78 protein-coding genes and 4 pseudogenes (1 of these 82 running past the window's edge) are annotated in these 92676 nt (G+C 71.5%); 47 read left to right on the top strand and 35 right to left on the bottom strand.

Annotation, left to right across the window (positions count from 1 at the left end; genetic code table 11):
• Positions 1 to 143: the beginning of a hypothetical protein gene (locus ACIQM3_RS13615; RefSeq protein WP_401623323.1), read on the bottom strand. Its footprint begins 496 nt before the window's first position; the window shows 143 of its 639 coding nt (coding positions 1-143); its start codon is at positions 141 to 143; its stop codon lies off the left edge, out of view.
• Positions 144 to 212: 69 nt separating this feature from the next.
• A complete protein-coding gene (locus ACIQM3_RS13620; protein ID WP_401623326.1) occupies positions 213 to 803 on the bottom strand; it encodes a TetR/AcrR family transcriptional regulator in 591 nt (196 codons plus the stop codon).
• Between the two features lie 153 nt (positions 804 to 956).
• On the opposite strand from ACIQM3_RS13620, the gene ACIQM3_RS13625 reads away from it, so the two are divergent.
• On the top strand, positions 957 to 1517 hold the full coding sequence (locus ACIQM3_RS13625; RefSeq protein WP_401623329.1) for a hypothetical protein: 561 nt from the start codon (positions 957 to 959) through the stop codon (positions 1515 to 1517).
• A 67-nt stretch (positions 1518 to 1584) separates the two neighbouring features.
• On the opposite strand, the gene ACIQM3_RS13630 is transcribed toward ACIQM3_RS13625, so the two are convergent.
• The 3 genes from ACIQM3_RS13630 to ACIQM3_RS13640 form a co-directional block, all read right to left on the bottom strand.
• The gene (locus tag ACIQM3_RS13630) at positions 1585 to 2688 is read right to left on the bottom strand and encodes a CU044_5270 family protein (protein WP_401623332.1); all 1104 of its coding nucleotides are present in this window, start codon (positions 2686 to 2688) and stop codon (positions 1585 to 1587) included.
• Positions 2685 to 3353 (bottom strand): RNA polymerase sigma factor, encoded by a 669-nt coding sequence (locus ACIQM3_RS13635; protein WP_401623335.1) that lies wholly within the window; start codon positions 3351 to 3353, stop codon positions 2685 to 2687. Before ACIQM3_RS13635 ends, ACIQM3_RS13630 begins: the two co-directional genes overlap by 4 nt.
• Positions 3354 to 3546: 193 nt before the next feature.
• The gene (locus ACIQM3_RS13640; protein WP_401623337.1) at positions 3547 to 4488 is read right to left on the bottom strand and encodes an SDR family oxidoreductase; all 942 of its coding nucleotides are present in this window, start codon (positions 4486 to 4488) and stop codon (positions 3547 to 3549) included.
• 239 nt (positions 4489 to 4727) lie between these two features.
• Here ACIQM3_RS13640 and ACIQM3_RS13645 point away from each other — a divergent pair, with 239 nt between their 5' ends.
• Together ACIQM3_RS13645 and ACIQM3_RS13650 are read left to right on the top strand one after the other, a co-directional pair.
• Positions 4728 to 5576, top strand: coding sequence for a helix-turn-helix transcriptional regulator (locus ACIQM3_RS13645; protein ID WP_401623340.1), 849 nt, complete (start codon positions 4728 to 4730; stop codon positions 5574 to 5576).
• A 131-nt stretch (positions 5577 to 5707) separates the two neighbouring features.
• On the top strand, positions 5708 to 5872 hold the full coding sequence (locus ACIQM3_RS13650; protein ID WP_401623343.1) for a hypothetical protein: 165 nt from the start codon (positions 5708 to 5710) through the stop codon (positions 5870 to 5872).
• A 47-nt stretch (positions 5873 to 5919) separates the two neighbouring features.
• Here the strand turns inward: ACIQM3_RS13650 and ACIQM3_RS13655 are convergent, their stop codons facing one another.
• On the bottom strand, positions 5920 to 6330 hold the full coding sequence (locus ACIQM3_RS13655; RefSeq protein WP_401623346.1) for a RidA family protein: 411 nt from the start codon (positions 6328 to 6330) through the stop codon (positions 5920 to 5922).
• Between the two features lie 105 nt (positions 6331 to 6435).
• On the opposite strand from ACIQM3_RS13655, the gene ACIQM3_RS13660 reads away from it, so the two are divergent.
• The 3 genes from ACIQM3_RS13660 to ACIQM3_RS13670 all read left to right on the top strand — a co-directional run bounded on the left by ACIQM3_RS13660 (position 6436) and on the right by ACIQM3_RS13670 (position 8542).
• Complete coding sequence (locus ACIQM3_RS13660) at positions 6436 to 6900, top strand: hypothetical protein (protein ID WP_401623349.1); 465 nt, start codon at positions 6436 to 6438, stop codon at positions 6898 to 6900.
• Positions 6901 to 7004: 104 nt separating this feature from the next.
• Positions 7005 to 7625 carry a hypothetical protein gene (locus ACIQM3_RS13665; protein WP_401623352.1) on the top strand — a complete coding sequence of 207 codons (621 nt, stop codon included), beginning with the start codon at positions 7005 to 7007 and terminating at the stop codon, positions 7623 to 7625.
• 260 nt (positions 7626 to 7885) lie between these two features.
• Positions 7886 to 8542 (top strand): RDD family protein, encoded by a 657-nt coding sequence (locus tag ACIQM3_RS13670; protein WP_401623355.1) that lies wholly within the window; start codon positions 7886 to 7888, stop codon positions 8540 to 8542.
• A 92-nt stretch (positions 8543 to 8634) separates the two neighbouring features.
• Here the strand turns inward: ACIQM3_RS13670 and ACIQM3_RS13675 are convergent, their stop codons facing one another.
• On the bottom strand, positions 8635 to 8844 hold the full coding sequence (locus ACIQM3_RS13675) for an Imm49 family immunity protein (RefSeq protein ID WP_401623358.1): 210 nt from the start codon (positions 8842 to 8844) through the stop codon (positions 8635 to 8637).
• Between the two features lies 1 nt (position 8845).
• Entirely contained in the window at positions 8846 to 10360 is a 1515-nt protein-coding gene (locus ACIQM3_RS13680) for a PucR family transcriptional regulator ligand-binding domain-containing protein (protein ID WP_401623360.1), read from the bottom strand.
• A gap of 121 nt (positions 10361 to 10481) precedes the next feature.
• On the opposite strand from ACIQM3_RS13680, the gene ACIQM3_RS13685 reads away from it, so the two are divergent.
• From ACIQM3_RS13685 to ACIQM3_RS13715, 7 genes are all read left to right on the top strand, one after another.
• Positions 10482 to 11945 (top strand): sodium:solute symporter, encoded by a 1464-nt coding sequence (locus ACIQM3_RS13685; RefSeq protein WP_401623362.1) that lies wholly within the window; start codon positions 10482 to 10484, stop codon positions 11943 to 11945.
• Positions 11946 to 12048: 103 nt separating this feature from the next.
• Positions 12049 to 13017, top strand: a complete 969-nt coding sequence (speB, locus tag ACIQM3_RS13690; protein WP_401623364.1) for an agmatinase — start codon at positions 12049 to 12051, stop codon at positions 13015 to 13017.
• Complete coding sequence (locus tag ACIQM3_RS13695; RefSeq protein ID WP_401623366.1) at positions 13014 to 14696, top strand: thiamine pyrophosphate-binding protein; 1683 nt, start codon at positions 13014 to 13016, stop codon at positions 14694 to 14696. The genes speB and ACIQM3_RS13695 overlap by 4 nt, the downstream gene beginning before the upstream one ends.
• Positions 14697 to 14968: 272 nt before the next feature.
• On the top strand, positions 14969 to 15832 hold the full coding sequence (locus tag ACIQM3_RS13700; RefSeq protein WP_401623369.1) for a serine hydrolase: 864 nt from the start codon (positions 14969 to 14971) through the stop codon (positions 15830 to 15832).
• Positions 15833 to 15987: 155 nt separating this feature from the next.
• Positions 15988 to 19758: an ABC transporter ATP-binding protein gene (locus ACIQM3_RS13705; protein WP_401623372.1), complete on the top strand. Its 3771-nt coding sequence runs from the start codon at positions 15988 to 15990 to the stop codon at positions 19756 to 19758.
• Between the two features lie 170 nt (positions 19759 to 19928).
• The gene (locus ACIQM3_RS13710) at positions 19929 to 20300 is read left to right on the top strand and encodes a hypothetical protein (protein WP_401623375.1); all 372 of its coding nucleotides are present in this window, start codon (positions 19929 to 19931) and stop codon (positions 20298 to 20300) included.
• Between the two features lie 77 nt (positions 20301 to 20377).
• A complete protein-coding gene (locus tag ACIQM3_RS13715) occupies positions 20378 to 21859 on the top strand; it encodes a S28 family serine protease (protein WP_401623378.1) in 1482 nt (493 codons plus the stop codon).
• 39 nt (positions 21860 to 21898) lie between these two features.
• On the opposite strand, the gene ACIQM3_RS13720 is transcribed toward ACIQM3_RS13715, so the two are convergent.
• The 5 genes from ACIQM3_RS13720 to ACIQM3_RS13740 all read right to left on the bottom strand — a co-directional run bounded on the left by ACIQM3_RS13720 (position 21899) and on the right by ACIQM3_RS13740 (position 27542).
• A complete protein-coding gene (locus ACIQM3_RS13720) occupies positions 21899 to 22522 on the bottom strand; it encodes a hypothetical protein (RefSeq protein ID WP_401623381.1) in 624 nt (207 codons plus the stop codon).
• A gap of 117 nt (positions 22523 to 22639) precedes the next feature.
• The gene (locus tag ACIQM3_RS13725) at positions 22640 to 24478 is read right to left on the bottom strand and encodes a glycoside hydrolase family 3 protein (protein WP_401623385.1); all 1839 of its coding nucleotides are present in this window, start codon (positions 24476 to 24478) and stop codon (positions 22640 to 22642) included.
• Between the two features lie 148 nt (positions 24479 to 24626).
• Positions 24627 to 25928: an MFS transporter gene (locus ACIQM3_RS13730; RefSeq protein ID WP_401623388.1), complete on the bottom strand. Its 1302-nt coding sequence runs from the start codon at positions 25926 to 25928 to the stop codon at positions 24627 to 24629.
• Positions 25925 to 26533, bottom strand: coding sequence for a helix-turn-helix domain-containing protein (locus tag ACIQM3_RS13735; RefSeq protein WP_401511682.1), 609 nt, complete (start codon positions 26531 to 26533; stop codon positions 25925 to 25927). Before ACIQM3_RS13735 ends, ACIQM3_RS13730 begins: the two co-directional genes overlap by 4 nt.
• A gap of 97 nt (positions 26534 to 26630) precedes the next feature.
• Complete coding sequence (locus ACIQM3_RS13740) at positions 26631 to 27542, bottom strand: LysR family transcriptional regulator (protein ID WP_401623392.1); 912 nt, start codon at positions 27540 to 27542, stop codon at positions 26631 to 26633.
• Between the two features lie 99 nt (positions 27543 to 27641).
• On the opposite strand from ACIQM3_RS13740, the gene ACIQM3_RS13745 reads away from it, so the two are divergent.
• Positions 27642 to 28544, top strand: coding sequence for an EamA family transporter (locus ACIQM3_RS13745; protein WP_401623395.1), 903 nt, complete (start codon positions 27642 to 27644; stop codon positions 28542 to 28544).
• 2 nt (positions 28545 to 28546) lie between these two features.
• On the opposite strand, the gene ACIQM3_RS13750 is transcribed toward ACIQM3_RS13745, so the two are convergent.
• Positions 28547 to 29335 carry a sugar phosphate isomerase/epimerase family protein gene (locus ACIQM3_RS13750; RefSeq protein ID WP_401623398.1) on the bottom strand — a complete coding sequence of 263 codons (789 nt, stop codon included), beginning with the start codon at positions 29333 to 29335 and terminating at the stop codon, positions 28547 to 28549.
• A gap of 59 nt (positions 29336 to 29394) precedes the next feature.
• Positions 29395 to 30462, bottom strand: a complete 1068-nt coding sequence (locus tag ACIQM3_RS13755) for a LacI family DNA-binding transcriptional regulator (protein ID WP_401623401.1) — start codon at positions 30460 to 30462, stop codon at positions 29395 to 29397.
• A gap of 109 nt (positions 30463 to 30571) precedes the next feature.
• Between ACIQM3_RS13755 and ACIQM3_RS13760 the strand changes: the two genes are divergently transcribed.
• The 5 genes and pseudogenes from ACIQM3_RS13760 to ACIQM3_RS13780 all read left to right on the top strand — a co-directional run.
• The gene (locus ACIQM3_RS13760; RefSeq protein ID WP_401623404.1) at positions 30572 to 31723 is read left to right on the top strand and encodes a Gfo/Idh/MocA family protein; all 1152 of its coding nucleotides are present in this window, start codon (positions 30572 to 30574) and stop codon (positions 31721 to 31723) included.
• A complete protein-coding gene (locus tag ACIQM3_RS13765) occupies positions 31720 to 32862 on the top strand; it encodes a dihydrodipicolinate synthase family protein (protein WP_401623406.1) in 1143 nt (380 codons plus the stop codon). Before ACIQM3_RS13760 ends, ACIQM3_RS13765 begins: the two co-directional genes overlap by 4 nt.
• A complete protein-coding gene (locus ACIQM3_RS13770) occupies positions 32859 to 33692 on the top strand; it encodes a sugar phosphate isomerase/epimerase family protein (RefSeq protein ID WP_401623409.1) in 834 nt (277 codons plus the stop codon). The genes ACIQM3_RS13765 and ACIQM3_RS13770 overlap by 4 nt, the downstream gene beginning before the upstream one ends.
• Positions 33693 to 33868: 176 nt before the next feature.
• Complete coding sequence (locus ACIQM3_RS13775; protein ID WP_401623412.1) at positions 33869 to 34066, top strand: helix-turn-helix domain-containing protein; 198 nt, start codon at positions 33869 to 33871, stop codon at positions 34064 to 34066.
• Positions 34067 to 34258: 192 nt separating this feature from the next.
• Positions 34259 to 34392 (top strand): annotated as a pseudogene (locus tag ACIQM3_RS13780) (RidA family protein); the annotation flags it as partial.
• Here ACIQM3_RS13780 and ACIQM3_RS13785 read toward each other — a convergent pair.
• On the bottom strand, positions 34382 to 35128 hold the full coding sequence (locus tag ACIQM3_RS13785; protein ID WP_401623415.1) for a class I SAM-dependent methyltransferase: 747 nt from the start codon (positions 35126 to 35128) through the stop codon (positions 34382 to 34384). The pseudogene ACIQM3_RS13780 and the gene ACIQM3_RS13785 overlap by 11 nt on opposite strands.
• Positions 35129 to 35489: 361 nt before the next feature.
• Here ACIQM3_RS13785 and ACIQM3_RS13790 point away from each other — a divergent pair, with 361 nt between their 5' ends.
• Positions 35490 to 36485 carry a hypothetical protein gene (locus tag ACIQM3_RS13790; RefSeq protein WP_401623418.1) on the top strand — a complete coding sequence of 332 codons (996 nt, stop codon included), beginning with the start codon at positions 35490 to 35492 and terminating at the stop codon, positions 36483 to 36485.
• Positions 36486 to 36545: 60 nt separating this feature from the next.
• Here ACIQM3_RS13790 and ACIQM3_RS13795 read toward each other — a convergent pair whose 3' ends face one another.
• Positions 36546 to 37967 (bottom strand): hydrolase, encoded by a 1422-nt coding sequence (locus ACIQM3_RS13795; protein ID WP_401623421.1) that lies wholly within the window; start codon positions 37965 to 37967, stop codon positions 36546 to 36548.
• 189 nt (positions 37968 to 38156) lie between these two features.
• Between ACIQM3_RS13795 and ACIQM3_RS13800 the strand changes: the two genes are divergently transcribed.
• From ACIQM3_RS13800 to ACIQM3_RS13810, 3 genes are all read left to right on the top strand, one after another.
• Positions 38157 to 40388 (top strand): ATP-dependent RecD-like DNA helicase, encoded by a 2232-nt coding sequence (locus ACIQM3_RS13800; protein ID WP_401623424.1) that lies wholly within the window; start codon positions 38157 to 38159, stop codon positions 40386 to 40388.
• 197 nt (positions 40389 to 40585) lie between these two features.
• The gene (locus ACIQM3_RS13805) at positions 40586 to 41884 is read left to right on the top strand and encodes a citrate synthase (protein ID WP_073746777.1); all 1299 of its coding nucleotides are present in this window, start codon (positions 40586 to 40588) and stop codon (positions 41882 to 41884) included.
• Between the two features lie 172 nt (positions 41885 to 42056).
• Positions 42057 to 45698, top strand: a complete 3642-nt coding sequence (locus ACIQM3_RS13810) for a hypothetical protein (RefSeq protein ID WP_401623427.1) — start codon at positions 42057 to 42059, stop codon at positions 45696 to 45698.
• Between the two features lie 43 nt (positions 45699 to 45741).
• Here ACIQM3_RS13810 and ACIQM3_RS13815 read toward each other — a convergent pair whose 3' ends face one another.
• Both ACIQM3_RS13815 and ACIQM3_RS13820 read right to left on the bottom strand, forming a co-directional pair.
• Entirely contained in the window at positions 45742 to 46653 is a 912-nt protein-coding gene (locus ACIQM3_RS13815) for an alpha/beta fold hydrolase (protein WP_401623430.1), read from the bottom strand.
• 812 nt (positions 46654 to 47465) lie between these two features.
• Entirely contained in the window at positions 47466 to 47771 is a 306-nt protein-coding gene (locus ACIQM3_RS13820) for a heavy-metal-associated domain-containing protein (RefSeq protein WP_401623433.1), read from the bottom strand.
• Between the two features lie 316 nt (positions 47772 to 48087).
• On the opposite strand from ACIQM3_RS13820, the gene ACIQM3_RS13825 reads away from it, so the two are divergent.
• Entirely contained in the window at positions 48088 to 49140 is a 1053-nt protein-coding gene (locus ACIQM3_RS13825; RefSeq protein ID WP_401623435.1) for a zinc-dependent alcohol dehydrogenase family protein, read from the top strand.
• A gap of 19 nt (positions 49141 to 49159) precedes the next feature.
• On the opposite strand, the gene ACIQM3_RS13830 is transcribed toward ACIQM3_RS13825, so the two are convergent.
• A complete protein-coding gene (locus tag ACIQM3_RS13830; protein ID WP_129263096.1) occupies positions 49160 to 49351 on the bottom strand; it encodes an AlpA family transcriptional regulator in 192 nt (63 codons plus the stop codon).
• A gap of 169 nt (positions 49352 to 49520) precedes the next feature.
• Positions 49521 to 50447, bottom strand: coding sequence for a sugar phosphate isomerase/epimerase family protein (locus tag ACIQM3_RS13835; protein WP_401623438.1), 927 nt, complete (start codon positions 50445 to 50447; stop codon positions 49521 to 49523).
• A 168-nt stretch (positions 50448 to 50615) separates the two neighbouring features.
• On the opposite strand from ACIQM3_RS13835, the gene iolC reads away from it, so the two are divergent.
• Genes iolC through ACIQM3_RS13865 form a run of 6 tightly spaced genes read left to right on the top strand, consistent with a single transcriptional unit; the run spans position 50616 to position 58034 of the window.
• Entirely contained in the window at positions 50616 to 51698 is a 1083-nt protein-coding gene (iolC, locus tag ACIQM3_RS13840) for a 5-dehydro-2-deoxygluconokinase (RefSeq protein ID WP_401623440.1), read from the top strand.
• Complete coding sequence (locus tag ACIQM3_RS13845; RefSeq protein ID WP_401623442.1) at positions 51695 to 52585, top strand: deoxyribose-phosphate aldolase; 891 nt, start codon at positions 51695 to 51697, stop codon at positions 52583 to 52585. The genes iolC and ACIQM3_RS13845 overlap by 4 nt, the downstream gene beginning before the upstream one ends.
• A gap of 56 nt (positions 52586 to 52641) precedes the next feature.
• Positions 52642 to 53526 carry a 5-deoxy-glucuronate isomerase gene (iolB, locus tag ACIQM3_RS13850; protein ID WP_401623444.1) on the top strand — a complete coding sequence of 295 codons (885 nt, stop codon included), beginning with the start codon at positions 52642 to 52644 and terminating at the stop codon, positions 53524 to 53526.
• Positions 53523 to 55439: a 3D-(3,5/4)-trihydroxycyclohexane-1,2-dione acylhydrolase (decyclizing) gene (gene iolD / locus ACIQM3_RS13855; RefSeq protein ID WP_401623446.1), complete on the top strand. Its 1917-nt coding sequence runs from the start codon at positions 53523 to 53525 to the stop codon at positions 55437 to 55439. Before iolB ends, iolD begins: the two co-directional genes overlap by 4 nt.
• A gap of 13 nt (positions 55440 to 55452) precedes the next feature.
• Positions 55453 to 56952: a CoA-acylating methylmalonate-semialdehyde dehydrogenase gene (locus ACIQM3_RS13860; protein ID WP_401623448.1), complete on the top strand. Its 1500-nt coding sequence runs from the start codon at positions 55453 to 55455 to the stop codon at positions 56950 to 56952.
• 41 nt (positions 56953 to 56993) lie between these two features.
• Positions 56994 to 58034, top strand: coding sequence for a phosphotransferase family protein (locus tag ACIQM3_RS13865; protein WP_401623450.1), 1041 nt, complete (start codon positions 56994 to 56996; stop codon positions 58032 to 58034).
• Positions 58035 to 58037: 3 nt separating this feature from the next.
• On the opposite strand, the gene ACIQM3_RS13870 is transcribed toward ACIQM3_RS13865, so the two are convergent.
• Positions 58038 to 58991, bottom strand: coding sequence for a hypothetical protein (locus ACIQM3_RS13870; RefSeq protein ID WP_401623452.1), 954 nt, complete (start codon positions 58989 to 58991; stop codon positions 58038 to 58040).
• A gap of 375 nt (positions 58992 to 59366) precedes the next feature.
• Here ACIQM3_RS13870 and ACIQM3_RS13875 point away from each other — a divergent pair, with 375 nt between their 5' ends.
• Genes ACIQM3_RS13875 through ACIQM3_RS13885 form a run of 3 tightly spaced genes read left to right on the top strand, consistent with a single transcriptional unit; the run spans position 59367 to position 62149 of the window.
• A complete protein-coding gene (locus tag ACIQM3_RS13875; protein WP_401623453.1) occupies positions 59367 to 59972 on the top strand; it encodes a DUF4291 domain-containing protein in 606 nt (201 codons plus the stop codon).
• Between the two features lie 55 nt (positions 59973 to 60027).
• Complete coding sequence (locus ACIQM3_RS13880) at positions 60028 to 61458, top strand: sensor histidine kinase (protein ID WP_401623455.1); 1431 nt, start codon at positions 60028 to 60030, stop codon at positions 61456 to 61458.
• Positions 61459 to 61465: 7 nt separating this feature from the next.
• Entirely contained in the window at positions 61466 to 62149 is a 684-nt protein-coding gene (locus ACIQM3_RS13885; protein WP_401623457.1) for a response regulator, read from the top strand.
• An 81-nt stretch (positions 62150 to 62230) separates the two neighbouring features.
• On the opposite strand, the pseudogene ACIQM3_RS13890 reads toward ACIQM3_RS13885, so the two are convergent.
• Positions 62231 to 62455, bottom strand: a pseudogene (locus ACIQM3_RS13890) (phosphatase PAP2 family protein); the annotation flags it as partial.
• On the opposite strand from ACIQM3_RS13890, the gene ACIQM3_RS13895 reads away from it, so the two are divergent.
• Positions 62360 to 62665, top strand: a complete 306-nt coding sequence (locus ACIQM3_RS13895; RefSeq protein WP_401624387.1) for a hypothetical protein — start codon at positions 62360 to 62362, stop codon at positions 62663 to 62665. The pseudogene ACIQM3_RS13890 and the gene ACIQM3_RS13895 sit on opposite strands and share 96 nt — an antisense overlap.
• A gap of 243 nt (positions 62666 to 62908) precedes the next feature.
• On the opposite strand, the gene ACIQM3_RS13900 is transcribed toward ACIQM3_RS13895, so the two are convergent.
• On the bottom strand, positions 62909 to 63343 hold the full coding sequence (locus tag ACIQM3_RS13900) for a GNAT family N-acetyltransferase (RefSeq protein WP_401623459.1): 435 nt from the start codon (positions 63341 to 63343) through the stop codon (positions 62909 to 62911).
• A 131-nt stretch (positions 63344 to 63474) separates the two neighbouring features.
• Between ACIQM3_RS13900 and ACIQM3_RS13905 the strand changes: the two genes are divergently transcribed.
• The 3 genes from ACIQM3_RS13905 (at position 63475) to ACIQM3_RS13915 (ending at position 68780) form a co-directional block, all read left to right on the top strand.
• Positions 63475 to 66177, top strand: a complete 2703-nt coding sequence (locus tag ACIQM3_RS13905; protein ID WP_401623461.1) for an alpha/beta fold hydrolase — start codon at positions 63475 to 63477, stop codon at positions 66175 to 66177.
• Positions 66174 to 67064 carry an ABC transporter permease gene (locus ACIQM3_RS13910; protein WP_401623463.1) on the top strand — a complete coding sequence of 297 codons (891 nt, stop codon included), beginning with the start codon at positions 66174 to 66176 and terminating at the stop codon, positions 67062 to 67064. Before ACIQM3_RS13905 ends, ACIQM3_RS13910 begins: the two co-directional genes overlap by 4 nt.
• A 126-nt stretch (positions 67065 to 67190) precedes the next feature.
• Positions 67191 to 68780 carry a von Willebrand factor type A domain-containing protein gene (locus ACIQM3_RS13915; RefSeq protein WP_401624348.1) on the top strand — a complete coding sequence of 530 codons (1590 nt, stop codon included), beginning with the start codon at positions 67191 to 67193 and terminating at the stop codon, positions 68778 to 68780.
• Positions 68781 to 68880: 100 nt separating this feature from the next.
• On the opposite strand, the gene ACIQM3_RS13920 is transcribed toward ACIQM3_RS13915, so the two are convergent.
• The 7 genes from ACIQM3_RS13920 to ACIQM3_RS13950 form a co-directional block, all read right to left on the bottom strand.
• Entirely contained in the window at positions 68881 to 69195 is a 315-nt protein-coding gene (locus ACIQM3_RS13920) for an L-rhamnose mutarotase (protein ID WP_401623465.1), read from the bottom strand.
• 17 nt (positions 69196 to 69212) lie between these two features.
• Positions 69213 to 70298, bottom strand: coding sequence for a rhamnose ABC transporter substrate-binding protein (gene rhaS, locus ACIQM3_RS13925; RefSeq protein ID WP_401623467.1), 1086 nt, complete (start codon positions 70296 to 70298; stop codon positions 69213 to 69215).
• A gap of 39 nt (positions 70299 to 70337) precedes the next feature.
• Entirely contained in the window at positions 70338 to 71393 is a 1056-nt protein-coding gene (locus ACIQM3_RS13930) for an ABC transporter permease (RefSeq protein WP_401623469.1), read from the bottom strand.
• Positions 71377 to 72429 carry an ABC transporter permease gene (locus ACIQM3_RS13935; protein WP_401623471.1) on the bottom strand — a complete coding sequence of 351 codons (1053 nt, stop codon included), beginning with the start codon at positions 72427 to 72429 and terminating at the stop codon, positions 71377 to 71379. The genes ACIQM3_RS13930 and ACIQM3_RS13935 overlap by 17 nt, the downstream gene beginning before the upstream one ends.
• A complete protein-coding gene (locus ACIQM3_RS13940; protein ID WP_401623473.1) occupies positions 72426 to 73949 on the bottom strand; it encodes a sugar ABC transporter ATP-binding protein in 1524 nt (507 codons plus the stop codon). Before ACIQM3_RS13940 ends, ACIQM3_RS13935 begins: the two co-directional genes overlap by 4 nt.
• Positions 73950 to 74192: 243 nt before the next feature.
• Complete coding sequence (locus ACIQM3_RS13945; RefSeq protein ID WP_401623475.1) at positions 74193 to 74744, bottom strand: GNAT family N-acetyltransferase; 552 nt, start codon at positions 74742 to 74744, stop codon at positions 74193 to 74195.
• Between the two features lie 110 nt (positions 74745 to 74854).
• On the bottom strand, positions 74855 to 76129 hold the full coding sequence (locus ACIQM3_RS13950; protein WP_401623477.1) for a phosphoribosyltransferase family protein: 1275 nt from the start codon (positions 76127 to 76129) through the stop codon (positions 74855 to 74857).
• A gap of 105 nt (positions 76130 to 76234) precedes the next feature.
• Here ACIQM3_RS13950 and ACIQM3_RS13955 point away from each other — a divergent pair, with 105 nt between their 5' ends.
• The 3 genes from ACIQM3_RS13955 (at position 76235) to ACIQM3_RS13965 (ending at position 79065) form a co-directional block, all read left to right on the top strand.
• A complete protein-coding gene (locus tag ACIQM3_RS13955) occupies positions 76235 to 77035 on the top strand; it encodes an HAD-IIA family hydrolase (protein ID WP_401623479.1) in 801 nt (266 codons plus the stop codon).
• A gap of 108 nt (positions 77036 to 77143) precedes the next feature.
• On the top strand, positions 77144 to 77752 hold the full coding sequence (locus ACIQM3_RS13960) for an ArsR/SmtB family transcription factor (protein WP_401623481.1): 609 nt from the start codon (positions 77144 to 77146) through the stop codon (positions 77750 to 77752).
• Entirely contained in the window at positions 77749 to 79065 is a 1317-nt protein-coding gene (locus tag ACIQM3_RS13965; protein WP_401623483.1) for an MFS transporter, read from the top strand. Before ACIQM3_RS13960 ends, ACIQM3_RS13965 begins: the two co-directional genes overlap by 4 nt.
• Before the next feature lie 104 nt (positions 79066 to 79169).
• Here ACIQM3_RS13965 and ACIQM3_RS13970 read toward each other — a convergent pair.
• The 4 genes and pseudogenes from ACIQM3_RS13970 to ACIQM3_RS13985 form a co-directional block, all read right to left on the bottom strand.
• Positions 79170 to 79499 (bottom strand): annotated as a pseudogene (locus ACIQM3_RS13970) (helix-turn-helix domain-containing protein); the annotation flags it as partial.
• 15 nt (positions 79500 to 79514) lie between these two features.
• The gene (locus ACIQM3_RS13975) at positions 79515 to 81137 is read right to left on the bottom strand and encodes a hypothetical protein (protein WP_401623485.1); all 1623 of its coding nucleotides are present in this window, start codon (positions 81135 to 81137) and stop codon (positions 79515 to 79517) included.
• On the bottom strand, positions 81130 to 84126 hold the full coding sequence (locus ACIQM3_RS13980) for an alpha-mannosidase (protein WP_401623487.1): 2997 nt from the start codon (positions 84124 to 84126) through the stop codon (positions 81130 to 81132). The genes ACIQM3_RS13975 and ACIQM3_RS13980 overlap by 8 nt, the downstream gene beginning before the upstream one ends.
• Positions 84119 to 85090, bottom strand: coding sequence for a LacI family DNA-binding transcriptional regulator (locus ACIQM3_RS13985; protein ID WP_401511592.1), 972 nt, complete (start codon positions 85088 to 85090; stop codon positions 84119 to 84121). The genes ACIQM3_RS13980 and ACIQM3_RS13985 overlap by 8 nt, the downstream gene beginning before the upstream one ends.
• Before the next feature lie 223 nt (positions 85091 to 85313).
• On the opposite strand from ACIQM3_RS13985, the gene ACIQM3_RS13990 reads away from it, so the two are divergent.
• The 7 genes and pseudogenes from ACIQM3_RS13990 to ACIQM3_RS14020 all read left to right on the top strand — a co-directional run.
• Complete coding sequence (locus ACIQM3_RS13990; protein ID WP_401623489.1) at positions 85314 to 86966, top strand: ABC transporter substrate-binding protein; 1653 nt, start codon at positions 85314 to 85316, stop codon at positions 86964 to 86966.
• The gene (locus ACIQM3_RS13995; RefSeq protein WP_401623491.1) at positions 86963 to 88024 is read left to right on the top strand and encodes an ABC transporter permease; all 1062 of its coding nucleotides are present in this window, start codon (positions 86963 to 86965) and stop codon (positions 88022 to 88024) included. Before ACIQM3_RS13990 ends, ACIQM3_RS13995 begins: the two co-directional genes overlap by 4 nt.
• A gap of 11 nt (positions 88025 to 88035) precedes the next feature.
• Positions 88036 to 88932, top strand: a complete 897-nt coding sequence (locus tag ACIQM3_RS14000) for an ABC transporter permease (protein WP_401511586.1) — start codon at positions 88036 to 88038, stop codon at positions 88930 to 88932.
• Positions 88933 to 88958: 26 nt separating this feature from the next.
• Entirely contained in the window at positions 88959 to 89984 is a 1026-nt protein-coding gene (locus ACIQM3_RS14005) for an ABC transporter ATP-binding protein (protein ID WP_401623494.1), read from the top strand.
• A complete protein-coding gene (locus ACIQM3_RS14010; RefSeq protein ID WP_401623496.1) occupies positions 89981 to 91000 on the top strand; it encodes an ABC transporter ATP-binding protein in 1020 nt (339 codons plus the stop codon). Before ACIQM3_RS14005 ends, ACIQM3_RS14010 begins: the two co-directional genes overlap by 4 nt.
• A 28-nt stretch (positions 91001 to 91028) precedes the next feature.
• Positions 91029 to 92111 (top strand): glycoside hydrolase family 76 protein, encoded by a 1083-nt coding sequence (locus ACIQM3_RS14015; RefSeq protein WP_401623498.1) that lies wholly within the window; start codon positions 91029 to 91031, stop codon positions 92109 to 92111.
• A gap of 333 nt (positions 92112 to 92444) precedes the next feature.
• Positions 92445 to 92676 (top strand): annotated as a pseudogene (locus ACIQM3_RS14020) (hypothetical protein); the annotation flags it as partial.

The raw sequence follows: 92676 nt of genomic DNA on the forward strand, positions 1-92676 counted from the left end.
GTCCGCCACGGCCTCCCCGGGTGCCGGGCCAGCTTGTCCGTCGACAGGCACTCGAAGCCGAGCCTGTCCGCCACCACCCGGGCGACGGCCGACTTCCCGACGTTCGACGTGCCCCCGATCAGCACCACTCGCACACCACGCATGCCGGCGACCCTAGCGGGGCGGGGCGCGCCGCGCGGACGGGGAAGTGCCCGGCCCCGACGGTGCGTCGCTCAGCCCTCGGCGGCGCGGGAGCTCAGGATCCCCTCGACGCCGTGCAGGAAGGTTTCGGAGACCAGCTCCGGATCGAAGAGGCAGCCGGCGGCCATGGCGCCGTCCCGGAGCATGACGAGATGCCGGGCGGCCGGCCCGGCGGGCGCGTCGCCGGTCTGTGCCAGCAGGTCCGTGACGGTGTTCAGGAACCACTCCCGGTGGGCCAGGACGGCCTGGTGGATCGGGTGCGTGGGATCGGGATACTCGGCTACCGCGTTGAGGAACGCGCAGCCGCGGAAACCGGGGGACCGGATGCCCTCCGTGATGGACCTGGCCACGGCCCGGACCTCGTCGGGGGCTGACTCGCTGCCTGTCCGGGCGGCGGCGATCTGCGCCCGGATCCCCTGGTCGGCCTGGTCGAGATACGCGAGGACGAGCTCTTCCTTGCCCGCGAAGTGGCGGTACAGCGTCGCCCGGGTCACCTTCGCCTCCGCGGTGATCCGGTCGATGCCGACGGAGTGGATCCCTTCCGCGTAGAAGATCTCGATCGCTGTGCTGAGCAGCCGCGTCCGCGCCTCGGACGTGCTGCCGCCTTCTGGGCTCCGGCTCATGCGGCCAGGCTACCAAACCCTTGAGGGAGAACGTTCGGTCTTGACAGGTCCCAGCCGGAGGCCTGTAATTCGATGAGACCGAACGTTCTCCCTCACCTGTGGTGGATGACTCGGCTGTTGTGCATCCCCGCGCCGTCACCGAAAGGCACTTCCGTGGACACTCTCGTCAGCACCGCGTCCCCCAGCGTTCCCGCGACCTTGCGAAAGCTGTACTTCGGGCGCTTCGCGTTCGCCGCGGTCTGGGCCGGGCTCCTGTTCGCGACCGCCGACACCCTGGGACCGCTCAGTGTGGCGCTCCTGCTGGTCTATCCCTTGTTCGACGTGGCGGCCGCGATCGTCGACGTACGGTCCGCCAAGGCGAACGGCGGTACGGCCGCGGCCCTTCACGTGAACATCGCGATCAGCTCGCTCGCCGTCATCGGCCTGGCGGTCGCCGTCACGTCCGGCATTCCGGACGTCCTGCGGATCTGGGGAGCCTGGGCCGTCGCCTCCGGGCTCGTCCAACTCGTCGTGGGTGCCGTTCGCCGGGCACTGGGCGGCCAGTGGCCGATGATCATCAGTGGCGCCATCTCCGTACTCGCCGGCACCTCGTTCATCACGCAGGCCGGCAGCGGTGATCCCACGCTGGTGAACCTCGCGGGCTACGCCTTCCTCGGAGGTGTGTTCTTCCTCGTGTCGGCACTCCGGCTGAGGCCCACCCGCAACCGGGCGTGACGAGGGCGGTGCGGGAAGAGGCCGGTGCCGGGGCGTGTGGTCACGCCCCGGCCGGCCCCCGCAGGGATCAGGTCGCCGAAGGCTTCTCGGCCGGCGGCTTCCCGGCCGACGGCCTCTCGCGGAGGGCGTCGACGACCCCGCGCTCCAGGACCGCCGACTTGCTGAGCAGGGCGCCCTTCTTGCCCATGGTGGTGTCCCGGATGAGGTAGGTGCGCTCGCCCAGGTACTCCAGGGTGGTCGGGTCGAAGATCCAGGCGGTGCGCCAGCCGGCCCGGGTGTCGTCGCGGGCCACGCCGATCCCGTGCCGGCCGGCCGCGTCCACCGCGTCGGAGTCCACGGTCACGCCGGGGATCTTCGCCGCCGCCTTGTAGAGAGCGGCCGCGGTCTTCGGCGGCATCACCGTCTCCCGCAGCAGTTCGCCCATGGTGTCGAAGGCGTCCTGGGCCTGGTCCCGGTCCTCGGCCGGGGTGTCGCGCGCGTCCTGGTCCCGGGTGATCTCGGTGGTGAGCCGCCGGAGCAGGACGTCGGGGTCGGTGGGCAGCGAGGCCAGCCACGTGTACGTCGGCCGGTTGAGGCCCGCCGGATAGCCGACGGGGGTCTCGCCGTCCGGGACCCCCACGGTGATCGGGAGGTACGAACCCTCCTCGTGGATCAGGCCGACATCGATCACCGGTCCCGCCTTCTGCGCCATCCAGACCTCACGCTCGTGGGGCTTGCCCAGCTTCAACGGACCACCGAATTCGCCCTCGCTCTCGGTCTGCAGTGTCTTGACGTACACGAACTGGTCGCCGGTGACCGTCTGTTCGCCGCTCTTCTCGGCGACCGACGCGATCCGGTCGAGCAGTACGGCCGCGCCGCGCGGGGCCGTGGAGTGGGAGCCGGTGCCCGCGGCGGACGGTGACGGAGTGCTGTTCTGGCCGGTCAGGGCGAGCGTGGTCAGCAGCACCCCACCCAGGGCCAGTCCGGCGGCGGGCAGCAGGACGGCGGGGCGCAGGAGGCGGGGGCGGGGGCGAGCGGTGGCGCGGTCGCCGTCCTGGTCGATCAGACGCATCAGGGTGTCCTTGTGGTGGAGATGACGGCCCGGGGGCAGGTCCCGTTCGGCCGGGGCCGGCAACAGCCGGCCCAGTTCCTCGCGTTCGGCCTGCTCGGGGCCGGAGGTACGGTCGTTCATCGGGCTTCCTCCTGGATGGGCAGGGCCACGAACGGGGCCCTGCTCCCTACCTCTCCGCGGCCGGGGCGGGGTTCCCGGCCGGACCGGACCGGGTCTTCGGGTCGTGCCTCCCGCGTGGGCCCGTCCGGCGCCCGGCCGAGCTCCTCATCGGTCAGCCGGCGCAGCCGGGTACGGGCACGGGACAGCCGCGACCGCACGGTGCCCACGGGGATGCCGAGGGCCTCGGCGGTCCCGGCGTAGTCCAGCCCGGACCAGACACAGAGGACCAGCACCTCACGTTCCTGGCGGCGGAGCCCGCCCAGCGCCCGCTGGACCGCGGCGAGCCGCCGTGTGTCGTCGACACGCCCTGCCGTGGCGTCCGCGATGTCCGCCACCGGCTCCGGGGCGGGGCGGCGGGCCAGGAAGGCCAGGCGCCGCCCGATGCCGCGGTTGGCGTTGCGCGCCTTGTTCGTGGCGATCCCGAGCAGCCACGGCCGTAGCGAGTCGCCCTCCGGTTCGACCGTGTGACGGGTGCGCCAGGCTGCCAGGAAGGTCTCGGACAGTACCTCCTCGGCCGTCGACCAGTCGCCCGTCAGCCGGTAGGCGTGGTTGTAGACCGCCCGCGCGTACTCCTCGTAGAGCGCGGCGAACGCCTCGCGGTCGCCCGCCCTGATCCGTGCACGCATGCGCTCCCGATCTCCCTGCTCATCACACCTCACACCACCTACCTCTCCGGCCGGACCCAGGAGTTCCGGTGACCTGCGCCACACGGCGGGGCCCGGCGGCGCGGCAGCCCCTGCCCGGCGTGACGTAAGAAGGTGCGCTCACCGATCGGAAGGGAGCGGCCCGGAAGAGCGGCGGCCTCGCCGCCGTTCCGCCCTATGCCCAGGAGCGAACGCCCGCGAGTTCCTCGGAGATCTGCCAGATACGCTGCGCGTCCTCGCCGCCGCGCAGGCGGCTGTACAGCTTCTGCTCCGCCGGGCCGCCACCCAGGTGCCCGGTCCCGCTCGGTCCGTAGAACCCGCCGCCCACGGCCTCGGGTGACGTCGCGGCGTGGAGGGCGGGCAGCTGTGCCGTGTGCACCGTTCCGACCACGACGCCGCGGGCGGACAGGGTGCGGATCAGGCGCACGCCCAGTGTGTCCTTGGCGCGGCCGATCTCGGGGCGGGCGGCGAGCAGGCTCGTCGGCGCGACTCCCGGGTGGGAGAGGTTGCTCGCGATGCCCCAGCCCGCCGCCCTGCTCCGGCGGTCGAGTTCGAGGCCGAAGAGGCCGAAGGCGATCTTCGACTGGCTGTAGGCGCGCATGCCGTTGTACGAACGCTCCCAGTTCAGGTCCTCCCAGTGGATGCCGTTGCGGTTCGCGGCAACGCTGACCTGGGACGTCACGCGGGCCCGGCCGGCTCGTAGCAGCGGCAGCAGGTGGTTGACCAGGGCGAAGTGGCCCAGATGGTTGGTGCCGAACTGCAGCTCGAAGCCGTCGGCCGTCGTCTGCCGGTCGGGCGGGGTCATGACGCCGGCGTTGTTGATGAGGATGTGAATGGGGCGGTCCTCGTCCAGCAGGGTCTTGCCGAGCTCCGCGACGGAGGCGAGCGAGGAGAGGTCGAGGGCACGCAGCGACACGTTCGCGCCGGGGACCTGCTCACGGATCCTGGCGGCCGCTCCTTCTCCCTTACGCGGATTACGGACCGGCATGACGACCTCCGCGCCGGCGGCGGCCAGGCGCATGGCGATGCCGAGCCCGATCCCGTCACTCGCTCCGGTGACGACAGCGCGCTGCCCGGTCAGGTCGGGAACGGTGATGTCGATGTCCTGTCGTGGCATGAGTGCACTCCCTGGCGATGTCGTTGCCCCCACCGTGACCCCGACGACCGGACCTATCCAGGGCCTCCCGATCCACCGATAAGCGCGGTCGGCGCGGCCAGGCTAGGGCTGACCTGCACGGACAGCGGCCGGGACACGCCTGCCGCCCCGCCCGTCCCTGCCGCAGAGGGGGATCGACGATCCGTGGATAAGTGCGGGTGCGCGCGCTACAAAGGATCAGTACGAGAGGGAGAGAACGCATGGAGATCGACCGAGCCGGACTCGCGGCGTTCCTGCGGCACCGCCGGGAGCTGCTGCAACCCGAGGATGTCGGCCTCCCGCGCGGACAGCGGCGCAGAACCAGCGGCCTGCGCCGCGAGGAGGTCGCCGAGCTCTGCCACATGTCGACCGACTACTACGCCCGGCTGGAGCGCGAACGCGGCCCGCAGCCCTCCGAGCCGATGATCGCCTCGATCGCGCAGGGGCTGCACCTCTCCCTCGACGAGCGGGACCACCTGTTCCGCCTCGCCGGCCACGCCCCGCCCGTACGGGGCACAGGCACCGTCAGAGAGCACGTCAGCCCCGGCCTGCTGCGCATCCTGGACCGGCTGGACGACACGCCCGCGGAGGTCGTCACCGAGCTCGGGGAGACGCTGCGGCAGACCCCGCTCGGCACAGCGCTCACCGGCGACACGACCCGTTACACGGGTCCGGCGCGCAGCATCGGCTACCGCTGGTTCACCGACCCGGCCATCCGCGAGCTCTACGCGCCGACGGACCACGCGTTCCTCTCCCGGATGTTCGCGTCAGGCCTGCGTGAAGTGGCCGCTCTACGGGGCCCCGGCTCCCGGGCCGCGCGCTACGCGGAACTGCTCCTCGCCCGGAGCGACGAATTCCGCGGCCTGTGGGACAAGCACGAGGTCGGCGTCCGCCCCCATCACGTCAAGCGCTTCGTCCACCCGGAGGTCGGCGCCCTCGAACTGAACTGCCAGAACCTCCTCGACCCGGACCAGTCACACCGCCTGCTCGTATACACCGCGGTCCCGGGCAGCGAGAGCCACGACAAACTGCGCCTCCTCGCGGTCATAGGCCCACACGCGCTGCGCTGACTGCAGCGCCGGTCGTTGGGAAGTCATGGACGTCCATATCGGATATATAGGGGCACGGGCTGTCCGTACCTTCCCAATGACTGCCCAGCGACCCGGCACGGGAGTCCTTCCGCGACCACGCCGGACCGCAGGTGTGTGCTGGGCTGGACGCACTGCTGCTCGGATCGATCTGGGACGGGCCCGACGGTGAGGCGCAGCACACACAGGAAGCCGCGATGGCCTCGTGCGTACGTCACCGGGTGCTGGGCGCGTTGCCCTTCCGGGAGGCGTGCGTGTTCTGCACGGCGGGGGTGTGAGGATGCAGCGGACGGCGCGGCGGAGGGGCTGGGCTGCCGGGTGGCGATCAGGAGTCGAGTACGGCGGCCACACCTTCGATCTCCACGAGCTGGTCGGCGTACCCGAGCACGGTGACGCCGAGCAACGTGCTCGGGACGTCGTGGTCGCCGAACGTGTCCCGGACCACCTTCCAGGCGGCCACCAGGTCTTCCTGCCGTGTGGAGGCCACCAGTACGCGCGTGCTGACGACGTCCTCCAGACCGGCCCCGGCCGCCGCGAGCGCGGTCTTCATGTTCTCGAGGGCCTTCGCCGCCTGACCGGCGTAGTCACCGACGGCTGCCGTGGACCCGTCCTCGTTCAGTGGGCATGCCCCGGCGAGGAAGATCAGCCGCGCGTCGGCGGGCGCGGTGGCGGCGTAGGCGTACTCGGCCACGTCGGACAGGGCGGTGGAGCGGATGAGCGTGACTGCACGGGGCATGGCGGCCAAGTCCTTATGGAGGGGCGGGAATGCGTATTCCTAGCAGACCGTCGCCGGGGCTTCCCCTCATTTTCTCTGCCCACCGCAGATGATTAGGCTGCGGGGATGGGTGACATGTACGCACTCGACCTCGCTCTGAACCTCCGTGCCACGGTGCCGAGCGCGGTCTTGGACGAGCTGAGATGGCATCTCGGCACTGCCTCCGGGCCGGGGGAGGGGACGACGGGCGCTCCTGCGGAAGAACTGGCCGGACCGGACGACGCGTTCCCCCTCCTCGCCGAGCGTGGACCGGCGTGGCGCATCGGTGGCCTGCTGGTGGGCGAGCTGCACCGGACGGACTGCGGCTGGGCTCTCACGGCCCGCCAGGAGGTGCACGCGGAGTGCCTCTCCGACCTGGACCCGCTTCTGGAGCAGTTGGCGCGGCACTCCAGCGCCGAGGGCGTCATCGGGCAGATCCGCTTCTACGAGGACCATGTGCCGGAACTGCTGATCAGTGAGTCGGGAACGCTGGTGCGGATGGCCCTCGAGCCGGACGAAGTCCGCGCTGTCCAGGCGCACCAGCCCCGGTGACACGACACGACCCCGGCATCCGGACAGGCACAGGGCTTCCTGACATGGCGGAGCGCGGCCGGTGCGTTCGCAGGAGCATCCCCGGCATCGCTTAGCTTCGTCCCATGAGTTCTTCCCTGAGTGTCTACTTGCTCGACGTGGCCGCCACGCAGGCCCTGATCGGCTCCCGCGACGACCAGTTGCTGAAGGTGATACGCGATGACTTCGGGGATGACCTGGTTCGCGACGACGACTACCACCGCTACGAGATCGAGAAGGGCGCCCCCACCGCGGACGAGGCACTGCGCGCGGTCATCCACGGTGGCCCCTTCAGTGATGACCAGAACCACGCCTTCCAGTACGGCTATGCCTACAGCCGGCTGTGCTCGCTCACCGGCGCGTTCCTGCCCAACGACTGCTTCACACCGCACAAGGGCGACTGGCTGTCCGTCGTCGACCGGGGCCTGGAGGTTCTGGGTATCACCGCTGTGTCCGTGGACGCGTTCAGCCACGGTGCTCCGCCCGCTCCCCTGCCCTACGCCCACACGCCGGGCTGCGGGGAGTGGACGCCTGACGAGATCGCACAGGCGCTCCAGCAGTTCGAGGCCACCAAGCGCGCGGCCGACGAGGCGGGACAGGCCCCGCCCCTGGAGCCGGAAGTAGTGGAGGCCGTCATGCAGTGCCTCGACTGGATGCGGTACGCAGAAGCGCGACCGGGCTACGGCGTCATCGGGTTCCGCTCCTGAAGCCGAGGACGGGGCGCCGGGTGGTCGTCCACCCACTGAGCGCGGCCACCGTGGTGACGGTGAGGAAGACATACCCGCGCTCTTCAGTCGCGGGCCACAGAGCCCGGCCGGACAGGTCCTGGTCCGATTAGACAAGCGGACTGTCCTACGAACACGATGAGCGCGCACAACCGCGGCTGTACGGGGGCAACTGCGCGTGGCGTGAAACAGCCCTCCGCTCAGGTCGCTCCGTCCCCACCTCGGAACTGGAGAGCTTCGCCATGAGCTTCGGCGATCCCAACAACCCTTACAGCCAGCAGCCTCCGCAAGGCCAGCCCGGCTACCCGCAGCAGCCTCCGCAAGGCCAGCCCGGCTACCCGCAGCAGGCGCCGCAAGGTGTGCCCCCGCAGTACGGCTATCCCCAGCAGGCGCCGCAGGACGCGCCCCCGCAGTACGGCTACCCGCAGCAGCCGTACGGGGCGTACCCGCCGCCCGGCATGCCGGGGGCAGGGCTGCCGCCGCTGGCCCACTGGGGGCAGCGCGTCGGCGGGTACCTGCTGGACGTGCTGATCATCGCCGGCCCGATGTACGCACTCGGCTTCATCGACCTCGCCGGCAGCGACGACCCGGCGACCGCCGAGCCAGGAATCTTCTTCGCGATCGGCGTGGTCTACGCCCTCGCCATGGCCTTCTACCAGCTCTACCTGGAAGGCAAGACCGGCCAGACGACCGGCAAGAAGGTCCTCGGCATCAGCCTGCACCGGGAAGCCGACGGCAGGCCACTCGGGTTCGGCATGGCGTTCGTCCGTAAGCTCGCGCATTTCCTGGACAGCTTCGCCTGCTACCTCGGCTGGCTGTGGCCGCTGTGGGACGAGAAGAACCAGACCTTCGCCGACAAGGTGTGCAAGACCGTTGTCATCAAGGTCAACAAGGGCTGAGCTGTCGCCCGAGGCCGGACCGGGTGCTGCCCGGGCGATCGGCGTAGGCAGTCCTCAGCGCACCCGCCAGGGGGACTCCCCTGGCTGGTGGCTCACGTGGGGAGTTCGCCGAGCCATCCGCGTTGCAGGACGTGCTTGGGCAGGTACTCGGATTCGACGTCGATCGTGAACACGCCGTTGTAAGCGAGACAGGCGACCGCAAGGGGACCGAGAGCGAAACCGCCGTCGGTGTCCGCCTCCCGGTCCTCATCCACGGTCCAGTAGGCCTTGTGCAGCTTCGGCGTGGCAATGAGCTTGTCCACGTCATCCCTGCCGCAACGCGAACCAGAGCTCCGTCCGTACGTCCATGTCGTCCAGGTCCGCGTCCAGCAGCGCCGCGCACCGGGCGATGCGCTGGCGGACCGTGTTGCGGTGGACCTTGAGGGCCACCGCGGTGCGGTCCCAGCTGCCGTGGAGGCTCAGCCAGCAGCGCAGCGTCTCGGCCAGGGGCTCGGTCAGGGGGGCCAGGAGGGTGCGGGCGTGGGCGTCGGCGCGGTCGGGCGGGATCAGGGCGGCCAGGCCTCCGGTGCCGGGGCGGTGCGTGGTCAGCGGGGCGCGGGTCGCCTCGGCGTGGCCCAGGGCGCGGGCCGCCTGGGTGTCGGCGTCGGGCAGGGCGGTGACCGGGGCGGGACCGGAGACGCCGAGGGTCCAGCCGGGCTGCGGGGGCACCGCCTCGTGGCGGCCGGGGAGCAGGACCCGTACCGTCTCGCGGTCCACGTCCGAGAGGGCGGAGCCCAGCGCGGCGCCGAGGGCACCGGCGTTCAGCGCGCCGGCCGGGGTGCCGTCGGCCCGCCGGGCGTGCACCACCGTCCAGGAGTCGCCGTCGCCCAGCAGCGGGGCCACGTCCCGCGGGGCCGCGCCCAGCAGCAGCCGCACGAGCGCCGCCGAACGGCCCGCCGCGTCGGCGCCCTGGTGCGGGGCCGTGAGCAGGGAGAGCAGGACGACGGCGATGCCCGCGACAGTGTGGTCGCCGAGGTCGCGCCGGGGCGTCGCCAGGGCGAGGGCCAGCCCCTGCCCGCCGCCGAGCGCGTACGCGAAGAGGTGGGTGCCGCCCCGGGTGTCGGTCGCCGACGACGGGTTCGGCTTCCGGCCGGGAGCGGCGGCGGACGGCGCGGCACCAGGCGGGGCGCCCGGGGCGGGGCCCGTGCCGGAGGTGGGCGCGGGTGCCACCACCCGGGCCAGCCGGGCCAGTGCCGTCTGCACATCCGGTGCCGGGCGCCCGCCCGCCGCGTGCAGCACAGCGCCGTCCGCCGTGAGCAGCGCGACCCGGCCCTCCAGCTGCACGGCGAGCTGGCGCAGCACCGCGGGCACCGGGTCCGGGCGGGCGGCCGCCGTCGCCAGGGCCTGCTGGGCGCGGGTCACCCGGCGCAGCTCGCGGTGCCGGGCCTCCGCCATGAGCCGCCACACCGCCTGGGCGATCGCGGTGAAGCGGGTCTTCGGAGGCACCTCCAGCAGCGGCAGCCCGTGCCGGTCGCACGCCTCCACCAGGGCGGTCGGCACCGTGTCGTGCACCGGCGCCAACCCGAAGCCGAGCGCCGCCGCCCCCGCCTGCACCAGCCGGGCCACGTAGGTGTCCGCGTCCGTGAGCTGCACCCCGGCGCTCAGCAGCAGCTCACCGCCGAGCAGATACGGATACGGGTCGGCCATCTCCGAGGTGTGCACCCACAGAAGATCCGCGTGGTCCGGACCGGCGATCCGCCGGAGCCCGAGCTCCTCCCGGGCCAGCAGCTCGGAGAGGGCGATGGGAGGGGCGGGTGGCCCTGCGGGGGAGTCCGGCATGGATGGTCCATCCATTCAGCTTCGTGAGGATGGAGGAAACGTACACTTCAGCGTCGGCTTCCGGCCACCTACCGTCTTCATCACCACACCCCCTGAGCGGAACCGAGACGGAGGAAAGCCCATGGCTGTCGACTACGCGGTGATCGTGGTCTATCTGGCCGGCATGCTCGCCATGGGCTGGTGGGGCATGCGCCGCGCCAAGTCCAAGAGCGAGTTCCTGGTCGCGGGACGGCGGCTCGGCCCCTGGATGTACTCGGGCACGATGGCCGCGATCGTCCTCGGCGGTGCCTCGACGATCGGCGGAGTCGGCCTCGGCTACCAGTACGGGCTCTCCGGCGCCTGGATGGTCTTCACGATCGGCCTCGGGCTGCTCGCCCTGTCCGTCTTCTTCTCCGCGCGCATCGCCCGGCTGAAGGTCTACACCGTCTCCGAGATGCTCGACCTGCGCTACGGCGGCCGGGCCGGGGTGATCTCCGGTGTCGTCATGTGGGCGTACACGCTGATGCTCGCGGTCACCTCGACCATCGCCTACGCCACCATCTTCGACGTCCTGTTCGACGTGAACCGGACCGTCGCGATCATCCTGGGCGGCACCATCGTCGTCGCGTACTCGACGCTCGGCGGCATGTGGTCGATCACGATCACCGACATGGTGCAGTTCGTCGTCAAGACGATCGGCGTCCTGCTGCTGCTCCTGCCGATCGCCGTCGTCAAGGCCGGCGGCTTCAGCGAGATGAAGGCGAAGCTGCCGACGGAGTACTTCGACCCGCTCGGCATAGGCGGCGAGACGATCTTCACGTATGTCTTGATCTACACCTTCGGCATGCTGATCGGCCAGGACATCTGGCAGCGCGTGTTCACCGCGCGCAGCGACCGCACGGCACGCTGGGGCGGCACCGTCGCCGGTACGTACTGTCTGGTCTACGCCGTCGCCGGTGCCGTCATCGGGACGGCGGCCAAGGTGATGTACCCGAAGCTGCCCAGCGCCGACGCCGCCTTCGCGACGATCGTGAAGGACGAACTGCCGGTCGGCGTACGGGGACTGGTGCTGGCCGCCGCGCTCGCCGCGGTGATGTCCACCTCCTCCGGCGCCCTGATCGCCTGCGCGACCGTGGCCAACAACGACATCTGGTCGCGGCTGCGGGGCGTGGTCGCGAAGGAAGGCGGCGAGGAGCGGGACGAGGTGAAGGGGAACCGGGCCTTCATCCTCATCATGGGCGTCGCCGTCATCGTGATCGCCATCGCGCTCAACGACGTCGTCGAGGCACTGACCGTCGCCTACAACCTGCTGGTCGGCGGGTTGCTGGTGCCGATCCTCGGGGGTCTGCTCTGGCGCCGGGGCACGGCGGCGGGCGCGCTGGCGGCCGTGGCCGTCGGCGGTGTCGCGGTGATCGGACTGATGGCCGCCTACGGAATCCTCGCCAACGAGCCGGTCTACTACGGGCTGATCGCCTCGCTCGTGGTCTACGTCGTCGTCTCGCTGGCGACCAGGCCGACCGACCCGGCCGTGCTGACCGCCTGGCGTGAGCGCCTCGCCGGGCGGGGGGCCGAGGACCCGGCCGCCCCGGACCCGGTCGCCGTCTGACCGCCCGTCCACCGGCCCAGGGGCCCGAGCGGGCCCCTGGCAGACTGAATACCGTATGAACGCCCACAAGGCGCGCATGGCACAACGAAAGGCACCCGCACCCATGAGCAGCAACGAATCGCCGCGCGGACCCGTCGACTCCTCCCGCGTCCCGCGGTACGCCGGACCCGCGACGTTCGCCCGGCTGCCCCGGCTCGACGAGGTCGGCTCCGCCGATGTCGCCGTCGTCGGCGTGCCCTTCGACAGCGGCGTCTCCTACCGGCCCGGCGCCCGCTTCGGCGGCAACGCTATCCGGGAGGCCTCGCGCCTCCTGCGCCCCTACAACCCGGCGCAGGACGCCTCCCCCTTCGCTCTCGCCCAGGTCGCCGACGCGGGGGACATCGCCGCCAACCCGTTCAACATCAACGAGGCCGTCGAGACCGTCGAGGCCGCCGCCGACGACCTGCTCTCCACCGGCGCCCGGCTGATGACGCTCGGCGGCGACCACACCATCGCGCTGCCCCTGCTGCGTTCCGTCGCCAAGAAGCACGGCCCCGTGGCCCTGCTCCACTTCGACGCCCACCTGGACACCTGGGACACCTACTTCGGCGCCGAGTACACCCACGGCACCCCGTTCCGCCGCGCCGTCGAGGAGGGCATCCTCGACACGGAGGCGCTCTCCCACGTCGGCACGCGCGGCCCGCTGTACGGCAAGCAGGACCTCACCGACGACGCCAAGATGGGCTTCGGCATCGTCACCTCCGCCGACGTCATGCGGCGCGGCGTCGACGAGATCGCCGACCAGCTGCGACAGCGCATCGGCGACCGTCCGCTCTACATCTCCATCGACATCGACGTGCTCGACCCGGCGCACGCCCCCGGCACCGGCACCCCGGAGGCCGGCGGCCTCACCTCGCGCGAGCTCCTGGAGATCCTGCGCGGACTCTCCTCCTGCCACCTCGTCTCGGCCGACCTGGTCGAGGTGGCCCCGGCGTACGATCACGCGGAGATCACTTCCGTCGCCGCCTCGCACACGGCGTACGAGCTGACGACGATCATGTCCCGCCAGATCGCGGAGGGCCGCACCAAGTGAGTCACGACCACGACGACCGGCCGCAGCTCACCGCCGCGCAGGCCGAGGCCGCCCTCAACCCCCCGCCGGGACGCAACGGCGGCGACCTCGTCGTCGAGACCCTCCAGGGCCTCGGCGCCACCACCGTCTTCGGGCTGCCCGGCCAGCACGCGCTCGGGATGTTCGACGCGCTGCGCCGCTCCTCGCTCTCGTACGTCGGACTGCGGGTCGAGAACAACGCGGGCTTCGCCGCCGACGCCTACGGCCGGATCACCGGCGAGGTGGCGCCCCTGCTCCTCTCCACCGGTCCGGGCGCCCTGACCTCCCTGGCCGCTCTCCAGGAGGCGGCAGCCGCGTCCGCGCCCGTGCTGGCGATCTCCAGCCAGATCCCCACCGCCGGGCTCGGCGGCGGACGCCACGGCTATCTGCACGAACTCCGGGACCAGAAGGCGTCCTTCCGCGACATCGTGAAGTCCGTGCACACCGTGCGCACGGCGTCACAGATCCCCTCCGCGATCGCCGCCGCCTGGGAGTCCGCGCTGACCGCCCCGCACGGTCCGGTCTGGGTCGAGATCCCGCAGGACGTGCTGCTCGCCGAGACGATCCTGCCCGTCGTCAGCGCGCTCGACGCCACCCCGCGTGAGCTGTACCCGCGACCGGAGCTGACGCTCGCGGCCGCCCACCTGCTGTCGAATGCGGAACGTCCGGCGATCATCGCGGGCGGCGGAGTCGTACGCTCCGACGCCTCCGGCAAGCTGCGCGCGCTCGCGGAGAAGATCAACGCCCCGGTCGTCACCACCTTCGGCGGGAAGGGCGCCTTCCCCTGGGAGCACCCGCTCTCGCTCCGGTCCTGGCTGGAGGACCGGCACACCACGGACTTCCTGGAGTCCGCCGACGTGCTGCTGGTCGTCGGCTCGGGACTGGGTGAACTCTCCTCGAACTACCACACGTTCGCCCCGCGCGGCCGGGTCATCCAGATCGAGGCCGACGCCGGGAAGCTGGAGTCCAACCACCCCGCGCTCGGCATCCACTCCGACGCCCGCGAGGCCCTCGCCGACCTCCTGGACGCCGTGGAGCCCCGCGAGGACGACACCGCGCCCGAGCGTGTCCGGGAGCTGCTGGAGCGGGTCCACGAGCGCATCGCGGCCCAGGACCTGACGCTGGAGCAGCAGGTGCTGGCCTCGGTCCGCGAGGCGCTGCCCGACACCTCGCCCAGCTTCTGGGACATGACGATCCTCGCCTACTGGGCCTGGTCCGCCTTCGACGCCCGCCGTCCGAACACGATGCACTCGGCCCAGGGCGCGGGCGGTCTCGGCTACGGCTTCCCCGCCGCGATCGGCGCCGCCGCGGCCGACCCGACGAAGCCGGTGCTCGCGGTCTCCGGCGACGGTGGCGCGATGTACTCGATCGCCGAGCTCGCCACGGTGCGGCAGTACGACCTGCCCGTCACCTGGCTGATCGTCGACGACGGGGGCTACGGCATCCTGCGGGAGTACATGACGGGCGCCTTCGGCGAGGCCACGGCGACCGAACTCTCCCGCCCGGACTTCGTCGCCCTCGCCGAGTCCTTCGGCGTCCCCGCGGTCCGTACGACGCCGGAGACCCTCGCCGCCGACCTCGGGAAGGCCCTGGCCGCCCCGGGGCCCGCGGTCGTCGTGCTCCCCGCGCTGCTGAAGATGTTCGAGCCGACGCACCTCTGACCCCGGCCCTCCGCCGGGCGCACCTCTGACCCCGGCCCTCCGCCTCTGACCCCCGCCCTCCGCCGTGTCCCCGACCGGCTCCCGGACCGGGGCCCGGCGGGGGTGGGCGGCGTGGCGTCGGTCACGGGCCCGGCCCGGAGGCCTTGCGGCGCGGGACCGGCGCCGGGACGGCCCTTCTGTCTGTGTCCCAGGCCATAGCTCGGTTTGTCCGTTCCGCGCATCATGTCCGGGTGCTCCGCAGGGGCGACCAGCGAGACAGTGCGGAGGACGGTATGACTCACCAGCGGATGATCCGGTACTCCAGCGCCGCGCTCGGCGCCGCCCTGATCGGTGGTGCCCTCGTCCCGGCGGCCGTGGCGTCGCCCGCCACCGCGGCCCCGGCCCCCGCCGTCTCCTGCGCCTCGGACCGGGCCGGGCTCGCCGCGAAGATGTCCAAGGACATCACCGCGGCCCTCAAGGGACACAGGTCCACCACCGCCCTGGCCGTGCAGGACCACCGGACGCGTACGAGCTGCACGCTGCGGCCCACCCAGCAGGTGGACTCGGCGAGCGTGGTCAAGGTCACGGTCCTCGCCGCACTGCTCTGGGACGCGCAGAAGGCCGACCGGCCGCTCACCCCGCACGAGAGCAAGCTCTCCACCGCCATGATCACCGAGTCGGACAACGACGCGACCACCGAGCTGTGGGACAAGCTCGGCCCCGCGAAGGTCAAGGGATTCCTCAAGGTGGCGGGAATGACCCGTACGGCACTGGACGCCAAGGGCGCATGGGGGCTCACCCAGATCACCGCCCATGACGAACAGCGTCTGCTGACCCTCGTGACGGCCAGGAACAAGGTCCTCGACGACAGTTCGCGGAGCTTCGTCCTGGACCGGATGCGCAAGGTCGTGCCGGAACAGCGCTGGGGCGTTCCGGCCGGTGCCCCCGGCGACGCGACGGTCCAGCTCAAGAACGGCTGGCTGGAAAGGTCCACCCACGGCTGGCGCGTGCACAGCGTCGGCGCGTTCAGCGGCAAGGGCCACGACTACGTGATCACCGTGCTCACGCAGGACAACAAGACGATGGAGGACGGCATCGACACCATTCAGGCCGTCTCCAAGGCCGTCCACAAGGACATCGGGCCCGCCGCCCACTGAGCGCCGCCGCTGCCGCCGCCCGAGTCCTAGGACCACCGGCCCCAGGATCCGCCCATCGGCCGAGAATTGTTGCGGGAGGATGAAATCCCCGGCCGACCGCGTTGGAGACATGCGGTAGGCCCAGGCGGGGCAACGGGGCGACACAGGAGGCACGCGTGGGCGCGGAGAAACAGGGCGCGGAGAAACAGGGCGCCGAGACGCAGGATCCCGAGGCACAGGGGTGGGGCCGGCGGCTGAGCGGATACGCCTGGCGCTACCGGCGCAACGTCGTGCTGGCGCTGGGCTCGTCGCTCGTGGGCATGGCCGTGATGGCGCTCGTCCCCCTCATCACCAAGGTGATCATCGACGACGTCGTCGGCAGCCACACCCGTTCCCTCGGTGTCTGGACCGGACTGCTCATCGGAGCCGCCGTCCTCGTCTACATCGCCACCTTCATCCGCCGCTACTACGGCGGGCGGCTCGCCCTGGACGTCCAGCACGACCTGCGTACCGAGATGTACGGCACCCTCACCCGGCTCGACGGGAAGCGCCAGGACGAGCTCTCCACCGGGCAGGTCGTCGGGCGGGCCACCAGCGACCTCCAGCTGATCCAGGGGCTCCTCTTCATGCTCCCGATGACCATCGGGAACATCCTGCTCTTCATCATCTCCCTGGTGATCATGGCGTGGCTCTCGCTGCCCCTGACCCTCGTCGCCCTCGCCGTCGCCCCCGCGCTGTGGTTCATCGCCCGTCGCTCCAAGGCGCGCCTCTTCCCGGCCACCTGGTACGCCCAGAGCCAGGCCGCCGCCGTCGCCGGAGTGGTCGACGGCGCCGTCTCGGGCGTCCGGGTCGTCAAGGGGTTCGGCCAGGAGGAGCAGGAGACCGGCAAGCTCCGCGAGGTCAGCCGCAGGCTCTTCGCGGGCCGGCTGCGCACCATCCGGCTGAACTCCCGCTACACCCCGGCGCTCCAGGCCGTCCCCGCGCTCGGCCAGGTCGCGATGCTGGCCCTCGGTGGCTGGCTCGCCACCCGGGGCGAGATCACGCTCGGTACGTTCGTCGCCTTCTCCACCTACCTCGCCCAGCTCGTCGGCCCGGTCCGGATGCTCGCCATGGTCCTCACCGTCGGCCAGCAGGCCCGCGCCGGTGTGGAGCGCGTCCTGGAGCTGATCGACACCGAGCCGTCCATGGAGGACGGCACCAAGACACTCCCGGCCGACGCCCCCGCGAGCGTCGAGTTCGACGACGTCCGCTTCGGCTACGACCACGACCGGCCGGTCCTGGACGGCTTCTCCCTCACCATCGAGCCGGGCGAGACCGTCGCCGTCGTCGGAGCCTCCGGCAGCGGAAAGTCCACCGTCTCGCTCCTGCTGCCCCGCTTCTACGACGTGTCGCACGGCGCCGTCCTGGTCGGCGGCCACGACGTCCGTGAGCTGACCCAGGACTCGCTGCGGGCCGCCATCGGGCTCGTACCGGAGGACAGCTTCCTCTTCTCCGAGTCCGTCGGCGCCAACATCGCGTACGGATACCCGGGCGCCACCCAGGGGCAGATCGAACGCGCCGCGAGCGCCGCCCAGGCGCACGGCTTCATCTCGGAACTGCCCGAGGGCTACGACACCAAGGTCGGCGAGCACGGGCTCACCCTCTCCGGTGGCCAGCGCCAGCGCGTCGCTCTCGCCCGCGCCATCCTCACCGACCCCCGCCTGCTGCTCCTCGACGACGCCACCTCCGCCGTCGACGCCCGCGTCGAACACGAGATCCACGAAGTCCTGGCCCAGGTCATGCGGGGCCGCACCACCCTGCTGATAGCTCACCGCAGGTCCACGCTCGGCCTCGCCGACCGCATCGCCGTCCTCGACCAGGGGCGGCTCGCCGACATCGGCACGCACGCGGAACTGGAGCGCCGCTCGGCGCTCTACCGCCGGCTGCTCACCGACCCGGACGAGCTGGGCGGCACCTCACCCGGACACCAGCCGTCGGTCGCCGCGGAACCGCAGGACGACCGCGCGCTCCTGGAGGAGCTGGACGCCGAGTTCGACGCCGAGCGCGGTCTCACCCCCGGGCTGTGGATCCGCAAGGAGGAGCGGCGCGACGCGGCGGCCGCCGGAATGCCCGCCACCCCCGAGCTGCTCGCCCAGGTCGAGGCGCTGCCGCCCGCCACGGACGCCCCCGGCATCGACGAGGCGAGCGCGGTGCGCCCCGAGAAGTCGTACGGCCTGCGCAGGCTGCTGCACGGCTTCGGCCGGCCGCTGCTGGTGAGCCTGGCGCTGGTCGCCGTCGACGCCGGCATGGGCCTGCTCCTGCCGGTGCTGATCAGGCACGGCATCGACGACGGTGTCACGAAGATGGCGCTCGGCGCGGTCTGGGCGGCGGCGGCACTCGGTCTGCTGGCCGTTCTCGTGCAGTGGGCGGCCCAGATCGGTGAGACCCGGATGACGGGCCGCACCGGCGAACGCGTGCTGTACTCCCTGCGCCTCAAGATCTTCGCCCAGCTCCAGCGGCTCGGCCTCGACTACTACGAGCGCGAGCTGACCGGCCGGATCATGACCCGGATGACCACGGACGTGGACGCCCTGTCCACGTTCCTGCAGACCGGCCTGGTCACCGCCTTCGTCTCCCTGGTCACCTTCTTCGGCATCACGGTCGTGCTGCTCGTCCTCGACATCCAGCTGGCCCTGGTCGTCTTCGCGACGCTGCCGCTGCTGATCGTCGGTACGTTCTTCTTCCGCCGCAAGAGCGTCAAGGCGTACGAGCTCGCCCGTGAGCGCATCAGCGTCGTCAACGCCGACCTCCAGGAGTCCGTCTCCGGTCTGCGGATCGTCCAGGCGTTCCGGCGCGAGCGTGACGGCGCCGAGCGGTTCGCGGCGCGCAGCGACCACTACCGCCAGGCGAGGGTGCGCGGTCAGTGGCTGATCTCGGTCTACTTCCCGTTCGTCCAGCTGCTGGCCTCGGTCGCGGCGGCCGCCGTGCTGATCGTCGGCGCCGGCCGTGTCGACAACGGCACGCTGACCACGGGCGCGCTGGTGGCCTACCTGCTCTACATCGACCTGTTCTTCGCTCCCGTGCAGCAGCTGTCCCAGGTCTTCGACGGCTACCAGCAGGCCACCGTCTCCCTCGGCCGGATCCAGGAACTCCTCCGGGAGCCGACCTCCACGGCCGACCACGACGAGCCGGTGGACGTGACGTCGCTGCGCGGCGAGATCGCCTTCGAGAACGTCTCGTTCGCCTACGCCGACGAGGAGGAGGCTCTCACCGGCGTCGATCTGCGGATCCCGGCGGGCCAGACGGTCGCCTTCGTCGGTGAGACGGGGGCGGGCAAGTCCACGCTGGTCAAGCTCGTCGCCCGGTTCTACGACCCGACGAGCGGACGGGTCACGGCGGACGGCACGGATCTGCGGCAGCTCGACAGGACGGCGTACCGGCACCGGCTCGGGGTCGTGCCGCAGGAGTCCTACCTCTTCGAGGGAACAGTCCGCGACGCCATCGCGTACGGACTCCCGGAGGCCACCGACGCCCAGGTGGAGGCGGCGGCGCGGGCCGTCGGCGCGCACGACATGATCGCCACCCTGGAGGACGGCTATCTGCACGAGGTCGCCGAACGGGGCCGCAATCTCTCCGCCGGCCAGCGCCAGCTGATCGCGCTCGCCCGCGCCGAACTGGTCGACCCCGACATCCTGCTCCTCGACGAGGCGACGGCCTCCCTCGACCTCGCCAGCGAGGCGCAGGTCAACCAGGCCACCGACAGGCTGGCAGGACGGCGCACCACCCTGGTGGTCGCCCACCGGCTGACGACGGCGGCGCGTGCCGACCGGGTCGTGGTGATGGACCGGGGCAGGGTCGCCGAGGACGGCACGCATGCCGAGCTGCTGGCCAGGGAAGGCGCGTATGCCCGGCTGTGGCGCACCTTCATAGGGGAGGGCATAGGGGAGGACGCCCCGGCGGGCGTGTGACGCCCTTCCGCAACTGAACGCCGTCCTCCCGCGTCGTACACCCATGCGTACGTGTGTCTGATGGGGGCCGATGTGTTCGAGGGGTGGATGGGGTGGACCGTGTGGTGAGACAGCTGAGGTCATCGGGACGAACGGGACCGAAGCGGCACGGGCCGGCGAGGGGCCGGCGCATGACGGTGCCGTTCCTTCTCCTGCCGCTGCTCGGGGCCCTGGTGCTCGTGATGGGCCCCGTCGGGCAGGCCCCGGCGCAGGCCGCTTCGCCCTGCTCCGGACGGCTGGTCAAGACGGTGAAGTTCTCCACCGGCTCGCTGCGCGTCTACAAGAGCCGCGCCTACGCGTGCGCCGTCACGGTCGCCAAGAAGCCGGGCGCACGCCGGGCGATGCGAGTCTCGCTCCAGCCGCGCGGTGGCCGGGCGGTCGTCGACAGCGGCAGGTTCACCGAACTGGCCGGCCCGGTCACGGTGCACGCGCTCAACCGCTGCGTCCGTGCCTCGGGTTCCATCGGGGGATCCTCCGGCTCCACGGGGTGGATCGGGTGCTGACGTGCGAGTGGGTCTGGCGTGACGGGTGTTACCACCGCTAGGTTCACGGCGACTGTCGTGAATCAAGGGGAGGGTGCATGCGCAAGGCGCTCAGAGGCGTTCTGTCACTCGCGGTGCTCATAGGCACAGTGAGTGCGACCGGGGCCTCGGCCGGTGCGGCCACAGCCGCGGAACCGGCCGCGAAGCAGAGCAGCGGCCTCAGCAGCAACGAGAGCAGCAGCGAGGACATCAAGGACCGCATCCTGGCCATCCCGGGCATGAGTCTGATCGAGGAGAAGCCCTACCCCGGCTACCGCTTCTTCGTCCTGAACTACACCCAGCCGGTCGACCACAGGCACCCGTCCAAGGGCACGTTCCAACAGCGCCTCACCCTGCTGCACAAGGACACGACCCGGCCCACGGTCTTCTTCACCAGCGGCTACAACGTCTCGACCAACCCCAGCCGCAGCGAGCCCACGCAGATCATCGACGGCAACCAGGTCTCCCTGGAGTACCGGTTCTTCACCCCGTCCCGCCCGGCCCCCGCCGACTGGTCGAAGCTCGACATCTGGCAGGCCGCCAGCGACCAGCACCGGGTCTTCAAGGCTCTGAAGAAGATCTACTCCGAGAACTGGCTCACCACCGGCGGCTCCAAGGGCGGCATGACCGCCACCTACTTCGAGCGCTTCTACCCGAAGGACATGGACGGCGTCGTCGCCTATGTCGCGCCCAACGACGTGGTGAACAAGGAGGATTCGGCGTACGACCGGTTCTTCGCCCGCGTAGGCACCAAGGAGTGCCGGGACCGGCTGAGCGGTGTCCAGCGTGAGGCCCTCGTCCGCCGCGAGCCGCTGGAGAAGAAGTTCGAGGCGTACGCCGCCGAGAACGGCCTCACCTTCGACACCGTCGGCACGCTCGACAAGGCGTACGAGGCCGTGGTCATGGACTACGTCTGGGCCTACTGGCAGTACAGCCTGCTCGCCGACTGCGACTCCGTCCCGGCCGACGCCCCGAACGCCACCGACCAGGAGATCTGGGACTCCGTCGACGGCATCTCCGGCTTCTCCGCCTACGCCGACCAGGGCCTGGAGACGTACACGCCGTACTACTACCAGGCGGGCACCCAGCTCGGTTCGCCCGACATCGAGCAGCCCTGGCTGGGGGATCTGAGCCGCTACGGCTACCAGCCGCCGCGCAACTTCGTGCCGCGCTCCATCCCGATGAAGTTCCAGCCCTCGGCCATGCGGGACGTCGACAGCTGGGTCCGGAACAACGCCCGGCACATGCTGTACGTCTACGGCGAGAACGACCCGTGGGGAGCCGAGCCCTTCCGCCTGGGCCGCGGCGCCCGTGACAGTTACGTCTACACGGTGCCGGGCGGCAACCACGGCTCCAAGGTCGCCGGTCTCGTCGCCGACGAGAAGGCCAAGGCGACCGCCGCCATCCTGCGCTGGGCCGGGGTCGCTCCGGCGGCCGTCGAGGCCGATCCGGCGAAGGCGAAGCCCCTCGCGAAGTTCGACGCGCGCCTGGACGTGCGTGACGCCGAGCTCCAGCGGGACCGGGGCACACTGCGGCCGTAGGGCCGCTCCGCACCGAAGTGGGCTGGGCCTGCCGGATGTTCACATCCGGTGGGCGCAGCCCACCGGCATGTCCCCGCCCACCTGCACGTACAGATCAGTGGTGCCGGGGCATAGCGCACGGCGCGCCACGGCCGAGCCGATCTCGAACTCCGGCGGTCGCTCGCCCGATCCGTCGCAGGCGGTCTCCCTGACCTCGCCCTCGCGGAAGCCGTGGACACAGTCGCCGACGACCGTCAGCGGGCCGCCGCCCTGCCCGGGATCGCCGGGGTGCGGGGCCTCCAGGTTGCGCATGCACGCATACCCGCGGGGCGCGGCGGCGGGGCTCCCCGACGGGGCGGGGCCGCCGGGTGGGATGCGCAGGACGAAGTCGGTCGGTGGCGGGCAGACCGGCCCGTCCGACGGCGCGCCGGTGTGGCGGGCCAGCACCCGGGCCCCCGCCTTCTCGCTGCCGCACGGCACCTCGTGGAACGCCTGTCCTCGCGAGCTGCAGTCGGCGGGACCCAGGAACTGCGCCCCGTGACCCGAGGGCGCCGCGCTGTCCTGCGGCCGGCCTGCGGGGGTCTCCGGCGCGCTGCCCGCCGGCTGCCGGCAGGCGCTGAGGCAGAGCGCCACGACGACGGGCAGGAGGGCGCGCGACACCCACGCGGCACGGTACTTCCCCATGAACGACCCCCGATGCGTCCGTACGGACGTGCACCCAGCGTGACCCGCCGGAGCGGGCGCACGCCAGGTGCACGGGGTGTTTTTAGCTCATAGGGGTGGTTGCGGCGAGGTTGTTGCTCAGTCCCGGTACGACAGCCCGTAGCCGACGGGGTACAGCGCCTGCGTGGGCGCGTCCGCCCGTTGCACCGGGACCGGCAGCCTGCCCTCCGGCCGGGCCCGCCCCGCGATCACACGGGCGGCGGCCCGTAGTTCGACGTCCGTCCAGGAGTACGTGGCGAGGCTCGCGGCGTAGCCCGTACCGGCCAGGTGGGCGATGTCGTACGGATTGCGGATCGCGAGGGTGATCACCGGGACGCCGGTAGCCGCGAGCGCGCTGACGAGGGTGCGCTGGGTGCTGGTCGCCGTGACGTTGTACGTGCCCACGATCACCGCGTCCTTGCCCTCGGCGGCGGCCACCGCCTCGGCGATCTTCGCCTGGGTCGGGGCCGTGCCCGTCGACAGCGCCGTCGCCGCGTACCCCAGCTCCTCGAAGGCCCCGGCGAGCGTCGTCGTCGGGGGGCCGGTCGTGCCGGAGGGGGAGGCCGGATCGGCCCCGACCACCAGGAGGTTCTTGTGGGACCGGCGCGAGAGGGGCAGCAGCGAACCGGTGTTGGCCAGCAGCGTCGTCGTCCGCTCGGCGATCCGGTCGGCGGCGGCGAGGTGCGACGGGATGCCGACCGTGCGGTCGACGCCCCGCCGGGTGACGTACGGGTCGCGGAACAGGCCGAGCCGCGTCTTCAGCCGCAGGATGCGCAGGATCGATTCCTCGATGCGGGCCTCGCTGATCTCGCCGCTCTTCACCGCGTTCAGGACCGCGTTCCAGGCGACATCGAGGTGCGGCGGGTTGAGCAGCTGGTCGACGCCGGCCAGCAGTGCGAGCACGGGGACGCGCTCATCGCCGTACTTCGTGCGGACGCCCTCCATCCCCAGCGCGTCGGTGACCACGACGCCGTCGTAGCCGAGCTCCTCGCGGAGGATGCCGGTGAGGATGGGCCGGGACAGGGTCGCCGGGTCCTCCGACGGGTCCAGGGCGGGCACCACGATGTGGGCCGTCATGATCGAGTCGATGCCGGCGGCGACGGCCGCCCGGAACGGCGGGGCGTCGAGCTCGGCCCACTGCTCGCGGGTGTGCGAGATGACGGGCAGACCGGTGTGGCTGTCGGTGCTGGTGTCCCCGTGGCCCGGGAAGTGCTTGGCCGTGGAGGCGACCCCGGCGCTCTGATACCCCTTCACCTGCGCGGTGACCATCCCGGCGACCGACTCCGGGTCGGAGCCGAAGGAGCGTACGCCGATGACGGGGTTGGCCGGGTTGACGTTGACGTCCGCGTCCGGCGCGTAGTTCTGGTTGATGCCCAGCGCCGCCAGCTCGGCCCCCGCGATCCTGCCCGCCGCGCGCGCGTCGGAGCGTGAACCGCCCGCGCCCAGTGCCATCGCACCCGGCAGCAGTGTCGCGGGCTCGCCGACGCGGCACACGATGCCGTGCTCCTGGTCGGTGGAGACGAGGAGCGGCAGGGGCGTGGGACCGGCGAGCCCGGCCCGCTGGATGCCGTTGGAGAGGGCGGCGATCTGGTGCGGGTCGCGGGTGTTGTGCGCCCATGCGAAGTAGATGATGCCGCCGACGTGGTACGTGGAGATCAGCTCGGCGGCGTCGCGGACCCCGATCTCGGCGAGGTTGGCGTCGATGTCCGCCTGGTCGGGGTCGGTCGCGGAGTGCCCGTACACCCGCATCACGAAGAGCTGGCCGACCTTCTCCTCCAGGCTCATCCGGGCGATGAGCCGCTTGAGGCGGCTGTCCGTGGAGGTGCCCGTGGTGGCTGCCTGCGCGGCGCCGGGGAGAGCGGCGACGCCGGTTGCCGCGGCTGCTGCGGTCGCCGCGGTGGCGGTGAGGAGGGTGCGTCTGGAGGTGCGGTAGTGCACGTGAGCCCCTTCCGGTGCTGAAAGAAACTTCCAAGAAGGTACGGATATATGGAAAGTAACTACCAGTCAAGGGGGCGGTCCGAGAACGGGCATGACACGCGGGACAAGGGGTGGGCATGCCCGGCAACGGGCCCGGCGGCAGAGGCCCTCAGTCCCCGGCCGGGCGGGACGGCGCCGCCTCGGCCGCTCCCGCCCTCGGCCCGGGCAGCTCGGCGCACCGCAACGACCGGGTGCCGAGCCCGACGAGCGCTCCGAGCGCCACGAACGCGGCGCTGACGGTGAACACCGGCTGCGTCCCCCAGGCGGCGATGGCCGCTCCGCTGAGGGGATACGTCAGCGGGGCGAGGCCGAGCGAGGACAGGGCCGCCACCGAGGTGACCCGGCCGAGGTACGCGGGATCGGCGGCCGTCTGCAGGAGGGCCGCGCACAGGGCCCCGCTGAGTCCGGCGGTGAGACCGATGGTGACGCCGACCCCGACCGCGACGCCGAGGGAGGGGGCGAAGGCGAGCGCGCCGATGGCCACCGCCCCGAGGGCCAGGCACCCCTGCTGTACGAGCCCCGCGCGCGGGACGCCGCCGTGGGCGGCCAGAAGGAGGGAGGCGACGGCCGCCCCCAGGCCGAAGCCGCCCACGATCCAGCCGAGTCCGGCGGCGCCCCAGCCGTGCTCGTCCGCCAGGAGGGTCAGGCCGATGTTCAGCGGGCCGGCGAAGCCGAGGTCGCCGATCGCGATGACGAGCACCAGCGGAGCCAGGACCCGGTCGCGCCGGATGTGCCGGAGCCCGTCGGCGAGGTCCTGCCACGGGGTGCCGCGCGCCCCGGCGTCCTCACCGTCGGCCCGGGGGAGGGGCGCGACCTTCAAAGCGACCAGCAGGGGCACGGACACCGCGAACATCGCGCCGGCGACCGCGAACGCGGCGGCCGGTCCCCCCAGCGCCAGGGCCAGGCCGCCCAGCGGCGAACCCCCGATGGTGGCCGCCCGGGTGGCGAGGCCCCGGAGGCCCTGCACGCGGGCCAGTTGGTCCGGCCCGGTGATCCGCGGCGGCAGGGCGCCGACCGACGGCAGGAACAAGGCGTCCACCGCGCCGAAGACCAGGCCCAGCAGCACGAGCAGCCACACGCCCGGGGTCGAGACGGCCAAGGTGCCCGCCATGGCCAGGATCACCGCGCAGCGCGTCAGATCGCTGCCGATCATCACCCTGCGCGGCCCCAGCCGGTCGGCCAGCACGCCTCCGCCCAGCATGAGTACGACGCGCGGCAGGGACCCGGCGGCCAGGACCAGCCCCGCCTCGGCGGGGCCGCCGACGTGGATCGCCGCCCAGGAGAGGGCCAGGAAGTACACGTTGTCGCCCAGGAGCGAAAGAGTGAGCGCGCCGAGCCAGCGCAGCACGTTCGCGTCCCGGTGGGCGGGTGGCGACCCGGCCGGGGCCGATATCGCGGCGGGGCCCGTCATGCCGTGCCGCCGGGGGAGCGGAAGGGGAAGCCGTACAGATGCAGGGCGACGTGCTCGCGGCCCGTGGTGTCGCCGGCGGCCTCGGCGGCCCGGCCGCGTTCGCCGTAGCGCCGGACGAGCGCGGCGATCTCCTCGCCCAGCCCCGCCAGTTCCGCCGCTGTCAGCCGCGGTGTGTACTCGGAGCTGAACGCGGCGTCGGTCCACTCCTCGGGCCAGGCCGCCTGCTGGTCGAGATAGGCGGAGTACCGCTCCGCACGGGTCGCGAGCAGATGACGTGTCACCTGCCCGACCACCGCCGCGCCCTCGGGGTCCCCGGTGAAGTCCGAGCTGCGGAAGCTCCACCCCCGGTCCGACGCGAGCCTCCACCAGCGTTCGCGGCCGTCCGTGCTCAGCTCCGGCGCCTCGACGAGGAAGCCGTGGGCCGCCATCTTGCGCAGGTGGTAGCTGACCAGCGCCACCGCCTCGTCCACCTGCTCCGCGAGCTGGGAGGCCGTGGCGGCCTCCGCCGTCTTCAGGTGCCGGTAGAGGGCGATCCGCAGGGGGTGGGCGAAGACCTTCAGGGCGTCGAGATCGGTGATGCTCGGCGGCTTCTTCTCCTTGGCCATGCTCCTGAGCCTAGGTAGAAAAGAAAATATGCGCAATAAAAACTGCGCAAGAGTTGTTGTGTATCCCGGGACGGACAGGCGGGTGAGCCGTCCTGTCCTAGTCCGCTTCCCGGAATGCTTCGGACGCCCCTTGCAGCACCGACACCGCCGCGATGATCGCGGGCCGCCGCGCCGCCTCCGTACGCCACAGCGCGTACAGCCGCCGCACCGGTACGGGATCCAGTCGCACGGCGACCACGCCCGGCGGCAGGGGGCCCCGCCCCAGCCGGGGGATCATCGCCACGCCGAGCCCGGCCGCCACCAGCGCCAGCTGGGTGTGGTTCTCCTCCGCCCGGTGCCGGATGTCCGGCTCGCACCCCGCCGCACGCAGGGTCCGTACGAGCCAGTCGTGGCACACCGTGCCGGGCGGCTGGCACACCCACCGCTCCTTGGCCAGCTCCTCCCGGCGCACCGCCTCCCGGCCGGCGAGCGGATGGCCCTCCGGCACCAGCAGATCGCACCGGTCGTCCCCGAGCACCGCCTGCGCGACCCCCTCCGGTGCGGGCAGCGGGCTGATGTCCCAGTCGTGGGCGACCGCGAGATCGACCACGCCCTTCGCCACCAGGTCGACCGAGAGATGCGGGTCGACCTCGGTGAGCCGCGCGTCCAGAGCCGGGTGCTCCCGTGCCAGCTCCGCCAGCACCCCGGGCAACAGCCCGCGCGCCGCCGAGGCGAACGCGGCGATGGAGAGCCGTCCGGTCGGCTGCCCCCTGCGCTGCTCCAGCGTCGTCTCGGCCTGTTCCACGATCGCCAGCAACCGCTGTGCGGTGGAGGCGAGGTGAAGTGCGTCCTCGGTGAGCGCCACCCCGCGCCCGCGCCGTTCGAGCAGGGTGGTGCGGGTCTCCCGCTCCAGCTTGGTGATCTGCTGGGAGACCGCCGACGCGGTGTAGCCGAGAGCGGCGGCGGCGCCCGCGACCGAGCCGTGGACGGAGACGGCGTGCAGGGCGCGCAGCCGGGACAGGTCGAGCACCGGGACCTCCGGGCGAACGGGAAGCGTTAGCGATCCTCAATCCAACCATGAAGAAATCCGCGCTGGTGCTACATGGTCCCGGCATCGGATGCTCGGTCCATGCGTCCCCTCCACATCGCCCTGGCCGCGCTGGTCGCCGCCGTCTGGGGCGTGAACTTCGTCGTCGTCGAGCTGGGTCTGGCCCACTTCCCGCCCCTGCTCTTCTCCGCCCTGCGCTTCCTCGTCGCCGCGCTGCCCGCCGTGTTCTTCGTCGGCAGGCCCACGGTGGCGTGGAAGTACATCGTCGGGGTGGGTCTCGCCCTGGGGGTGGCCAAATTCGGGCTGCTCTTCATCGGGATGGACCGCGGGATGCCCGCCGGGCTCTCCTCGCTCGTCCTTCAGGTCCAGGCCGTCTTCACCGCCCTGTTCGCGGCCCTGGTGCTGTCCGAACGGCCCGGCAGGACGCGCGTCCTGGGCATGGGCGTCGCGCTCGCCGGGATCGGCGTGGCCGCCGTCGACGAGGGGGCCTCCGGACCCGTGCTCGCCTTCGCCCTGGTGATCCTGGCGGCGGCCTGCTGGGGTGTCTCCAACGTGATCACCCGCAAGGCGGCGCCGGCCGACTCCCTCAACTTCATGGTCTGGGTGTCGACCGTTCCCGTACTGCCGCTCCTCGCCCTGTCCCTGCTCCTCGAGGGCTGGGACCGTGACGCCGAGGCCCTGGCCGCGCTCGACTGGAGCGGCGCCGGCACCGTCGTCTACGTCGCCTGGATCTCCACCGTCTTCGGCTTCGCGGCCTGGGGCTTCCTGCTCCGCCACCACCCGGCCTCGTCCGTGGCCCCGTTCACCCTGCTCGTGCCCGTCTTCGGGATGTCCTCGGCCGCGCTCCTCCTCGGCGAGACGGTCAGCCCCCTGCGGTGGTGCGCGGCGGCGCTGCTGGTCGGGGGAGTGGCCCTGACCTCCCTGGCGAGGCCCCGTCGCGTCGCCGCTCCACCGCTGCCGGAGGTCCGGGAGGCGGCCGTCTGAACCTACTGCTTCGGCGCGCCGAGCCGCAGGACGTGCTCCCGGCCCGCCGCCAGCAGGTCCGGCAGATCCGCGGCACCTGCGTACCAGCGCTTCTCGTACTCCCAGCAGACCCAGCTGTCCTGGTCCAGCGTGTCCAGGCACGCCTTCAGGGGCAGCGTCCCCGCGCCGAGGGCGAGCGGCGCGGTGTCCTCGGCGGAGGCGATGTCCTTCACCTGTACGTATCCCAGGTGCGGGGCCAGCACCGCATGGCTGGCCGCGGGCTCCTCGCCGGCCAGCCAGGTGTGCATGACGTCCCAGATCGCGCCGATCTGCCCATGTCCGACGGTGCCCACGACCCGGGCCACGTCGGCCCCGGCGCGGTGCGAGTCATGGGTCTCCAGCAGGATGCGTACGCCCAGGTCGGCGGCGTGCGGCGCGGCGGCCCCCAGACGCCGTGCGGCGATCGCGTCGGCCTCCGCGGGGTCCTGGTCCCCGCCGCCGGGGAACACCCGGACGTTGGCCGCGCCCAGGTCGCGCGCCAGCTCCACCAGCTCGGCGAGCGCGGCGATCACCGGCCCGTCCTCGCCCTCGGCGGCCACGCGGACATACCCGGCGACGGTGAGGATCTCGACCCCTCCGCGCTTGAACTCCTCAGCCACGGCTGTCCGTTCGAGCGAGGTCAGGCCGGGGTGGACCGGCTCCTCGGGATGGGCGCGCAGCTCCACCCCCTGGTAGCCGTTCCCGGCGGCGAGCCGCACCACGTCCGCCACGGGCATCCCCGGAACGCCGAGGGTGGAGAAAGCGAGCTTCACGGTGTCTGTCCTTTCATCGGTGCGGTCTGACCAGTACCCGTGTTCGCGGGGGAGATTCCTCATCCCACCCGCGGCGGCGCCGTCGATCCGCGCTCCATGAGCTCCGCCGCGATCGTCGCCGTGCCTCCCGCCGGAGGCGTCTCCTTGCCCATCGCCAGCCGCCCCGCCCGGGCCCCCGCCTCGAACAGCGGCAGCCGTACGGTCGTCAGGGCCGGTACGGCGTCCACGGAGAACGGCAGATCGTCGAAGCCGGCCACCGAGATGTCCTCGGGGATGCGGAGCCCACGCTCCCGGACCGCCGCACAGGCACCGAGTGCCACGGTGTCGTTGGCGGCGACCACGGCCGTCACGTCCGGTTCCCTGCGCAGGAGTTCGAGGGTGGCGTCGTAGCCGGAGCTCCGGTCGTACGGGCCGTGGACGGTGACGCTCTCCTCGTCCCCGTACAGCCCCGCGGCCTTCATGGCCTCGCGGTGCCCCTCCAGCCGGTGCCGGGTCGTGGTGCGCTCCAGGGGCCCGGCGACGTAGCCGATCCGGCGGTGGCCCAGGGCGATCAGATGCTCGGTGAGGCGCCTGGCGCCGCCCCGGTTGTCGAAGGTCAGCGCGGCGAACACCGCGTCGGTGTCCGGCAGCGGAGGACGCCCGCAGAAGACGATCCGGGTGCCGGCGTCGGCGAGCTTGGCCAGTTTCACCGCCATCGCGGCCTGGTGTGCCGGGTCCTCCAGCGCGCCGCCGGTCAGGACTACGGCCGCGGCACGCTGCCGCTGCAGCAGGGTGAGATAGGTGAGTTCGCGCCCGGGGGAGCCGCCGGTGTTGCACACGACGGCGAGCTTTTCGCCGCCCGCGCGGCCGGTTCCGTCGCCAGGGCCGCCGATCTCGCTCTGCGCCGCTCCGGCCATGATGCCGAAGAAGGGGTCGGCGATGTCGTTGACCAGGATGCCCACCAGGTCGGACGTGGCGGCGGCGAGAGAGCTGGCCGGGCCGTTCAGTACGTAGTCCAGATCGTCCACCGCGCGCAGTACCCGCTCCCGGGTGGACGAGGCCACCGGGTAGTTGCCGTTCAGGACACGGGACACGGTGGCCGGGGACACCCGGGCGCGGGCCGCTACGTCCGCCAGGGTGACTGTCATCGCTCTCCTCGAGGAGTTGTGGAGCGGCCCCCCTTGTCCGGGCCACTGTCGGCAGGCTAGCGTCATACCGCATAGAAAGCGCTTGCTACGGCTGTATGGAGGAACTTTCGTGACACGCAGGACAGTGCGCATCGCCATGAACGGCGTCACGGGACGCATGGGATACCGGCAGCACCTGGTGCGCTCGATCCTCGCGATCCGCGAGCAGGGCGGCCTCGACCTCGGTGACGGCGAGGTGCTGTGGCCCGAACCGGTGCTCGTCGGCCGCCGCGCCCACGCGCTGGAGGCGCTCGCCGAGCAGCACGGCCTCACCGAGTGGTCGACGGACCTGGACGCGGTGCTCGCCGACGAGTCGATCGACATCTACTTCGACGCCCAGGTCACCTCGGCCCGTGTCGAGGCGATCAAGAAGGCGATCGCGGCCGGCAAGCACATCTACACCGAGAAGCCCACCGCGACCGACGTCGAGGGCGCGCTCGACCTGGCCCGCCTCGCCCGCGACGCCGGCATCAAGCACGGCGTCGTCCAGGACAAGATCTTCCTCCCGGGCCTGCTCAAGCTGAAGCGCCTCATCGACGGCGGCTTCTTCGGCGAGATCCTCTCCGTGCGCGGCGAGTTCGGCTACTGGGTCTTCGAAGGCGACTGGCAGGAGGCCCAGCGCCCCTCCTGGAACTACCGCGCGGAGGACGGCGGCGGCATCGTCGTCGACATGTTCCCGCACTGGGAGTACGTCCTGCACGAGCTGTTCGGCCAGGTGACCAGCGTCTCGGCCCACGTGCAGACACACATCCCGCAGCGCTGGGACGAGCAGGGCAAGCCCTACGCCGCCACCGCCGACGACGCCGCGTACGGCACCTTCCAGCTGGCGGGCGGCGCCGTCGCCCAGATCAACTCCTCCTGGGCGGTCCGCGTCAACCGCGACGAGCTCGTCGAGTTCCAGGTCGACGGCACCCACGGCTCCGCCGTCGCGGGCCTGCGCAACTGCCGTGTCCAGCACCGCTCGGCCACCCCCAAGCCGGTCTGGAACCCCGACCTCCCGGTCACCGAGCCCTTCCGCGACCAGTGGCAGGAAGTCCCCGACAACGCCGAGTTCGACAACGGCTTCAAGGCCCAGTGGGAGCTCTTCCTGCGCCACATCGTCCTCGACGAGCCCTACACCTGGGACCTGATGGCCGGCGCCCGGGGCGTCCAGCTCGCCGAGCTCGGACTCAAGTCGTCGGCCGAGGGCCGCCGCTTCGACGTACCGGAGCTGAGCCTGTGACCATCCACCTCCCGCAGGGGGCCTACGAGCCCCGGACCACCCCGCTCGACCTGGCACCGTCCGGGGCGGCGCTCGCCTGCCGTACGGTCTTCTCCGCCGCCCACGTCGTCGCCGACCCGTACGCCGACATCAGCCCCGACGACCCCGCCGCCGTCGACTGGGACGCCACCCTCGCCTTCCGCCGCCACCTCTGGTCGCACGGCCTGGGCGTCGCCGAGGCCATGGACACCGCGCAGCGCGGCATGGGCCTGGACTGGGCCGGCGCGGCGGAGCTGATCCGCCGCTCCGCCGCCGAGGCGAAGTCGGTGGGCGGCAGGATCGCCTGCGGTGTGGGCACCGACCAGCTGACCGGCCCCGCCACCCTGCCCGAGGTGCGCGCCGCGTACGAGGAGCAGCTCGCCCTGGTCGAGGGGAGCGGCGCCCAGGCCATCCTGATGGCCTCCCGCGCGCTGGCCGCCGCGGCGAACGGCCCCGAGGACTACCTGGAGACGTACGCCCATCTCCTGCGCCAGGCAACGGAGCCGGTCGTCCTGCACTGGCTCGGCCCCATGTTCGACCCGGCGCTGGAGGGCTACTGGGGCAGTGCGGACCTCGACGCCGCCACGGACACCTTCCTCAAGGTCATCGCGGAGCACCCGGACAAGGTCGACGGCATCAAGATCTCGCTCCTGGACGCGGAGCGCGAGATCGACGTACGGCGCCGTCTGCCCAGCGGGGTGCGCTGCTACACCGGCGACGACTTCAACTACCCCGAGCTGATCGCGGGCGACGACCGGGGCTTCAGCCACGCCCTGCTCGGCATCTTCGACCCGCTCGGCCCGCTGGCCGCCCACGCGGTGCGGGTCCTGGACACCGGGGATACCGAGGGCTTCCGGGCCCTCCTGGACCCCACGGTCGAGCTGTCGCGCCATCTGTTCAAGGCCCCGACCCGCTTCTACAAGACGGGCGTGGTGTTCCTGGCCTGGCTCGCGGGCCACCAGGACCACTTCACGATGGTCGGAGGCCTGCAGTCCGCCCGCTCGCTGCCGCATCTGGCGAAGGCGTACGAACTGGCCGACCGCCTCGGCCTGTTCCCGGACCCCGAACTGGCCGAGGCCCGCATGCGCGCCCTGCTGAACGTCCACGGAGGAAGCCGATGACCAGCGAACTCTCCCGCCTCTCCATCAACCAGGAGACGGTCAGGCAGCTCTCCCTGCCGGAGCTCGTCGAGGGCTGCGCCAAGGCGGGCATCGGTCAGGTCGGCCTGTGGCGCGCTCCGGTGCGGGAGTACGGCGTCGAGCGTGCCGGGCAGCTGATGAGGGACGCGGGCCTCACCGTCACCAGCCTCTGCCGCGGCGGTTTCCTCACCGCCACCGACCCCGCCGAACGCGCCCGCGCCCTGGACGACAACCGTGCGGCGGTCGACGAGGCGGCGGGCGTGAACACCGACACCCTCGTCCTGGTCTCGGGCGGTCTCCCGGACGGGGAGAAGGACCTGTACGCGGCCCGGGAGCGCATCGCCGACGCGCTGGCGGAGCTCGCCCCGTACGCCGCCGAGCGCAACATCCGCCTCGCGATCGAGCCGCTCCACCCGATGTTCGCCTCGGACCGCTGCGTCGTCTCCACCCTGTCCCAGGCCCTGGACCTCGCCGAGCGTTTCCCGGCCGAGCAGGTCGGCGTGGTCGTGGACGCCTACCACATCTGGTGGGACGACCAGGTGCCCGCACAGATCGCCCGGGCGGGCGCGGGCGGCCGGATCCACTCCTTCCAGCTGGCCGACTGGATCACTCCGCTTCCGGCGGGAGTTCTGGTGGGCCGGGGCCAACTGGGCGACGGGAGCGTGGACTTCCGCGCGATGCGCCGGCAGGTCGAGGCGACCGGCTTCGACGGACCGATCGAGGTCGAGATCTTCAACGAGGGGCTCTGGGCCCGTGACGGAGCCGAAGTGATCGCCGAAGTCGCCGCCCGTTACCTCGAACATGCCTGCTGAGAGCGGGTCGACGACTCGAAGGTAAAGAGATCGTCAAGGCGTGCAACCTTTACGTACCCTCCCCGGTCGTACTCTGCGTCGGGACTTCCGGGGAGGGGTCCGGGGGGATCGGGAAGCCCGACGGAGGGGGAAAGCGAGGGGGGTCCGGCCTGTGGGCCGGGCCCCATTCCGCTTGCATGAGCCGTCCCCCGCAGCGGGGCTTCACTGTCCTCGCGTACAGGCTGGCTCTGGATCCGAATGCCATGGTGGCGGGCCGTCTGCATTCGCATGCGGGTGTGGCCAGGGCTGCGCACAACTGGGCGGTCGAGTATGTGACTTCGGTGTGGTGGCAGCGCAAGGCCGAAGCCTCGTACGGCATCCCTGAGGAGTGCTGAGTGCGTGGCGGTCGTGGTCACTGCCCGCCTTGCGGAAGGCGTTCAACGAGGCCAAGCGCACCGATCCGCGGTTCGCCGGCTGGTGGGACGAGAACTCCAAGGAGGCCTACAACACCGGCCTGGCGAACGCTTCGGCGACGTTCGACAACTACGCGAAATCCAAGGGCGGTAAGCGCAGGGGCCCGAAGGTGGCTCCTCGCGGGCATCTCCCGGGCCACCGAGAAGCTCGGGTCACCGCGGCCCCGTCGGCGTCACTCCTGGGGGTCGCGGCGCTGGACGTCCCCGCCCACCTGGTGGAGGTCGAGGCCACCGCGGTCATGGACTGAGGGCCTCGGGGCAATCAGGCTTCCTGAAAAGCGCGGCCCAGAGGAAGTCCTCACCGAAACAAGGGGAATCGGCCGGCTCGTCCCGCATCCGGCGCAGTTCGACCTCCTTCATCCCCTCGAAGATCCAGCGCAGGGATTCGGGGGTGAAGGCGAGACCGCCCTGCAGCCCTCCTGAGCCGTAGAGTTCGGCGTCCGGCAGCTCGGAGCCCACCGCGCCGGAGGCGAAGCAGTTGAGGGCGAGATGCCCGCCGGGCGTGAGAGACCGCTCCACGAGCCGGAGATAGCTGACGCGCCGGTGCGGCGGCAGGTGGTGGAAACAGCCCGAGTCGTTGATCAGGTCGTACGGGCCGGCCGACGCGTCCTCGGTGAAGGCGTCGCCGCAGCGGAAGCGGATGTCCGCGCCTGCCTCCTGGGCGCGTTCCTCCGCCCAGGCGATGGCGCCGGGCGACAGGTCGACGGCGTCCACCTCGAAGCCGCGCGAGGCGAGCCAGAGTGCGTTGCGCCCCGGACCGCACCCGAGATCGAGTGCACGCCCCGGCGCGACCAGCCCCCGCTCCACATACGAGACGAGGCTCTCGTCGGGCTTCGCCGCGAAAAACGGCACCGGCTTCGACCGGTCCTCGTAGAACCCGTCCCACCAATTGCCGGCTTCGCTCGTCCACCGGTCAGCCCCCGGCGCGAACAGGCTGTCCATGAGCTTCAGTACGTCGTCGACGGAGCGCACGTTCCGGTCCATCCGGAACCCCCTTCCCGAGGACCTGAGTTTATCGCCACCCGACATGAACGGCCAGGTCAGAGCAGGTGAGCAGCACCCCTGGGTGGCTGGGTGGCGACCTCGCCGGACACCCGCCACCAACCCCCTCCGGCGCAGGGGCGCCCACGCACCCACGCACCACCCGAGGGCCGCCACGGGGGCGATTCAGGCTCCGCCGAGACGTCTTTCTCGCGGGCTCACTCCAGACGCATGCGAGGGGTGGGGGTGGCTGGGAGGGCAGACACCGCCTCCTGGGAAGTGCCCCGGCAGGCCTTGGCAGTTGTTCCCTGCTCGGGTGAGGCTGAGCTGACCCCTGTGCCGCAGACGGAGAGAAGAGACGAGCATGCCCGAACGCGAGCGACTCGAACGCGATTCCTGGACCGTGCGCGGCACCAGGGCACGTACCCCCGCCCCGGCGAGCCTCCGCCGGCCGAACACCGGGGTGTCGCCGGCTTCCCGGGAGCTGCTCACCGCGTCACAGGTCGCCGCTGTTCAGAGCACTGCCGGCAATGCCGCCCTGCAGAGGGCTCTGCGGAGCGGCGCCGGGGCCGGGGTCCCGGTACAACGCATCGTGGAGGACCCGCAGGAGAGGCTCGACGCGTGGATCGAGAAGACGAACGCGCATGAGAAGAGTGCCGACGTGGGCGGAAAGGCCAGGAAGTCGTCGGCGCTGACGGCCTTCGGGCGGGAGGTCCCGGCCGAGATGATCGAGATCGCCGAAGAGTCCAAGGACTACAAGGCCGACCCGCAGGACGCTTCGGGGAAGCCGCCGCTCAGGGGCGGGGCGTTCAAGAACCTTTTCGGGAAGGACGACGCCGGTTCCTTCGCGGTGATGATGGAGAACTACCGCCAGAGCAAGGACACGGCGGACCCGGAGACCGGGGAAGTGGTCCCGTCTCCCGCCTATACCGCGAGTGACGTCTTCCTCAACCAGTGGACAGCGGCCCATTCGGTACTCGGTACGAGCGGCGGCCTGAGTGGCGGTGCGCTGAACAAGAAGGTCAAGGGGGCACTGGCGGCGGAGAAGACCGCCTCTACCGCAATCCCGGACGAGCTGCCGGACCGCATCTACCGGCAGAACATCTCGGGTGAACAGGCCAAGCAGACGCTGGGTGGCATCCTCGGCGACAAATCCAAGGTCTCCTTCCCCGAGGACAGCGTTGAGTACAGGCAGATGATGGGCACAGTCAACGGAAAATCGACGCTCAACATGGTGGGGACGTACAACAAGGTGAAGAAACTTCCCCCGGAGCGCTCACATTTCATCTCTGGGGGCGAGTTGACCAAGGACGCGGGCGGCAACTTCCACATCAGCTTCGACATAGGACGCCGCTCCTGACCGGCCGCCGGTCAAGGGGCCGGACAAGGAGCCTTCATCAAGTGCGGAGGCTGCCGACGATCACACCCTGAGCTTGACCGCCTCGATCCACGATGTGTTGTCGTGGGTGCCGGCGTAGGTGAATTCGAGCCCGTTCCCCGGATCGTCGCATGCCAGGCCGAGCCAGGCGTCGCTGTTGACGTAGGTGGACTGGCAGACGGCACCCTTGCCGGCGTCGACGCTGATCGTGAACCCCATCAGGTCCGGGGCGTCCTTCTTGGTGCTGCCGACGTAGTTGTCGATGCCGTCGGCGGCGTTCGACCACGGCTCGGGGAAGTGTCCCTCGCCCTTGGTCGACGCGGGGTCGGGGGTGAAGGCGCCGCTGGATGTGCCGTTGGTTCCGGCCACGGCGATGTTGACGGCCTTGAGCGGCACCCCCTCGCCCGCCGCGCCCGCCGTCTCACCGTCGCACACGGCGTCGGTCCAGCCCTGGCCCGCCGCATAGACGCGGTAGCAGATGTGCCGGCCGCTCGGGTCCTTCGCGGCCAGTTGCTGGACGGCGGTCGCCGCCGTCCTCTCCGGGGCCTTGGTCTCCTCCTCCTGGGAACCGCTGCCTCCCGTCCCCGCTCCGCCCGTCTCCTGGGCCGCGGCCGGAGGGGGCGTGGCCTCGGCGGACGGGGCCTTCGGTGCGCCGGCGGACGGTGAGGGAGAAGGTGGCAGCGTGCTGATGCCTGGCTCCTGGACCTTCTCGGTGGCGGTGCTGCGGACCTGGGGCTTGTAGGCGATCCACAGCATCACGAACGTGATCGCCAGCGCCAGGAGGAGACTGAGGAAGGCCACCAGCCAGCGCGGCAGGAAACCCCGCTGCACGTATGTGCCTTCCACGTCCAGCGGCGTCACACCCGACCGCTGCACGGCCAGGGTGTAGGGCCGTTGCTCCGCAGACCCGAACCAGATGATCTGCCGTGGTTTCAGCGTCGTCCTCACGAACGCCGCACGGCCCGGCTCGATCTGCACACTGCCCGGATGTATGTCGTACGACAGCTGATCGCCGTTGTCGCTGCCGCTCACCGACGCCGTCAGCTTCGTGTTGCCCAGGTTGTCCACGGCCAGTTTCGGACGGCCACGGAAGCGGCCCTTCACCGTCGGAGGTATCAACTCCGCCCGCACTTCCGTGAACGGAGTGATGGTGACGTTCCCCTCCGGAGCCGTCGTCGCCTCCGGGTGCTCGGTCGGCGTGATCCGCACGGCGTACGGATTCGGCCCCGCCGTCGCATCCGGCGTACGCGGCGGAGCGAACGTCAGGTCCACGGACCCCGTCGTCCCCGGGTACAACCGCAGCGACTGCGGCTCCACGGCGGTCCAGGGCGCCAGAGAGCCCACCGCCTCGAAGCGGTACTCCTCCACCACGTCACCGGTGTTACGCAGTCGCAGCCGCACAGTCGCACTGCCACCCGGGTCCACGGTCGTGGAGGCGGGCTCAAGGGAAGTCCAGAGGCTCACTCCCGGACGTTAAACGCGGCAATGGTGCCGAGTCAGGAAGCCACGGGGCACGACAGGTGCCCGAAGAGGCCGGGCCGGCTGCCCCCGGCTCTCGGTCCTGTGACGGATGTGGCACGTGTGGGGCCGTCCCGGCCGCAGGTGCCGTACTCCTCCCACGGGCTGTCGGACCCACCCGCTACCGTCGGGACCATGTCCAACACCGCCGTCCTCGAAGGCGTCCTGGAGCGGATCACGTACGCCAACGAGGAGAACGGCTACACGGTCGCCCGCGTCGACACCGGGCGCGGGGCGGGGGACCTGCTCACCGTCGTCGGTTCGCTGCTCGGCGCGCAGCCCGGTGAGTCGCTGCGGATGGAGGGGCGTTGGAGCTCCCACTCGCAGTACGGCAAGCAGTTCACCGTCGAGAACTACACGACGATCCTGCCCGCCACCATCCAGGGCATCCGCCGCTACCTCGGCTCCGGCCTGATCAAGGGCATCGGGCCGGTCATGGCCGACCGCATCACCACCCACTTCGGCGTGGACACCCTGGACATCATCGAGCAGCAGCCGAAGCGCCTCGTCGAGGTGCCCGGGCTCGGGCCGAAGCGGACGAAGATGATCGCCGCGGCCTGGGAGGAGCAGAAGGCGATCAAGGAGGTCATGGTCTTCCTCCAGACCGTCGGCGTCTCCACCTCCATCGCCGTCCGCATCTACAAGAAGTACGAGGACGCCTCGATCTCCGTGGTGAAGAACCAGCCCTACCGGCTGGCCTCCGACGTCTGGGGCATCGGATTCCTGACCGCCGACCGCATCGCCCAGGCCGTCGGGATCCCGCACGACAGCCCGGAACGGGTCAAGGCCGGGCTGCAGTACGCCCTGTCGCAGTCCACCGACCAGGGGCACTGCTTCCTCCCTGAGGAGCGGCTGATCGCGGACGGGGTGAAGCTGCTCCAGGTCGACACCGGCCTCGTCATCGACTGCCTGGCCGAGCTCGCGGAGGACCCCGAGGGTGTCGTGCGGGAGAAGGTGCCGGGTCCCGAGGACGGGCGGACGGTCACCGCCGTGTATCTCGTCCCCTTCCACCGTGCCGAGATCTCCCTCGCCGCACAGGTGCGGCGTCTGCTGCGTACGCCGGAGGACCGGATGCCGGCCTTCGGCGACGTCGACTGGGACAAGGCGCTGTCGTGGCTCGCAGGGCGTACGGGGGCGAAGCTGGCGCCTGAGCAGGAGGCGGCCGTCCGGCTCGCCCTCACGGAGAAGGTAGCCGTGCTCACGGGTGGCCCCGGCTGCGGCAAGTCGTTCACCGTCCGCTCCGTCGTCGAGCTGGCCCGCGCGAAGAACGCGAAGGTGGTGCTGGCCGCCCCCACCGGGCGGGCCGCCAAGCGGCTCTCGGAGCTGACCGGCGCCGAGGCGTCCACCGTGCACCGGCTGCTGGAGCTGAAGCCCGGCGGGGACGCGGCGTACGACCGGGAGAGGCCGCTGGACGCCGACCTCGTCGTCGTCGACGAGGCGTCGATGCTCGATCTGCTGCTCGCCAACAAGCTGATCAAGGCGGTGGCGCCCGGTGCCCATCTCCTGCTGGTCGGCGATGTGGACCAGCTGCCCTCGGTCGGTGCGGGGGAGGTGCTTCGGGATCTGCTCGCCGAGGACGGCCCGGTCCCGGCGGTCCGGCTGACCACCATCTTCCGGCAGGCCCAGAAGTCCGGTGTCGTCACCAACGCCCACCGGATCAACTCCGGGGTGCCGCCGCTGACCCAGGGGCTGGACGACTTCTTTCTCTTCGTGGAGGACGAGACGGAGGACGCGGGGGTGCTCGCCGTGGACGTCGCTGCCCGTCGCATCCCCGCAAAGTTCGGCCTGAACGCCCGTCGTGACGTGCAGGTGCTCGCCCCGATGCACCGCGGCCCGGCGGGCGCGGGCCATCTCAACGGACTGCTCCAGCAGGCCATCACCCCGGGCCGTCCCGGCCTGCCCGAGAAGCGGTTCGGCGGCCGGGTCTTCCGGGTCGGGGACAAAGTGACGCAGATCAGAAACAACTACGACAAAGGTGAGAACGGCGTCTTCAACGGTACGGTCGGTGTCGTCACCGGTCTCGACGCGGACGAGCAGAGGCTGACGGTTCTCACCGACGAGGACGAGGAGATCGCGTACGACTTCGACGAACTGGACGAACTGGCCCACGCCTACGCGATGACCATCCACCGTTCGCAGGGCAGCGAATACCCGGCGGTCGTCATTCCCGTCACCACCAGCGCCTGGATGATGCTCCAGCGGAACCTGCTGTACACCGCCGTGACCAGAGCCAGGAAGCTCGTCGTGCTGGTCGGTTCGCGCAAGGCCATCGGTCAGGCCGTCCGCACGGTTTCCGCAGGCAGGCGCTGCACAGCACTGGATTTCCGGCTCCGCGGCGAGGCGTCGGAAGACTTCCCGGAAAAATGATCGATCAAAACGGTGGGATACATCACTGAGCCCTTCCGGAACCGGAGGGGAGGGGGCAGGATGGGCAAGTTGGCGGCACTCAGTGCCGCCGGTAGGTCCAATGGACGACCCCGAGTGCACTCTCCTGCGCCAAATGGGGGAGGGTGGAGACAGTCAGGGCACCTCGAAGAAGAGGCACTACGTCGGTGAGGGATGACGTGAGCGAGCACACCAACAACGCTGTAGTACTGCGGTACGGCGATGACGAGTACACCTACCCGGTGATCGACAGCACCGTCGGCGACAAGGGCTTCGATATCGGGAAGCTCCGGGCCAATACCGGCCTGGTCACGCTGGACAGCGGATACGGCAACACAGCCGCCTATAAATCCGCCATCACGTACCTCGACGGTGAGCAGGGCATCCTGCGGTACCGCGGCTACCCGATCGAGCAGCTCGCCGAGAGCTCGACGTTCCTCGAGGTCGCCTACACGCTGATCAACGGCGACCTTCCCAAGGTCGACGAGCTGTCGGCCTTCAAGAACGAGATCACCCAGCACACGCTGCTGCACGAGGACGTCAAGCGCTTCTTCGACGGCTTCCCGCGCGACGCCCACCCGATGGCCATGCTGTCCTCGGTCGTCAGCGCGCTGTCCACCTTCTACCAGGACAGCCACAACCCGTTCGACGAGGAGCAGCGTCACCTCTCGACGATCCGGCTGCTGGCCAAGCTTCCGACGATCGCGGCGTACGCGTACAAGAAGTCGATCGGTCACCCGTTCGTCTACCCGCGCAACGACCTCGGTTACGTCGAGAACTTCCTGCGGATGACGTTCTCCGTGCCGGCCCAGGAGTACGTGCCGGACCCGGTCGTCGTCTCGGCGCTCGAGAAGCTGCTCATCCTGCACGCGGACCACGAGCAGAACTGTTCGACCTCCACCGTGCGTCTGGTCGGCTCCTCGCAGGCGAACATGTTCGCCTCGATCTCCGCCGGCATCTCGGCCCTGTGGGGCCCGCTGCACGGTGGCGCCAACCAGTCGGTGCTGGAGATGCTCGAGGGCATCCAGGCCAACGGCGGCGACGTCGACTCGTTCATCCAGAAGGTGAAGAACAAGGAGGACGGCGTCCGCCTGATGGGCTTCGGCCACCGGGTGTACAAGTCCTTCGACCCGCGCGCCAAGATCATCAAGGCCGCCGCCCACGACGTGCTGTCGTCGCTCGGCAAGTCCGACGAGCTGCTCGACATCGCGCTCAAGCTGGAGGAGCACGCGCTCTCCGACGAGTACTTCGTCTCGCGCAACCTCTACCCCAACGTGGACTTCTACACGGGCCTGATCTACCGCGCCATGGGCTTCCCGACCGAGATGTTCACCGTGCTGTTCGCGCTCGGCCGCCTCCCCGGCTGGATCGCCCAGTGGCACGAGATGATCAAGGAGCCGGGATCCCGCATCGGCCGCCCGCGCCAGATCTACACCGGCGAGGTCCTGCGCGACTTCGTCCCGGTCGAGGGCCGCTGATCCCCGACCACCCGTCGGTTCCGCCTCGCCGGAGCCGCTGACGTACCGGGCCCTTGAGGTCCACTGCCTTCGCCCCGCGTGCCGTGCTCGGTCATCGAGCGCGGTGTACGGGGCGATTCGGCGTTCCGAGGGGGCGGCCGGTCGGTCCCGGGCCGCACCTAGCATGTCGGGCATGACAGAAATGCAGGCCGGGCCGGCCGGTCGTGTGCTGCGCGCTCTCCTCGACGCCTCCTCCGGCACACCCGGAAGCGAGGGGAGCGCCGCGTCGGCCCCGGACGAAGCGGGCGCCGCTCTCCGGGCCGTACAGCAGACGCGTCCGGCGCGTACGGTCGCGGCCAAGGTCGCCGCCGCGGGTGGAGCCGACCGCGAAACCGCGCTGCTGCTGCGCGAGTTGGCCGGGCGTCAGCTCGGCGGTGACGTGGAGCGGTGGCGTGGCCTGCACGACGCACTCACCGACCACCGGGGCAGCCTGCCCGCACTGCTCGCCCAGGCGCCGGTGCCCGCGAAGCCCCCCGCCGAGGGCGCGGTCGTCCCGCCCGCGCCCAGGAGCGTCCACGCCACGCTCGGCCTGCTGCTGGAGCACGTCGAGCCGCAGCACGCCGCCGTCGCCCTGGCCGGCCTCCCGGAGCGGGTGGCGGCGGAACTGCTCGCCGGCGGGACGCTTCCCGCGTCGTCCCTCGTCACCGCCGTCCTCGACCACGGCGACTCCCGCGTCCGCGCCGCCCTGGCCCGTCACCCGCGGCTCGACACCCGGGTCCTGGCCCGTCTGCTCACCGTCGGCGACTCCGAGGTGGCGGCGGCCGTCTACCGCCACCCCCGTGCCACCCAATCCCTGCGTCGTACCGTCGCGCACCGGCTCCCCGCCGAGCCGATGGACGACACACTGCGCACGGAGCTGGCCTCACCGCGCGATGACGTGCCCCGTACCTGGCTCGCGCCGCTGCTGGGCTCCGGCGATCCGCAGCTGGTGGCGTCGGCCCTGCGGGCCGGGCCCCGGCGGGTCGCTCAGCAGTACGCGCTGGTGAGGGTCTGGGAGCGCACCGGGCCGCACGCCGTACGAGCCCTGCTCGACGACCCCTCCGTGGCCCGTCACCTGAGCCGGGATGTCGTGAGCGCGGTCGGCGCGGCCCTGTCGGACGCCGGCTCCGGCGGCGCGGACGAGGACCCCGGCGGGGACGGCCGCCACGCGGACGCTGTACGACGTCTGCGGGAACAGTGCGAGCCGTACGAGGATCCCGCGCGCCTGCCCGCCCTGCTGGCGACCACCCGGGGCACCAGCACCCTGCGCGACCTGCTCTCCGAGCCGTACGTCCACGACATCGACGCCCTGGCCCTGGCCCACGCGAAGAGTCCGTTCATGCCCAAGGCGTGCGAGGAGCTGGCCCGCCACGAAGCGGCGAGCGACGCGCAGCGCCTGGCGTTCCGCCTGAGCGTCCTCAACGAGCCGTGGCGGGCCGGCGGCCGCCGCGCCGGGAACACCGCCCTGCCGGGACAGCGGCTGGCCGAGGAGATGCTCGACGACAGCGCGGCCCGCTGGGCGGAGGGCATGGTCGACGCCGGCCTGCTGGACCCCGTCGAGCTGATACACCGGGCCCGACCCGCCGTGCACGCGGTGGCCGCCCTCGCCGTGCTCGCCGAGCGGGCCCTGCTGACGGACGAGGCCGTGGCCGCGCTCCGCGTACTGGCCGACACCCACCTCGGCGAGGACACCGGGACCCGGGCCGCACTCGACAGCTTGCTGCCCGGGCACCGCGGATCCGTGGCGGAGCTGATCGCGGACGCGGGCAGGGCGGCCCCGGCCACCCCCGGTGAGGTCGCCGCCGTGCCGGGCGTCGAGGAGGAGCGCCCCTTGCCGGAAGCACGCGACCGCGCACCGGCCCCGTCGCAGGTGAGCCGACGCGACCGGTCCCTGGCCCTGTCGGCCCTGGACCTGCTGTACTCCCTCGCTCCCGCCGGCGCACCGCTGCCCGACGACCCCGATGTGCTGCGCGCGCTGACCGCGTACGACTGGAGTGACGCCCCCGGGCTGAGCACCCCGGAATGGTTCGCCGAAGCCTGCGCGGCCCACGGCATCGCCCCGTCCGGGGAAGGATCCGCCCACGTCGCGCCCACCCTCGCGGAGGTGAGGGCGCAGCGCCCGCAGACCCACGGGTCCGGCGCCCTCCTCACCGAACACGCCTACGTCCAGGGCATTCTGCCCGCCGACGAACTGCTCGCCCTGCTGCCGGCCGGCCACCTGCTGCTGTTCCCCCACGACTGGCAGCGGCTCACTTTCGCCCACGCGTGGCGGGCCGCGCTCGCCCGCCGGCTGCGCGCCGACCTCGGCACCGACCCGGAGGCATGGCTGCACCTGGCCGCAACGGTGTCGGCGTCCGCCGCGTCCGGATCCACCAACGCTTCGGAGGGGCCCACCTGGGCCGAGTTGCTGCGCCTGTCGCGCTCCGGTGAGGGGCCTGCCACGCCCACCGCGGACCAGGCGCCGGCCGAGGCCCCCGCCTCGGAGCAGAGCTGGTTCGCGCCCACGCCCCGGCCGCGCACTGCCGACGAGGCGATCAAGCTCCTGGAACGGGGCAACCATCTGTGGGAGTGGCCGGAAGGCACCCTGCTGTGCCTGGCCGACGCCGAGGTGGTCGACGCCGTGCTGCCGCGGCTGGGCCCCGACGGGCCCTGGCTCCTCGCCGCTTACCTGCTGCGCCACGACCGCACTCCGCGCCAGGTCCTCGACCGTTTGCTCGCCGATCGTGACCCCGACGCGCTCCGCGTACTCGCCGAGCAGTGCCGCTGGCTCAAGAACGGCTCGGCGGAGCGGTTGGCCGATCTGGACGACCCGGACATCGACCTCGTGCTCCTGCGGCACCTGACGCACCGGCCGACCGTCCACCGGATCGTGACCCGCTCCCGTCCTCACTCCGGAGCCGAACCCCCGTCGCTGGGGGCCCGCGTACTGGCCGAGTGGCACGCCGGGGGTGGAGCCCGCCCGGCCGGGGGACTGACCTGGCTCTGCTCGGCCGAACCCGGCCTGGTCGAGGAGCTCCTCATCCGGGAGGGCGCCCGGCTCGGTCTCGGACACCAGCTGTTGGGGTGTCTGCGGCTGCTCGAACACGGCGGAGCCGACCGGCTGGCCGGCCTCGCGGGCCGGGAAGTGCTGGGGCGGGCGGCCACATCGCTGTGCGCGAAGGCGCTGGCGTCCGCCGACCCCGCCGCGGTGCTCCGTGCCCGGCTCGACCGTGAACTGGCCCCGGAGAAGCTCCTCGTGAGACTGCGGCGAGCCCGTCACGCCGCCCAGGCGCGCGGCACTGTCGAGGCCCTCCCGCCCGGCGAGCCCGTCGACTGGGAGGCGCTCGAAGCCGCCCATGAACAGGATCCGGTGCCGTACTGGCGTGACCTGATCAATCTGCCCGTGGTCCCCGGGGACGTACGGATGCGGCACGCGGCGCTGCTGCATGAGCCGGGGCCCGACGGGCTGCCGGCGGGTGCGCGGCTGAGCCGGGAGCGGGCCCGGCACGGGCTGGGCGGCCTGTACCGCTGCCCGCCGGCCATGCAGCTGGACGGGTTGCTCACCACGGGCCTGCTGACCGGTGCGGACCTGCTGGTTCTGGCGACCCCGGCCGTGCGGATGCTCGCCTATCTGAACGCGGCCGCCCGCCGCACGGACGCACCGCCTGAGGCCGCTGCCGCGCGGGCCGAGCTCGCCGTGCTCGTACGGGCCCGGCTCGGCACGGACGGGGCGGCCTGGGCGCGGGTGGCGAAGAGGCTGACCGGAGGCACCGCGGAGTGGGAGCCGCTGTCGACGGTGACCGCACTGCTGGGCTGATGAGCGCGGTCCGCGGTCCTGCGCAAGGACCGCAGCTTCGAGATCATTGCTGTGGGGCGACCATGTCTTCGATCTCCTCGAGCACGAGGTCGGGACGGTCCTTCGGGACGTCGTGGGAACTGCCCTCGGCGGTGACGAGCGTGCGGCCGGGTCCGGCCTGGACGAACGAGGCGGCGGCGTCGCGCCAGCGCCGGGCGTCCACGGGGGACCCGTCGAGCGGGGTCTTCTCCGAGACCATGACCGTTGCCGGCACCGCGTCCGGCCAGGCCACCTTGTGGAATCCACGGTGAGCTGCGACGAAGCCGTCCGCGGTGGATATGAGCTGGCGGTTCTCCGGCTTCTCGGGGTCCTTCTTCGCCGCTTCGACCTGCGGCGCGGTCGCCGCTACGAGACGGGGGATCTCCTCGTCCGTGAAGAACTGGGGGAGGTTGGCGTCGACCAGGACCGCACCGGAGAGCATCCTCGGGTTGTCCTTGGCGAAGTAGGCCGCGATCTCGCCGGCCTGGGAGTGGGACACCAGGGTCACGTTCTTCGTGACACCCAGCTGCCGGAGCCCCGACTCGAGGTCGCCGACGGCGCTCTCGACCTGCCACGGGCCGGGTACCACGTCGCTCTTGCCGAGACCGGCCCGGTCGTAGGTGATGACCGTCGCGCCGGTGTCCGCGTGGAGTTCGGGGACGAGGTCCTTCCAGTAGGAGGAGTCCTCGCCGCCGCCCGAGTCCAGGACGATCGTGCGGTCGTCGCCCTGCGTGACGTGGAAGGCGAGACGGTGACCGTCATGGGTGATCATGTGCAGCCTCGACGTGCCTGACGCGACGGCGCCCGGCGAGGCGGCCTCCTCGTGGGTGGCGTCGTCGCCGGCGCAGGCCGTGACGGCGCCGGCGGTCAAGGTCAGCAGAACGAAGGCCGACAGCACGCGGTACGTGGACCGGCGGTCGAGGGCGGTGCGGGGCATGTCTGATCCTTCGGTGGCTGAGGGTGCTGGTGTGCCTGTCAGTCCCATCATTCGGAAATGCGGGCGACCGAAGAATCCGGCTGGCACCCCTGTCGGTGGTGTCGCCGAGACCCATGGTGACCTGGGGCCAGCCCCCGCAGGCCCCAGAGCGGTTCAAGCCGTGAAGCCGTGAAGCCGCGGAACGCGAGAAGCGCCCCGTCTGCCGATCCCCCCACGGGTCGACGGACGGGGCGCTTCCCATATCCCGGAGCGGATTCCCCCCACGGGATCCGGCCGGGCGTCTGCGCGGGAGCCTGAACTCCCTGGTTTCCGGTGGTGCCTATTCAGTTCGGTCCTGCTGTGCGACTGCCGGGGTACGTACGCACGGGAGGGCCGCTCAAAGCTCCCCGGTGCACGTGCCCCGGCCACGCCTGCCCGGAGCGTCCCCCAAGACACTCCGTCGGACGTCCCCCAAGACATCCTTGGCATCGCACTCTTAGACTCACCAACCCATCAGATGGTTACCCTCAAATCGGTGTGATCTAAGTCTCTTTGTAGAAATTGTGTGAAGGAGCACAACCACAGGCCGACCGTCACGACGGAGGCCGTCGGTGACGTCTGCTGCCGCACTCGCGAACATGGCTCTGACCAGCCAGGACGTGGTGGACGACAGAGTGACCACATGGTGGCCGCAGGCCTGGAAGCGGTTGCTTCTGATGGTGCACAGAGTACGCCTCAATGGGCGGATGGTGGCAGGGTCCACCTTGAGATCTCCATGAACCGGCATGAGGCCGCCCGAGGGTGCCTCGATGCGAGGCGCGGATCGCCGATCCTCAGGCGCGGCCGACGAGCTCGTAGCCCGCCTCGTCGACGGCTGCGCGTACGGCGTCCTCGGTCAGCGGCGCCGCGGAGGTGATGGTCACCCGGCCGGTGGCTGCCTCCGCCTTCACCGAGGTGACTCCCTCGATCCCGGAGACCTCCTCGGTGACCGCTCCCTCACAGTGGCCGCAGGTCATGCCCTTGACCTCGTACACCGTGGTGACGTTGCCCGCCTGGGCGTCGGCCGCCCCGTCGTTGCGGGAACCGGTGGACGAGCAGCAGGAGCCGGCGGTCCGGGGCGTGTCCGTTTCGGCGGTCATGGCGTTCTCCTCTTCGCAGGTACAGATGTGTGACGGATGTGGCACGAGGGGGTACTGGGGAGCCCGGTGCGCCTACCCGCACTGACAACTATACCCCTAGGGGGTATTTATGTGCCCTGGTGTCACTCCACCGGGTGTGTCACGCGACAGGGGCACCAGGCGGCGACGCATCAAGCTCTTCAACTCCCCGATGCGCGCCTGCCGTTCGCCTCCGTCGTGCGACCTGATCAGGTCGGGGCGTAGATTCGCCGGGTCGCGGGGCGGCGCAGCCCTGAGGAACCGGACGGCGTGAGCCGGACCATGGGAGGCGGGGCCGATGCGGGCAGTGGTGTTCGAGGAGTTCGGGCAGGAGGCCCGGGTCCGGGACCTCCCGGATCCCACCCCTCCGGCCGGGGGCGTCGTGGTCCGGGTCGAGGCCACGGGGCTGTGCCGGAGCGACTGGCACGGCTGGATGGGGCATGACCCGGACATCGTCCTCCCGCACGTACCCGGACACGAACTGGCCGGGGTGGTCGAGGAGGTGGGCGCCGGTGTGTACAACTGGCGCCCCGGCGACCGGGTCACCGTGCCCTTCGTCTGTGCCTGCGGCCGGTGCTCCGCCTGCGCGGCCGGCGCCCAGCAGGTCTGTGAGCGGCAGACCCAGCCGGGCTTCACCCGCTGGGGATCCTTCGCCGAGTATGTGGCGCTGGAGCAGGCCGACGTCAATCTGGTCGCGGTGCCCGACGGGCTGTCGTCCGCCACGGCGGCCGGGCTCGGGTGCCGGTTCGCCACCGCGTTCCGGGCTGTCGTGGGGCAGGGGCGGGTGGCGCCGGGGGAGTGGGTCGCCGTGCACGGTTGCGGCGGGGTCGGGCTGTCGGCGGTGATGATCGCGGTGGCGTGCGGGGCCAGGGTCGTCGCGGTCGACGTCTCGCCGCAGGCTCTGGAGCTGGCGCGGGCCTTCGGCGCGTCCGCCTGCGTGGACGCCTCGGCATGCCCCGCCGGTGCCGACGAGGCCGTACGCGAACTGACCGGCGGCGGTGCGCATCTGTCGCTGGATGCGCTGGGGTCCCCGGTCACCTGTGCCGCCTCGGTGCGGAGCCTGCGCCGGCAGGGCCGTCATGTCCAGGTCGGGCTGCTGCCGCCGGCGGCCGGCGGCCCGGTGGTGCCCATGGCGCGGGTGATCGCACTGGAGCTGGAGATCCTCGGCAGCCACGGCATGGCCGCCCATGACTACCCGCCCATGATGGACATGGTCCGGTCCGGCACCCTGCGGCCGGATCTGCTGGTGACCTCCACCATCGCGCTGGACGCCGCCCCTGCGGCCCTCGCCGCGATGGGCAGTGCCCCGGGAGCGGGCGTCACGATCATCGAACCGGCGGCGGGGGCCTGAGCGTTCGTGTCCGGCCGGCTCAACGGCCCCGGTTGCTGGGCCGGGACGCGATCCACGCCAGGACGGTGTCCACGTACCAGTAGGGCTTCCCGTTCCGGACATCGTCGGGAGGCGGAAGAAGCCCGTGCTTGCGGTACGAACGGATCGTGTCCGGCTGGACCCGGATGTGTGCCGCAATGTCCTTGTACGACCAGAGTGTTCTGTCCGTCATGAATGACACCTCTCTGTACGTCCGTGCGCCTCTGTTCCGGTGAACGAGAGCAGTCCGCCCCGGGCAGGGGGCGTCGCGAGCCCGTGACAGGGACCCAGCGGAACGCGGACATACGTGACAGAGAGGTGACTGCTGCGGCGGGAGGGGCCCGAGAGGCTGAAGGGAAAGCTCAGGAGGACGGCCGCGCGGGCCCGCAGGTGCGGAGGAACTCCCGGGTGCGGCGTGCGATGGGCAGCGGCTTGTCGGGCGGACAGGGATACATGTCCTGCTCGACGATGGCGAACAGGTCGCTGCCCAGGGCGCGCGCGGCATTCAGTACGGGCTCCAGTGCGGGCACTCCGCCCGGCGGTTCGCACATCACGCCGCGCGCCACGGCCGGACCGAACGGCACCTCGTTCGCCACGACGTCCGCGAGTACCTCCGGGTCGACCTGCTTGAGGTGGAGATAGCCGATCCGCTCGCCGTAGGTCCTGATGAGCTTCACGCTGTCCCCGCCGCAGTAGGCGTAATGGCCGGTGTCCAGGCAGAGCGAGACCAGATCGGGGTCGGTGGCGTCGAGGAAGCGGTTGACGTTCTCCTTGCTGTCGATGTGCGTATCGGCGTGCGGGTGGACCACGATCCGCAGTCCGTAGCGGTCCTGGACCTCGCGGGCCAGACGTTCCGTCTGGGTGGTGAGGTCGCGCCACTGCGCGGGGGTGAGTGTGCTGTTCTCCAGCACCTCGCCTGACTTGTCGTCCCGCCAGAACGACGGGATGACCACCAGGTATCCGGCGCCCATCGCCCGGGTGAGTGCCGCGATGCCCGCGACATGCTCCCAGGTCCGGTCCCAGACCGCCGGACCGTGGTGCAATCCCGTGAAGACGGTGCCCGCGGAGACGGCGAGATTCCGGCGTGCGGTCTCGTCCGCGAGCCGGGCGGGCTCGGTCGGCAGATAACCGTAAGGGCCGAGCTCGATCCACTCGTAACCCGCTTCGGAGACCTCGTCGAGGAATCGCTCCCAGGGCACCTGCTGCGGATCGTCGGGGAACCACACACCCCACGAATCGGGTGCCGAACCGATGCGGATGCGGGCCGGAGGGGGTACGGAGGAGGTCATATCGCCCACCCTCCAGCCCTCGGGGAGGAGTGTCAAGAGTTCGTCCGAATGTCCGGACAAAGTGTTGACAGGGCTCCGGGCGAGGGCTAGACCTGGGAGCGGCCGTCCGGCCGTGGCCGCCTCCCGGGACGACGTACCGGGCCGGAGCGACGGGTCGAAGGGATGCGTATGCCTGAGCCGTACGACGTGATCACCATGGGGCGGATCGGGGTGGACATCTACCCGTTGCAGACCGGTGTACCGCTGGCCCGGGTCGAGACCTTCGGGAAGTTCCTCGGCGGCTCCCCGTCCAACGTGGCGGTGGCGGCAGCCCGGCTGGGGCGGCGCACGGCTGTGATCACCCGGACCGGCCGGGACGCGTTCGGCGACTATCTCCACCAGGCGCTGAGGGAGTTCGGGGTGGACGACCGGTGGGTGAGCGCCGTGGCGGAGTATCCGACCCCGGTCACCTTCTGCGAGATCTTCCCGCCGGACCACTTCCCGCTCTACTTCTACCGGCAGCCCAAAGCGCCCGACCTGGAGATCCACAGCGACGACCTCGACCTGGACGCGGTGCGGGCGGCCCGCGTCTTCTGGATGACCGGCACCGGGCTCTGCGCCGAACCCAGCCGCACCGCGACCCTCACCGCGCTCCGCGCCCGTGGCGCGGCAGCTCCGCCGGACGCGCCGGCCCAACCGCGTGCCACGGTCTTCGACCTCGACTGGCGCCCCATGTTCTGGGGCGAGGAGGACGACGGAGACGACGGAGCCGCCCGCGCCCACTACCGCGAGGCACTCGCCCACGCCACGGTCGCCGTCGGCAACCTCGACGAGTGCGAGATCGCCACCGGAGAGCGCGACCCGCACGCGGCCGCCCGCGCCCTGCTCGACGCCGGGCCCGAACTCGCCGTCGTCAAACAGGGGCCCGACGGCGTCCTCGCCGTCCACCGCGACGGCACCACCGCCGAGATCCCGCCCCTGCCCGTCGACGTCGTCAACGGCCTGGGCGCCGGGGACGCCTTCGGCGGCGCCCTCTGCCACGGCCTCCTCGCCGGCTGGGACACGGCGCACATCATGCGCTACGCCAACGCGGCCGGAGCCATCGTCGCCTCCCGCCTCGCCTGTTCGTCCGCGATGCCCTTCCCGCACGAGGTCCAACAGGTCCTCACCGAAGGCACGGCCGGCCCGGCCACGGAAGCGAGGAGAGCCTCGGGGGTCGCGGGCGCCTCGGGAGATTCAGGAGCCTCAGGGGCCGCGGGAGCCACCCCGTGACCCCGCCCGCCGCGGCCGGCGTCGCCGATCTCGTCCGGCTCCGCGCCCACCGCCCCGAAGCCGTCGCCGAGGCCGCCGCCGCCCGCCGCAGGCGCCCCCTCCTCGGCCCCACCGGACGCCTGATGATCATCGCGGCGGATCACCCGGCCCGCGGCGCCCTCGCCGTCGGCGACGACGACCTGGCCATGGCCGACCGCTTCGACCTCCTGGAACGCCTCTGCCTCGCCCTCGCCCGCCCCGGCGTCGACGGAGTGCTCGCGGGCGCGGACGTCCTGGAGGACCTGCTCCTCCTCGGCGCGCTGGAGAGCAAGGTCGTCCTCGGCTCCATGAACCGCGGCGGGCTCGCGGGCGCGGCCTTCGAGCTCGACGACCGCTTCACCGGCCACCGCCCCGCCGACCTCTCCCGCCACGGCTACGACGCGGGCAAACTCCTGCTGAGGATCGACCACGACGACCCGGGCTCCCTGGACACGCTGCACACCGCCGCCCGTGCCGTGGACGAGATGGCCGCCCTCCGGCTGCCGGTCTTCATCGAGCCGTTCCTCTGCCACCGCACCCCTGCGGGGCTCCGCACCGACCTGGGCGCCACCGCCGTCACCACCTCCATCGCCATCGCCTCGGGCCTGGGCGGGACATCCGCGTACACCTGGCTCAAGGTCCCCGTCACCGACGACCCCGACGACATGGAGCGGGTGATGCGGGCCTCGACCCTCCCCGCCGTCCTGCTCGGCGGCGAGGTCACGGGGGACCCCGACACGGCGTACGAGAAATGGCGCGGCGCGCTGCGGCTGCCGACCGTCCAGGGGCTGGTGGTCGGGCGCTCGCTGCTCTACCCCGCCGACGGGGACGTGGCCGGGGCGGTCGACACGGCCGTGGGGCTGCTGTGAACGCACCCGGCCACGGGTGCCTGTGAACGGGCGGGACGACGGGTAGGGATGGAGCCATGACGACGACCGACGAGCAGCAGAGGTACCACCTCAGGGCCGGCCGCGGAGCACGCGGCCCCTACGCCCTCGACATCGACCCGGAGCGCGCCGGGTGGGAACGGTCGAGTCTGCGCGTCCTGGAGCTCGAACCAGGTGGTGTTCACACCCTGGTAACCGGGGAGAGCGAATGGATCATCCTGCCGTTGTCCGGTGGCTGTACGGTGCAGGCAGCAGGTGAGATCTTTGAACTGCTGGGCAGGAAAGACGTGTTCAGCGCGGCGACCGACTTCGCCTATGTCCCACGCGACGCCCGCGCCCAGATCGCCTCCGGCGCAGGAGGCCGCTTCGCCCTGGCAGGAGCGAAGTGCGAGCGACGACTCCCCGCTCGCTACGGCCCCGCGCCGGAGGTACCGGTCGAGCTCCGCGGCGCCGGTGCCTGCTCGCGCCAGGTGAACAACTTCGCCGCCGCCGACACCTTCGACTGCGACCGGCTCATCGCCGTCGAGGTCCTCACCCCCGGCGGGAACTGGTCCTCGTACCCCCCGCACAAGCATGACGAGCACCACCCCGGCACCGAGTCGGTGCTCGAGGAGATCTACTACTTCGAGGTCGAGGGCGAAGGCCTCGGCTACCACCGGGTGTCGCCGTCCCGCCCCGGAGGCACGGACGTCCTCGCCGAGGTCGCCACGGGTGACGCCGTCCTCATCCCCGACGGCTGGCACGGCCCGTCCATCGCCCCGCCCGGCCGCACCCTGTACTACCTGAACGTGATGGCCGGCCCTGGCGAGCAGCGCGAGTGGCTGATCAGCGACCACCCGGACCACCGCTGGATCCGCGACACCTGGCCCACGCAGCCCGTCGACCCACGGCTGCCGCTCCACGGCACGGGAGGCGCCCGGTGACCACACCCCGCAGCACGCCCCGCGCCGCGGCCAAGCCCACCCGCAGGCTCACCACCGCCCAGGCGCTCGTCGCCTTCCTCGCCCGCCAGTACACCGAGCGCGACGGCCGGCGCCACCGCCTGATCCACGCCACCTGGGGCATCTTCGGCCACGGCAACGTCGCGGGGGTCGGACAGGCACTCGTCGAGGCCGGCCCGGCGATGCCGTATCTCCAGGGCCGCAGCGAACAGGCCATGGTGCACGCCGCCGTCGGATACGCCCGCCAGTCGGGCCGGCTCTCCGCCCACGCCGTCACCACCTCCATCGGCCCCGGCGCCACCAACCTCGTCACCGGTGCCGCGCTCGCCACCGTCAACCATCTACCCGTGCTGCTCCTGCCCGGCGACACCTTCGCGACCCGGCCCGCCGACCCCGTGCTCCAGCAGCTCGAAGTGCCCCACACGGGTGACGTATCGGTCAACGACTGCCTGCGTCCCGTCTCCCGTTACTTCGACCGGATCACCCGCCCCGAGGCGCTGATCCCGGCCGCCCTACAGGCCATGCGCACCCTCGCCGACCCGGCGGAGACGGGTGCCGTCACGCTCGCGCTGCCGCAGGACGTCCAGGCGGAGGCGTACGACTGGCCGGCGGAGTTCTTCGCGACACGCGTCTGGAACGTACGCAGGCCCGCCCCCGACCCGTACGAACTCGAACAGGCCGTCCGCGCGGTGCGCGTCGCACGGCGCCCCCTGATCGTCGCGGGCGGCGGCGTCCACCACAGCGCCGCCGAGGAGACCCTCGCCGCGTTCGCCGCCGCCACCCGCATCCCCGTCGCCTCCACCCAGGCCGGCAAGGGCTCCCTGCGCCACGACCACCCCGCCGACGTGGGCGGCATCGGCCACACCGGCACCGCCACGGCGGACGCGCTGGCCCGCGAGGCCGACCTGGTGATCGGGATCGGCACCCGCTACACCGACTTCACGACCGCGTCCGGCACCCTCTTCGCGGACCCGGCCGTCCGCTTCCTCAACCTCAACATCACCGGCTTCGACGCGCACAAGCTCGCCGCCCTCCCCCTCGTCGGTGACGCCCGCACCGGGATCGAAGCCCTCGCTGAGGCCCTCGGCGCACGCGGGCACCGCGTCGCCCCCGCCTACGAGAGCGAGTACACCGACGCCAAGGACCGCTGGGAGGTCCGCGTCGACGCGGCCTTCGCCACCGGCGACCCGGACGCCCGCCCCACCCAGGCCCAGGTCCTCGGGCTGCTGGACGAGCTGGTCACCGAGGACGACATCCTGATCAACGCGGCGGGCTCCCTCCCCGGCGACCTCCACAAGCTGTGGCGGACCCGCTCCCCGCGCCAGTACCACGTCGAATACGGCTACTCCTGCATGGGATACGAGATCCCCGCCGCCATCGGCGTCCAGCTCGCGGCGCCCGGCCGGCCCGTCTGGGCGCTCGTCGGCGACGGCACGTATCTGATGAACCCCACCGAGATCGTCACCGCCGTGCAGGAGGGCCTGCCCGTCAAGCTCGTCATCCTGCAGAACCACGGATACGCGTCCATCGGCGGCCTCTCCGAGTCCGTGGGCGCCGAACGCTTCGGCACCGCCTACCGGCACCGCACCGAGGACGGGGCGTTCACCGGCACCCCGCTGCCCGTCGACCTCGCCGCCAACGCGGCCTCGCTGGGCATGGACGTACTGCGTGCCGGATCGGTGGGGGAGCTGCGCCGGGCCCTCGCCGAGGCGCGCGGCGCGGACCGTCCCACTTGTGTCTACGTCGAGACCGAAACGGCAGACACAGTGTCGGGGCCTCCCCCGGCGCAGGCGTGGTGGGATGTTCCGGTAGCCGAAACCGCGACCCGCCCGTCGGCGGTCGAGGCCAGGAAAGAGTACGACCGGCAGATCGCAGCCCGACGCCGCCACCTGTGAAGGAGACCCCGTCATGAAGACCGTCAACCACTGGATCGGTGGCAAGACCGTCGAGGGCACGTCGGGCAACCACGGTCCGGTCACCGACCCGGCGACCGGCGCCGTCACGACCCAGGTGGCGCTCGCCTCCACCGAGGAGGTCGACGCCGCGGTGTCCGCGGCGAGGACCGCGTACACGACATGGGGCACCTCCTCGCTCTCTGCCCGTACCGCCGTCCTCTTCCGCTACCGCGCCCTGCTGGACTCCCACCGCGACGAGATCGCCGCGCTGATCACCGCCGAGCACGGCAAGGTGCACTCCGACGCGCTGGGTGAGGTCGCCCGAGGCCTGGAGATCGTCGAGCTGGCCTGCGGCATCACCACCCAGCTCAAGGGCGAGCTTTCGACCCAGGTCTCCAGCCGGGTCGACGTCTCCTCGATCCGGCAGCCGCTCGGCGTCGTCGCGGGCATCACCCCGTTCAACTTCCCGGCCATGGTGCCGATGTGGATGTTCCCGCTGGCGATCGCGTGCGGGAACACCTTCGTCCTCAAGCCCAGCGAGAAGGACCCGTCGGCCGCCAACCTGCTGGCGGAGCTCGCCGCCGAGGCGGGCCTGCCCGACGGCGTGCTGAACGTCCTGCACGGTGACAAGGTCGCCGTGGACGGCCTCCTCGCCCACCCCGACGTCGCCGCCGTCTCCTTCGTCGGCTCCACCCCCATCGCCCGGTACATCCACGCCACCGCCTCCGCCAACGGCAAGCGCGTCCAGGCGCTCGGCGGCGCGAAGAACCACATGCTGGTCCTCCCGGACGCCGACCTGGACGCCGCGGCCGACGCCGCCGTCTCGGCCGCGTACGGCTCGGCGGGCGAGCGCTGCATGGCCATCTCCGCGGTCGTCGCCGTGAACTCCGTCGCTGACGAGCTGGTCGCGAAGATCCGTGAGCGCGCCGAGAAGATCAAGATCGGCCCCGGCGCTGACCCCACCTCCGAGATGGGCCCGCTGATCACCGCCGCCCACCGCGACAAGGTCGCCTCGTACGTCACCGGCGCCGCCGCGCAGGGCGCCGACGTCGTCCTCGACGGCACCGGCCACACGGTCGAGGGCTTCGAGGACGGCCACTGGATCGGCCTGTCCCTGCTGGACAACGTCTCCACGGACTCCGACGCCTACCGCGACGAGATCTTCGGCCCCGTCCTGTGCGTCCTGCGCGTCGAGACGTACGAGGACGGCGTCGCCCTCATGAACGCCTCGCCCTTCGGCAACGGCACCGCGATCTTCACCCGTGACGGCGGAGCGGCCCGCCGCTTCCAGCTGGAGATCGAGGCCGGCATGGTCGGCGTCAACGTCCCGATCCCGGTGCCCGTCGGCTACCACTCCTTCGGCGGCTGGAAGGACTCCCTCTTCGGCGACCACCACATCTACGGCAACGACGGCGTGCACTTCTACACCCGGGGCAAGGTCGTCACCACCCGCTGGCCCGACCCGGCCGACGCCCCGGCGGGCGTCGACCTCGGCTTCCCCCGCAATCACTGACACGTCGGACGCGGGCGCTCGCCGACTGGAAGACTGACCGCATGGTGACGGCGTCGCAGCTTCCGTTCGGCGAGGCCCTGAGGGGCCGTCTGGGCCCGCCCGCACACCCGTCCGCCCTGGAGAGCAGCCCGCGTTCCCGCGTCTGGCGCATCGAGCTGTCCGGACGCCCGGCGGTGCTGAAGCAGCTGGTGGCGGGCCCCGAGGCCGACGCGCGGTACGCCCGCGAGGTGGCCGCCCTGCGCATCGGCGCCCGGGCATCCGGCACCCCGGTCGTGCCCGCGCTCCTCGGCACCGATCCGGCCGAGCGGGTCCTGGTCATCGAGCACCTCGACGACCGGCGGCCGCCCGCCGACTGGATCGTCGACTACGCGGCCGCCCTCGCGCGGCTGCACAGCACAGCCCGTCCCGGCGACGCGGGCGCCCTGCCCCGCTGGCAGGGGCCGACCGGTGCCGACGTCACGTCGTTCCTCACCCTGGCCGAGACCCTCGGGGTCGTCGCGCCATCGGGCGTACGGGACGAGCTCCACGCCCTCGTGGAGCGTCTCGGCCGGGCGGAAGGGACCGCGCTCCTCCACGGCGACCCGTGCCCCGGCAACGACCTGCACACCCCGGACGGGGTCAGGTTCGTCGACTTCGAGCAGGCGTCCCTGGGCAGCGGCCTGATGGAACTCGCCTACCTCCGCATCGGATTCCCGACCTGCTGGTGCGTCACGAGGGCGTCCGGGCCCCTGCTGGAGCGGGCGGAGGCCGCCTACCGCACGGCCTGGCACACCGAGACCGGCACAGCGCTGCCGGACACAGGCCTCGCCGACGCCTGCGCGGGCTGGCTGATCCGGGGCGACGCCCTGGTCGAGCGGGCCCACCGAGACAGCACCGACCACCTGGCCCGCGTCCCGGACGAGGACTGGACCTGGGGCACGGCGACCGCCCGCCAACGCCTCGCCCACCGGCTGGGGGTGGTCGCCGGCATGACCTCGGGAGACGGAGACCTGCGCCATCTCGGGGCTCTCGCGGCGGACTTGCGCCGCGCCGTCCTGGACCGGTGGCCCGCGGTGTGTCCGGTGCCGGAATTGCGGCCGTAGCGGTTACTGGAAGCTCAGGCGGTGCGGATGGGCGGGATCGGCCGGGCAGGTGTGCACGCGCATCAGGCCGCGGCCGAGGTAGACGTATGTCGGGTTGGTCACGTGTCGGGCATTTCCGGCGTCCCGGTCCTCGATCGGCAGCCAGCTGCGTGAGGCCCCGTCACACTCCCACATGGCCACGGTGAGCAGGGGCGGCATCGCAGCCCCGCACACCTCGCAGTCGACCGAAGCGGGGTCGGTCAGGTGCCATGAAGCAAAGCCGCCGACCTTCCAGCCAGGGGCGATCGACAGATCGCTCATGTAGTTGATCTGCTCGGGCTCGGCAGCTTCGGCTGCGGCCATCGCCTCTGCGTACTCCTCATACGTCGCGTAGCTTGCTGGTGCAGCGGAGTTGTATTCGTCCGCCTCGTCCTCGTCGAGGCGCGCCTCCTCCCACTCGTCGATCGCCTCCTGGAGTTCCTCCTCCAGCAGGCCGAGGTACTCGTGCTCCACGACGCGCTCGGGGTGTACTACGCACGTGTTCGGCACGCATTCCTTCCGGCCGACCACGGGAGGTTCGGGCTGAGGCATGAGTACGGCGCCGACATCGGTGGACCGTCGCCACTTCAGTACGACGTCGATCGTGCGGTCGGCGCCGTGCACCTCGAAGGGGCACCAGAAGACCTGCAGCAGGTCGTGGCCCTCGGGTCCCACGAGATCGGGAATCTCGTGTGCGTACAGCTGGGCAACGGCCAGCATCGGCAGTGGGGCGTCGTCCTGAAGTTCCGGGAGGTGATTGCCCTCGGTCATTCCATCGACCAGGCGCTGTTCCTCGGCGGTGTACTCCCGCCCCCGGGCGTCCCTCTGGATCCGGCGGAGCTGCCGCACGTCGGAGAGCAGGTGGCCCGTGCCCTTCGGGTGCACGGCGGTGCACACCGGCCAAGGTTCGCCGGCCGGCCACAGCAGAGGGCCCGCCACCGAGCTTTCCTGGGCCCCGGGAGAGCCGTGACGGGGGTGCAGGCGTGTGGCTGTGCGCCGGTGGGCTGCCAGAGCAGGGAAGACCGCTTCTACGTCGAGGGGACGTGGCGGGGTGGTGCGGGTCATGAGAACGCCTTCCAGGTAGGGGAGTTCCGGAACGGATCCGGTCTCTTCCGCTCGGCTCGGACGCGGTTGGGGCCGATCAGGATGGTGACGCTGCCGCTGTCGTCGCGGTTCTCGACGAGTTCGGTCGCACACCGCAGACATTGTCGAGGTCACCCGCAGCGGGAAGGAGCCGCCGGCATGTCCGCGAGGCCGTGACCCCTAGCGAAAACCAGGTGCTGTCACGCGCCGGGATCCCGCATCCTGGGGCCTATGAACGACCGGACACACCCGCCCCGTTACGAGATCCGTGCGCAGCACACCGAGTCCACCGTCACCGTGTACCAGGCCTACCGGCCGGCCATCGGACTGCCCGCCGCCCGTGACGGGCGCTTCCCGTCGGCCTGGAAGCGCGACCGCATGACCTGGATCAAGCCGAGCTTCCTGTGGATGATGTACCGCTGCGGCTGGGGTACGAAGGAAGGCCAGGAGACCGTGCTCGCCGTCGAGATCACTCGCGACGGCTTCGCCTGGGCGCTGGAGAACGCCGAACTCTCCCACTACGTAAGGGATGTGCACGAGGACCAGGGTGCGTGGAAGCGGGCGCTGCGGTCCGCCCCCGCACGCGTCCAGTGGGACCCCGAGCGCGATCTCGACCTGAACCCGCTCCCGTACCGCTCGCTCCAGCTCGGACTCTCCGGGGAGGCCGCCCGGCGGTACGCCGACGAGTGGACCGTGTCCGTACGCGATGTCACGCCCCTGGCCCGCGAGGTGCATGCGGCGGTCCGGGCGGGGGAGCGGGAGAAGGCCGCCGTCCTGCTGCCGGTGGAGACCCCGCTCGATCTCAGCGCTCCGCGGCCGGTTGCCACCACCCCGTGAGCACTATGACTTTCGGCAGTGCCGGCCGGACCCCAAATTCCGTACCGTCGGGCCGGTGAACCTGAACCTGATTCCGCGCGGGAACGTGAGCGGGGAACGTGTGGCGGTGGTCCTGGTGTCCGCGGCTGTGGCCGTGTTCGGGGGACTGAGCCTGGCGAGTCCCTGGTGGGCCGTGCCGACCGTCGTCGCCGCGTTCCTTGCGGGGCGCGGCCCCGGGCGTACCGGAGCGGTGCTCTGTTCCCTGGCCGCCGTGCTCGCCGCCGGTCTGGTGGCCGTCTCGCTGGTGCCGCCCCTGTTGGCGCTCGGTACCCGGTTCGTCGGGGTGATGGTCCTGGGGGTCCTGCTGCCCTGGTTCGCAGGACGGTTCTGGCGGCAGTACCAGGAGCTGGTCCGGGCCGGCTGGGACAGAGCCGAACGGCTGGAACGAGAGCGGAAGTTGACCGCAGAACAGGCCCGGCTGGCCGAGCGGGCCCGCATCGCGCAGGACATGCACGACGTGCTCGGCCATGACCTGAGCCTGATCGCCCTGTCGGCGGGCGCGCTCCAGCTCGCACCTGGGCTCGACGAGCAGCAGCGGCGGGCCGCCAAGGACATCAGGGCACGGGCGGCCACGGCGGTCGAGCGCCTGGGCGAAGTGGTCGGCGTCCTGAGTGACAGCTCGGAACCTCCGCCGTTGCGGCCGCACGGGAGGGAGCTGACCGAACTGGTCGGCGATGCGGCCGAGTCCGGGCTGAGGGTCGAACTGCGGGTGGACGGAGAGGCGGACGGGCTTCCTCCCGCCGTCGCACGGGCCGTGCACCGGGTGGTGCAGGAAGCGTTGACCAACGTGGCCAGGCACGCTCCCCGAGCGGCGACAACCGTCCAGGTCAGGCATACCGAGAACGAGTCCGAGGTGGTCGTGGTCAACGGCGCCGCGAAGGCCCCGGCCGGACGGCCACCCGGCCAGGGGGGCCGCGGGCTCATCGGGCTCGACGAACGGGTCCGGCTCGCCGGCGGGACCTTCGAACACGGGCCCCGGGACGACGGCGGCTTCGTCGTGTCCGCCCGGTTGCCGCACCGCCTGACGGACCGTCCCGCACCGGCCCGGGCAGCCCGGCCCGAGGACGGGTCTCCGGCCCAGTTCCACACCGTACGGCGGCGCGTCCGCCGCACCCTGGCCACCGCGCTCCTGGTCCCGCTGTGCGCGGGCGCCGTCCTGAGCGCCGTGGTGACGGGGTGGGACATGGTGTCAGCGGCACGGTCGACCCTCGATCCGGGCGACTACACCCGACTCCGGGTGGGGCAGGATCGTGCGGAGGTGCAGCGGGTGCTGCCGGACCGCCAGTCGGTCCACCGGCCCTCCGGTGGCGAGCGGCCCGAGGGACGAGGAGTGACGTGCGAGTACTACGCGATGACGGCCGACCGTTTCGACAGCCGGTCCGGGGACGCCTACCGGCTCTGCTTCCGCGACGACACGCTGGTCTCGCTCGACGCCCTGGCCGGGTGAGCGCGCGATGACCAGGGTGCTGATCGCCGACGACGAGCCGATGATCCGGGCCGGTGTCCGGGCCGTGCTGTCCACCGACCCGGACATCGAGATCGTCGCCGAGGCGGGCGACGGACACGAGGCGGTGGAGCTCGTGCGGCTCCACCGCCCCGACGTGGCCGTGCTCGACGTACGGATGCCGAGGACCGACGGCATCGACGCCGCGGCGGAGATCAGCCGGACCGTTCCCGCCACGGGCGTCATCATGCTCACGACGTTCGGTGAGGACGACTACATCCTCCGGGCGCTCGGCTGCGGGGCCGTCGGCTTCCTGATCAAGTCGGGTGAGCCCGAGGAACTCCTCGCGGGCGTACGGGCGGTGGCCGACGGCGCCGCCTATCTGTCACCGAAGGTCGCCGCGCGCGTGGTCGCGCACCTCGCGTCCGGCGGAGCCGGTGACCGGGCCGGGCGCCGGACCGCCGCCCGGGAGAAGGTCGCCGGGCTGACCCCCAGGGAACGCGAGGTGCTGTCGTTCCTCGGCAGCGGACTGTCCAACGGGCAGATCGCCCGGCGGCTCCACGTGGTGGAGGGGACCGTCAAGGCGCATGTCAGCTCCGTCCTGTCCCGCCTCGGGGTGGAGAACCGGGCCGCCGCCGCCGTCGTGGCCCATGAGGCGGGTGTCGTGCCCGCCCACACGACGGAGAACGGCTGACGCGGCACGCTCCACCGGCTGCTGCGCCACGATCAGGAGCGCGGCCACCACGGCCGCGCCCAGCAGCGAGCCGGCCAGTACGTCGTGCGGGTAGTGGACCCCTGTCAGGACACGCAGCAGCGCCGCCGCCACGGCCAACGGCACGGTCACGGCGGCCAGACGAGGCCGCCGGATCGCAAGCCCCGTCGCCAGGGCGGCGGCCAGCGTGGCGTGGTTGCTGGGGAACGACCAGTCGCCGGCCTCCGGGCACGCGGCCACCGCCTCGGCCCCCGGCACGGCCCGGCAGGGGCGTTCCTCGTCGACCACCAGTTTCAGCGCCTCACTGACGGCGTATGCCACGACGACCCCGGCGCCGGCCAGGACGGCTCCGGCAGCCAGGCGTGCGTCCCTGCGGCGTACGGCCGTCCAGCCGAGCAGGAGCAGCAACAGGCCCAGGGCGACCAGGGTGAGCTCGGTGACCGGCTCGAGGAGATGGGCCAGCCGGTCGGGCGCGTCCGCGACCGCCGCCGTCAGTGACCGGTACGCGGACACGGAGGCACCCTGGGTCACCTCGGTGGGCTCGGCCCGGCCGAGCCCACCCGGTGACAGGAGCGCGACGGCGCCGCCGGCCGACGCCAGAAGGGCTGCCGCGCGGAGCAGGCGGGCGGCCCGGGAATGTGGGTTCGTCATGCCGCCGAACGTACGAGCGGCAGTGGGCCGGGCACCCGGGCCGAACGGCAGGGGCCGTATGCGACCTTCGTCAGGGGCGGGTGTCCGTGCTCAGGCCGGGCCGGGAGCGTCCGTACCGCCGAACTCCCAGGTCAGCATGGCGAATGCGCCGTCGTCCGCCGCTCCCGCCGAGCGGTAGGTGGCGAGTGCCGCCTCGTTGTCGCGCTCCACCCCCACCCACATGTCGTAACACCCCCGCCCCCGGGCCTCCGCCGCCAGGGCCTCCGTCAGCGCCCGGCCGATGCCGCGGCGGCGGTACGCCTCGTCGACGGAGAGCTCGTACAGGCACATCTCCGTGCCCTTGTCCGGATGCAGCATCTCGATGCCCGACACGAATCCGGCGGGGACACCGTCCACGTACGCGATCAGCATCAGATGGCTCTCCGCCGCCAGGAAGCGGGCCGCCCACTCGGGGCGGGGCTCGGCGTCGTAGAGATGCGCGGCGGCGAGGAGCTCGGCGATGGTGGTGGCGGGACGGATGTTCACTTATGGGCCTTTCGCGCGTGAGGAGTACCGCGTGCGGAGTACGGGCGGGGTGTGCCGTACCTCTCAGGGAGGCCGGGGAGCTCCCCCTGGGGGCATCCTGGCGCACCGTGCGCTCCGTTTAGGGTCGAGTCATGGAGAAACCGACTTCCCGGTGGCGGCACCGGCTGCCCCGTACCCCAGGCCGGTGGGCCGCGGTGGCCGCCGCCCTCGCCGTGCTCGTGGGGGCCGGTACCTGGACCGCCGTCGCCGACGACAGCCCCCCGACCGTGCACCGGCAGGACCGGATGATGAAGATGAACGGGGTGTCGGTCGACACGTCGTACTTCACCTCCGGGGGCACACGGCCCCGGCCCGCCGTCCTCATCGGGCACGGCTTCGGCGGCAGCAAGAACGACGTGCGCGCCCAGGCCGAGAAGCTGGCCGCCGACGGATACGCCGTCATGACGTGGTCCGCCCGCGGATTCGGGAGGACGAGCGGGGAGATCACGCTCAACGCCCCCGGCGGCGAGGTCAAGGACGTCTCCGGCCTCATCGACTGGCTGGCCGGCCGGCCCGAGGTGCAGCTCGACGCGAAGGGCGACCCGCGCGTCGGTGTCACCGGCGCCTCGTACGGTGGTGCCGTGTCGCTGCTGGCCGCCGGGCACGACGACCGGGTCGACGCCATCGCACCGGTGATCAGCTACTGGAACCTCGCCGACGCGCTCTTCCCGGACGGGGTCTTCAAGAAGCTCTGGGCCGGGATCTTCGTCAGCTCCGGCGGAGGCTGCCAGAAGTTCCAGAAGCAGCTGTGCGAGATGTACGAGCGGGTCGCCGTCAGCGGCAAGCCGGACGCCGCCGCGCGGAAACTCCTGACGGAACGTTCCCCTGAGGCCGTGGCAGACCGGATCGACGTACCCGCGCTCATCATGCAGGGCCAGAGCGACTCGCTCTTCCCGCTCGGCCAGGCCGACGCCATGGCCAAGGCCGTCAAGGCCAACGGCGCGCCCGTGTCCGTCGACTGGATCGCGGGCGGACACGATGGAGGGGACGACGAGGGCGACCGCCTCCAGGGCCGGGTCGGTGACTGGTTCGACCGTTACCTGAAGGACGACAAGGGCGCCGGCACCGGGCCCGGCTTCCGTGTGACCCGGACCGGCGGCGTCGACTCCACCGACGGTGCCGCCCTGAAGCGCGGTGCGAGCAGCGACACCTACCCCGGCCTGCACAGCGGCGGGCGGAAGATCTCCCTCACCGGCGCCGGCCGGCAGCCCGCGACCACCGGCGGACAGAACGCCCCGGCCGGGGGCCTCACGCAGACCTTCCGCAACCCCGCCGGCGCCAACCCGCCCTCCATCTCCGCCGTCCCCGGCGTCGGAGGCGGGCTCTCCCAGCTGTCCTCGCTCGGCGTCGGGTTCTCCCTCGACTTCCCCGGGCAGTACGCCCGCTTCGACTCCGCCCCGCTGGACAGCGCCGCACACGTCACCGGGTCGCCGACCGTCCGCGTGAACGTGAAGGCGGACCACGGCGACGCCGTGCTGTTCGGCAAGGTCTACGACGTCTCGCCGGACGGGAAGCAGCAGGTCCTGCCCTCCCAGCTCGTCTCCCCCTACCGGATCACCCCCGAGGAGCAGGGCAAGCCGGTCGAGCTGACCCTGCCCGCCGTCGACCACGAGGTCGAGGCCGGGCACAGCCTCCGCCTCGTCCTCTCCGCGACCGACCTCGCCTACGCCTCTCCCGCCGAGCCCGCGACGTACACCGTCTCCCTCGACGGGCCCATGACCGTCCCCACGGCACCCGCCGTGAAGACCGCCGCGGCCACGCTGCCCTGGTGGACCTGGGGGCTTCCGGCCGCCGGGCTCGTCATCGCCGCCGCCGTCCTGCTCACCGCACGCCGGCGCAGCACGACCCCCGCCCCCGACCCGTCGCTGGCCGACGTGCCGCTGCAGATCGCGGACCTGTCCAAGAAGTACGCGAAGTCCTCGGACCGGTACGCCGTACGGGACCTCGGCTTCCGCGTCGAGAAGGGGCAGGTCCTCGGCCTGCTCGGACCGAACGGCGCCGGCAAGACCACCACCCTGCGCATGCTGATGGGGCTCATCACCCCCGACGCCGGTGAGATCCGCGTCTTCGGGCACGCGATCCGCCCCGGCGCGCCCGTGCTGTCCCGCGTCGGCTCCTTCGTCGAGGGCGCCGGCTTCCTCCCGCACCTGTCCGGCCGCTCCAACCTGGAGCTGTACTGGCAGGCCACCGGGCGGCCCGCCGAGGACGCCCACATCGACGAGGCCCTGGAGATCGCCGGACTCGGCGACGCCCTGGCCCGCGCCGTGCGCACGTACTCCCAGGGCATGCGGCAGCGGCTCGCGATCGCCCAGGCCATGCTCGGCATGCCGGACCTCCTCATCCTCGACGAACCGACCAACGGTCTCGACCCGCCCCAGATCCGCGAGATGCGGGACGTGATGATCCGGTACGCGGCCGGGGGCCGGACCGTGATCGTCTCCAGCCACCTCCTCTCCGAGGTCGAACAGTCCTGCACCCACCTGGTGGTCATGGACCGGGGCCGGCTCGTCCAGGCCGGCCCGGTCGCCGAGATCACCGGCTCCGGCGACATGCTGCTCGTCACCACGGGCGCCGAGGTGGCCGAACCGCTCGTGGACAAGGTGGCGGCCCTGCCGGGCATCGGCTCCGCCGTCCGCCTCGACGACGGCCACGGCCTGCTGGTCCGCCTCGACGGCGCCACGGCCGCACAGCTGGTCGCCGAACTGGTCCGTCTCGACGTGCCGGTGACGGGTGTCGGGCCGCACCGCCGCCTGGAGGACGCGTTCCTCACCCTCATCTCCCAAGGATCCGCATGAGCTCCGCAACTGAGATCCAGGCACGCGCCGAAGCCCCCGGCTACCACGCCCGCCGCACCCTGCCGCTGCGCGTGGAGGCGATGAGGCAGCTGCGCAGGCGGCGCACCCTGCTCATGTTCGGGGTGCTGGCAGCACTGCCGTTCGTCCTGATCATCGCCTTCGCGGTCGGCGGCACCCCCGGCGGCGGCGAGGGCGGCGGCGGCGGAGGCGGTTCGCGGATCAACCTCATGGACGTGGCGACGGAGTCCGCCGCGAACTTCGCGGCGACCTGTCTCTTCGTCTCCGCCGGCTTCCTGCTCGTGGTGCCGGTCGCACTGTTCTGCGGGGACACGGTCGCCTCCGAGGCCAGCTGGTCCTCGCTGCGCTACCTGCTCGCGGCACCCGTCCCCCGGGCCAGGCTGCTGTGGAGCAAGCTCGTCGTTGCGCTCGGTTTCAGCCTCGCCGCGATGGTGCTGCTGCCGCTCGTCGCCCTCGGCGCGGGAGCAGCGGCGTACGGCTGGGGGCCGCTGAAGCTGCCCACCGGGGGTGCGCTCACCACATCGGACACCGTGCCGCGCCTCGCGCTCGTCGTCGCCTTCATCTTCGTCTCCCAGCTCGTCACCGCCGGGCTGGCGTTCTGGCTGTCGACGAGGACGGACGCACCGCTCGGCGCGGTGGGTGGCGCGGTCGGGCTGACCATCGTCGGCAACGTCCTGGACGCGGTCACCGCGCTGGGCACCTGGCGTGAGTTCCTGCCCGCGCACTGGCAGTTCGCCTGGGCCGACGCGCTCCAGCCCGACCTCGCATGGGGCGGGATGGTGAAGGGCGCGGCCGTATCGGTGACCTATGCCCTGATCCTGTTCGCCTTCGCCTTCCGTGGGTTCAGCCGTAAGGACATCGTGTCCTGACCTTGATGTTCCGCCACGCCACCGCCCGCCGTTGCGCCATCGAGACGGTTCCGCAACGCTTCTGACGACTCCGCCCGGCCCCCTCGCACGTCACATTGACGAATGTCTACGACGTGGGGGGTACGGATGGACCGCAGGGCAAGGACGTACAGGGGAGCGCTCGCACTGCTCCTGGCGGGCGGGATCCTGGTGACCGGTTGCAGCGGACCGGGCACGAGCAACGACTCCGCCACCGCCGACCGCGGCGTCGCCGGCAGCGGCGGGCCGGCCGGGGGCGAGCGGGCCCCGTCCGCCGGGCCCGGGCAGGACGAGGACGGGGCGGGGCCGGCGGAGGACGGTGCGGCGCGAGAGAGCGCGGCGCCCGACTACCTGTCGACCTTCGCCCTCGACGTGGACACCGCCAGTTACGGATACGCGCGCCGCACCCTGGGCGACGGGCAGCTCCCGGCGGCAGGCACGGTGCGCCCGGAGGAGTTCGTCAACAGCTTCCGCCAGGGCTACGAGCGCCCCGACGGCAACGGCTTCTCGGTGAACGTCGACGGCGCACGGACCGACGCCGCCGACTGGTCGCTCGTGCGGGTCGGGCTGGCGACGAAGACCGCCTCGGACTCGGGCGAACGCCCGCCCGCCGCGCTGACCTTCGTCGTCGACATCTCCGGATCGATGTCCGAACCGGGCCGTCTCGACCTCGCGAAGACCTCACTGGGCATCCTCGCCGACGAACTGCGCGACGACGACTCCGTATCCCTGGTCACCTTCAGCGACGAGGCCGAGACCCGGCTGCCGATGACCCGCCTCCAGGGCAACCGCACGAAGGTCCGCGACGCCATCGCCGAGATGGAACCAGCCGACTCCACGAACGTGGCGGCCGGCGTACGGCGCGGCTACGACGAGGCGGTCGAGGGCCATCGCAAGGGTGCCACCAACCGGGTCGTCCTGCTCTCCGACGCGCTCGCCAACACCGGTGAGACGGACGCCGACGCGATCCTGGAACGCATCGGGGACGCACGCAAGGAGTACGGCATCACCCTCTTCGGCGTCGGTGTCGGCAGCGACTACGGCGACGAGCTGATGGAACGCCTCACCAACAAGGGCGACGGCAACACCACCTACATCGCCGACGAGACGCAGGCCAGGAAGGTCTTCGTCGACCAGCTGCCCGCCCACGTCGAACTCCGGGCCCGCGACGCCAAGGCCCAGGTGGCGTTCGACCGCAGGACGGTCAAGCAGTTCGAGCTCATCGGCTACGAGAACCGCAAGGTCGCCGACGAGGACTTCCGGGACGACAGCGTCGACGGCGGCGAGGTGGGCCCCGGCCACACGGTGACCGCGCTCTACGCCGTGCGGCTCCGTGAGGGCGCCTCCGGCCGTGTGGCGACGGCGACGGTGCGCTGGCTGGACCCGAAGACACGCGAGGCGCACGAGGAGACCGGGTCGGTCGGGACCGGAGCGATCGACGGAAGGCTCTGGGACGACGCCGGCGCGCGGCTCCAGGTGACCGCGGTGGCCGCGTACTTCGCGGACACCCTGCGCGGCGGTGACCTGCGGGGGACGCCCACGCTCGGCGAACTCGCAGGCCGCGCGCGGAAGCTGGCGTCCTCCACCGAGGACAGCTCGGTGGAGAAGCTCGCGACGGCGATCGAGCAGGCCGACCGGATCAGGAACGGCGGCGGCGACGAACGGCCGGGCGGCGAGGGCGAGGGCGAACTGGGCTGACACGGCCGCCCGGGCCCGGCAGGGGATCGCCCCCCGCCGGGCCCGCCGCTGTCGACGTACGTCCGCCCCGGCTGTCACGGACAGCCGGGGCGGACACCGGTCAGGTGAGGTGGAACACCTCGGTCAGCGGGACCATGGCCTCGTCGGCGGCCTCCGACTGCTCGAAGAACTCGCCCATCTCCCGCTGCCACCGCGCGTTGACCTCGGTCGCCGCCATCGCCTCCCGGGCCGCGTCGAAGTCCTCCGTCTCCAGGTAACCGACCAGCAGGCCGTCGTCGCGCAGGAACAGCGAGTAGTTGTGCCAGCCCGCCTCCGACAGCGCGGCGAGCATGTCCGGCCACACCGCGGCATGGCGCTCGCGGTACTCGTCCTTGCGGTCCTCACGGACCTTCAGCAGAAAGCAGACGCGCTGCATGGAGCCGGCCCCTCCGGTCAGAAGTTGAAGGTGTCGATGTTCTTGGCGTCGAAGACGGTCGGCTCGCCGAGGATGACCTCGCCGTCCTTGCCGACCGTGTACTCGCCGAGCTTGCCCGCCTTGAACTTCTCGCCCTCGGCACCGGTGATCTGCCCCGACGCCAGCGCAGCGGCCGCGTACGAGCCGAGGTAGCCGAGCTCCTCCGGGTTCCAGAGCGAGAACTGCTCGACGGTGCCGTCCTTGACGTACTTGCGCATCTGGTTCGGCGTGCCCAGGCCGTTGAGCACGACCTTGCCCTTGTACGAGGAGTCGCTCAGGTAACGCGCCGCGGCGGCGATGCCGACCGTGGTGGGGGAGATGATGCCCTTGAGGTCGGGGTAGGCCTGCATGAGGCCCTGCGTCTGCTGGAAGGACTTCTGGTCCGCGTCGTCACCGTAGGCGACCTTGACCAGTTCCATGTTCTTGTACTTGGGGAGCTTCAGCTCCTCCTTCATGTACTCGATCCAGGTGTTCTGGTTCGTCGCGTTCTGGGTCGCCGACAGGATCGCGACCTTGCCCTTGTATCCGATCTGCTCGCCGAGGTGCTGGACCAGGCTGCGGCCGATCTCCTCCGAGCTGGCCTGGTTGATGAAGAGCTGGCGGCAGTCCTTCGCCGTGTCCGAGTCGTAGGCGACGACCTTGATGTCCTTCTTCATGGCCTGCTTGAGCGGGCCGCAGACCGCGTTCGGGTCGTTCGCCGCGATGAGGATCGCGTCCTGGCGCTGCTGGATCAGGGTGTTGATGTAGGAGACCTGCGAGGAGGCGTTCGCGTCGGACGGGCCGACCTCCTTGCCCGTGCCGCCGTACTCCTTCGCCGCCGCGATACCCGCCTCGTCGACGATCTTCTCGTACGGGTTGTTGATCTGCTTGGGCAGGAAGCCGAGCTTCAGCCCCTTCTTCAGCGGGGCGTCCGGGTCGGCCTTCGCGGAGCTGCCCGCCTTCGCGTTCCCGCTCTCCTTGCTGTCCTTCGTGGTGCCGGAACAGGCGGTGAGGGCGAGGGCCAGGGAGACGGCGGTGGCTGCGGTCGCGACGGCGCGGCGCCCAGCGGCATTGCGGAGCATCATGGCGGCGTGTGCCTTTCGGAGAGGTACGGGGGAGGGGCGTTATGACGACTGGGGTGCGGGGGCGTTCGCGGCCCGCCTGTGCCGGCGCTCGACGACCGTGGCGATGACCCGTGGGGTCAGTACGGACGCCACGAGCAGCAGCCCGGTGACGATGACCTGCACCTCGTTGGCGATGTCGTTGAGCGTGAGCAGGTTCTTCAGCAGGCCGATCAGCAGGACACCGGCGACCGCGCCGAAGAGCGTGCCCTTCCCGCCGTCGAAGTCGATTCCGCCGAGCAGGACGGACGCGATGACGAGCATCTCGAAGCCGAGACCGTTGTCCGCGCGGGCACTTCCGTAGCGCAGGGTGAAGATGATGCCCGCGAAGGCGGAGAACAGACCGGTCACGACGAAGAGCAGCAGCTTGATCCGCTTGACCCGGATGCCGGCGAAGTACGCGGCCTCCTCCTGGGCGCCGATCGCGAAGAGCGAGCGGCCGAACCCGGTGGCGTGCAGCACCACCGCGGTGATCGCGGCCAGGACGACGAAGAGCAGCACCGGATAGGTGAGGAAGGTGCCGGGGACGGTCGTGGTGTCGACGGCCCAGTCCGCGTAGACCTGCGGGAAGTCCGTCACCGCGTCGCTGCCGAGCGCCACCGAGGCCAGACCCCGGTAGAGCGCCAGGGTGCCGATGGTGACGGCAAGGGAGGGCAGACCCACCTTGGTGACCAGCCAGCCGTTGAGGAGGCCTCCGGCGACGCCCACCAGCAGCACCACCGGCACGATCATCTCGAAGGCCCAGCCCGCTTCCCACAGCGCGCCGGTCAGCGCGCTGCCCAGGCCGAGCATGGAGGCGACCGACAGGTCGACCTGCCCGGCGACGACCAGGAGGGTCATCGGCAGCGCGATGATGGCGACTTCGGCGATGTCGTTGAAGGCGAACGCGAGGTTCTCAGCTGAACCGAAGCCCTCCGTGGACCCGAGCCCGACGACGAGGACCGCGACCAGCAGGACACCGACCGCGGTGTCCCAGCGCAGTGCCAGGGCGCGCAGGGGGGAGGGTTTCGTCGCGGCCCGCGGCGTGGGGGCCGGCTTGGTGTCAGGCGCCGTGGTCATGGCGGGCGTTCCTCTTCCTCAGGGCGGCGGTCATCCGCAGGTTCACGATCCGGTCGACGCTGATGGCCAGCAGGAGGAGCGCACCGGTGATGGCGCCCTGCCAGAACGAGTCCACCTTCAGCACGACCAGGACGCTGCCGATGGTGGTGAGCAGCAGGGCGCCGAGGGCGGCGCCCCAGACGGTGCCGGTGCCGCCGGTGATGGCGACACCGCCGACGACGACGGCGCTGACGACGGTCAGCTCCCAGCCGTGCGCGTTGTCCGCGACGACGGTGCCGAAGCGGGCCAGCCACAGGGCCCCGGCGAAGCCGGCGACGGCCCCGGAGAACGCGTACGCGGCGAGCACCCGGCGGCGGATCGGGATGCCGGCGAGGCGGGCGGCCTCCGGGCTCGACCCGATCGCGTACAGCTCGCGCCCGGAGCGGTAGCCGCGCAGGAAGTACGCCGTCGCCGCGAGCAGGACGAGTGCGATCAGCGGGAGGTACGGGACGCCCAGGACGCTGCCGCTGCCGAGGCCCAGGACGGCCTCGGGGACGTCGGCGGCGCTGATCTGCTCGCCCTGCGCCCACCAGTAGTCGACGCCCTGGATGATGTAGAGCATGCCCAGGGTCACGACGAGCGCCGGGACCCTGCCGAAGCTGACGAGGGCGCCGGAGACCAGGCCGCAGACGACGCCGATGGCGATACCGAGCAGCATCACGGTCAGCACACCGTGGTCGCTGCCCGCGACGAACTTGCCGCAGGCGAAGGCGGACAGGCCGACGACGGAGCCGACGGACAGATCGATGTTCCGGGTGATCACGACGGCCGACTGGCCGACCGCGAGCAGCACCAGGATCGACGCGTTGAGCAGCAGGTCCTTGATGCCCTGGTCGGACAGGAAGCGCGGGTTGGCCAGGTAGGTGCCGAGGATCAGCAGGACCAGCGCACCGGCGATGGAGATCTCGCGCGCCCGGAAGACCGCGTCCACGAGCGAGGAAGCACTCCGCTCCGGCGCCTTCGCGGTGTCCGGGGGACTCTCGATGGTGGTGGTCATGCCGCTGCCCTCTCGTTACGTCCGGTGGCCGCGGCCATGACCGACTCCTCGGTGGCGCTCTCGCGCGGGATCTCGGCGACGAGCCGGCCCTCGTGCATCACGAGCACCCGGTCCGCCATGCCGATGACCTCGGGGAGGTCGGAGGAGATCATCAGTACGGCGAGGCCGTCGGCCGCGAGCGCGGAGAGCAGCCGGTGGACCTCCGCCTTGGTGCCGACGTCGATCCCGCGGGTCGGCTCGTCGACGATCAGCACGGCGGGGCCGGTCGCCAGCCACTTGGCCAGCACGACCTTCTGCTGGTTGCCGCCGGAGAGCACGCCCACGGTGTCGGCCAGCCGGTTGTACTTGAGCTGGAGGCGCACCGCCCAGTCGGCGGCCCGGTCGTGCTCCAGGGCCCGGCTGACGAGCCCGCGCTTGCGGACCTCGCCCAGGCCGGTGAGGCCGATGTTCCGCTCGATCGACATATCCATGACCAGCCCGCGCTGGCGCCGGTCCTCGGGCACGAGCGCGAGCCCGGCGTCCATGGCGGCGGTCGGCGAACCGGGGCGCAGCACCGTGCCGGCCACCTTCACCTCGCCGGCGTCGGCGCGGTCCACACCGAAGACCGCCTGGGCCACCTCCGTGCGTCCGGCGCCGACGAGTCCGGCCAGCGCGACGATCTCGCCGCGGCGGACGTCGAAGGACACATCGCGGAAGACGCCCTCGCGGGTCAGCCGGTGCACCGACAGGGCGACTTCGCCGACCTCGGCGTCCTGCTTGGGGTAGAGGTCGTCGAGATCACGGCCGACCATCCTGCGCACCAGATCGTCCTCGGTGAGCCCTTCCAGCGGCTCGGAGGAGATCCACCGGCCGTCGCGCAGGGTCGTGACGCGCTGGCACAGCTCGAAGATCTCGTCCAGGCGGTGCGAGATGAACAGCACCGCCGCGCCCTCGGAGCGCAGCGTACGGACGACGGAGAAGAGCCTGGCGGTCTCGCTGCCGGTCAGGGCGGCCGTCGGTTCGTCCATGATCAGGACGCGGGCGTCGAAGGAGAGCGCCTTGGCGATCTCGACGATCTGCTGGTCGGCGATCGACAGTCCGCGGGCCGGCCGGTCCGGTGCCAGATCGACACCGAGCCTCCGCATCAGCCCGGCGGTCGTCTCGTGCACGGCCCTGCGGTCGATCCGGCCCAGGGAACGCCGGGGCTGACGGCCCATGAAGATGTTCTCGGCGATGGACAGGTCGGGGAAGAGCGTCGGCTCCTGGTAGATGACGGCGATGCCGGCGTCACGGGCATCCGCCGGGCCGTGGAAGACGACGGGCTCGCCGTCGAGGAGCACCTCGCCGCTGTCCGGGCGGTGCACCCCGGCGAGTGCCTTGATCAGCGTCGACTTGCCGGCGCCGTTCTCACCCGCGAGTGCGTGGGCCTCGCCGGGGAACAACTGCAGGGACACGTCCTGCAGGGCCCGTACGGCACCGAAGGACTTGCTCACGCCCTTCAGGGCCAGGACCGGGGCCGGGTCGGGGGCGGACTGGTTCATGGGAGCTCCTCAGCGGAGGGACTGTTCCGCTCCACCCGCCGTGAAAGGTTTCAATGAGGTTGCTCGGAAGCTAAACGGGGATTGCGGGCGACGTCAATGGGTTGATGGCGGGGAGTTCCAGGAAGAGGGGCGATGTGCGACCTGAATGGGGGGAATGGGCGGGCGCCCTTGACAGTCTTCAGGGCGGGCCACTATCTTCCGGACGCTTGAATCGATTCACGTAACGGTCGTGCATCGCTCCACTCACAAGTGCGCTGCGGGATGGCCCGGCCCGAGGAGCACGACGAGTCCCGCCCTGCCGGGCACCGGTACCGGCACCTGGTGCCAGCCCGCGCGCCGGTAGAAGCGCAGCGTCGACCCGGCGTGTACGGACGTGAGCAGCCAGCAGCGCCCGTCCGGGGCGGCCTCGGTGACCGCCGCCAGCAGGGCCGCGCCCAGCCCGGTGCCGCGCGCTTCCGGGGCGACGGCCAGCTCGTCGACCTCCAGGGCCCCGCACAGCCAGTCACGGACGCGGCCGGGCCCGAGAGCTTCGGCGACGTGCCCGTAGCTGCGGCCGGAGGGGAACGCGTCGGGCGTGGTCCAGGCCGTGGCGAAGCCGCCCACGGCGTCCCCGTCGGTGGCCAGCGCGGCGGTGAACCCGGGGCGCACGGCGTCGGCGGCGAGCCGCTCGGCGTACAGCGCGCCCGCGGAGGGGTGCTCGTCCCACGGCGGCGCCGAGAAGACCTCGGCGTACACCCGCCGGATCTCGTCGGCGTACGCGGGAAGGCTCGTACCCTCGACCAGCCGGACCCGCATGACCGCCCCCTGCCCCTGGACCGCTCCGGAAAGGAAAGGATAGAGCTCTCGCCAACAGCTCTCCCGCTCCGGAAGCCCCCCTGCGCAGCTGCCGCCCCTGCCGCCGCCGCTCAGCCGGCCGGCCGGACCAGGTGCGTGGTGAACCAGTCCTCGGCCAGCTCCGCGACCCGGTCCAGGGCTCCGGGCTCCTCGAACAGGTGCGTGGCGCCCGGGACGATCTCCAGCCGGTTCTCGCAGTGCAGCGCCGACTGTGCCTGCCGGTTGAGGTCGATCACCGTGGTGTCGGCGCCGCCCACCACGAGCAGGGTGGGCGCGCGTACCGCGGACAGATCCGCTCCGGCCAGATCGGGGCGCCCGCCGCGGGAGACCACGGCGCCGACGCCCGAGTCCGCCGCCGCGGCGGCCCGCAGTGCGGCGGCCGCGCCCGTACTCGCCCCGAACGAGCCGACCGGGAGGGACACGCGGCGGCGGAGCCACTTGGTGGTGTCCGCCAGCCGCCCGGCCAGCAGCCCGATGTCGAAGACGTTGGCGCGGTAGACCTCCTCGCCGGGCGTGAGCAGGTCGAAGAGCAGGGTCCCCAGGCCGGCACGGTTCAGTGCCGTGGCCACGGCACGGTTGCGCGGGCTGTGGCGGCTGCTGCCCGAGCCGTGGGCGAACACCACGACCGCCCCCGCGTCCCCGGGGAGCACGAGGTCCCCGGAGAGCGGGACCCCGCCCGCGTCCACCTCGACCTCCTCGGCCGTGGCGGCACCCCCGGAAGCCCGGGCCAGCAGGGAGACGACCTCTTCGTCCGAGGTCTGGGAGAAGTCCCGGTACCACTCACCCACCGCGGAGAAGAGGTGCGGCGTGGAGAGGCAGACGACCTCGTCGACGTCCTCGCGCAGCCTGTCGGCGACATCCGGTGAGGCGACCGGCACGGCGAGCACGACAGAGGCGGCACCCTGCGCCCGCACCACCTGGCAGGCCGCCCGCGCGGTCGCTCCGGTGGCGACCCCGTCGTCCACCACGACCACCGCGCGCCCCCTCAGCGGCAGGCGCGGCCGGCCCTCGCGGTAGGTCCGCGCCCGCCGCACGAGCTCCGCCTCCTCGGCGCGCTCGACGGAGTCGAGGTCCTTCTCCCGGACCCCGGCATGGCGGACGATCTCGTCGCTGATGACCCGCACCCCGCCCTCGCCGATCGCGCCGAACCCCAGCTCCGGGTGGTAGGGCACCCCGAGCTTGCGGACCACGATCACATCGAGCGGGGCGCCGAGGGCCTGCGCCACCTCGTACGCCACCGGGACGCCGCCGCGCGGCAGCCCCAGGACGACGGGATCGCGGCGTTCCAGGTGCCGCAGCGCCACGGCGAGCCGCCGCCCGGCGTCCGTGCGGTCGGTGAACAGCACGGTGGTTCACCTCCAAGCGAGGGAAGAGCGGAACACACACGCGCGCCCCCACCTTCGAAGCAACCGCATTTGCGCCGGTCGGGCAAGTCGGGGACCGTCGGGTACATGGAGCCGATCGGTGCGGTCCTGATCGACATCGACGGTGTGCTCACGGTGTCCTGGGAGCCGCTGCCCGGTGCGGTGGGGGCCATGGAACGGCTCCGAGCCGCGGACATTCCCCTTGCGCTCGTCACCAACACCACGTCGCGTACGCGCGCCCGGATCGCCGAACGGCTCTCGGATGCTGGCTTCCCCGTCGGCCCCGGCGACATCCTCACCGCGCCCGCCGTCACCGCCGCCCATCTCCGCGAGCACCACCCCGAAGCCCGCTGCCTGCTGATCAACAGCGGTGACGTACGGGACGACCTGTCCGGGGTGGCTCTCGTCGAGGAGGAGGACACCGAGGGGGCCGTGCCCGACGTCGTCGTCCTCGGCGGGGCGGGTGCCGCCTTCACGTACGCGGCGCTCAACCGCGCCTTCCGTCTCGTCCAGCAGGGCGCGGCACTCGTCGCCATGCACCGCAACCTGTACTGGCGCACCGCCGACGGGCTCGACCTCGACACCGGGGCCTTCCTCGCCGGCCTGGAGCGCGCCGCGCGTACCGAGGCCGTCATCACCGGCAAGCCGTCCGGGGCCTTCTTCGCCGCCGCCCAGGCCCACCTCGGCACCGGCCCGGGCGGGACGCTGATGGTGGGCGACGACATCGAGACGGACGTGCTCGCCGCCCAGCGCCACGGCATCACCGGGGCGCTGGTCAGGACGGGCAAGTACCGGCCGGAGACCCATGAGGCCGCCGACGGGGCCCCGGACCACGTCCTGGACTCCTTCGCGGACGTGCCGGCGCTGCTGGAGCGGCTCGGACGCTGACCCAGGTCCGATACGGGTGGCGGGGCCCGGCGGCGGTGTCGGCCCGGCATCGGCGTCGGCCGACCTGAGCGTTGACTCTCATAAAACGTGAGAGGACACTCTCACGTCATGAACTCCAGTAATCCCCTGGGCGATATCGAGATCACCGACCCACAGGCGATGAAGGCATTGGCGCATCCCGTGCGGCTGGCGATCCTCGATCACCTGCAGCGGCACGGGCCGGCGACCGCGACGCAACTCTCGCCCTTCGTGGGAGCGACCCCGACGGTGACCAGCTGGCATCTGCGCCACCTGGCAGGCTTCGGGCTGATCCGTGACAGCGAGCCCGGCCCGGACCGCCGCCAACGGCGGTGGGAGGCGGTGGCACGCGGTTTCCGGTTCGAGTCGCCGCAGGATCCGGCGGACGAGGAGGGGCAGTCGGCCGCGCGAATGCTGTCGCGGCAGATGTTCCTGCGCAGTGCGGACGTTCCGAACCGGTGGGTGGCCGAGGTCGAGCCCGGACTCGGTACGGCGTGGCGCAGACCGGCCGGGCTGGCCGACACCCGCGTCGTCGTTTCCGCCGACGAGCTCGCCGCCATCGAGGACGCGATCGAGCGCGTTCTCGCGCCGTACGTCACGCGCGACCCGGAGGAGCGGCCGGCCGACAGCCGTGGCGTACGGCTGCTGCGTTACGTCCTGCCGGAGAACGACGAGGAGCAGGCCGGGCCGGCCTCATGAGCGGCCCTGACCGTACCGCCGGGATATCGCTGTGGCGGGACCGGCCGTTCCGCCGCTTCTGGGCCGGTCAGTCGGTCTCACAGTTCGGCGACCGGATCACCGAACTGGCCCTGCCCCTGATCGCCGTCAGCGCCCTGAACGCGTCGCCCAACGAGGTGGCAGGGCTGACCGCGCTGAGCTGGACCCCGAACCTGCTCGCGATCCTTCTGGGGGCGTGGGTCGACCAACGGGCCCGCAAACGCCGCCTGATGATCCTCGCCGACCTGATACGCGCCGCGGTGCTGCTCAGCATCCCGGTGGCCTACCTGCTGGGAGCGGTGACGCTGGGGCAGCTCTACGCCGTGGCACTGCTGACCGGTGCCGCCGGGGTGCTGTTCAACACCGCCTACCCGCCGTTCTTCGTACGCCTGGTGCCGCGTACGTCCTACGTCGACGCGAACAGCAAGCTCAGCACCAGCCGTTCCGCCTCCTATGTCGCGGGCCCGGCCATCGGGGGAGCCCTGGTCCAGGCGCTCACCGCACCGGTCACCCTCGTGGTGGACGCCCTGACCTTCCTGGTGTCGGCGGTCCTGGTCGGCCAGGTCGCGGTCGACGAGCCCCCGGCCGGCTCCGCGGGCACAGAGGCACCCTCCTTGCTGCGGCGGGCCAGGGCAGGCCTGTCGTTCATCGTCCGGCACCCGGTGCTGCGGGCCGGTCTCGGCTGCGCGGCGACCGTCAACTTCTTCACCTTCGTCGCTGGCAGCGGACTGATCGTGCTGTTCGCCAACCGGAGCCTCGGGCTCTCCGCAGGAGTGATCGGGATCGCGTTCGGGGTCGGTGCGACCGGCGCCCTGCTCGGCGCGGTACTCGCTCCGAAGATCTCGCGGCGGATCGGCGTGGGGCGCAGCATCGTCGTGGGCGCGGTGCTGTTTCCGGCGCCGCTCGCCATCGCCGCCGCGGCGGACGGCCCTCTCTGGCTCCGTGCCGGAGCACTGGCCGCGACCGAGTTCCTCTCCGGCTTCGGCGTCATGCTGTTCGACGTCAATCTCAATTCACTCCAGGCCGCTGTGATCCCCGACGGCATGCGCAGCCGTGTCGCCGGCGCCTACAGCACGATCAACTACGGCATCCGCCCTGTCGGCGCCGTCGTCGGCGGCCTGCTCGCGACCCTCCTCGGTCTGCGGGCGACCCTCCTCGTCGCCGCTGTCGGCGGAGCCCTGTCACTGCTCTGGCTACTGCCCTCACCGATACCGGGCATCCGCTCCCTGGCCCCGGCCCGCGTCTCGGACATGGAGGGTGAGGGGGATGACGGCAATCGGCCGGTGCCCTGTTGACGACGGCCCAAGGCGTGGCCAGGGGGTCTTCACGAGATGGCCCGGAGCCGGCCGTGCGGTGGCAGGCCGCGGAGCCGGGCCACGGCCTGGGCCGTGGCCTCGTCCGCGGGGAGGACACCCGTGCGGGCCAGGACGTCGCCCAGCCGGTTGGTCACCACGGCGATGCCCGGTTCGATGAGGCGGAGCGTCTCCAGGACCTGTGGACGCACCTCGCGGGGAGCCGGTGAGGGCTGGGTGTGGGCGGTGCACTCGCCGCCGGTGATCTTCGTGAGGTAACGCAGGTGGCTGCGCTCCGCGGTGTCGAGACCCAGCGCGTCGGCGACCGCGTTCACCACCGCGACCGAGGGATTGCGGTCACGGCCCTGCTCCAGGCGGGTCAGGTACTCCACGCTGATACCGGCCCGCCCCGCCAGGTCCGAACGAGGTCGCCACACAGGGAGGCGGGCCTGTCAGACGGGGTAGGGCCATCCGCTGCCTCCGTCACTCCAGTCGTACAGGAGCGGACCGTCCACAGCCGCCCAGTGCCGGGGGACCGTGGTGCGCTGCCAGTCGAGCGGCTCGATGCCACCGGGCTCGCCGCCGTCCAGTGCCCTGCGGACGGCGGCGGACAGGTCATCGTCCGCCTGTGCGGTCCGGGCCGCGGGGTCCACGGAGACGAAGAGCGCCGTACCGGAGCGTGCGACGAGATCGAGGTACTGGCGATGTGCCGACCAGGGAGTCTCCGGCGTGCAGGGCACACAGTCCGCGTCCACGTGGAAGAGGCGGCCATGCTGCGCGAGACGGAAGGCGAGCGCGTTGACGCCCATGCGGCGGGTGCGTCGCCAGTCGCGGCCCGAGGTGTCGTCGCCGACGCGCTGCAGGTGTACGAGGCCCGCGGCGAGGTGTCCGACGGTGTTGCAGCCGATGACGAGCGCGCCGTCCGCGGCCCGGGCGATCGCGCGGTAGAAGTCCACGAGGATCTCGGCCGTGGTCCGGGAGCGGTCCGCGAAGGTCCAGTCACGGTCGACGAGCCGGGCAGGCTGACCGGAGGCGAAGCGTCCCGTGACGTCGTAGGTGGAGAAGTCGTGCTTGAGGAGTTCGTAGCCCCAGGAGCGGAAGCGGGAGACGTCCGCGGTGACCGTGTCGAGAGCGGCCGAGGTCGAGGGGTCCAGGGGGTGCCCGCCGTCGAGGATCGTGCCCGGGCGGGTGGCGGGGGTCTCGACGGACGAGAGCAGCGGGCGGAACCACAGGCCCGGGCGGGCGCCCGTCTCGCGGATGCGGGCGGCGACATCGGCCATGTCGTCGAACACCCCGGGCAGCCCCCTGTCCCAGGGGCCGCCCGGTGCGGAGCCCCCGCCCTCGGTCCAGCCGTCGTCGATGACGCAGTAGGGCCGCACGGGGTGCCCGTCCGCGTACTCGACGACGGTTCGCGCGTCGCGCAGCACCGCATCCGGGCCGAACCCCTTTCCGTAGGCGTAGTACCAGTTGTTGCACCCGACCACGGGCTCCGCAGGGAGGAGGGGGTCGGGGGACATCGCCGAGCTCAGGTCTCGGTGTGCGGCGAAAGGGGAGTCGGCCCGCGCGGTGACCACCGTCGCCACGTCGACGACCCGGCGGCCCGGTCGCACCGGCAGCGCCCCGGAGCGTACGTCCGCCCACAGCGTCACTTCGTCGTGTGCGACCGTCCACGCACACAGTGCGCCGGCGCGCGTGCGCACCCCCCAGCCGGTGGTCGGCCCGTCGAAGCCGGCGGAGACCAGCGCATACCAGGGAAGGGGACGGTCGGGCTGAAGCGGCCGCCATTGCAGATCCCCGTAGGCGCGCTCCCAGGCGTCACCGAGGACGAGGGCGTCGCCGGGCGTCGGCACGCGCCAGCGCAGGACGATCAGGGAAAGCCCCTCGGGCGGTGCCTCCGCCGTGAGACGCAGGGCGTCACCCTGAGGGGTCACCTCGATACGGGCGCCGCCGGCGGTGAACACTCCGTCACCCTTGTGCGTCGCGTAGCGGACGGCGTGAGTACCCGTCACGACCTCGACGGAGTTGGGCAGGTCGGGCACAGCGGTCTCCTTGCGCGAGGACAGGGGTTCAGGCACGGCACAGCCGTACGGTGCGGATCTGGAAGGGGTGCAGGTGCAGAGGCCCGTCCAGGTCGGTGGTCGGCCGCTCCAACAGGTCGGCCTCACAGGTGCGCACCACGGGGAAATCGGTGTGCAGAGTCGTGACGGCCCGTCCGCCCAAGGACTCGTACAGCCGGACGACCACGTCGCCGCTGCGGTCGTCGGCGAGCTTGACGGACTCGACGACCACGGCGGCGCTGTCGCTGCGCACCAGTGGTGCGACAGGGCTGCCGGTGACGGACCGCTCCGGCAGATTCGCCGCGTATCCCTCGCGCACCGCGTCGGCGATGTGAGCGCCCGGCACGAGCCCGTAGCGCAGCACGTGCCGGCCCTGGTCCGCCCCGGGGTCGGGTGAGAGGGGCGCCCGCAGCAGCGACAGCCGCACCAGGGTGCCCGAACCCTGACCGCGCCGGGGGACACGCGTGATGTCGTGGCCGTACGTTGCCTCGTTGACGACGGCCACCCCGTAGCCGGGCTCGCCGACGTGCACCCAGCGGTGCGCCGGGATCTCGAACTTGGCCGCGTCCCAGGTGGTGTTGGAGTGAGTGGGGCGGAAGACATGGCCGAACTGGATCTCGGCGGCACTGCGCTCCGCGTGCACATCGAGCGGGAAGGCCACCTTGAGCAGCTTCTGCCGCTCGTGCCAGTCGACCTCCGCGGTGCAGTCGACCCGGCGGGCGCCGGGCCGCAACTCGATGGTCTGCGTGACCACGGACGACCCGAATCGCCGGGTCACCCGGATGCCGTGCTCGACGACCTCAATGGCGTCGACGCCCGTCAACTCGACCGTGTGATCACGGTAGTTCTCATCGATGTCCCAAGCGTCCCACTGGTTGGGCAGGTCACGGTGGAGCTGGAGCACATTCGCCCGCTCGCCGGGCATGAGGGCCTCGCGGCGGGCGGTGTGGTCATGGACCGAGGTGATGAGCCCGTCGCGGTCCGCCGTGACGGTCAGCACGCCGTTGGCGATCCGCCATCCGTCTCCGTCCGGCCGTACGAGAACGGTGGCGTCGACATCGGCGGCCGGTTGCGCGGACATGGCCGGCACACCGCGGCGTGTGTGGGGTGCGGAGTTGACCGTGAGCCTCGCCCTGCCTCCTGCCGTCACGGCGGCCAGCGACTCGGCGACGATCCGCTCCAGGTCCTGGGCGGCGGCGTCGTAGGCCGACTCGGCCTCGCGGTGGACCCAGGCGATGGAGGAACCCGGCAGGATGTCGTGGAACTGGTGGAGCAGGACGACCTTCCACAGCCGGTCCAGCTCCTCGTACGGGTAGGGAAGGCCGGTGCCGACGGCCGCGGTGGCGGCCCACAGCTCCGCCTCTCGCAGCAGGTGTTCACAGCGGCGGTTGCCCTGCTTGGTCCTGGCCTGGGACGTGTACGTGCCCCGGTGCGACTCCAGGTACAGCTCGCCGGTCCATACCGGTGGGGAGGGGTACTCGGCGCGTGCCGCGGTGTGGAACGCGGCGGGGGAGGAGAACTCCACCCGCGGTGAGCCCTCCAGGTCGCGCAGGCGGCGGATTCGGGCGAGCATCTCCCGGGTGGGGCCGCCACCGCCGTCGCCGTGACCGTAGGGGATCAAGGAACGGCTGGCGTGGCCCTTCTCGGCGAAGTTCCGTGCGGCGTGGTGGACTTCGCGGCCAGTGATCTGTGCGTTGTACAGATCGGCGGGCGGAAAGTGGGTGAAGATCCGCGATCCGTCGATCCCCTCCCAGAAGAAGGTGTGGTGGGGGAAGCGGTTCACGGTGTTCCACGAGATCTTCTGCGTGAGGAACCAGTCGGCACCGGCGAGCTTCATGAGCTGAGGGAGCGCGGCGCTGTATCCGAAGGAGTCCGGGAGCCACACCTCGTCGGTCTCCACACCGAACTCCTCCAGGAAGAACCTTTTCCCGTGCGTGAACTGACGGGCCATCGCCTCACCGCCCGTGAGGTTCGTGTCCGCCTCCACCCACATGCCGCCCACGGGGACGAAGCGCCCCTCGGCGACCTTCTCCCGCACCCTGGCGAACACGTCGGGCCGATGGTCCCGGAGCCAGGCGAACTGCTGTGCCTGGCTCATCGCGAAGACGAACTCGGGGTCTTCGTCGAGGAGGTCGACGACATTGGCGCAGGTGCGGGCGACCTTGCGTACCGTCTCGCGCACGGGCCACAGCCATGCCGAGTCGATGTGCGCGTGCCCGACGGCACTCAGGCGGTGCGCGCTGGCGTGCGCCGGAGCCGACATGGCCCCCTTGAGCTGATCGCGGGCCGCGGAGGCCGTGGCGCCGATGTCCTCGGGGTCGAGCTGGTCCAGCGCGCGCTCCACGGCGGTGAGGATCTCCCATCGCCGTGCGTCGTGCAGGTCGAGCTGGCCCATGAGCTCCTGGAGCACCTCAAGGTCCTGCACGAGTTCCCACACGACGGTGTCGACGACCACCAGGTCGAAGGCGTGCGTCCGGTAGAGGGGCTCGGTGGAAGCGGTGCGGGGGTCACCCTGGAGGGAGGGACGGAAGTCGAACCCGCTTCCCGGGGTGCCGATGGCCGAGAGATTGGCGGCGGCCTCGATGTAGAACTCGACCAGCTCCCCGCCGTCGGCACTACGGCTGACGGGCAGCCAGTCCGAATACGGGTTGAGCCCTTTGACCGGTGTGCCCTGGGCCGTATGGGCGAGCCCTTCGCACTGGAAGCCGACCGAGCCGCGGTCGAAGCCGAGGTCGGCCACGAGCTCGACCCGCCGCCCGCGCCAGGAGGCCGGAACCGTCGCCCGCACATGGAACCAGGTGGTGGACCACGGCCGGCCCCATGGTTCGCCCGCACGATGGGGCAGGTAGTCGAGAGTGGCCAAGGCGGACTGCACAGAGGGAGGCTCGCCGGCCACGGCTGCGGCCCGGACCTCCACCGGGACGCGCTCCGGATGGATGGCCGGGCGTATGCGGTCGCGCAGCTGGCGGGTCAGGCGGTCCTCGGTGAGGGCGCGGCGGTCATGCATGGTCGGTGCTCCCGAAACGAGTCAGTTCGGTGGGAAGAGTGATACGCCGGGGCTTCGCCTCGTCGCCGTCCATACGCCGGAACAGCAGCTCGGCGGCGATCCGTCCCAGCGCCCGGGCGTCGTAGGTGACCAGGGTCAGCGGGACGTGCAGCAACTCGGCGAGCTCGAGAGGGTCGAAACCGGTCAGGTCGACAGGGCTCCTGTAGCGGTGCACGGCCAGGGCCGCGCCCACGGTCATACGGTTGTTGTCGGCGAACAGCGCCGTCGGAGGGTGCGCGCCGGCGAGTAGCGAGGCGGCGGCTTCCTGCGCGTCCTGGGTGTCGTGGTTGCTCAGGCGGATCAGCGAGGTGTCCGGGGTGACGCCGTGCTCGCGCAGCGCGGCCCGGTAGCCGGCCAGTCGATGTGCTCCCGTGGTGACACCGGCCGCGCCACCGATGTAGCCGATGCGCCGGTGGCCGCGCTCTAGCATCTCCGCGACCGCACGGCGGGCCCCGCCCCGATTGTCCAGGGTCACGGCGTCGGCCTCGACCCCCTTGGGCCGACGGTCCAGGAAGACCATGGGGCACCGCCCGGCGAGGTCCCGCTCGATGTGCGTGTGGTCCTCCGGGCGCGGCATCACGAGGAGGCCGTCGACGCGGCGGCGGGCCATCTCCTGAAGGACTTCCTGCTCGCGGGCGAAGTCGCGGCGGGTGGAGCCGAGCAGGACCACGAAGCCACGGTCGCGGGCCACTTCGTCCACTCCGTCGGCCACCGCCGCGGAGAACGGGTTGCCGAGATCCTCGACCACGAGTCCGAGTGTCGCGCTGGTGCGGCCGGGGCGCAGCGTACGGGCGATGTCGTTGGGCTGGAACCCCATTTGCGCGATGGCGTTCTCGACCCGCTCCTTGGTGGCGCGACCGACGTATCGCTCGCCGTTCACGACGCGCGAGACGGTGGAGACGCTCACGCGGGCGACACGAGCCACGTCGCGCATGGTGGGTTCCGATCCCATGGGAAGCCTCTCGATGGATGGCGGATCCGGGCGTTGCGCAGGGGTTGACGGGAAATTGCCCCCTGGTTACGTTCTCAGGGAACGTTATCAGAATGCGCTTTCTGACAACGATGTCTGACGCGCTCCGGTGTCTCAACTCCCTTTCTAAGAAAGGGTGGTTGGCGTGCGCGGACGCCGGAAGTGAAAGGAAAGTTCGTTGCCTGACCTGTCACGGCGATCCATGATGGCGGCCTCGGGTGCGGGCCTGGGGGTGACGGCCGCCCTGCTCTCGGGCTGCACCCTCCCCGGCAGTGGCAGGGGCGGCCGGTCGCGGACCCTGGCGCTGTCCAACCGCAACTCCTCCATGGTGCGCAACTTCAACGTCTTCTCGCCGGCGTCCACCATCGGCTCACTGGCCAACTTCGTGTACGAACCCGCCCTGTGGGCCGTGGAGATGGGCGGTGGCCGCGTCGAACCCTGGCTGATGAAGTCCTACGAGTGGAGCGACGGCGGACGCACGCTCACCCTGAGCGTCCGCGCCGGAGTGCTCTTCTCCGACGGCGCGCCCTTCACCGCCGAAGACGCGCTCTACAGCTTCCAGCTGCCGCTGCGCATCCCGGAGACCAACGCGGCCGGAGTCACCTACACCCACGCCGAACGCTCCGGCCCCGACTCCGTCACCCTGCGCTGGGACCGGCCCGCTTACCAGGAGCTGTTTCCGCTCGGCACACTCAAGATGGTGCCGAAGCGCCACTGGGAACACCGCTCCGTCACCACCTGGGACAATCCGCGACCGGTCGGCACGGGCCCCTGCACCGTGGACTCCTTCTCCACCGCGCAGGTCCGCATGAAGGTTCGCGACGACTACTGGGGCGGCCCCATGGCCCCGGATTTCGTCAGCTTCCGGACCGTCGGCGAGGACAACGCCAAACTGCGCATCCTCGCGCACGAACTGGACTTCCTCGACATCTCCTGGCCAGGCGGCGCCCGCTACTTCGACGCGCGCGACCCGCACCTCAATTCCTATGTCCCCTCTCCCAACGGGTCGTTCGCGGGGATCTTCTTCAACCACGCGAAGCGCCCCTGGGGCGATGTGCACGTGCGGCGCGCCCTCAACCTCGGACTGGACCGGCGCGTCGTCTCGCGCCTGGTGGCCACGGACCAGGCACCCGCCAACGCCGCGGGTCTCGCCCCGAACGTCTTCGGGGATTACCTGCTGGACGAGTACGCGGTCGTACCCGACGCGGACGCCGACGCGGCGCACCACGAACTGGCGCGCGGCGGCTGGAAGGTCGCGGCCGGACGTCTCGAGCACCGCGACGGGCGTCACTACACCGTCAAGCTTGCCTGCTTCGCGGGTATCCCCTCCCACCGCATGCAGGCGGCGGCGGTGGCGGACCAGTGGCGTCGCAACCTGGGCGTGGACGTGCAGCTCTCCGCGGTCAACGTGCCCACCCTCGTGGACCGCATCAACAAGGGGCAGTTCGACCTGCATCTCTCACCTCAGGGAGGCGGCTCCATCTACAACCACTTCCGCTTGCTGATGGACGCCAACACGGTGACGCCGATCGGCAGGAGCACCCTGTTCAACGCCATCCGCTGGGACGACAAGGAGACCGCGGATCTGCTGACCGACCTGGCAGCCACGCGCGACCCCGGCAAAGCCCGACGGGTCGTGGCCGGACTCCAGCGCATCATGGCCGACAGGGTGCCGGCCATCCCCTTCATCTGGTCCTGCAACTGGGCCGCGCGCACGACCGCGTACTGGACGGGCTGGCCGGCCAACAAGGACGGGGACTCTCCCCTGGGCGTCAACTCCGCGCCCGCCGCCGCCACGCTGCTGCGCTCGCTGAAGTCGGTGGCGGCATGACCGGGACGACTCTCGCGCCACCGGCTTCGCCTGCCCCCGCGGCCCGCGGCCGCAGGCGCTCCGGGCACTTGCGCGGCTGGGCCGGGCGTCTGGGTTTCTACCTCGTGGCAGCGTGGTCCGCCGTCACCCTGAACTTCGGGCTGCCGCGTCTGATGTCCGGCAACGCGACCGATGCCATCACCCAGCAGATCGCCACGAAGAGCGGCGGATCCGTTCCGCCCGAGACCGTCGCCTCCATCCAGAAGCTCTTCGGCGGCACAGACCAGGGACTCGTCCGCGAATACCTCTCGTACCTGGGCCGGATTCTCCACGGGGATCTCGGGATCTCGCTGACGAACTACCCGACTCCGGTGGGAGAGCTCATCACCTCCGCCCTGCCCTGGACCCTCCTCCTGGTCGGCACCGCCACCGTGCTGTCCTTCCTGGTCGGGTCGGCGCTCGGCGCCCTCTGCGGGTGGCGTTCGGGCAGTCGCATGGACTCGGTCCTCAGCCCGCTGTCCACGTTCCTGAGCTCGGTCCCGTACTTCTGGGTGGCGCTGTTCGCGCTGTGGCTGTTCGCCTTCGTCCTCGGCTGGGCACCGCTCGCAGGCGGCGCGGACCCCGACGCGGAGTCCGGCAGCCCCGCCTTCTGGCTCTCGACGCTGCACTACGGGCTCCTGCCCGTGATCACCATGGTCTTCTCCTCCTTCGGCGGATGGCTGCTCGGCATGCGCAACATGACGCTCACCACGACCAGCGAGGACTACGTCCTGCTCGGCCGCGCCAAGGGGCTGTCGCCCGCCCGCGTCATGTTCCGCTACGCGGCCCGCAACGCCGTCCTGCCCACCTTCACCAGCTTCGCCCTGGCCATCGGCTCGGTGATCGGCGGGGCCGTCGTCACGGAGACCGTCTTCGGATATCCGGGCATGGGCAACCTGCTCGCCGGAGCCGTCAGCAACCGCGACCTTCCACTCATGCAGGGGATTCTGCTGTTCACCACGCTGGCCGTCCTCGTGGCCAACTTCCTCGTCGACAGCGTCTACGTCCTCCTCGATCCCCGCACCCGGCGCCAGAACTGAGGAGCCACCGCATGCTGCGCAACCGCAAGGTCCAGGCCGGGGCGGCGATCTTCGCCCTGTGCGTGCTGGGCGCCGTCCTCGGGCCCTGGTTCACCACGCACGTCCTGGGCAGCGACCCGAACACCCTCGACTACCTGGAGGTCAACAAGCCGCCGAGCACCGGCCACCTCCTGGGTACGACAGCCTCCGGCGAGGACGTCCTGGCCCAGGTCATCGCGGGATCCCGCGGATCCCTGCTCGTCGGCGTCGTCTCCGCCCTGATCGGGACGGGACTCGCGATCGTGTTCGGCGTGACGGCCGGCTTCTTCGGCGGCTGGGTCGACACCGTCCTGAACTTCGTCACCAACCTCTTCATCGTCATGCCCGTCTTCGCACTGACCCTGGTGGTGGCCGGATACGCCGAGAACATCAGCGCGCCGGCCATCGCCGTGATCGTCGGCGTCTTCGGCTGGGCGGGCGGCGCCCGTACTCTGCGCGCCCAGACCCTCAGTCTGCGCAACCGCGACTTCGCCCACGCCGCCCGCATGCTGGGGGAGAGCCGGCTGCGCATGGTCTTCGTCGAGGTCTTCCCGCTGTTGTCCGGCTGGGTGTTCGCGATGTTCCTGCACGCCCTGATCGGCGGAGTCCTCGCCGAGGCGGGCCTGGCGTTCCTCGGTGTCTCGGACCTGAACAACCCCTCCTGGGGGACCATGATCCAGAACGCCCAGGAGCAGAACGCGATCCTCAACGGGCAGTGGTGGTGGTTCGTACCACCGGGTCTGTGCATCGCGGCCCTCGGCACGGCGACCGGGCTGATCAACTTCGGCATCGACGAGATCGCCAACCCCCGCCTGGCCGACGCGCGTACCCAGCGCAAGGCCGCCCGCCGAACCAGCGTGAAGCCCGCCCCTTCCCCGATCCGTCCGTAGCCCCTCGACGGGCTCAGGGAGACACCATGCCCCTCACCACACCCACACCGTCCGGCTCCGCAAGCACCGGAACTCCCTCCTCGGAACCGGTGCTGGAAATACGCGGACTGCGCGTGGAGTACCTGACCACGCCACCGGTCCTTGCCTGTGCCGACATCGATCTGACCGTTCACCGGGGCGAGATCCTCGGTATCGCCGGAGAGTCCGGCTCCGGCAAGTCCACTCTCATCACCGCCCTCACACGCCTGCAGCGCCCGCCCGCCGCCACAACGGCCGGTGAGCTCGTCTACCACCGCGACGGCACTGCCACCGACCTGCTCACCCTGGACGACAGGCAGATGCGGCGCCTGCGCTGGACGCGGATCGCCGTGGTCCTGCAGTCAGCCATGGACGCCCTCAACCCGGTCATGCGCCTGCGGGCCCAGTTCGGCGACGTACTCAGGGAGCACCGGCCGGGCATCGGACGTGACGAGGCCGATGAACGGATCGCCGAACTCCTCGGCATGGTCGGCATCCCCGCGGGCCGCGCGCGGGCATACCCCCACGAGCTCTCCGGCGGCATGCGACAACGTGCCTCCATCGCGCTGGCGTTGGCCTGCGAACCCGAGCTCGTCATCATGGACGAGCCGACCACCGCCGTCGACGTCATCATGCAGCGCCGGATCATGGGCCAGATCCTCCGACTGCGGCGGCGCATCGGATTCGCCGTCGTCATCGTCACCCACGACCTGTCCCTGCTGCTCGAGACTGCCGACCGTATCGCCGTGATGTACGCCGGCCGCATCGTCGAGACCGCCGAGGCCGCCACGCTCTACCACCGGCCCCGGCACCCCTACACGCGTGGCCTCAAGGCGTCGTTCCCCCCACTGCACGCGCCGGTCGAGGTACTGCACGGCATCCCCGGCTCACCACCGGACCTCACCCGCCTCCCCGAGGGCTGCGCCTTCCACCCACGCTGCCCCCACGTGTTCGACCGCTGCCGCACCGAGCGCCCGGAGCTGGAACACGCGGTGGCCTGCCATCTCGACGACACGACACGGGAGAGCCGATGAGCACGCCGGTCCTGCGGGCGTTCGATCTCACCAAACACTTCGACGCCACCGGCGGAGCACGGGTCCACGCCGTGGAGAACGCCCATCTCACTCTGGAGCGCGGCCGCATCGTGGCCCTCGTCGGCGAATCCGGCTCGGGCAAGACCACCGTGGCCCGGCTCCTCGCCCGCATGTACACCGCGACGTCCGGCGCGCTGGAGCTCCACGGCAAGCCGGTCGACGTACGGGCACGTCCGCGCCGCGACTACCACCGGGCCGTACAAATGATCTTCCAGGACCCGTTCGGCTCGCTGCATCCCAGTCACACGGTCGGCTACACCCTGCGCCGCCCGCTGCTGATCCACGGCCACGCCCGTGGGAGGGCCGAGGCGGACGGACTCGCGGCGGAACTCCTCGAACAGGTCGGTCTCACGCCGGCATCCGACTACCTCGGCAAGCTCCCGCACTCCCTGTCCGGCGGGCAGCGGCAGCGCGTCGTCATCGCCCGTGCCCTGGCCGTACGCCCTGAAGTGCTGCTCGGCGACGAACCGATCTCCATGCTGGACGTGTCGATCCGCCTCGACATGCTCAACCTGCTCGCCAGGCTCCGGGACGAGCAGGGCCTCGCCCTCCTCTACATCACCCACGACATCGCGTCGGCCCGGTACCTGTGCGACGACATCCAGGTGATGTACGCCGGTCAGATGGTCGAGGGCGGCCCCAAGGACGCCGTCATCAACACGCCGCGGCACCCCTACACGCGCATGCTCGTCGAGGCCTCTCCCGACCCGGCCCACCGGCTCGGCGAGCAATCCTCCGCGCCGTACGACGAGGACGACGCGCTCGGTGAACCGCCCAACCTCACCGACCCGCCCGCCGGGTGCCGCTTCCACCCACGCTGCGCGTTCGCCATGGACGAGTGCCGCCGCGCCTTCCCGCCCCGTACGGAACTGTCCGACGGCCACTGGGCCCACTGCTGGATGCACGACAAAGGCCGCGGCCATGAGCTCGCCACACCGCTTCGCGGCCTTGCCTGAACCCGCACCCGACGAAGGGAACACCCCCATGCGCACCCACAGGCCCTTGCTCGCTGTCCTGGCCACCGCCGTCGGCCTCTGCCTGGTGGCAGCCGGTCCCGCCACGGCGCGGCCCGGCGCCGACCGCCACCAGGACGCCGTGGCTGCTGTCGACGGGCTCATGACCTGGTGGAACCCGGACAGCGGTGACTTCGACACCACGGGCTGGTGGAACAACGCCAACGACCTCCAGGCACTCCTCGACTTCTGGCAGGCGCCCGGCGACACCGGGGGCCACGACATCGAGCAGCTGGCCGCCGAGATCTACGACAAGAACGTCGGCGTGAAGGACGGCCAGTTCCGCAACGACTACCTCGACGACACCGGATGGTGGGGGCTTGCCTGGCTCAAGGCCTTCGACCTCACCGGCGACCGGCGCTACCTCGACACCGCCATCGCCGACGCGAACCACATGTGGGCCCACCACGACAGCACCTGCGGCGGCGGCATCTGGTGGAACTACGCGCACCAGTACAAGAACACCATCACCAACGAGCTCTTCATCGCCCTGTCGGCGGGCATCCACAACCGTCTCGACGGCGACACCACGCACCTCGCCCGCGCACAGGACGTCTGGGACTGGTTCCAGGCGAAGAAGCTCATCAACGGCGACGATCTCGTCAACGACGGGCTCAACACGGAATGCGTGAACACCGGCCGGACCGCGACGTGGACCTACAACCAGGGCGTCATCCTCGGCGGCCTCGTCGAACTCCACCGGGCCACCGGCGACGCGTCCGCCCTTGCCCAGGCCCGCCGGATCGCGGAAGCCGTGATCGCCTCGCCCCTGCTCGCTCCGGGCGGCATCCTCTCCGAGCCCGACGACGACGCCACGGACGGTGGCGCCGACGGGCCCTCCTTCAAGGGCGCGTTCATGCGCAACCTGGGCGCCCTGGACCGGGCCCTGCCCGATCGCCCCTACTCCGCCTTCATCGACCGGCAGGCCGATGCTCTGCGTACCCTCGACCGCAGCGGGAACTTCTACGGGTTCCACTGGAACGGTCCCTTCGACAAGGCGGACGCGGCACGTCAGCACAGCGCGCTCGACGCCCTGACCGCGGCCGTGTACTGACGGGAGCTGCCGCCCCGCACCCGTACCGGCTGCACCGGCAACCGTGCGGAGCGGCGTTCGTGGGGTACGCAACCGCCACCTGCGGCGATGCTTCCGCTCGCGCCCCGTCACGCCGCGTACCACCGGAGGGTGTCGAGGTGGTCTCTCCGCGGGCGACACGCCCGATGGGGACTTCACGACGCGACCACTGTCATGTCACGAACGTGTCCTGAAGACGATCAAGAGGCAACTCGGGCAACCGCACCGGCCGTCTGGGAGGACGGAAGCCACACGGGCGAACGGTCGCCCGGCCCACTCGCCCGCGACACCCCCACGCAGAGGACAGAGACCAGCATGCGCACTCGGAAGATCTCGGTACTGACCATGACCGCGGTGGCCCTCGGCCTGGCGCTGACGGCATGCAACAACGACGGTGGCGGCAACGCGTCCTCTTCCGCGAGCAGCTCGTCGGTGGCGGCCACGAGCACCCCGCCGTCCGACGCAGTGGAGGGCAAGTCGTCCGGCACGCCCGCCAAGTCCGACACGAAGTGCACGGACCAGGTCGACTATGCGGGCGACTCGCGCT

The sequence above is a fragment of the Streptomyces sp. NPDC091271 genome (assembly GCF_044757505.1).
Classification (GTDB): domain Bacteria; phylum Actinomycetota; class Actinomycetes; order Streptomycetales; family Streptomycetaceae; genus Streptomyces.

What these genes read in the sequence shown, in the direction of transcription:
- ACIQM3_RS13930 (WP_401623469.1), bottom strand. Translation starts at nt 71,393, where the DNA reads ATGACCACGGCGCCTGACACCAAGCCGGCCCCCACGCCGCGGGCCGCG.
- ACIQM3_RS13980 (WP_401623487.1), bottom strand. Translation starts at nt 84,126, where the DNA reads ATGCATGACCGCCGCGCCCTCACCGAGGACCGCCTGACCCGCCAGCTG.
- ACIQM3_RS13830 (WP_129263096.1), bottom strand. Translation starts at nt 49,351, where the DNA reads ATGACGGACAGAACACTCTGGTCGTACAAGGACATTGCGGCACACATC.
- ACIQM3_RS13670 (WP_401623355.1), top strand. Translation starts at nt 7,886, where the DNA reads ATGAGCTTCGGCGATCCCAACAACCCTTACAGCCAGCAGCCTCCGCAA.
- ACIQM3_RS13935 (WP_401623471.1), bottom strand. Translation starts at nt 72,429, where the DNA reads ATGACCACCACCATCGAGAGTCCCCCGGACACCGCGAAGGCGCCGGAG.
- ACIQM3_RS13915 (WP_401624348.1), top strand. Translation starts at nt 67,191, where the DNA reads ATGGACCGCAGGGCAAGGACGTACAGGGGAGCGCTCGCACTGCTCCTG.
- ACIQM3_RS13745 (WP_401623395.1), top strand. Translation starts at nt 27,642, where the DNA reads ATGCGTCCCCTCCACATCGCCCTGGCCGCGCTGGTCGCCGCCGTCTGG.
- ACIQM3_RS14015 (WP_401623498.1), top strand. Translation starts at nt 91,029, where the DNA reads ATGCGCACCCACAGGCCCTTGCTCGCTGTCCTGGCCACCGCCGTCGGC.
- iolC (WP_401623440.1), top strand. Translation starts at nt 50,616, where the DNA reads ATGCCTGAGCCGTACGACGTGATCACCATGGGGCGGATCGGGGTGGAC.
- ACIQM3_RS13655 (WP_401623346.1), bottom strand. Translation starts at nt 6,330, where the DNA reads ATGCCCCGTGCAGTCACGCTCATCCGCTCCACCGCCCTGTCCGACGTG.
- ACIQM3_RS13770 (WP_401623409.1), top strand. Translation starts at nt 32,859, where the DNA reads ATGACCAGCGAACTCTCCCGCCTCTCCATCAACCAGGAGACGGTCAGG.
- ACIQM3_RS13685 (WP_401623362.1), top strand. Translation starts at nt 10,482, where the DNA reads ATGGCTGTCGACTACGCGGTGATCGTGGTCTATCTGGCCGGCATGCTC.
- iolB (WP_401623444.1), top strand. Translation starts at nt 52,642, where the DNA reads ATGACGACGACCGACGAGCAGCAGAGGTACCACCTCAGGGCCGGCCGC.
- ACIQM3_RS13645 (WP_401623340.1), top strand. Translation starts at nt 4,728, where the DNA reads ATGGAGATCGACCGAGCCGGACTCGCGGCGTTCCTGCGGCACCGCCGG.
- ACIQM3_RS13860 (WP_401623448.1), top strand. Translation starts at nt 55,453, where the DNA reads ATGAAGACCGTCAACCACTGGATCGGTGGCAAGACCGTCGAGGGCACG.
- ACIQM3_RS13920 (WP_401623465.1), bottom strand. Translation starts at nt 69,195, where the DNA reads ATGCAGCGCGTCTGCTTTCTGCTGAAGGTCCGTGAGGACCGCAAGGAC.
- ACIQM3_RS13785 (WP_401623415.1), bottom strand. Translation starts at nt 35,128, where the DNA reads ATGGACCGGAACGTGCGCTCCGTCGACGACGTACTGAAGCTCATGGAC.
- ACIQM3_RS14000 (WP_401511586.1), top strand. Translation starts at nt 88,036, where the DNA reads ATGCTGCGCAACCGCAAGGTCCAGGCCGGGGCGGCGATCTTCGCCCTG.
- speB (WP_401623364.1), top strand. Translation starts at nt 12,049, where the DNA reads ATGAGCAGCAACGAATCGCCGCGCGGACCCGTCGACTCCTCCCGCGTC.
- ACIQM3_RS13620 (WP_401623326.1), bottom strand. Translation starts at nt 803, where the DNA reads ATGAGCCGGAGCCCAGAAGGCGGCAGCACGTCCGAGGCGCGGACGCGG.
- ACIQM3_RS13720 (WP_401623381.1), bottom strand. Translation starts at nt 22,522, where the DNA reads ATGGGGAAGTACCGTGCCGCGTGGGTGTCGCGCGCCCTCCTGCCCGTC.
- ACIQM3_RS13735 (WP_401511682.1), bottom strand. Translation starts at nt 26,533, where the DNA reads ATGGCCAAGGAGAAGAAGCCGCCGAGCATCACCGATCTCGACGCCCTG.
- ACIQM3_RS13665 (WP_401623352.1), top strand. Translation starts at nt 7,005, where the DNA reads ATGAGTTCTTCCCTGAGTGTCTACTTGCTCGACGTGGCCGCCACGCAG.
- ACIQM3_RS13700 (WP_401623369.1), top strand. Translation starts at nt 14,969, where the DNA reads ATGACTCACCAGCGGATGATCCGGTACTCCAGCGCCGCGCTCGGCGCC.
- ACIQM3_RS13815 (WP_401623430.1), bottom strand. Translation starts at nt 46,653, where the DNA reads ATGCCCCGCACCGCCCTCGACCGCCGGTCCACGTACCGCGTGCTGTCG.
- ACIQM3_RS13910 (WP_401623463.1), top strand. Translation starts at nt 66,174, where the DNA reads ATGAGCTCCGCAACTGAGATCCAGGCACGCGCCGAAGCCCCCGGCTAC.
- ACIQM3_RS13775 (WP_401623412.1), top strand. Translation starts at nt 33,869, where the DNA reads ATGAGCCGTCCCCCGCAGCGGGGCTTCACTGTCCTCGCGTACAGGCTG.
- ACIQM3_RS14010 (WP_401623496.1), top strand. Translation starts at nt 89,981, where the DNA reads ATGAGCACGCCGGTCCTGCGGGCGTTCGATCTCACCAAACACTTCGAC.
- ACIQM3_RS13810 (WP_401623427.1), top strand. Translation starts at nt 42,057, where the DNA reads ATGACAGAAATGCAGGCCGGGCCGGCCGGTCGTGTGCTGCGCGCTCTC.
- ACIQM3_RS13660 (WP_401623349.1), top strand. Translation starts at nt 6,436, where the DNA reads ATGGGTGACATGTACGCACTCGACCTCGCTCTGAACCTCCGTGCCACG.
- ACIQM3_RS13995 (WP_401623491.1), top strand. Translation starts at nt 86,963, where the DNA reads ATGACCGGGACGACTCTCGCGCCACCGGCTTCGCCTGCCCCCGCGGCC.
- ACIQM3_RS13940 (WP_401623473.1), bottom strand. Translation starts at nt 73,949, where the DNA reads ATGAACCAGTCCGCCCCCGACCCGGCCCCGGTCCTGGCCCTGAAGGGC.
- ACIQM3_RS13715 (WP_401623378.1), top strand. Translation starts at nt 20,378, where the DNA reads ATGCGCAAGGCGCTCAGAGGCGTTCTGTCACTCGCGGTGCTCATAGGC.
- rhaS (WP_401623467.1), bottom strand. Translation starts at nt 70,298, where the DNA reads ATGATGCTCCGCAATGCCGCTGGGCGCCGCGCCGTCGCGACCGCAGCC.
- ACIQM3_RS13710 (WP_401623375.1), top strand. Translation starts at nt 19,929, where the DNA reads ATGACGGTGCCGTTCCTTCTCCTGCCGCTGCTCGGGGCCCTGGTGCTC.
- ACIQM3_RS13635 (WP_401623335.1), bottom strand. Translation starts at nt 3,353, where the DNA reads ATGCGTGCACGGATCAGGGCGGGCGACCGCGAGGCGTTCGCCGCGCTC.
- ACIQM3_RS13800 (WP_401623424.1), top strand. Translation starts at nt 38,157, where the DNA reads ATGTCCAACACCGCCGTCCTCGAAGGCGTCCTGGAGCGGATCACGTAC.
- ACIQM3_RS13955 (WP_401623479.1), top strand. Translation starts at nt 76,235, where the DNA reads ATGGAGCCGATCGGTGCGGTCCTGATCGACATCGACGGTGTGCTCACG.
- ACIQM3_RS13885 (WP_401623457.1), top strand. Translation starts at nt 61,466, where the DNA reads ATGACCAGGGTGCTGATCGCCGACGACGAGCCGATGATCCGGGCCGGT.
- ACIQM3_RS13790 (WP_401623418.1), top strand. Translation starts at nt 35,490, where the DNA reads ATGCCCGAACGCGAGCGACTCGAACGCGATTCCTGGACCGTGCGCGGC.
- ACIQM3_RS13825 (WP_401623435.1), top strand. Translation starts at nt 48,088, where the DNA reads ATGCGGGCAGTGGTGTTCGAGGAGTTCGGGCAGGAGGCCCGGGTCCGG.
- ACIQM3_RS13835 (WP_401623438.1), bottom strand. Translation starts at nt 50,447, where the DNA reads ATGACCTCCTCCGTACCCCCTCCGGCCCGCATCCGCATCGGTTCGGCA.
- ACIQM3_RS13960 (WP_401623481.1), top strand. Translation starts at nt 77,144, where the DNA reads ATGAACTCCAGTAATCCCCTGGGCGATATCGAGATCACCGACCCACAG.
- ACIQM3_RS13640 (WP_401623337.1), bottom strand. Translation starts at nt 4,488, where the DNA reads ATGCCACGACAGGACATCGACATCACCGTTCCCGACCTGACCGGGCAG.
- ACIQM3_RS13820 (WP_401623433.1), bottom strand. Translation starts at nt 47,771, where the DNA reads ATGACCGCCGAAACGGACACGCCCCGGACCGCCGGCTCCTGCTGCTCG.
- ACIQM3_RS13865 (WP_401623450.1), top strand. Translation starts at nt 56,994, where the DNA reads ATGGTGACGGCGTCGCAGCTTCCGTTCGGCGAGGCCCTGAGGGGCCGT.
- ACIQM3_RS13730 (WP_401623388.1), bottom strand. Translation starts at nt 25,928, where the DNA reads ATGACGGGCCCCGCCGCGATATCGGCCCCGGCCGGGTCGCCACCCGCC.
- ACIQM3_RS13680 (WP_401623360.1), bottom strand. Translation starts at nt 10,360, where the DNA reads ATGCCGGACTCCCCCGCAGGGCCACCCGCCCCTCCCATCGCCCTCTCC.
- ACIQM3_RS13945 (WP_401623475.1), bottom strand. Translation starts at nt 74,744, where the DNA reads ATGCGGGTCCGGCTGGTCGAGGGTACGAGCCTTCCCGCGTACGCCGAC.
- ACIQM3_RS13875 (WP_401623453.1), top strand. Translation starts at nt 59,367, where the DNA reads ATGAACGACCGGACACACCCGCCCCGTTACGAGATCCGTGCGCAGCAC.
- ACIQM3_RS13965 (WP_401623483.1), top strand. Translation starts at nt 77,749, where the DNA reads ATGAGCGGCCCTGACCGTACCGCCGGGATATCGCTGTGGCGGGACCGG.
- ACIQM3_RS13755 (WP_401623401.1), bottom strand. Translation starts at nt 30,462, where the DNA reads ATGACAGTCACCCTGGCGGACGTAGCGGCCCGCGCCCGGGTGTCCCCG.
- ACIQM3_RS13905 (WP_401623461.1), top strand. Translation starts at nt 63,475, where the DNA reads ATGGAGAAACCGACTTCCCGGTGGCGGCACCGGCTGCCCCGTACCCCA.
- ACIQM3_RS13630 (WP_401623332.1), bottom strand. Translation starts at nt 2,688, where the DNA reads ATGAACGACCGTACCTCCGGCCCCGAGCAGGCCGAACGCGAGGAACTG.
- ACIQM3_RS14005 (WP_401623494.1), top strand. Translation starts at nt 88,959, where the DNA reads ATGCCCCTCACCACACCCACACCGTCCGGCTCCGCAAGCACCGGAACT.